This window comes from Mesorhizobium sp. YC-39 (genome assembly GCF_025753795.1).
Taxonomy (GTDB): domain Bacteria; phylum Pseudomonadota; class Alphaproteobacteria; order Rhizobiales; family Rhizobiaceae; genus Mesorhizobium.
Map to the genome: position 1 here is coordinate 605,758 of NZ_JAOWPS010000003.1, position 113,383 is coordinate 719,140.

Below are 113,383 nucleotides of genomic sequence, written 5' to 3' on the forward strand. Positions count from 1 at the left end.
CACGCGGGCTGCGGACTTGGCGGATGTTGTGGCGAGGATCGTTCATGGCGTTCCCTTTTGAATGAGGTAGGCGGCGCGTGTCAGTTCTGCGCCCAGGCAATCGCGGTCTTCAGGATATTCTCCAGCGTGGCGCGAATCGGTGCTGCGAACGCGGCATCGTAAGGCACCGGCCAATTGTCCGGTGCGCCCTTGCCTTCGGGCTCGCGCATATAGCCGCGGTTGGAAAGCTCCATCTGCAGCGCATGGACGCCATCTCGCGGCTGGCCGAAATGGCGTGTGATCCAGCCGCCCTTGAAGCGGCCGTTGACGACAAAACTCTCGCCGGTTCCGGCCAGGATCTCGCCGACCATGGCCTGCAAGGATGGATCCGCGCTCTTGCCGTCATTGGTGCCAAGGTTGAACACCGGCAGCGTGCCCTCGAACAGGCGCGGCAGCACCGAGCGGATCGAGTGGCAGTCGTAGAGCACGATCTGGCCGTGCCAGGCGCGCAGCCTGTCGATCTCGGCCTGCAAGGCCGCATGATAAGGCACGAAGTATTTTTCGCGGCGTTCGTCGACTTCCGATGGTCCGGGCTCTTCGCCCTCGCGATAGAGCGGATCGCCGTCGAAGGTCTCGGTCGGGCACAGGCCGGTGGTCGTCTGGCCGGGGTAGAGCGAGGCGCCGGACGGATCGCGGTTGACGTCGATGACGGTGCGCGAGATCGCGGTGTGGACGACAGTCGCGCCAAGGCCTTCGGCAAAGTCATAGAGCTGGTCGATCCACCAGTCGCAGTCGCGACGGCCAAGCCAGGGCGAAACCAGACGGCTTTCGAGGCCGGCGAGATCGATGCCGGTGTGCGGGATCGAAACCAGCAGGGGTGCAGTGCCGCGAGTAACCGTCAGCCAGGAGTCCATCATGCCACTCCCGAGATGGAAGGCAGCGCAACCGCGCTCGCCGCCTTCACCGCTGCCCCACTGCGCACCATGGCGATGGCCTTTTCCATGTCGGGATGGAAATGCCGATCATTGTCGAGGTGCGGCACCTCGGCCCTCACCAGCTTGCGCACTGCTTCGAGTGCTGCACTGGAGGCCAGGGGCGCATGGAAATCGCAGCCCTGGGCTGCGGCCAGCAATTCGATGCCGATGACGGCCGTCGCATTCTCGACCATGCCGATTAGCCGGCGCGCCCCGTGTGCTGCCATCGAAACGTGGTCTTCCTGGTTGGCCGAGGTCGGGATCGAATCGACGCTGGCCGGATAGGCCTTCTGCTTGTTTTCGGAAACAAGTGCCGCCGCCGTCACCTGCGGGATCATGAAACCGGAATTCAGGCCGGGTTTCGGCGTGAGAAATGCCGGCATACCCGACAGTGCCGGATCGACCAGCATGGCGACGCGACGTTCCGACAGCGAGCCGATCTCGCAAACGGCAAGCGCGATCATGTCGGCGGCGAAGGCGACAGGCTCAGCGTGGAAATTACCACCGGAAAGTGCGGTATCGTCCTCGGCGAAGATCAGCGGATTGTCGGTAACGCCATTGGCCTCGGTGCCCAGCGTGTCGGCTGCCTGGCGCAGCACGCTGAGGGCTGCACCCATCACTTGCGGCTGGCAACGCAGGCAATAAGGGTCCTGCACGCGCTCGTCGCCGACCCGGTGCGATTCACGGATGGCGCTGCCGGCCATCAGATTGCGCAGCGCTTCAGCCGTCTCGATCTGGCCACGGTGTTTGCGCAGCAGATGGATGCGCGGATCGAAGGGTGCATCGGAGCCCTTGGCCGCATCGGTCGACAGCGCGCCGGCGACCAGCGCCGACTGATAGAGAACTTCGGCCTCGAACAAAGCGGCCAGCGCATAGGCGGTCGAAAACTGCGTGCCGTTGAGCAGTGCCAGACCTTCCTTGGCGCCGAGCGTCACCGGCTCCAGCCCATGCGAGACGAAAGCGACCTTGGCCGGGAAGCGGCCATGCGGCGTGAAGCACTCGCCGACGCCGATCATCACCGCCGTCATATGCGACAACGGCGCGAGGTCGCCCGAGGCGCCAACCGAGCCTTGTGCCGGCACCACCGGGATAACGTCGTTGGCCAGCATCGCTTCCAGCAGCTCGACGGTTTCAAGCCGCACGCCGGAGGCGCCCTGCGCCAGGCTGGCGAGCTTCAGCGCCATCATCAGCCGGGCGACCGTGACAGGCATCGGCTCGCCGACGCCGGCGGCGTGCGACAGCACGATGTTGCGCTGGAGCGTTTCGAGATCGGCGGCGGGGATGCGGACGCTGGCCAGCTTGCCGAAGCCGGTGTTGATGCCATAGACCGGCTCGCCCTTGGCGACGATACGCGCCACGGCCTCGGCGCTCGCCTTGATCTTCGGCCAGCATGAATTGTCGAGTTTCGGCACGGCGCCGCGATAGATGGCACGCCAGTCGGCCAAGGTCGCGTTGCCCGGCTTCAGTACCAGTTCGGTCATTGTCCCCTCCAGATGCGGGCGTGCAGCGGATTAAAACCCATGCGGTAGACGAGTTCGGCCGGGCGCTCGATGTTCCAGATCGCCAGGTCGGCCGATTTTCCGGCCTCGAGCGTGCCGGTCTGTCCTAGCAGGCCGAGCGCGCGGGCAGCCTCGCGGGTGACGCCGGCCAGACATTCGTCGACTGTGAGGCCAAACAAGGTCGCGGCCATGTTCATGGTCAGCAGCAGCGAGGTCAGCGGCGAGGTGCCGGGATTGTTGTCGGTGGCGACGGCCATCCTGACGCCGTGCTGACGAAACAGGGCAATCGGCGGTTTCTTGGTCTCGCGAATGAAGTAATAGGCGCCAGGCAGGATCGTCGCCACGGTGCCGGCCTTGGCCATGGCCGCCGCACCCGCCTCGTCGGTGTATTCGAGATGGTCGGCCGACAGCGCACTGTGGCGCGCGGCAAGTTCGGCGCCGTGCAGATTGGACAATTGATCGGCATGGAGCTTTACCGGCAGGCCGGCAGCCTTGGCCGCATCGAAGACGCGCGAAATCTGCTCAGGCGAAAAGGCGATGCCCTCGCAGAACCCATCGACGGCATCGGCCAAACCCTCGGCGGCGACCGCCGGAAGAATTTCGTTTGCGACCAGATCGACAAAAGCGTCCTTGTCGCCTTTCGCTTCGGGCGGCAGCGCATGGGCGCCGAGGAAACTCGTCCTGACCGTCACCGGCCGCTCTTCGCTCAACCGCCGTGCGGCGCGCAGCGACTTCTTCTCATTGTCACGATCGAGGCCGTAGCCCGACTTGATCTCGACAGTGGTGACGCCTTCGGCAATCAGCGCATCGAGACGCGGCAATGACTGCGCGACCAGCTCGTCCTCGCTGGCAGCGCGTAACGCCTTGACCGAAGAGACGATGCCACCGCCAGCCCTGGCGACCTCTTCATAGGTGGCGCCGGCGAGCCGCATCTCGAATTCGTTGGCGCGGTTGCCGGCATGGACAAGATGCGTGTGGCAGTCGATCAGGCCGGGCGTGATCCAGCGGCCTTCGCAGTCGATGGTGTCGGCACCCTCACTGAAAGGGGCAGGCATGTCGGCTTCGGGACCGGCATAGTCGATCACCCCGTCACGGGCGGCGACCGCGCCCTTTTCGACGATGCCCAGCCCGGCCGCGCTTTCAGCCATGGTTGCGAGTCGCGCATTGCGCCACAGGCGAAGGCCCCCTGCCCGGCTTTTGTTCGCTGCCGCCATCATCTTTTCCGTTTCAATTGATGGCTATTATGTATATACATATTGAGACGCGACGCAAGTACCATCGTCGCCCACGCATTCGGATTCGGAGAAAAAAGTGACGGCGATCTTTGCGGAACAGGCGCTGCTGCCCGAGGGCTGGCACGGCAATGTGCGGATCACGATGGGCGGCGGCCTTATCGACGCGGTCGAGCCGGGTGCGGCGGCGCAAGCTGGCGATGAGCGGCACGCCATCGTCCTTCCCGGCATGCCGAACCTGCACAGCCACGCCTTCCAGCGCGGCATGGCCGGCCTTGCCGAATTGCGCGGCCCTTCATCAGATAGTTTCTGGAGCTGGCGCGAGGTGATGTACCGTTTCGCGCTGTCGATGACGCCGGACCAGGTCGAGGCGGTCGCAGCACAGCTCTATGTCGAGATGCTGGAGGCCGGGTTCTCGCGCGTCGGCGAATTCCACTACCTTCATCATGACCGCGATGGAAAACCTTACGCCAACATCGCCGAGATGGCCGAGCGCATTGCTGCAGCGGCCGCCGACACAGGCATCGGCCTGACGCTGCTGCCGGTGTTCTATGCGCACTCCGCCTTCGGCGGTGCCGCGCCCAATGAGGGCCAGCGCCGATTCATCAATGATGTGAATCGGTTCTCGCTGCTGCTTGAGAAAAGCCGGCAGTGTGTTCGCGCATTGAATCAGCCTGTCGTCGGCGTTGCGCCGCACAGCCTGCGCGCCGCGACCCCCGACGAACTTGCCGCGGTTGCCGCCATGGCGCCTGACGGACCGATCCACATCCACGTTGCCGAGCAAGTGAAAGAAGTCGAGGACTGCCTTGCCTGGTCGGGCGCGCGGCCGGTCGAATGGCTGCTTGCCAATGCCGGGGTCGACAAGCGCTGGTGCCTGATCCACGCCACCCATATGACGGAAGCCGAGACGATTGCAATGGCCAAGAGCGGCGCTATCGCCGGTCTCTGCCCGATCACCGAGGCCAATCTCGGCGACGGCACCTTCGCCGCGCTGCAGTTCAGAGATCATGGCGGCCGCTTCGGCGTCGGTTCCGATTCCAATGTGCTGATCGGCCTGCCGGACGAGCTCAGGCAGCTCGAATATTCGCAGCGCCTCGCCCACCGCGCCCGCAATGTGCTGGCAGTCGCCGGCGGCTCGACCGGCCGCGCGCTGTTCGATGCGGCACTCGACGGCGGCGGTGCCGCTCTTGGCGCCGGTCCGTCGCGGATAGCTGCTGGTGCATCTGCCGATTTCGTCTCGCTCGATGCCAACCACCCCTCGCTATCCGGCAAGACCGGGGACGCGATCCTCGACGCCTGGATCTTCGCCAACGGCACCAAGGTCGATTGCGTCTGGGTGCATGGCACAAAACTGGTCAGTGGCGGCAGGCATGCAAGGCGCGATGCCGTTGCCGAGCGCTTTCGCTCCGTGATGACGGCGCTTTCGGCATGAGCATCATCGAGACTGTTGAAGCGGAAGGCAGCGAGGCTGTCTCGCTGCACCAGCGCATCCTGTCCGATATCAGCGAGAAGATCCTGTCCGGCGCCTGGGCGCCCGGCCACCGCATTCCGTTCGAGCATGAACTGACCGCCGAGTACAAGTGTTCGCGCATGACGGTGAACAAGGCGCTGTCGCAGCTTGCCAAGGCCGGGCTGATCGAACGCCGCCGCCGTTCGGGCAGCTTTGTGCGCCGGCCGCAGTCGCAGGCCGCGGTGCTGGAAATCCATGACATCAGGATCGAGGTCGAGGCGCTTGGACTTCCCTATCGCTATCAAAGGCTGGAGCGGCTGCAGCGCCGCAGCAGCGCTGAGGACCGCATGCTGCTGGAACTTGCCACTTCAGGGCCGGTGCTGGCGCTGGAGGGCTTGCATTTCGCGGGACGGCGGCCATTTGCGCATGAACGACGGCTGATCAACCTGGCCGCCGTCGCGGAAGCCGGCGAGGAAGAGTTTCTCGACATCGCGGCCGGGCCGTGGCTGATCGGGCGTGTGCCGTGGAGCGAAGCCGAGCACCGCATCCGCGCCATCGCCGCCGACGATCATATCGCCGATGCCCTCGACATCGAGCCCGGCGCGCCGTGCCTGGTGGTAGAGCGGCGGACATGGAGCGCCGAGCACCCGGTGACGCATGTGCGCTTTACCTATCCGGCGGAGAGCCACACGCTGGTGGCGCGGTTCAGGCCGTCGCAGGGGTGATTACCCTCCCCCCAAGGGGAAGGGTAAGAGCCGCGCCTCAGATCGCCGCCGTGACGATAATCTCGACCAGATATTCCGGGCCGGCGAGCTTGGCCTCGCCAGTGGCGCGCGCCGGCGTGTGGCCCTGCGGCACCCACTTGTCCCATTCCGCGTTCATCTCGGAAAAAGTGCTCATATCGGCCAGCCAGATGATCGCCTGCAGGATCTTGGTCTTGTCGGTGCCGGCCTTGGCCAGCAATTCATCGATGGCCGCCAGGATGTCCCTGGTCTGGGATGCGACATTGCCGCCCGGTTCGCCGACCTGGCCCGCCAGATAGACGGTGTTGCCGTGGATGACGATCTGGCTCATGCGCGGGCCAACATCGATGCGACGAATGCTCATTGGGCGTTTCCTTCTTTTGTCGGTTGCGCCTCTTTAGAGTCGCTGCTGGCTTCGGGCAAGGCCGGCTGAGGGAATCCCCTTGAGCCACAGGCGCAAGGCAAAAGGTACACGGCAAATTGAACCTGGCGTCGTAATTCCGCCGAATTGGCTTGTTGACTAATGTAATAACATCACATATCGACTCGACTTCCCTGGTTTCGCGGACCGCCGCTCACGGATCGTCTGATGATCAATGCCTGCCTGACCTTCCGCGACCTGACGCTGGGCTACAACAGCCATCCGGCCATCCATCATCTCGACGGCACCATCCGCAAGGGCTCGTTGACCGCAGTCGTCGGCGCCAATGGCTCGGGCAAGTCGACGTTGATGAAAGGAATCGTCGGCGTTCTCAAGCCGATGGCCGGCGCCGTCATACGGGCGCCCGGCGTGCGTGCCGCCTATCTGCCGCAGCAGTCGGAGCTTGACCGCTCCTTTCCGGCCCGGGTCGTTGATCTGGTTTCGCTCGGCCTGTGGCCACGGCGCGGACTGCTCGGCCGCTATACCAAGGAAGATCGCGATTCGGTCAGCCAGGCGCTGATGGCGGTTGGGCTCGGCGGCTTCGAGAAGCGGCCGATCGACACGCTGTCGGGCGGCCAGTTGCAGCGTACGCTGTTTGCCCGCGTGCTGCTGCAGGACGCCGACCTCATCCTGCTCGACGAGCCGTTCAACGCGGTCGATTCAAAGACGGTCGGTGATCTCATAGCCTTGATCAAGCGCTGGCATGGCGAGGAGCGCACCGTCATGGTCGTCGTCCACGACCTCGATCTGGTGCGGCAGAATTTTCCCGAAACGCTGCTGCTCGCACGCCAGCCGATTGCCTGGGGCGAGACCAGGGAAACGCTGAAGCCGGAAAACTTGCTGCGCGCCCGTCGCTTCCACGAAGCCTGGGAAGAGAACGCGCCATGGTGCGAACCCGACAGCCACGATCACGACCACCCCCACGCTCATGACCATGATCACCATCACGGTGCTGGACCGAGGGCGGCGTGATGGACATGCTCTACGGCCTCTTCATCGCCCCTTTCGCCGATTTCGCCTTCATGCAGCGGGCGTTGATCGGCTCGTTGATGCTGTCGCTCGGCGCCTGCCCGGTCGGCGTCTTCCTGATGCTGAGGCGCATGAGTCTGTCGGGCGACGCCATGGCGCACGCCATCCTGCCGGGTGCCGCCGCCGGCTTCCTGCTCTATGGGCTGGAAATCCTGCCGATGACCATTGGCGGCCTGATAGCCGGCATCATCGTGGCGCTCGGCGCCGGTGCAGTTTCGCGCTTCACCATCCAGCGCGAGGATGCCTCGATGGCGGCCTTCTATCTGATTTCGCTCGCCATCGGCGTGCTGATGGTGTCGATCCGCGGCTCCAGTGTCGATCTCATGCATGTGCTGTTCGGCACGGTGCTGGCGCTCAACAACGAGGCGCTGGCGCTGATCGGCGGCATCGTCGCGGTGACGCTGGTCAGCCTTGCCATTTTCTGGCGGGCGCTGGTCGCCGAATGTCTCGATCCGCTGTTCCTGCGCTCGGTCAGCCGGCTGGGCAGCCCGGTGCATTTCATCTTTCTCGGCCTTGTCGTGCTCAACCTCGTCGGCGGCTTCCAGGCGCTCGGCACGCTGCTTTCGGTCGGTCTGATGATGCTGCCGGCAGCGGCGGCCCGCTTCTGGACCGCTCGCGTCGAGCCGATGTGCGTGCTGGCGGTGGTAATCGGCTTTGCCTCCTGCATTGCCGGACTGCTTTTGTCCTATCACGCGTCGCTGCCGTCCGGCCCGGCCATCATCCTGTCCGCCGGCGTCGTTTATTTCGCCTCGATCCTGTTTGGCACGCGCGGCATTCTGCGCGCCCGCATCATCCATCACCGCCACAGAACCGCCTGATCCCCAACCCTGAAGGAGACCTGCCCAATGCTGAAATCGATCCGTGCCGCCCTGGCGATGAGCGTTATAACATTAAGCGCCTTTGGCGCATCATCGGCCTTAGCCGAGCCGTTGAAAGTGGTCGCCAGCTTCACCGTCATTGCCGATTTCGCCAAGAATGTCGGTGGCGACCGGGTCAACATCACCACCATCGTCGGGCCGGATGGCGACGCGCATGTCTATGAGCCGAGCCCGGCCGATGCCGTCGCGATGGCCGGCGCCGATGTGGTTCTGGTCAACGGCCTGCATTTCGAAGGCTTTCTGCAGCGCCTGGTCGACGCCAGCGCCACCAAGGCGACGATTGCCGTCCTGACCAAGGACGTGACGCCGATCAATTTCAAACCCGAATTCGCCGATGCCGATGCCGCCGAAGGCGCCGATACCGGCAGCGGCAAGACGGTCACCGATCCGCATGCCTTCCAGTCGATTGCCAACGCCAAGATCTATGTGAAGAACATCGCCGATGCTTTCTGCGCCGCCGATGCCCAGGGCTGCGACAGCTACAAGGCCAATGCCGCCGCCTATACCGGCAAGCTCGATGCGGTCGAAGGCGAAGTGAAGGCGGCAATCCAGTCGATCCCGCAGGAGAAGCGCGTGGTCATCACCTCGCATGACGCCTTCGGCTATTTCGAGCACGCATACGGCCTGACCTTCCTTGCCCCGCAAGGCGTGTCGACCGACTCCGAGCCTTCGGCCGCCGATGTCGCCAAGCTGGTGAAACAGGTGAAACAGGACAAGGCAGCGGCGATCTTCGTCGAGAACATCACCAATCCGCGCCTGATCGAGCAGATCGCCAGCGAGACCGGCATCAAGGTCGGCGGCACGCTTTATTCCGATGCGCTGTCGCAGCCCGACGGCCCGGCCTCGACCTATATCGACATGATGCACAACAACATCGCCCAGATCAAAGGCGCGATCCTCGGCAGTTGAGGCGAGCGCGCCTATCCGGCCGGAGCAGCATTCAAGTTGTCGCAGCCTCCTTGGCATCCAAGAGGGATACGCGGCGCTGCGGGAGCCCCGGTTGGATTTTCCGGTCGGCAATAGCTATTTGGCAGAGAATTCCCCCGATGCGGATTGCCGCCCATGCCCGGGAGTGGCAAGACTGCCGCCAAGAGAGATTGCGAGGACAGAGCCATGGAATATCGTGAGATCAGCGAGGACTATTCGGTCTCGGGCCAGATCCAGCCCGAAGACGTCGCCGCCATCAAGGATGCCGGCTTCAAGAGCGTCATCTGCAACCGGCCGGATGACGAGCAGCCCGGCCAGCCTTCGGCCGACAGCGTCAAGGCGGCAGTCGAAGCCGCCGGTCTCGCCTTTCGCTTCATCCCGGTGATCAGCGGTCAGATCACGCAAGAGAATGTCGAGGACCAGGCCGAAGCGCTGGATGAACTCGAAGGGCCAGTGTTCGCCTATTGCCGTTCCGGGGCGCGCTGCACCAACCTGTATGGGCTGATCCAGCAGTCCAGAGGCTGACCTATCAAATCGGCAGCGCGCCGGTTTCCTTCAGCGTTTCGAGCACGATCGCGGTCTTCACATGCTGGACGGATTCGTGCGGCAGAAGCACGCCGTTGACGAATTCCGACAGCGACTTCAGGTCGGGCGTTACCACCTTGAGGATATAATCCATCTCGCCGGTCAACGCGTGGGCCTCCTGCACTTCCGGCAGCCGTGCCACCAATTCGCCGAAGCGCCGCGCATTGTCGCGGTTGTGGGTGGCGAGCGTCACCGAGATGACGTTGACCAGCGAGAAGCCGAGTTTGTCGCGGTCGAGCACCGCCCGGTACCCCTTTATGTAGCCGTCCTCCTCCAGCCGCTGGCGGCGGCGCGAGCACTGTGACGCCGACAGGTTCACCCGCTCCGACAAATCGTTGTTGGTGAGCCGTGCGTCGTCCTGCAAAAGCGACATTATCTTGCGGTCAAACTGATCAATGCGCGTCTCATCCATGGATTTTTCTCCATATGTGCACAATTCACGCATAAACTGATCATTTCAAGCGTTTGAATGCAAGCACCATGCACCCGCTCCGCGCTATCATTGCATTGAGATGGCCTTTCCCGGCCACGTCAGCTTTTGGAGGATTGCCATGGGTCCCTTTCCGCACGACGCACCGCCCGCGAAAATCAGCAAGACCAATCCGGCTGGTACCGACGGTTTCGAATTCGTCGAGTTCGCGCATCCCGAGCCGAAAAAGCTCGCCGAGCTGTTCACCCGCATGGGCTATGTCGCGGTTGCAAAACACCGCTCGAAGGACATCACCGTCTGGCGGCAGGGCGATATCAACTATGTCGTCAATGCCGAGCCCGGCTCGCATGCGATGAAATTCGTCGACAAGCATGGCCCTTGTGCTGCCTCGATGGCCTGGCGGGTGGTCGATGCCAAGCATGCCTTCAAGCACGCTGTCGCCAAGGGCGCCACGCCCTATGAAGGCGAGGACAAGGCGCTCGACGTGCCGGCCATCGTCGGCATCGGCGGTTCGCTGCTCTATTTCATCGAGACTTATGGCGAGAAGGGCTCGGCCTATGACGCCGAGTTCGAGTGGCTGGGCGCACGCGATCCAAAGCCGGAAGGCGTCGGCTTCTATTATCTCGATCACCTCACCCACAATGTCTATCGCGGCCAGATGGACAAATGGTGGGATTTCTACCGCGACCTGTTCGGCTTCAAGCAGATCCATTTCTTCGACATCGACGGCAAGATCACCGGGCTGGTCAGCCGGGCGATTACCTCGCCCTGCGGCAAGATCCGCATTCCGCTCAACGAATCCAAGGACGAGACCAGCCAGATCGCGGAGTATCTGAAGAAGTACAATGGCGAAGGCATCCAGCACATCGCCGTCGGCACTGACGAGATCTACGCCGCCACCGACAGGCTGGCCGCCAACGGGCTGAAATTCATGCCAGGCCCGCCCGAGACCTATTACGACATGTCCCACGACAGGGTGAACGGCCATGACGAGCCGATCGAGCGGATGAAAAGGCATGGCATCCTGATCGACGGCGAAGGCGTGGTCGATGGCGGCACGACCAAAATCCTGCTGCAGATTTTTTCAAAAACCGTAATCGGGCCGATCTTCTTCGAGTTCATTCAAAGGAAGGGCGACGAAGGCTTTGGCGAAGGCAATTTCCGCGCGCTGTTCGAATCGATCGAGCAGGACCAGATCAAGCGCGGCGTGCTCAAGGTCGACGGCAAAGCGGCGTAACTCACTTGCATCTCGGCCAGTTATGACCTAAATTCTGGTCATAAGAGGTTGTCTATGAATATCCCCATGGCAAAAGCGAAGGCTCAGCTCTCCGAACTGGTGAAACGTGCGCAGGCTGGCGAAGAGATCCATCTGACACGGCATGGAGAGGTTGTCGCAACCTTGAGCGCTCCCGTTCGGGCTGGTGGGAGCAAAGGCTTGTTTGGAGCCCTGAAAGGCCAAATTCGGATATCGGACGATTTTGATGAACTCGGTCCCGAATGGGACGAATATATTAAATGAGCCGTCAGTATCTGGTTGATACCCACATTCTGCTTTGGGTGCTCAACGCGGATTCACGTCTTTCGGACCACCATCGCGACATCTTTCTTGCGGGTGAGAATGTGATCGTCAGCGCCATCTCGGTAGCAGAAATCGCTATCAAGAAATCGCTCGGCAAAATCACGCTCACCGGCAATATCGTGGACATCTTGCGATCGAACGGGGTTCCAATCCTCAGCGTAAATGAACTACACGCAGCGAGGCTTGAGTATTTGCCGCTCCATCATCGAGATCCCTTCGACCGTCTGCTGATTGCACAGGCACAAATTGAAGGCCTGACGCTGCTCACCTCGGATCGGCAATTTTCAGCCTATGACGTCGCGCTGGTCTGAACATCCAGTCCCAGCCGCTCGACTTCGGCTTTTCTCAGCTTCACATCGTAATCGAGTAGGAATTCATCCAACTGCGGCGGCGCGACCGATGTGCCGGATAGCATGGCGTGCACCTGGCCGCGGTGATGGATGTCGTGCAGGAAGACATGGGCGAGGATGTCGCCGATCCTTTCAGGGATCATGCCGTCCTCGCGCCGGTCGGTGATGACGCGCCGGTCGAGATCGGCCTCCGACAGTTTGTCGCAAAATGCTATGAGCCGCCGGTCGGAAGCGGTCTGGGCAGCAAACAGTGCCTGCGGTTCGTCGAACGGTACATAATCGTCATGAGCGGCAGCACCGACCCCGCCCTCCTCCAGGAAATCGAGATAGAGGAGATCGACAGCCAGGATGTGGTTGAGCGTCGCTTTGATCGAGGGGAAGAAGCTGGTCCTTTCTGCCTCGAATTCGCCGGGCTGGAGCTGCAGCACGGCGTGGTAGAGCCGGTCGTTCGACCAAAGATTGTTGCCGGCCATGCGGCACAGGTGGTCCAGGAGGGTCATGATCCTATCCGTCTGACCAGACCAATGGCTGCCCCCATGATCACGAATCCGGCGAGAACGATCAGCAAAAGCCTGTTCATGCGCCGTCGCATGGCTTGCGTCTCCTCGTCCCGCGCCACGTTCAGGTTGGTGACCGTGTGGAACATCATCGCATTGCGCGGAAAGCCGCTGCGGTTTGTAAGATCAGGCGAACGCGCCTCGATGCGATAGCTCAGCCGGATCGCCATGATGAAGATCGCCAGAATGGCGATGGCCCAGACACCAGCCATTAGATAGAACGCCTCCCCCGTCATTCCCTACCCCTCGTATTTCTCGACCTTCTGCTCGATGGCGCCGAAGATCGAGTGCCCGGTTCTGTCCTTCATCTCGATGCGCACCGTGTCGCCAAAGCGCAGGAATGGCGTTTTCGGTTCGCCTGACACAATGGTCTCGATCATACGCAGTTCGGCAATGCAGGAATAGCCGGCGCCACCGGCCGAGACAGGCTTGCCCGGCCCGCCGTCAAGCTTGTTGGAGACGGTGCCCGAGCCAATGATGGTGCCGGCGGCCAGCGGCCGCGTCTTCGCGGCATGGACGATCAGCGCCGGAAAATCGAAGGTCATATCGATGCCGGCATTGGCGCGGCCGAACGGCTTACCGTTGAGATCGGCGAGCAGCGGCAGGCTGACCTTGCCGCCTTCCCAGGCATCGCCCAGTTCGTCCGGTGTCACCGCGACCGGCGAAAAGGCCGAAGACGGTTTCGACTGGAAGAAGCCAAAACCCTTGGCGAGTTCGGGCCCGGTGAGAGCGCGCAGGGTGACATCGTTGACCAGCATGACCAGCCGGATCGCGTCCCTCGCCACTTCCAGGCTTGCGCCTATCGGTACATCGTCGACGATGACGGCGACCTCCGCCTCCATGTCGATGCCAAATTCCTCGTCGGTCATGCGGATCGGATCGCGCGGCGGAACGAATGCGTCCGAGCCGCCCTGGTAGATCAGCGGATCGGTCCAGAAGCTTGCTGGCATCTCGGCGCCGCGCGCTTTCCGCACCAGTTCGACATGGTTCACATAGGCGGAGCCGTCCGCCCACTGATAGGCCCGCGGCAGCGGCGAATGGGCGTCATGCTCGTGAAACCGGGCAGAAGGCACCGCATTGTTCTCAAGCGATTCCGCCATGGCGGCGAGATGCGGGGCGATGCGGCTCCAATCGTCGAGCGCGGCCTGCAGGGTGCGCACCAGGAACGAGGCATCGGTAAAGCGCGTCAGGTCGCGCGAGACGACGACAAGTTTCCCGTCGCGCGTCCCGTCCTTCAATGTGGCAAGCTTCATTTACTTCAGCCCCTCTAACGATCCAGCCCTCGGGCCGCAAAACTGCGTCGGATAAGGCAGCGAGGACATGCATATCGTGAACGGTACACCACTGTTCACGATCTGGACCGCCTCCGAAATATCTGCAGGCATAGCATGGGAAATCATCGAAAACGTCATCCTCGTCCTCTCTTCCTGGATCGTCTCTCAGAAAAGCGGTTCTTAATCATCATGTCGACGATTCTCTTTTCAAAGAATCGCCTACGGTGGCGGCGGCAAGCTTCAGCAGGCTGCGGCGATCGAGCATGATCCTGGTCGGTCCTTTTGCTGCGGTCTCTCGGCCGGCCGGGCGCTGTGCCTTCCTTACCAAGCCCGGTGGCGGGAAGCCAGGCCCGGCCTGGGCATTGGCTCTTTTCAACTGCGCCGGCCACAGCGTAGATCACGGGACCGTATGGAGGATCCGATGGACAGCCGCCTCGACCGCATGATTGCCCGCCTCACCACCCAGCGCCGAGCGTTGGACCGGGCGGCGGTGGAGATCCGGGACGTGCCCGGCCCGGTGCTGGAGATCGGCCTGGGCAAGGGCCGCACCTTTAGCCATCTGCGCAAACTGTTCCCAGAGCGCCCGATCATCGCGTTCGACCGCGACCTGCATGCGCCGCCCGACGCCGCGCCGGCCGGCGCCGACCTGGTGCTGGGCGATTTCCGCGACACGCTGTCCGCCCTGCCCGGCCGGACCCCGTGGGTCCCCGCCGCCCTGGCCCATGCCGATTTCGGCAGCGAGGACCGCGCCCGCGACGCCGCCCAGGCCGGCTGGCTCGCGGTGCTGATCGACGGGCTAATGGCGCCCGGCGGACTGGTGATCAGCGACCGGCCGATGCAGGTGCTGCGCTGGACCGCCCTGCCCTTCGACACTCCGGATTGGGCGTATTTCATTTGGCGCGTCGGCTGATCCGCCACCGCGGCTCCCTTCCCGCTGACCGAGGCATCATACCGCACGGCGATTTTCATCATGTTTTGGCGCTTTCATCCCCCAGAATGGGACTTGTTCCAAGCCCCACACCGAGGCCGTCGCGGGCAATCGTCAAGTCGCCAGCCCAAGTTTTCCTGACAGCGGCGACCCAGTCGGCTTCGCCGATCTCTGCATCGTCGGCCGGAATGAGGTGATTGAGCACCAGTCTTTTCACCCCGGCATCGCTGGCAATGCGCCCGGCCTCCTCGGCAAAGCTATGGCTGGCAAGCAGATGCTCTCTCAGTCGCGCGCCGTTGCCGGTCCGCGCCACCAGCCGCTCGACGCCTTCCTCCAGCATGGCTTCGTGGACGAGAATGTCGGCATCTTTGGCGAAATCGGCCAGCGGCGGGAAGAACGCCGTGTCGGATGAGAACACAGCGCTTTTCCTGCCATGCTCGAAGCGCAGCGCAAAGCAATCAGTCACCGGCGGATGGTCGACGCGCAGCGCCGTCACCTTGAGACCGCGCTCTTCAAGCACCTCGCCCTCGCCGAATTCAACGACCGAAACCAGCCGGCGGATGTCCTGGCGGCCTTCATCAACGATGCGGATATCGATGTCGAACGCCATCGCCTGACAGAAATGTTGCCAGTAGTCGGCGGTGCCGGGCGGTCCGAACACCGTCACCGAGCCGGCCAGTCCCGCCGTCCAGGCAGTGTGAATCAACGGCCCGAGCTCCAGCACATGATCGGAATGCAGATGCGTGATGAAGATCAGGTCGAGCGCCTTCAGGCCGATCCCAGCATCGACCAGGCCGCGTGTCACGCCAAGCCCACAATCGACGACGATGCTTCGCCCGCCGAGTTCCAACAGCGAAGAACTCGGCCATGGCCCGCCGGGTCGGAGCGCCGGGCCGCCCTTGGAGCCGAGAAGCACCAGCCGATCTGCCCCTGGATCAACGCTCAAGACCAGTCGCCCTCGGGCGTGCCGTTAAAACGCTTCTTCAGATCGGCCCAGCAATCGATGTAGTTGTCCTGCCGGGTTTCCAACTCGGCGCCGTAGCGGGTCAGCATCTGCGGGAATCGGGTCTCGAACATGAAGGCCATGGTGTTGTCGAGCTTGACCGGTTTCAACTCCGCGCGCGAGGCCTTTTCGAAGCCATGGGCATCAGGCCCGTGAGCCAGCATCAGATTGTGCAGGCTGATGCCGCCGGGGACAAAACCTTCCTCCTTGGCGTCGTACTGGCCGTGGATCAGACCCATGAACTCGCTCATGATGTTGCGATGGTACCAGGGTGGGCGGAACGTATTTTCCGCCACCAGCCAGCGCGGCGGGAAGATAACGAAGTCGATATTAGCGGTGCCTTCCTCGCCGCTCGGCGCGGTCAGCACAGTGAAGATCGACGGATCGGGATGGTCGAACAGGATGGCGCCGACCGGCGAAAACGTCGCAAGATCATATTTGTAGGGCGCGTAGTTGCCGTGCCACGCCACCACGTCGAGCGGCGAATGGCCGATCTCGGTGACATGGAAATTGCCGCACCATTTGACGATCAGCCGGCATGGTGTTTCCTTGTCCTCAAACCAGGCGCCGGGCGTCTTGAAATCGCGCGGATTGGCCAGGCAATTGGCGCCGATCGGGCCGCGGTCGGGCAGCGTCAGCTTGGCGCCGTAGTTCTCGCAGACATAGCCGCGCACCTCGTAGTCGATCAATTCGACCTTGAAGACGAGGCCGCGCGGCAGGACCGCGATCTCCTCCGGCCTCAGTTCAATGACGCCCATTTCGGTGACGAAGCGCAAGGCCCCGACCTGCGGCACGATCAGCAACTCACCGTCGGCGTTGAAGAAATGGTCGTCGACCATCGAGCGGTTGGCGACATAGACATGGGCTGCCATGCCTGTCTGTCCAAGCACGTCGCCGGCAGTGGTGATCGAGCGCATGCCGGCGATGAAATCGGTCGGCTCGCTCGGTATCGGCACCGGGTTCCAGCGATACTGGCCGAGCGCCAACTCGTGATCGCCGACATTGGGGGCGGTCTTCCACAAGGGATAACTCGCCGCCTTGAAGCGGCCGGTGTGCTTGACGCTCGGTCGGATACGATAGAGCCAGGAGCGCTCATTGGTGCCGCGCGGCGCGGTGAAGGGCGAGCCGGACAATTGCTCGGCATAGAGACCATAGGCCGGCCGCTGTGGCGAGTTGCGCCCCTGCGGCAGCGAGCCCGGCAAGGTTTCGGTTTCGAAGTCGTTGCCGAACCCCGGCATGTAGGAAAAGGCCATGGCATCCTCCCTGGATACTGACAGAGTGCGCTTCTCGCCTCCGATGGTTGCGGCACTCTGGCGTTGACGTAATTGGTTTCATTTGTAACCATCGAAAATGTAACTATCAATCGCAGCGTCTGCCGGGATACAAAGTCATGGACGTCCTGGAACTGGAAAGCTTCCTGCCCTATCGGCTCTACCGGCTTGCCGATGCGGTCAGCCGTGAATTCTCGCGAGTCTACAAGAACCGTCACGGCCTCACGCGCCCGGAATGGCGCACGCTGGCCGGTCTCGGCCAGCACGGCACGATGACAGCGTCAGCGATCGGTGAGCAATCGGCGATGCATAAGACCAAGGTTTCGCGCGCCGTCGCTGAACTTGAACGAAGGCGCTGGCTGACGCGCACGCCGGACGAGAACGACCGCCGCGTCGAGCATCTGACGCTGACCAAGGCAGGGCTGGCCGCCTATCGCGAGATGGTGCCGCTGGCGAAGGCTTTCGAGCGGGAACTACTTGCAAAGCTGAGCACTGGCGAGCGCGCGGCGATTGTCAGCGGAGTGGCCGCGCTGGAGACGGGCGTCGCCTTGGGCAAGGATCAGGATTCAGACCCAAGCCGGACCGGTGACTTGGAATGATCGAATGGGTTGGAAGGCTTGGTGATCGTCCAGCCTTCCGGGTAAATTCGAGATAGATGGTATAAGTTCTGCTCCTCCGTGTAGCCTAGAAGCTTCCCCTGCAGCCATTCCAGTTGAGGGCACCAGGCACTGCGATGTAAGAGGTCGAGAAGCAGTGTAAATGTTTCCACCCTCCATTCTTCACCCTTGAGAGCGTAGAAGTAATAGTCGACGTCGAAGGAGCGGCCGTCCGGTCCGCGTCTCGTGAAGGTACGGACATGCTCCGTCAGCGTTCCATTTGCGACGTAAGTTGCGAAGTCTTGATTGGCCAGCGCATCGGACTTTTCAAAACCGTCCACGCGCTCATGAGCAAACACGGCAAGGGGCTTGGCCCGGCGAGCATCATCTCAAGTTCGCGGTTCGTATGGCAGGGGTAGGGATAAGGCTCTTTGTGGTTCATTTTTTCGATTCCGCCCCTTGGGACTAGCGCCGCTCACCAATCCATCACCACCTTGCCGGAATTGCCGCTCTTCATCGCCTCGAAGCCGGAAATATAGTCGTCGATGCCGATACGGTGGGTGATCAGGCCCGAGACGTCGAGCGGCCCCTGCACCAGGGCGATCATCTTGTACCAGGTCTCGAACATCTCGCGGCCATAGATGCCCTTGAGATGCAGCATCTTGAAGATGACCTTGTTCCAGTCGATCTCGAAGCCGGTCGGCGCAATGCCGAGAATGGCGATCTTGCCGCCATTGTTCATGGTGTCGATCATGTCGCGGAAGGCGGGTGCCGCACCCGACATTTCCAAGCCGACATCAAAACCCTCGGTCATGCCGAGCGCCGGCATGACGTCGCGCAGCTTTTCCTTCGAGGCGTCGACAACATGCTGGACGCCGAGCTTTTTCGCCAGCGCCAGCCGCACCGGGTTGATGTCGGTGATGACGACTTTTCGCGCGCCGACGCATTGCGCCACCAGCGCGCCCATGATGCCGATCGGCCCGGCGCCGGTGACCAGCACGTCTTCGCCGACGAGGTCGAAAGACAATGCGGTGTGAACCGCATTGCCGAGCGGATCGAAGATCGCGGCGATCTCGTCCGGCACGTCGTCGGGGATCGGCACAACATTGTGCTGCGGGATCGCCAGGTATTCGCCAAAGGCGCCGGGGCGATTGACGCCAACACCGAGTGTGTTGCGGCACAGATGCCCCCTGCCCGCGCGGCAGTTACGGCAATGGCCGCAGACGATGTGACCCTCGCCCGAAACACGCTGGCCGACCTTGTATTCGGTGACCGCCGCGCCAAAATCGGCGACCGTGCCAACGAATTCATGCCCGGTCACCATCGGCACCGGCACGGTCTTTTGCGCCCACTGGTCCCAATTGTAGATGTGGACGTCGGTGCCGCAGATCGCCGTCTTCCTGACCTTGATCAGCACGTCGTTGGGGCCGATCTCCGGCACCGGCACCTCTTCCATCCAGATGCCCGGCTCGGCCTTGGCCTTCACCAGCGCCTTCATCATGTTCGACATTCTTTTGTCCCCTGAACCTTTTGATCCGGAATCGCTTTTGGCGGCTCAGGAGATGACACCCAGTTCCCTGCCAACGGCACCGAAGGCCTCCACCGCGCGGTCGATGTCGGCGCTGGAATGGGCAGCCGACATTTGCGTGCGGATACGCGCCTGGCCTTTCGGCACCACAGGAAACGAGAAGCCGATGACATAGATGCCGCGCTTCAGCATGCGCGCCGCCATCTCCTGCGCCAACGCCGCATCACCCAGCATCACCGGTATGATCGGATGGTCGGCGCCGGCCAGCGTGAAGCCGAGCTTGCCCATCTGCGACCGGAAGTGCGACGCGTTGGCATATAGGCGTTCGCGCAAGGCATCGCCATTGCGGATCAATTCGAACACCTTGATCGAGGCGCCGGCAATGGCCGGCATCAGCGTGTTGGAAAAGAGATAGGGGCGCGAGCGCTGGCGCAGCCAGTCGACCACCTGTCTCTTGCCCGATGTATAGCCGCCGGAGGCGCCACCGAGCGCCTTGCCGAGCGTGCCGGTGATGATGTCCACCCTGCCCTCGACACCGCAATGCTCGGCCGAGCCACGGCCATTGGCGCCGACGAAGCCGACTGCATGGCTGTCGTCGACCATAACCATGGCGTCATACTTCTCGGCGAGATCGCAGACGCCTCTAAGATTGGCGATGATGCCGTCCATGGAAAACACGCCATCGGTGGCGATCAGCCGGAAACGACAGTCTTTGGCCTCCTTCAATCTCGCCTCCAGATCAGCCATGTCGTTGTTGGCGTAGCGGAAGCGTTTTGCTTTCGACAGCCGAACGCCGTCGATGATCGAAGCGTGGTTCAGCGCATCGGAGATGATCGCATCCTCCTCGCCGAGCAGCGTCTCGAACAGGCCGCCATTGGCGTCGAAGCAGGAGCCGTAGAGGATGGTATCGTCCATGCCGAGAAAAGACGAAATCGTCGCCTCGAGCTGCTTGTGCTCTTCCTGCGTGCCGCAGATGAAGCGAACCGACGCCATGCCGTAGCCATAGCGGTCGAGGGCCTGCTTGGCCGCCTTGCGCAAATCGGCGCTGTCGGCGAGGCCCAGATAGTTGTTGGCGCAGAAATTCAGCACCTTGTCGCCGCCAACCTCAATCTCTGCGGATTGGGTCGAGGTGATCACCCGCTCGGATTTGTAGAGCCCTGCCGCTTTCAGCCCTTCAAGCTCGCTGTCGATATGGGAGAGGAATGCCGCGCTCATAATCGGACCCTGTTGAGATTGAACGGACTGTCGCCCCGCGCCGGCGAAAAATCCATCGCAAAAGCGACGCCTTGGCGCCGCCGCGGCCAGTAACCAGAATGCAGTCTCGGAATGCCGTCAATGACGGATGTTCAAATGCAGATATATCGAGAAAGAACGCGATAACCATTTCGCGAGCTTTCCAGTGCCGCCGCGGTCGCTAGGTCATTGATTTCCAAACCTGTTAATACTTTCACGCCAATGGTTATCGCACCAGGAATCTGTCGGCGAGAAGGGCCGCCCCAAGAAAATGTCGCAGCAGCCGGTGCAAACCATTTCGAGCAGGCTCATATTGCTGATCAAGGCCGGCTATTGGCTGGCGCTGTTGATCATCGCCGCCATGGTGATGGCCTCCTTCATCCTTCTCCAGCAGATGATGGCTGCCCAGCGCCACGACGATTCGCTGCTCGACATCGTCAGCACGCAAAAGGCGCTGTCGCAGCGCATCGTCTTCCTTGCCAGCGCAGCAGGTGCCGCTTCGCGCGACCAACAACCAGCTCTGATCACCGCATTCAAACAAGCGACGGCGGAGTTCGAGAAGAACTACGATCTTCTGCTCGAACGGGTCGCCGCCGATCCCATGTCGCCGGCACGGTTCGATCCAAAATCGGTCCAGAACGTGCTTTTCGCCAAGCCGTTCCACCTCGACTATTTCTCGGTCGGGCTTATCGCCAACGGCGAACGCCTAGTCTCGGGATTTGAATCGCAGCTCGGCATGGCCACTGACGGCGGCTACAAGGGCGGCAGCGAACGCGTCAAACTCGACGCTTCCGTCGCCAATGCGACCCTGTCGGGCTACGCCGCACTTGGCCAGCGCATCAGCGCCGATGCCGATGCGCGATCGGACACGCTTCTCAATCTTCATCGCACGCTGTTCTACGCCACAATCGGCGTCATCGTGCTGGTGGCGCTTTTCATCTTCAGGCCGATGTCGAATGCCATTCTGCGCAAGACGCATGAGCTCATGGATGCACGCAATTCCATGGCCTTCATCGCCGTCCATGACGGTCTCACCGGGCTCTACAACCGCACCTTCCTGACCGACCATTTCGACACGCTGATCAAGAGCGCGCAGCGCCGGCGCGAACGGCTTGCGGCGGTCCAGCTCGACCTCGACCGGTTCAAGCAGATCAATGACACGCTTGGCCACGCAGCCGGCGACTATGTGCTCGTGGTGACGGCACAGCGCATGCGCGATGCCTGCCGGGCGTCGGATCTCTGCGTGCGCCTAGGCGGCGATGAGTTCGTGATGATCCTCAACGGCGCCGGCGCCACCGAGGACATCAACATGACCGCCAAGCGCATCCTGACGCAGATCAACGAGCCGATCATCTTCCAGGGCGCGACCATCCTGCCGGACGCCAGCGCAGGTATCGCCGTCTACCCTGTCGATGCCGACAACGCGCAGGATCTGCTCGTCCATGCCGATCTCGCGCTCTATTCCGCCAAGAAGCAGGGCGGAGGCAGTTTCTCGTTCTTCTCCGAGGAATTGCGGCGCGAGCTCGACTACCGCAAGCAGCTCGAGCATGACATCAGGATCGCCATCGCGGAGAAGGAGTTCCAGGTCTATTTCCAGCCGCAGGTTTCGTTGTCGAACGGCACGATCGGCGGCATCGAGGCGCTGGTGCGCTGGAGACATGCCGAGCGCGGCATGATCGCACCGGGCGAGTTCATTCCCGTCGCCGAGAAATGCGGCCTCATGCCCGAGATCGGCCGCATCGTCATCGCCAAGGCGATCAACGAAGCTGCCGAATGGAACCGCGACGGCATTGCCTTCGGCCGGCTCGCCGTCAACGTGTCCGGATCCGAGTTGCGTGAGCCCGATTTCGACGCCTTCCTCTTCGACACGCTGGAAAAAGCCGGCCTGCCGCCAGAAAAACTGTCGCTGGAAATCGTCGAATCCGTCATTCTCGACGATGAGAAGACCGGCATAGCGGCAAAGCTGCGGCACATTCGTGCGGCCGGCGTCCACCTCGAACTCGACGATTTCGGCACCGGCTATGCCTCGCTCAGCCATGTCAGCCCGAACGAGATCGACCGGCTGAAGATCGACCGCCGCTTTGTCCAGAACATCAACAAGAACGGCGACAACACCAAGATCGTGCGCGCCATTACCGAACTCGCACGGGGCCTCGGCATCTCGATTGTCGCCGAGGGAGCCGAAACCGAGGCCGAACTCGATTCGCTGATGGCGATCGGCTGCGACCAGGTGCAGGGCTACTCCATCGCCTTCCCAATGCCGCAGGAAAAGGCGCGCGAATGGCTGGTCGCGCGGGCGCCGAGGAAGGCCAGGCTGACGGTGCTGCAGGGAAGCCTGGCGTAAGGCGCCAACCTTGACAATCCTCCTTGGAAATGGCGGCCTGTCGCGATCGGACATGGAGTTCCGGATGCTGACGCCGCTTCGCCTTGCCGTGCCGATCGTGTTGTTTCTTGCTTTTCCCGCAATTGCCGCGGATCGCATGATCTATCTAACCTTCGACGACGGCCCGCTGACCGGCACCAGCAACATCCTCGACGTGCTCGAGGCCGAGCAGGTGCCGGCGACCATGTTCATGGTCGGCATGCATGCGCAGGCGAGCGCGGCCAACAAGGCGCTGGTGCAGCGCGCCAGAACCATGCCGCTGGTGACGATCGGCAACCACAGCTATAGCCACGCCTACAACCACTACCAGCATTTCTATTCGGACACCGAAGGCGTCGTCGCCGACATGCTGCGGGCCAACGCGGTGCTGGGGCTGAAGCCGGCAGTGCATGCGCGGCTGCCGGGGCGCGACGTGTTCCGACTGCCCTCGATGTCGAAGGACGACAACTCGCTCGGACTAGCCGAGGAAGGCCGCGAGGATCCCGATTACGAGTTCGTCGCCGCGTCCGGCTTCTATCTCTACGGCTGGGATCATGAATGGGTTCACGAGAACAGCGGCAAGCCGGTGCAGAGTGTCGACCACCTGGTCAGCGAGATCGATCACCTGTTCGGCTACGGCCATTTCGTCAAGCCCGGCAAGCTGATCCTGCTGATGCATGACGAGATGTTCCAGGACGTCTTCAACGGCAAGGCGAATTTGACGGCCCTGATCACCGCCCTGAAGCTGCGCGGCTACACTTTCGGCGCGATCACCGGCTATGACGGCTGAGCTTCTGTCAGGACAGGGCTGGAATGGACGGGATTTTCGGAACATCACAATCTGTGATGCTTATATAGTTTCTTCGAATACCGGTGGCCGCTGCATTGATTGACTCCCAGAGTTGAGGGCGCGCTAACTACGGCGGCTAATCAACGTGGTGGGGTCCAATGTCCGTTTTCATCGCCAACAAATGTCGCATCATCTCCGTGTCGTTGCTCTGTCTGGTGGTGGCACCTTTTCAGGCCGCTCAAGCCGAAACCGTCCTGCGACTGGCGCATGCCTCCAGCTCCAGCAGTCTCATCAACGAGGCGGTGACAAAATTCGCCGACGAGGTGAAAGAGAAATCCAAGGGCGAGCTGACCGTACAGATTTTCCCGGACGGGCAATTGGGTGACGAGGGCCCGATCGCTGATGGTGTCGGCGCCGGCTCGATCGATATCGGGCTGGGTGGCGTCGTCGACCAGATCGACCCCAAACTCAACGTCGTCACGCTGCCTTTCCTGTTTGCCGACGCGAAGGCAGCGCATGCATTCCTGGATGGTCCCGTCGGTAAGTCGGTGTTCGACACGGGCGGCGATCGCGGCTATCGGATGCTTGGCGCACTGGATTCGGGCTTTCGCCAGTTCGCCAACAGCGCGCATCCGATCAAGGCTCCCGAAGACATTTCCGGGCTGAAGCTGCGCACGCCGCCAAACCCGGTGATCCTGGCAACGATAAAACAGCTTGGCGCACTGCCTCAGTCGATCCCGTTCGGCGAGGTCTACACCTCGCTCCAGGCCAAGGTCGTCGACGGCGTCGAGCCGGAGATTCGCGATTTCTTTGACCAGAAATGGTACGAAAGCGCGAAATATCTCTCCGTTTCGAACTACATTTGGACACCTAACTACTGGTACATGAACAAGGACCGCTATGACGGGCTGACCGACGCCGAACGTACGGTCGTCGATACCGCGGTGGCCGACACCACGGTCTGGTACCGCGGCAAGCTCGACGAGGTCTATGCCGACGTGCGCGCCAAGCTGACGAAGGCCGGTGTCGAGATCAATGAAGTGGACGGCGCGCCGTTCAGGGCGCTGGTCGATCCGGTCTACCAGCAGTTCGGCGCTGAGTGGGGCGCGGATTTCGTCGCCAATGTCCGCAAGGCGGCTGCCGGGCAATAGGAGAACCCGCTCGATGCAATCCGGATTTCCGGACGGCGAGACAACCATGCGTGCAGGACGAACATGATGGAACGCACCGGGCGTTTTCTGACGCTGGCCCTGTCGGTGGTCGGCGTAGGCGTGATCGCCTTGCTGATCGCCGCAACCGGGCTTGGGGCGATCGGCCGCTATTTGCATATCAACGGGATTACCTGGTCGTTCGAACTCGTCGGCATGCTGTTCCTGTGGACGACTGCGATCGGCGCGGTGCTGGCCGAGATAGCCGGCGAGAACGTCTCGATCGACGGCAACAGCGTCACCAGCAGCCGGGGCGCGGTCTTTCGCGTCTACCACAATCTCATCCTGCTGGCCGTGGCGGCCGCCATGGTCTGGAGCGGCCTTGCCATGCTCGGGCGCACCGGTTTCGTGCCGACACCGGTGATGCGTGCACCATCCTGGACAGTTCATTCGATCATAGCGTTCATGGGGCTCAGCCTCGGCGTCATCGCGGTTGCCCGCATCGTGCGCATATTCCGGTAATCCGCGCATGACCTTGCTTGTCCTTTTCGGCATCTTCGCGGTGACGCTCTACACCGGCGTTCCGGTGGCCTGGGCCATCGCGATCTCGACGCTTGCCGTGATCTTCTTCGGCCTGGTGCCGCTGCCGCCATCCTGGTTCGCGCAACAGGTCTATGGAGGGGCCGACTCGATCTCGCTGGCCGCCATCCCGCTGTTCCTGGTCGCCGGCGGCATCATGAATGAGGGCGGCTTGACGCGACGCATCATCGACCTCGCGGACGACCTGCTTGGCTGGGTCCGCGGCGGGCTTGGTGTCGTCAATGTCGCCACATGCATGGTCTATGGCGGCATCACCGGATCGGCCACCGCCGATACCGGCGCCGTGGGCTCGATCATGATTCCGGCCATGGTGGAGCGCGGCTACCCGCCGGCATTCGCCGCGGCGGTGACAGCCGCGGCCGGCACGCTTGGGATCATCATTCCGCCAAGCGTCGTCATGATCATGTATGGCGTTCTGACCAACACCTCGATCGGCGGCCTGTTTGCCGCCGGCATCATTCCCGGGCTGATGCTGGCAATCACCTTCATGCTGACCGCATGGTGGGTGGGCGTCCGGGAGGGATTTCCCAAGTCGGACACGCGGCCGACCATAAGGAGCTTTTCGAAGCACCTGCTGCGGGCACTGCCGGCGCTGCTGATGCCGATCGTCGTGCTCGGCTCGATGCTGACGGGCTATGCAACGACGACGGAGGCGGCGTTCGTCGCCGTCGTCTGGGCATTGCTGGTCGGCGGGCTTCTCTACCGCGAACTCACCTGGGCCGCCGCCTGGAAAGTCGGCATCGAAGCCGTGCGCATGACCGGCGCAATCATGATCATCATGGCGGTGTCGACGCCGTTCTCATGGATCCTGACGGTCGAGCAGATCCCGCAATGGAGCGCGGACCTGCTCTCGGCGTCGGGCGCCGGCCCGACGGTGACGATCCTGCTGATCCTGCTGCTGCTGACCTTCGTCGGGACCTGGGCCGACCTTGGCCCGTCGCTGATCATCCTTGCGCCGATCGTGCATCCAATCGGCATTGCCGCGGGTCTTGCTCCCTACCAGCTTGGCTTGATCTTCACCGTCGCCCTGGGGATCGGTCTATTCACGCCACCGGTGGGAACGAACATCTTCGTGGTCTGCAACATCGCCAAGGTCGGCGTCAACGCGGTCACCTGGCGCCTGATCCCATTCTTCATCACCAGCAACATCTGCCTGCTGCTCATCGCATTCGTTCCGGGAACCACGGAATGGCTGCCGCGACTCCTGGGTTTCTGACCTATCGAAGCGAGTACTGACATGAACCATCTCGTTGGGGGCATATCCAGTGCCGGTCGCGCCTTGCCCGTCGTCGACGGGACAAGTCTTCTCGCTTCGCGCTCCCGCGGTCCTTACGTCTGGGACCAGACAGGACGCCGTTATATCGATACGGCTCTCGGCTTTGGCGCGACCGTCCTCGGCCACGCCCATCCGGTCGTCGTCAATGCCGTCACCAGGGCGCTTCTGGACGGTCCGATGCCGGCATTCGCCCATGCCGGCGAGGAAGAGGCAGCGGCGACGCTGACGGCCGCCACCGGTTCGCTCTCGCGGGCGATCTTCACCAACACCGGTAGCGAGGCGGTCCATCTTGCCTGCCGGCTTGCACGGGCAGCGACAGGACGCGGCCGGATCGCCAAGATGGCAGCCGGGTTCGACGGCTGGTACGACGATGTCGCCTTCGGCAATGCCGGTTCGCCGGAGGCCGACATGCGCGCGAACGAACGCCCCTGGCAACGGGACACCACGCTGCTGCGCTTCAACGATTTCGACGATGTCGAAAGCCTGTTCGCGGAGTCCGGCGATATCGCCGCCATCCTGATGGAACCGATGCTCGCCAATGCCGGCTGCATCCTGCCGGAGCCGGGATATCTTAGGCATGTCGAAACAGTCGCCCACCGTAATGGCGCAATGGTCATCCTCGACGAGGTGCTGATGGGTTTTCGGACCCGTTTCGGGCTTGCCGGACAGGCCATGGCGATCGAAGCCGACCTCGCTACGGTCGGCAAGGCGATCGGCAGCGGCATTGCGGTGGCCGCAGTGGTCGGAACGCCTGAAATCATGGCGCTCAGCGAGAGCGGACAAGTTGCACGCGCCGGTACCTACAGTGGAAATCCGGTCGCAACCACGGCCGTGACTGCAACGCTTGGCCTGCTTGCCAAGCAGGACTATCCCGCCTTCGTCGCGCGAGGCGACAGTCTTCGGCTTGGTATCGAGCAGGCCTTCACTGACGCCGGAACGGCGGTCACCACCAGCGGATATGGCAGCGTCTTCACCGTGTGGTTCAGCGACGCGGCACCGAAAAACTACCGGGACGCCGCGGCGAAAGCCGACGAACGGCGCTCCTTCGATCTGCATGCGGCGCTGCGCCGTGCAGGATTGCTCGCCATGCCGTCACCCTTCGGGCGGATGTATCTCTCGACGGCGCATGACAAGGAAACCATCGAGGAGATGATCGGCATGTTCCGCGTGGCCGCCGCATCGCTTTAAGATGTGTTGGCGCGTCAGGGCGCCCGAAACTCCGTTCGGATGAAGGTTGCCATGCGCCGCACCGCGGCGCGGGCGCCATTCGGCAAGAGCAGCGCCAGTTCCACCGGCTTCAGCTCCGGCAAGCCGTCTTCTGGCCCGAGCCGCCTGTGCATTGGCGAAATCACCGATGCGGGCAGCGCCGTCACCGCCTTGCCCAGGCTGATCGCCGTCTGGATGGACGGAAGATGAGACGAGGTCCAGGCGACGCGCCACGAACGCCCTGCCCGGTCAAGCGCGTCAACGATGTGCGGGCGGGCACGGCAGAACTTTTCGGGGAAAAGCGCCAGGGGCAATGGATCCAGCAGTTCCGGCGTCTCGTCCGGCGAGGCGCACCAGACCAGCGGTTCATGGCGCAAGAATTCTCCGGCAAGGCTGTTCACGTCACGGGTGATGATCGCGATATCGATGTCGCCGCGGTCCACCGAGCCTTCCAATTCACTGGAAAAATTGCACTGGATTTCGACCTGGATGCGCGGGTTCTGAGCGGCGAAGCGCTCGATCAGCGGCGTGCCAAACACGCCGAGATAATCGTCGGGCATCCCGACGAGAACCCTCCCGGCCAGCGCCTCTGGCTGCAGCGCGGCCAGCGCTTCGTCCTGGATGGCCACGATCCGGCGCGCGTAGCCGATCAGCAGCTCACCATGGTCGGTGAGATGCGGTCCACGTCGCGACCGGTTGATGAGTTTCTTGCCGAGCTTGTTCTCGAGCCGCGCGATGGTGTTGCTGACGCCAGGCTGAGTTCGACCCAGCCTGTGCGCGGCAGCGCCGAAGCCGCCGGCGTCGATGATCGCTATCAATGTGGCGAGTGCGTCGGTGTCGATATTGTTCATGGACATGTCAAACGCGTATCGGCAACGCGGGAGAGTTGAGATTGCACGGGCGCGGCCTTTTGACGAAACCTGATCTCTTCTAGACTTCCACATTGGCGCGCAGCGCCGCAAGCACTTCCGCGAAGTCGGCCAGCCGCTCGTCCGACAGCCCGGCCCGCAGCCGTTTGTCGAAGGCAAGGGCCGCGGTGCGCAATTTGAGGAACATCACTTCTCCCGCTTCGGTCAGCGCGACCTGATGCACCCGACGGTTGTCCGGATCGCGGCGCCGTGTCAGCAACCCTTGCGCCTCCATCGCGTTGAGATGATGCGTCAGCGTCGCGCCCTGGATGCCGATCATGCCGGCAAGTTCACGCTGGTTGGCAAGTTCGCGTGACTTGATCGACAGCAGGGTAAGCCAGACCGGGAGCGTGCCGCCGGCCTCGACCAAAGCAGCGTCGAAGGCCTGCGCGATCACCTTGGCGGTGCGGGCGAGATTCATGCCGACTGGCGGGTGGTCAAAGGGTGTCATGATTCGACACTAGAGCAACAATCGGATTGGCGGAACTTGACTGAATACATTGACATCGAATCATTCGATATCTAACTGTATGGGCGGCGGGCACAGGAGGGAAAGCGATCATGCAATATGTCTACATCGTCGTCCTCGGCCTTCACGTCATGGCGGGCGTGTTCTGGGCCGGCACCACCATGGCGGTTGGCCGCGACCCAGAGATACGGGCGGAACGGTTCTTCCGGCCGCAAATGGGGGCGGCCGGCCTGGTTTTCCTCACCGGCATACTGCTGTGGTATTTCTTCCATGAGGGCGTTTTCGGCTCGATGGAGAAGGTGCTGGCGCTGGGCATCGTGACGGCCCTGATTGCCGCCGGTGTCCAGGGAGCGTTGGTCGGTTCCGCCAGCAGACAATTGGCCGGCGCCGACGCCACGACGCAAACCCAGCTGCGCGCCAAGATGACCAGGGGCGAACGCATCGCCGGCGGGCTGCTGGTCATTACCGTGCTCTGCATGGCCACCGCCAGGATGTTCTGAGCGGCGCCGCCGCAATTCACGAGATCGTACGGTGTCCGGCCGCAGGTCGGCGGCGTGCGCGGCGCGCACCGAACCCAAGCGGAAGGTGGCTCTCCCTGCGAAGGTTCGGCTGCGCGCCACCAGTCGGTCAATTCAGATCCGCAAGCCGAACCTGATGCCGTCATAGATGGCGGCGTGGATGTTGCGCGAGGCGACCGCGTCGCCGATGCGGAACAGCATGAAGCCGCCTTGCGCATTACGCTGCGGAAAGATGTCGCCGCCGCTAACCAGGTGCTCATAATCGACCGCGCCGCCATTCTTCGACAGCGGCTTCAGCGCCAGGTACAGATCATCAAGCGGCGCGGTGCCGTGCTCGACCACCACCTGATCGACCCGCCGCTCGCCACGCCAGCCATCGGCAAAGTCGGAAGCCAGTTCGGCGATCAGCTGGTTGCCTTCGCGCCGCACCGAACGCAGCCGCGTGTTGATGGTGATGGTGACGCCCTTTTCCTGGAAAGCGCGCATATAGGGGACGTGGTTCATGCCGCCCATTTCAGGCGCAAAAAAGCGCTCGGGTGAAATCAGCTCCAACCTCGAGCCGCTGTTGGCAATGATCTCGGCCGCGCCCATGCCCTGATGGCCGCCATTGTCGTCGTAAAGCAGCACGCTCTCGGCCGGCTTGACGCTGCCCGCCATAATATCCCAGCTCGAAGTGACGAGATTGTCGCCGGCCGTCAGCGGCGGGTTCTGTGGCAGGCCGCCAGTAGCGATGACCACCACATCGGGCGACAGGGCCAGCACGTCGTCCTTCTCGGCCCAGGTGTCGTAGCGGATCTCGACACCGAGCCGGTCGAGTTCGGCCAGCCGCCAGTCGATGATGCCGATCAATTCCTTGCGGCGCGGATTCTGCGTTGCCAGCCGCACCTGGCCGCCGGCCTGGCTCGACGCCTCCAGCACCGTCACCTGGTGCCCACGCTCGGCCGCGACGCGCGCTGCCTCCAGCCCACCGGCGCCGGCGCCGACGATCACCACCTTGCGCTTCGGGCCAGCGGTTTTAACGATGATGTGCGGGATCTCGGCCTCGCGGCCGGTCGCCGCATTGTGGATGCACAGCGCCTCGCCTCCCTCATAGATGCGGTCGAGGCAATAGGTGGCGCCGACGCAAGGGCGGATCTCGTGCTCGCGGCCCTCCATCACTTTTCTCACGATATGCGGGTCGGCGATGTGGGCGCGGGTCATGCCGACCATGTCGAGCTTGCCGGTGGCGATGGCGTGGCGTGCCGTGGCGACGTCGGAAATCCGCGCCGCATGGAAGGTCGGGAACTTGGTCGCCGCCCTCACCTCGCCGGCAAAGTCGAGGTGCGGCGAAGACCGCATGCCGGTCACCGGGATGACCTTGGTCAACGCCGCATCGGTCTCGATCGAGCCACGGATGATGTTGAGGAAATCGACCTTGCCCGAGCCGGCGAGCCGCTTGGCGATCTCGACGCCCTCCTCCTTCGACAGGCCCTTTTCGAAATCCTCGTCTGCGACCATGCGGATGCCGACGACGAACTTCTCGCCGACCGCCGCGCGCACGGCGTCCAGCACCATGTTGGTGAAACGCAGGCGGTTGTCGAGCGAGCCGCCGAACTGATCGTCGCGCTGGTTGGTGGCCGGCGACCAGAAACCGTCCATCAGATGGCCGTAGGACTCGAACTCGATGCCGTCGAGTCCGGCGGCCTGGCAGCGTTGGGCAGCAGCGGCATAGTCGGCGACGATGCGCTCGATGTCCCAGTCCTCGATCGTCTTGGGAAAAGCGCGGTGCGCCGGCTCGCGCACCGGCGAGGCCGACAGCACCGGCAGCCAGTCTGCCTTGTTCCAGCCGGTGCGGCGGCCAAGATGGGTGATCTGGATCATGACCTTGCAGTCATGCTCGTGGCAGGCGTCAGCCAGCTCGCCAAGCCATGGCACGATCCTGTCATCATAGACATGCAGATTGCCGAAGGCGGCCGGGCTATCGCGCGAGACGATCGCCGAACCTGCGGTCATGGTCAGCGCCATGCCACCTTTGGCCTTCTCGGCATGGTAGAGCCGGTAGCGTTCCTTTGGCATGCCGTCTTCGGAATAGGCCGGCTCGTGGCTGGTCGACATGACGCGGTTCTTCAGCGTCAGGTGCTTGAGCTGGTAGGGCTGGAGAAGCGGATCGTTGCTGGTCATCGTCTTCCTGCTGTATCAACTGTGTTAATGAGCGCGGCAAATCCAAGGAAACCGCGATGATCGACACCAAAACCCTCACCCAGCTCGGCGCGCACGTCGAGACGCCACAGAGCCCGGAAGCAGCGGTGCTGGAAACCGTGCCGTTTACGCGCGGCGACGGCCCGCCGGCCATCGTGCGCTTCACCTGCCCGGAATTCACCTCGCTCTGTCCGGTCACCGGCCAGCCGGATTTCGCCCATATCGTCATCGACTACGCACCTGACGCGCTGCTGGTGGAATCGAAGTCGCTGAAACTGTTCATGACCTCGTTCCGCAACCATGGCGCCTTTCATGAAGACTGCACCGTCATGATCGGCCGCCGTATTGTGACGGCAACGAAACCGTTGTGGCTGCGCATTGCCGGATACTGGTATCCACGCGGCGGCATCCCGATCGACGTGTTCTGGCAAACCGGAGCGCCGCCGGAAGACGCCTGGCTGCCCGACACCGGCGTGGCGCCCTATCGCGGCCGGGGTTGAGCCGGATCCGTCGCGCAAGCCCATGGCGTCAGTTCAGCGGCAGCCGCCGGTAGCGGCCGGGATTGTTCGGATCGCTGAAATGGTGCATCGGCCCGTGCTCGGAAAAATGCCCAGCCCAGCGTTTCATCGCCGCCGGGTCGAGTTCGACGCCGAGCCCATTGCCTTCCGGCACGCGCACCGTGTTGTCTTTCTGCCGGAACGGACCGTCCTTGACGACATCGCCGATCTGCCAGGCAAACAGCGATTGCGACGCCTCGGTGATCCACGGCGTTGCCGCAACGACGTGCAGGTAGGCTGACGTCATGACACCGAGATCGTTCGAGTAGCACCAGAAGCCCTTGCCCATCGCCTCGCAGGCGGCAATGAACTTCAGGGTTTTCGACAGGCCGCCAAGGGCAGCGAAATTGCAGACGAAATAGTCCGGCGCGCCAAGCGCGACCGCGCGCCTGAGATCGGGCACATGGGTTGAAAACGGAATGCGCGAGTGCTGGCGAAGTGCGGCCATCTCCTCGAAGGTGGCGACCGGATCCTCGTAGTTGCGGATGTTGAACGGCTCGATCTCGCGCAGCACCCAGCGCGCTGATGTCAGCGACCACTGCATGTTGGAATCGAGCTTGATCTGCGCCTTTTCGCCGAGAGCCTCGCGCAGCATGCGCACGGTCCTGATCTCGAGCTCAGGGTCGCCCATGATCAGTTTGCCCTCGAAGATCGTCGAGCCATGCTCCTCGCGCATCTTCAGGCAGTAGTCGACGATCGCTTCGGAGGTCATCTCGCCACCCGCCCCGCCCTGCGCGGCGCGAAAGGAGAAATATTCCGAAAACGGAATGTCCTTGCGCACCGCGCCGCCAAGGACCTTGTAGAGCGGCATGCCGAAGACCTTGCCTCTGATGTCCCACAGCGCCAGCTCGACGGCGCCGAAGGCGACGGAAGCGGCGTTCTCGCCGGTGTTGGCGGTGATCTGCCAGGGCGGCACGCAGCGCGCCTCGCAATCTGCGATGTCAAGCGGATCGGCGCCGATGAGCGCCGGCGCTATCTCGGCCTTGATCACCTCGCCGAAATGCCACCACGGGGCTTCGCCCAAGCCGACCACGCCTTCGTCGGTCTCGACCTCGATGATCGACTTCGAGGCGCCGCCATAGAGACCGGCCGTCCACCAGAACGGCGCGTCGAGCGGGACATTGACATGCGTGACGCGGATATTGGTGATCTTCATCGTTTCCCTATTCGCACTGGTATTGGCTGAGCGCCCATTCGCCGGTCACCGACAGAAGGTCCGTTATCTTCCAGCCGCCGCCTACTTTCCTGAGTTTCCATTCCAACCGGTGCGGGTTGCCGGCGACGACGAAGGCGACGACGACCTTGGCCTCGTTGCCATTGACCGCTTCGATGGTCTTCAGGCTCTTGTCGATCTCGGCCTTGTCGTAGTCGGCATTGTCGAGCGCCATGTTGGGATCGAGGCATTCGCCCTGCCCGGATTTTCGCAGCGTATCGCTCTTGTCGAGCACGGTCTTGGCCGGATCGACGAAATTCTTGCGCTCGGCCGGGTCGAGTTCCAGCCCTAGATGCTCGTAGAACGGTTTTACCACGGCCGTCGGCGATCCCGGCAGAACGGGCGCCGCAGGCTCGGGTTCTGGCGCCGATGTTGCTGGTGGACTCGCGGGCGATGTGTCGGCCGGCGGGTTGCCGGCGTCGCCGGAGGGCGCTTTCGGCGGCGGCGCGCCGAATAGACCTTGCGCCAAGGCGCCGCCGCTCAGCCCGGCAGCCAGCATCGAGACCAACGAGAATGCCAGGACAAGGCGACGAAGCACTGCATCACTCCGCCGTCGGACCGGGCATGCATTCCAGCGCGCTGAGCGTCCAACCGCTGGATTTGGAGGCGATGTCGGCGACCTTCCATCTGCCATCAATCTTCTTCAGAGACCACACCATTTCGCGTTTGGAATCATCGCCTTCCGGGAAAAGGTTGAAGGTCACCGTCACGTTGGCGCTGTCGCCATCCACCGCTTCCGACAGCTTGAGCGTCTTGGCGACGGTCTTCTCGTCATAGTCCTGCGCATCGAGACCGGGGGCGAAATCGATGCAAGGCACCTCATCCGGCTTGTTCTTCCGCGCCTGGTCGTTGAGGTCGAACAGCTTGGTCACCGGCTCGGTGAAGCGGTCGCGGTATTTGGCGTCGGCCTCGAATTTGACCTCGGGCATGTAGAAGAACTTCACCGCATTGGATGCCGGCCCTGCCAGGGCGGCCGCGGGTGCTGCGATCGATAGGGCGGCGGCAAGCACAGTCAGTCTCATGCGACAATCTCCAGGCTTTCGTGGTGGAAACCGTTCCATACCACGAATCCTGTATCCCGGCTTTTTTGCGGCCCATGAAATCCCCTCGGGCGTTAACTCAGGCGTCCAGCCAGACATTCTGGAGATCCATCTCGAAGGTCTGGTGGACGGCGTAGTTTTTCACCTTCTTGTTCATGTGGCTGAACAGCTTCTGCCAGAACGGCTGAATGATGACGCCCGAATCCTGCAGGATCTGTTCGACGTCCTTCATGACCTCGCGCCGCTTCTCCACGTCGATCAGCGAGAGCGCCTGCTTGAGCTTGGCGTCGAAATCGGGATTCGAATACGCCGTTTCATTCCAGGCTTCGCCCGTGCGATAACCGAGCGCCAGCACCTGAACGCCAAGCGGGCGCATGTACCAGATCGTCATGGAATAGGGATATTTCGTCCAGTCGTTCCAGAAGGTCGAGCCCGGCAACACAGTGCGCTTCACCTTGATGCCGGCATCGCGCAACTGGCCGGCAATGGCGTCGCCGGTGTTCTTTTGCCAATCGTCCTCGACAGTGATCAGTTCATGCTCGAAGTCGGCCTGTCCGGCCTCGGCCATCAGCTTCTTGGCGCCCGCCGCGTCGCGTGTCTTCTTGGGCAGCGCGTAGTATTCCGGATGGATAGGGCTGACATGGTGATTTTCACCAGGGGTGCCTCGCCCGGCATAGCCAAGTTCGAGCACAGCGTTGTTGTCGACCGCCATCTGCAACGCGTTGCGGACCTTTTGGTCATCATAAGGCTTGTGCGTGATGTTGGTGCGGGCAACCAGCGTGGTTGCAGTCGCCACCTCCGATTTCTCCAGCTCCATCTTGTCTAATATGTCGATGAAGTCGGCGGGAGTCTCGAAATTGAGGTCGATCTCGCCGGAATCGAAGGCATTCACCGTGGCGTTGAAGTCGGTGCCGTAGTCGATGAATTCGACGCTGTCGAGCGGCGCTTCGCCGCCCCACCATTTGCCGTTCTCGCGACGCTTGACGACCGCTTTCTGGCCGACGTCGTAAGAGACCAGTTCGAAGGGTCCGGTGCCGACCGGCTTTTTGATCGGATCCGCGCCGTCGGCATCGAAATTGCGGTGGACGACCAACGCCGGATAGTCGGTGAAGTTCGGGATCAGCGAGATGTCGGGTTCGTTGAGCTTCAGCTTGACCGTGTTGTCGTCGACCTTGGTGATCGCGCCGTCCCTGGCCTTGCCGGATTTTGCGTCGATCAGCGCACCGACGCGTGCAGCCATGGAATTGCCGGCTGCAGCCTTCTCGCACCAACGCGTCAGATTGTAGACCACATCATCGGCGTTGAAGGTATCGCCATTGTTCCAGGCGATGCCCTTGCGCACATGCAAGACGTATTCGGTGGCGTCGTCATTGACATCCCAGCTTTCAAGCAGAACCGGCTCGAAGGTAAATTGGCGCGTGTATCGGACAAGCGGTTCGAGCCAAGTGCGGGTGATGTTTGCCATCTCCACCCAGTCGTAAGTGCGCGGGTCCTTCTGCGCCTTCACCGACATCGATATGTGCAGCGTCCCGCCCTTCTTCGGCTCCTCGGCCAAAGCCCGCCCGGGCGCGGCAAGGCCGATCATGCCGTAGGCCAGGGCCGTCGAGGCGCCGAAGGCGCTTGCCAGCGCCAGGAATTCGCGCCGGTCCATCCGTCCCGCACGCGTCTCTTTAGCCATTGTCTCGATGGCACTTGGAACGCGGTCGCCGTTGCTTCTGAAGAGTGCCATATTTTCCTCCCTTGCGGCTCCGTCAGGTCTTCGCCTGTCTTATCAACTAACGCTGTCCGGCAGTTTTTCCTCACGCCGCGCGATCAAATCCTTGAGACCCTCGGCGATGCCCTCGTCGAGCTTGGGCTCCTCATAATCGGCCAGCATGTTGCGCGCTTTCTCGCGGCCGCGCGTGTCATGGTCCTTCGCCCCCTCAGCCTTCCACTGCTCGAACGAATTGAAGTCCATGATGCTTGGTATGAAGAAGGCGGACTCGAAATGGTCGAGCGTATGCTGGGTGCCGAGGAAATGGCCCTGCGGCCCCACCTCACGGATCGCGGCCATCGCCTCCTTGAAATCGTCGAACGGCAGCCCGCCTGCGTATTTGTACCAGCCAACGAGTTGCTCGCAGTCGGTCGCGAACTTTGAATAGCCGCAGGTGAGGCCGGCCTCGAGCCAGCCGGCGGAGTGCCAGATGTAGTTGGCGCCGGCAAGGATGGCGGCATGCATCAGCATGTTCGCCTCGTAGCCGGCCTGGGCGTCGTTCAACTTGGAGCCGACATGGAAGCCCGACGTGCGCCATGGCAGCCGGTATTTCCTGGCCAGCGCGCCCATCAGATACATCATCTGGGCCGCCTCCGGCGTGCCGCCCATCGGAGCGCCAGTCTTCATGTCCACGGTAACCATGAACTGGCCGTAGATCTGCGGCGACCCGGGACGCAGCAGCTGCGTGAAGGCGACGCCTGCCAGCGCTTCCGCATTGACCTGCGCGACCGCGCCGACGGCGGAGGCCGAGGTCGAGGCGCCGCACAGCGCGAAGGGTGCCAGTATCAGCGGCTGGTTGTGGCGCGCATAGACCTTCATCGCATCCAGCATGGTGGCATCCCACACCAGTGGCGAATTGCAGTTGGTGATCGCCACCAGGACCGAATTGTCCCGGACATAGTCCTCACCGAAGACGATGCCTGCCATCGCCATCGTGTCTTCGGCCCGATCCTTCGACGTCACGATGCCCATGAACGGCTTGTCGGAATGCTTCAGCGCCGAATGGATGATGTGGAGATGACGCTTCGGCACCGGAATCTCCATCGGCTCGCAGATGATCGAGCTCGAGGAGTGCAGAGCCGGCGCCATGTAGGCGAGCTTGTGGAAATTGTTGAGGTCGGCGAGCGTGCCGTAGCGCCTGTTGTTGTCGAGGTCGCGCACGTAAGGCGCGCCATACATCGGCACGAAGATGGAGTTGTTGCCGCCGACGCGCACCGAACGCTGCGGATTCCTCGCATTGAGAGTGAACTCCGACGGGACCTTCGAGACAAGCTCCATCAGCAGGGCGCGGTCTATCCGGACGCGTGTCTCGGAGACATCGGCTCCCGCTGCTTTCCACATGGCGATGGCCTCGTCGTCGCGGAACTCGCATCCCACTTCTTCTAGGATGGCGAGCGACTCCTGGTGGATCAACTCCACCGCCTCGTCCGGAACCATCTGATAGACGGGGATCTGGCGGACCAGGGTCGGAAACGACGCTATGGGTGCGCCCCGCAGCGCCTTGCGCCCCAGGCGGCCGCCGCTGCGGCGATTGGTGTGTTCGGTCACTTCAACGGCCGGTGCGTTCATGGCAACTCCATCCTCCCAGAGCCCGTCAACTTAGCGAGACGAAATATGACTGTGACGCTGGAAAATCCTGATCTTTTGTATAAGCTCCACTTATGCGAAGCCTGCGCCACCTCTTACCCTCGGCTGGCAGTCTGATCGTCTTCGAGGCGGCCGGGCGGCTGTCGAGCTTTACCGCCGCCGGGCGCGAGCTCGGCATGACGCAGGCCGCCGTCTCCTATGCAGTGCGCGGGCTGGAGGAAAAGCTCGGCGCCAAGCTGTTCCAGCGGCGCCACCGGCAGGTCAGCCTGACCGAGGCCGGAGAGCGCTTCCATGCCGATGTCTCGCTCGGCCTCTCGCACATTCGCAAGTCGGCCGAAGACCTGCGCCAGCAGGCGAGCGGCGGCCATGTGACGCTTGCCGCGTCGACCGCTTTCGGCTCCTTCTGGATGATGCCGCGCCTGCAGCAGTTCCGTGACGAACTGCCGGGCATCGACCTGCGCATCCAGACCGCCGACCGCGATCTCGACATCATCGCCGAGGGCATCCCGCTCGCCGTGCGCGGTGGCGAGCCCCGGGAGTGGCCGGATTATCATTGCCTGCCGCTCGCCGACGAGGAGATCTTCCCGGTCGCCGGCGCCAGCTATGTGGCGAAGTTCGGCCTGCCGCAGACCGTCGAGGAATTGGCGTCACATCGCCTCATCCATCTTGAGGAGCCGTTTCGCGAGGCTGCGAGCTGGGAGGAGTGGTTCGCGTCAGCCGGGGCCAGCATGAAGCAGGCTGACGCCGGGCGCGGCTTGCGCATCAACGACTATGCGCTGGTGATCCAGGCCGTGATGGAGGGGCAAGGCATCGCGCTTGGCTGGCGGCATCTTGCCGAGCGGCTGCTGGCGTCGGGCCTGCTGGTGAGCGCCACCAGCCATGTGATGAGAACCGGCACGCGTTTCCATATCATCTGGCCAAAGAACCGCGAACTCAGCGACAATGCCCGCAAGGTAAGGGATTGGCTTGCCGCGCAGGCGTGAACCATTGCCTCAAATTCTACCCCTCCCGCATGAGCCACGAATCCGCGTATAGTGCCTTCATGCCCATCCGCCAGCTTTCCGAAACGATGATCAACCAGATCGCCGCCGGCGAAGTCATCGAGCGTCCGGCGAGTGTGGTCAAGGAACTGGTCGAGAACGCGCTCGATGCGGGAGCTGCCAGAGTCGAGATCGTCACCGCCGGCGGTGGGCTGAACCTGATCCGCGTCACCGACGACGGCTCCGGCATTCCGGAGAAAGAGCTGGCGCTGGCGATCGCGCGCCATTGCACTTCGAAGCTTGCCGACAACATTCACGACATCCGCTCGCTCGGCTTTCGCGGCGAGGCCTTGCCATCGATCGGTTCGGTGGCGCGGCTGTCGATCCGCTCGCGCACGGCTCTCGGCGACAATGCCGCCGAGATCAGCATCGAGGGCGGCCGCGTGTCCGCCGTCAAGCCAGCGGCCGCCAATCGTGGCACCACGGTCGAGGTGCGCGACCTGTTCTTCGCCACGCCGGCACGGCTCAAATTCATGAAGGGCGAGCGCGCCGAAAGCTCGGCGACCAGCGACGTCGTCAAGCGCATTGCGATTGCCTTTCCTGCTGTGCGCTTCACGCTGGCCGGTTCGGACCGCTCGACGCTCGAATTGGTGGCGACGGACAACAGCGCGGAAGGCCGCTTGCGCCGCGTCGCTCAAGTAATGGGCGCCGACTTTCCCGACAATGCGATCGCCATCGATGCGGTGCGTGATGGCGTGCATCTTGCCGGCCACGTCTCGATCCCGTCCTTCAGCCGCGCCAACGCGCTGCAGCAATATGCCTATGTCAATGGTAGGCCGGTGCGCGACAGGCTGATCGCCGGCGCCATCCGTGGCGCCTTCGCCGACGTGCTGCCGCGCGACCGCCATGCGGTGACCGTGCTGTTCCTGACGCTCGATCCGGCTATTGTCGACGTCAATGTCCATCCGGCCAAGGCCGATGTCCGCTTCCGTGACCCCGGACTGGTGCGCGGGCTGATCGTCGGCGCCATCCGCGAGGCGCTGGCCAATGCCGGCATTCGCGCTGCCACAACGGGGGCTGCCGGCATGATGGCGGCGTTCCGTCCGGGCGCTGGCAGCTACGCGCATCCCGGCCCGGCCAATGGCCATCGCAGCTACGAGGCGGCCTACCGTGCCTCCGGCTTCACCGGTTTCGATCGCTCGCCGCAGCGGCCGCTCGACATGGGGTTGGACAGCGCCGGAAGTGGCGGATTTCGCGAGAACGATCAGCCTGCCTTCGATGCCGGGCCGCTACACAGCGCCGATGTCCGCGCCGGCCAGGACGAAGCCACGCAGACGCTGCTTGGCACGGCGCTCGGTGCTGCCCGCGCGCAGGTGCACGAGAACTACATCGTCGCCCAGACCAGAGATTCGCTGGTTATCGTCGACCAGCACGCCGCGCATGAGCGGCTGGTCTACGAGGCGCTGAAGAACGCGCTGCATTCGCGCGCGGTGCCGTCACAGATGCTGCTTTTGCCTGAGATCGTCGACCTGCCGGAAGAGGATGCCGAGCGGCTTGCCATGCATTCCGAAACGCTCGCCCGCTTTGGCCTCGGCATCGAGCGCTTCGGCCCAGGTGCGGTGGCCGTGCGCGAGACGCCGTCAATGCTCGGCGAAACCAATGTCCAGCAATTGGTGCGCGACCTCGCCGACGAGATCGCCGACAACGACACGGTCGAGACGCTCAAAGGCCGGCTGGACAGGATCGCCGCGACCATGGCCTGCCACGGCTCGGTGCGTTCCGGCCGCCTGCTCAAGGCCGAGGAGATGAACGCCCTGCTCAGACAGATGGAGGCGACGCCGGGCTCCGGCACCTGCAACCATGGCCGCCCGACGTATATTGAACTCAAGCTTGCCGATATCGAGCGGCTGTTTGGGCGGCGGTAAGGCTGTCCCTGTACCCTCTTCGCCGCTTTCCGAGGTCGCTTGTGCAACGGATCGTAATTCTCGGAAATGCTGGAAGCGGCAAATCAACCCTAGCAAGAGAAGTGGGCGAACGGCTGAAATTGCCGGTCGTGCATTTGGACAAACTGTTCTGGGGGCCGGGCTGGAGCAAACCTCAAAATGAGGTCTTTCGTGCACGCGTCAGCGAGGCTATCTCCGGTGACGGCTGGGTGTGCGAGGGAAACTATTTTCGGCAGACTTTTGATCTGAGGCTGCCCCGAGCTGATCTCGTTGTTTGGCTCGATACCTCTCGCACAATCTGTTTGAGCCGGGTCATATTGCGCAGCGCAATGAACCGGCCTCGGCCTGATCTTGCGGCCGGATGCCGTGAGAGGTTGGACAAAGAGTTTTTGTCTTTTCTGCATTATATCTGGAATTTCGATCATGACAGTCGACCGCTCATCGAGCAGGAGCGTCTGGCGACAGGACCGCTGGTGCCGGTGATGAGATTGCGTGGCAGCCGTGAGATTTCAGACTTCGTAAGCTCGCTTGCCCGCCAACCAACATCCTGACCCGGGCAGCCGCTTTGATTCAAGAAAGCCTTCCAAGCCTCTGATTCACCTCTTCAAATTCACCACGATGACGCCGCCGAGCGCCAGCGCGCCGCCGATGATGCCGAGCAATGTCGGCACCTCGCCCAGCCAGAAGAAGCCAATCAGCGTGGCCACCGGCGAAACCAGATAGAGGAAGTTGGAGGCGCGGGCGGCAGGCAGGCGCGACAGGGCGGTTGCCCAGGCGGCGTAGGCGATCAGGCTCGGCACGATGCCGAGAAAGATGACAGCGCCGAGACCGGCGGTGTCGGCGACCGCTGCCTGAGACAGTGCGTTTGGCAGGAAGGGCGACAGGCAGAGCGCGCCGAGCACCATGTTGGAGGCGGCGATGGTCAGCGGGTGATGGCGGACAAACAGTGGCTTCTGGGCGATGGTATTGACAGCTGAGCAGAGCGCCGAGCCCAGCACCAGCAGCGCGCCAGTGTTGAAGTGCAGGCCCTGCCCCTCGCCCATGGCGATGATGCCGATGCCGGCGAAGGAGATGGCCGTGCCTGCCCAGGCCATCGTTGAGAAGCGCTCGCCAAGCAGTGCCATCGCCATGATGGCGGTGAAGATCGGGCTGACATTGATGATGAAGCCGGCCGCACCCGCCGATACGGTCAACTCGCCGAAATTGAGCATTGCCGTATAGAGCGCGACGAAGATGGCGCCACCGAAGGCAAAGCGCCACAATTCGTCGACCCTTGGCAAAGCCGGGCGCTTGACGGCAAGGAAGATCGCGGCTGGCACGGCGGCGATGGCAAAGCGCAGCGCGCCGAGTTCCAGCGGATCGAAGGCGGCGAGACCGGCGCGGATGGCCGGGAAAGCGGAGGCCCAGCCGACCACCGTGAGCGCCACCGCGATGGCCGCTGTGGTATCCATGCGCTGTGTCGGATTCAACGTGCCGGTGTAGACGCTCATCTCGCTGTCCTCGCTCTTCGATGCCATGAAGAGAGAAAACGCCATTCAGAGGCGGTTGACAAACGACCAAATCGAGAGCCACCTGTGAGTATGGATCACAGCTCAGAACCGATGCTGCCGCTCGAGACCTTGCGCGCATTCGACGCCGCGGCGCGAACTGGGAGTTTTTCCGCCGCCGCTGAAAAGCTCAACCTCACCCATGGCGCCGTCAGCCGGCAGATCGCCAAGCTTGAGGACTGGCTCGGGCTGAAAGTGTTCGACCGTGGCGCGCGCGGGGTTTCACTCACCATCGAGGGAACGCGCTTGCATCTGCGCACCACCGAAGCCTTTGCGCTGATCGCAAGCAATTCGGACCGCTGGATCGAGCCGCGCGGCACCGCAGTGGTGCGGCTGGCCTCGATACCCTCCGTCAGTGGCCTGTGGCTGATGCCGCGCATGGCCGCGCTTGAGAACAATCCCGGCAAGCTGCGCATCGTGCTCGATGTCGACAACCGCCAGGCCGATCTCGCCGACGAAGGCATCGATCTTTCGGTCCGCTGCGGGCGCGGCCGCATTCCGGGCCGCGTCTCGGTGCAGCTCTTCGAGGAACATGTTTTCCCCGTCGCCTCTCCGGAGCTCGCCAAGGAGATCGGCCGCGGCGACCCTGCCCGTCTGCTCAAATTTCCGCTGATCAATGATTCCGACGCTTCGGCCTGGCGTGCCTGGTTTGCAGCGCAGGACATGGACTACCGTCCGCGCCCACAGGACCGCCGCTTCGAGGATTATAATCTGGTGCTCGATGCGGCAGCCCACGGGCTCGGCATCGCGCTGGCAAGGCCACCGATGACAGTGGATCAATTGAAGTCGGGCCGCATTGTCACAGCCGACGAACGCAGCGTGCTGAGCCCGATATCCTACTGGCTCGATCGGCCGCTGGGACGACCGCGCGCCGCGGCGGCAGACCTCGCCCGCCGCATTGCAACCCAGGCAGGGGTTTCTGCCGAAAAGATTGAGGATTTTATCGTAGCCGAAGGATAACACATCCATTTGCCGGCTTGCCCGACCTGGCGCGCCCGCGAAGCAGACGTGACCAAGCCTGGTTTCAATTCGCTCCAAGCTTGACCTCGCCGGGATTTATGGCGATGACATCGTCATGAATTTCGGCACCACCCCATGATGAACCGTTTCGAAGGCCCCGGCGGCAAGGAAGCGCGTATCCGCTATCTCGACGGCGACTTCCAGGTGACCAGTCCTGGCGCCTTCGTGCGCTGCGCGGTGACCGGTGAGAGCATTCCGCTGGATGAGCTCAAATATTGGAGCGTCGCCAGGCAGGAACCTTATGTGAGCGCGATCGCTTCGCTGCGCCGCGAAATCGAGGCGCATCCGGAACTGCGCAGCCGGCGCTAGTCGCGGATCGAGCCTTTCCGGCCGGTTTAACCTTTCAGCTTGCGCTGCCGCCAGGCATCCAGCGTCTCGTCGATGATGCGGCCGGGCACGTGCTCGGGCTCGAACACGGTGTCGATCTCCAGCACGTCGAGTTGCCCAAGGAAATCGGCTGACGCCGCGTCATGGCGCAGCCGGGCGGCGTCCTTGGCGGTGGTGATGAGACCAAGACCGGCGCGACGTGCCGTCGTCGCCAGTTCGGCAAGTTCGTCCCCGCCATAGAAATGATGGTCCGGAAACGACCGGGTCAGCGCCACCTCGCCGCCGGCTTCACGGACCGTGTCGAAGAACTTGTCGGGATGACCAATGCCGGCAAAAGCCAGAAATCGCTTGCCGGCCAGCCCCGCCTTGCGGCTTGGCCTCGTATAGGCCTCGAAGATCGGCCGGCCGGCACGCGCCGCCTGGCGCACGACCGCATCGGCTCCGGCCCCCTCGCCCATTTTGAGGAGCCCGCTGGTGAAGACCAATTGGTCGACGATGTTTGCCCTGAGCGGCCCGCCCGGAATGACATGGCCGTTGCCGACGCCGTAGCGCGCGTCGACGACGACCAGCGCATAGTCGATATGGATGCGCGCGCTCTGGAATCCGTCGTCCATGATCAGGAAGTCGCAGCCATGCTTTTCCAGCAAGAGCCTGGCGCCGGCAGCGCGGTTCGGCGTCACCGCCACTGGCGCGTGCTCGGCCAGAAGCAGCGGCTCGTCGCCGACATGCTTGGCGGCATCGTGATGCGGATCGACGGCATGCGGCTGAGCAAAGGAACCGCCATGGCCGCGCGACAGGAAACCGGGATTGAGCTGCATGCGCCTGGCTTGTCTTGCCAGCGCGATCGCCACCGGCGTCTTGCCGGTGCCGCCGACGGTGAAGTTGCCGACGCACAGCACCGGCGCTTCGACCTTTTCACGCGCGGCGTGCCGCATGCGGCGGCCGGCGACGCGCGCATAGATCGCCGACAGCGGCGACAGCGCCAGCACCCGCCAGTCCGGTTCCTCCCACCAGAAGGGCGGTGCTTCCGAGGTCATGTGGATAGGCCCACGACGACCTACCTCCCGTCGGCGCCCTTCAGGCGCGATTTGACGACCAGCGGCTGGATGTAGGGTTCGAGCGACCTCAGCGTATGCGCCAGCGCGCCGCGCATCTCGTCGACGGTCGCCGCACCCGCCGCCATCATCTCGTGGCGCGCCGCCTCGTTGGTCAAAAGGAAGTTGACGGCGCCGGCCAGCATGTCGCGGTCGCGCACCAGTTTGGCGCCGCCGCTGTCGAGCAGGCGCTGATAGGCCTCGCGAAAATTCTGGACATTGCGGCCGGCCAGCACTGCCGTCTCGAGCATGGCCGGCTCCAACGGGTTCTGGCCGCCCTCGGAGGTAAGCGAACGGCCGACGAAGGCGATTTCCGTCAGCCTGAGATAGAGCCCCATCTCGCCAATCGTGTCGCCAAGCAGAATATCGGTATCGGCGGTGATCTTGTCACCCTTGCTGCGACGCACGAGCTTCAGGCCCATGCCGGAAATCTGCGCGGCAAGGGCTTCGGCGCGATCGGGATGGCGCGGAACGATGATCGTCAAAAGACCGCGATGACGTCTGTGCAGCATCGCATGGACCTCGGCGGCCACCACCTCCTCGCCGTCATGGGTCGATATCGCCGCCCAGGTCGGGCGGGTGCCGATCTGGCGCCTCAGCGCGTACAGCGTCCTTTCATCGGCCGGCGGCGGCGTGGTGTCGACCTTGAGATTGCCGGATACCGTGACAGGCCGGGCGCCGAGCGAGAGAAAGCGCTCGCCGTCGACATCCGACTGGGCGACGACATGGGCAAGATTCTCGAAAAGCGCCTCGGCGATATTGGGGCGTTTCTTCCAGGATTTGAACGAGCGGTCGGACAGCCTGCCATTGACCAGCACCTGCGGCACGCGGCGCGCGCCGAGTTCCAGGATGGTCATCGGCCAGATCTCCGATTCGGCGATGATCGCCAGGTCTGGCTGCCAATGATCGAGGAAGCGGCTGACAGCCGGCTTGAGGTCGAGCGGCACATATTGATGGATGATACGGTCGCCGAGCCGCTCATCGGCAACCTGCGCCGAGGTAACCGTGCCCGTTGTCAGCACGACGTTGACGCCATAATCGAGAATGCTCTTGACCAGCGGTATGACGGCCAGCGTCTCGCCGACACTCGCCGCATGGATCCAGATCACCGGCCCGTCGGGCCGTTCCCGCCCGGCGATGCCGTAGCGCTCGCGCCGCCGAACGCGGTCTTCCTTGCCCATGGAGGTACGCCAGGCGACGTAAGGTCCGATCAGCGGATAGGCGACGGCCCCCGCAAAACGATATGCCGTCAGGAAGGCGCGCGCCCAGCGCTCGCTCATTTCGGGCCATCCACAAGACGGTAGGCCTCGGCGGTCGCGGCATTGAGCGAGGCTGTGACCTCCTGGCGCTTGCGTTCCATTTCGGCCTCATCGGCATCGGCTGGAACGAACACAGGCGCGCCGACGATGATCGACGAGCGGCCGAAAGGCAGGTTGATCGTGGTCTTGTCCCAACTCTTCTCCAACACCTTGCGGCGGCTGGTGGCGATCGCGGCGGGCAGGATCGGCCGACCCGAAAGCCGCGCCAGGAGAACAATGCCGAGCCCCGCGTCGCGCGGCGTGCCGTGGGGGATATCAGCAATCATGGCGACGTTCTTGCCGGCGGTGAGCGACTTTTTCAGGGCAATGAGCGCCTTGGCGCCGCCCTTGTCGAGATGCTTGGTGCTGTCGCGCCCGCCGGAACCGCGCACCGCCTCGATGCCGAATTTCTCGATCATCAGCGCGTTGAGTTCGGCATCGGCGCTGCGCGACACCATGGCGACCAGCGGCCGGCCCTTGGGGTAATAGGCCGGGGTCAGGAGGTGCTGGCCGTGCCACAGCGCGATGATGCCGGGTTCGAACTCGGCATAGGAGCCGCCCGATATCTCGGCCGATCCGTCGACTACACGGTTGGTCAGGCGGACCAGGCGGACAAACTGCGCAAACAGGCTGGCGATGGCGTCCTTGACGAATCGCGACTGCGCCAAAGGTTCGCGAATCTTGCGCCAGAGCGTCTTGGGCGTGCCACCGGGGTGCCTTTTGACCGCGGACCTGGTGGCCGGCCCTTTCACAGCCTCATGCTCCATCGATGTCAACCGGCAGCCTTGTTGTCGGGGTCGAGCAACCGGTGCAGGTGAACGACGAAATAACGCATATGGGCATTGTCCACGCTGGCCTGCGCCTTGGCTTTCCATGCCGTCTGCGCGGACTGATAGTCCGGGTAGATGCCGACGATGTCGAGCGCGTCGAGATCGCGGAATTCGGTCCCGCCCAGCTTCTTCAGTTCGCCGCCGAACACCAGGTGCAAAAGCTGCTTCTTTCCGTCTTCCGCGGTCATTTCGGTCCTTCACATATCGTGAGTTTGTGACAGGTCTAGACCAAAGCCGTCGACTTTGGAACCTTTGATATCCGTTCAGCCGTCAAGCCCGGCAATCACGCCAGCCAGCACGGCAAGGAGTTCGCCACTGCCGGCGACCAGCGCGCCGTGGCGGATCACCTCGCCGGCATAAAGCGGCGCACGGCCGTGCCGGTCGAGCAAGGCGCCGCCGGCCTCGCGCAGGATAAGGTCCGCAGCGGCGATATCCCAGTCATGCGCGTTGGGCTTGATGAAGGTCGCGTCGAGTGTGCCGTTGGCGACCATCGCCAGCCGGTAGGCGAGCGAGGGAATATGGGGCGCGCGCTGCAGCCGGCTCTGCCATTCCGCAGGCATGAGGTCGATCAGCTGCTTCAGCCCGCCGATCTCGACCATGGCTGTGGGGCCGCGCACGGCAATGGGCTTGCCGTTGCGGAATGCTCCCTGGCCTGGTAGCGCCCAGTAGGTCTCATCCTTGGCCGGACATTCGAGCACGCCGGCCAGCGTGCGGCCGTCCTCGACGACGGCGACGCTGACGCACCAGGAGCGAAGGCCTTCGAGGAAACCGCGCGTGCCGTCGATCGGGTCAACAACGAAGGTGCGGCGCGCGACAAGCCTTATCGGATCGTCGGCCGTTTCCTCCGACAGCCAGCCATAGTCCGGCCGTGCCGCCAAAAGGGTCTCGCGTAGATAGGCGTCGGCGGCATGGTCGGCCTCGCTCACCGGAGAGGTGCCGCCCTTCATCCAAACCTGCGGATTTTTGCCGAAATAGCGCATGGCGATGGCGCCGGCCTCGCGGGCGGCATCACGCAGCAGCGGCAGGTCCTCGCTGATACCGACCGCTATGACCGGATCAAGCTCCGGCAAGGGTCATTCCTTCGATCAGCAGCGTCGGTGCCGCAGTGCCGAAATTGCGGTCGAGATCGCTGGCGGGAACCATGTTGAGGAACATGGTCTTGAGGTTCGAGGCGATGGTCACTTCGGCGACCGGATAGGTGAGCTCGCCATTCTCGATCCAGAAGCCGGAGGCGCCGCGGCTGTACTCGCCGGTCACCATGTCGACGCCCTGGCCGAACACTTCGGTGACGTAGAAGCCTGATTTGAGCGACTTGATCAGATCCTCCGGCGAACGTTCGCCCGGCTCGATGGCAAGATTGGTCGAGGACGGCGAGACTGAGGAGCCACTGCGCGAGCCGCGCCCATTGGTGACGAGACCAAGTTCGCGCGCGGCGGAGGTCGACAGGAACCAGTGGTTGAGCACGCCCCTCTCGACCATGAACAGCTTTTCACCCTCGATGCCCTCGCCGTCGAACGGACGCGAGGCCTGGCCGCGGCGCCGCAGCGGCTCGTCGGTGACGGTGATCGCCGCCGCCGCTACCTGTTTGCCCATCATGTCGCGCAGGAACGAGGTCTTGCGCGCGACGGACGCGCCATTGATGGCGCCGGCGAGATGGCCGGCAATGCCGCGCGCGACGCGCGGGTCGAACACCACGTCGACCGGCCCGGTCGCCGCCTTGCGGGCGCCGATGCGCCGCGCGGCGCGTTCGCCGGCCTTGCGGCCGATATCTTCCGGCGCGTCGAGATCGGAGAAATGCTGGCGCGAGGAGAATTCATAGTCGCGCTCCATGCCGGTGCCCTCACCGGCAATGACGCTGGTCGAGCGCGAAAAGCGCGACGCGACATACTGGCCGACGAAGCCGTGCGAGGTGGCCAGCACCAGCCCACCCAGCCCGGCGCTGGCGCCGCTGCCGGCCGAATTGGTGACGCCCTTGATGGCAAGGGCCGCGGCTTCCGCGGCGAGCGCAGCTTCCTTCAACTGGTCGGCGGAGACTTCCGTTGCGTCAAACAGATCGAGGTCGCGCGGCTTGTCGACCAGCAAAGCCGGATCAGCGAGGCCCTGATAGGGATCTTCCGGCGAGACCTTGGCCATCGCCACGGCGCGTTCGGCGAGCATCTTCGGATCCGATGCCGCCGTCGCCGACACGCTCGCCACCCGCTTGCCGACGAAGACGCGCAGCGAGACATCCTCGCTCTCGGACGCCTCGGTGGCCTCGACCTTGCCAAGCCGCACCGACACGCCTGTCGAGCGGCCGCGCACTGCCACCGCGTCGGCGGCGTCGGCGCCGGCCCGCTTGGCGGCCTCGACCAGGGCCGCGACGCGATCGGTCAATTTCGCTGCATCGAGCGTATCGATCATGCTAGCAATCCTGCTTTTTCAGCCGGCTATGGGAGCGGCCGTTGCAGCACCATCTATTGTCCCGCTGCCGCTTCTGCAATGGGCGAAGTGGCATATGCGCCAACTACGACCACCGACAGGCGGCCGGCCCTTGGACACTGAGCCGCAGGGCACAGCCCAATGCAAGCCCGTCAACACCGGACATAAGCAGATGCATTGCGTTCTGCGGCCGCAGACTGGATAGTTTCGGCAATGTTGCAGATCCTAGCGACCCACTGGCCCCAGATCGTCGCGATCATTTCAGGGGCGATGGCGACAGTCGGCATCGTCCATGCCGTCATGACGAAGGAAGACGTGCGCGCCGCCACCGGGTGGGTGGGCGTGATGCTGCTTTCGCCATTCCTTGGCGCAATCATCTATGCCATCGCCGGCATCAATCGAATTCGCCGCGCAACGATCAGCGCCATGCGGCCCGTTCCTGGCGAGGCGGCTTCGGCAATGCACGACCGCGACAGCGCCACGGAAGCATTGATCACAGCACAATACGGCCAGCGGTTTGCTGGACTGAAGACATTGGGCGACAGAGTGGCGCGGCGCCCTTTGACTTATGGCAACACGATCTCGGTCCTGAAGACGGGCGATGAGGCCTATTCGGAGATGCGCCGGGCGATCGACAATGCTGAGCGCAGTGTCCTTCTCGAAACCTACATCTTCGACAATGACGCCGTCGGGCGGCTTTTCGTCGAATCGCTTGGCCGTGCCGTCCGGCGCGGCGTGACCGTGCGCGTGCTGATCGACGCCGTCGGCGTGCGCTACTCGGTCCCCAGCATCCTTAAGCAGCTCAAGGAGGCGAACGTCACCGTCGATCTTTTCAACGGCAATATCGTCGTGGGCCTGAGACTTCCCTATGCCAATTTGAGAACCCACAGGAAAATCCTGGTCATCGATGGCATGGTTGCGTTCACGGGAGGCATGAACATCCGCAAGGGCTTTTCCGCCGAATTCGCGGGCTCCGACAGCTCCAGGGACACGCATTTCCGGGTCACCGGGCCGGTGGTGGCTGACCTTTTCTCGGTTGCGGCCGAGGATTGGCGCTTCGCCGGCAACGAGGCACTGAAAGGCGACATCTGGCAAATAGAAGACCTCTCGCCGCCGCCCGGCCAGCCGGTGCTGGTGCGCGCCGTGGCAACGGGGCCGGATGCCAGCAACGAAACGAACCACAAATTGCTGATCGGGGCATTTTCCGTTGCCCGCAAGTCGATCCGCATCATGTCGCCTTATTTCCTGCCAGACCGGGAACTGGTCAGCGCGCTGACGACGGCCGGCCGGCGCGGTGTCGAAATCGATATCGTCGTGCCGGCCGTGAACAACCTTTTCCTCGTCGACCACGCGATGACGGCCCAGTTCGACCAGGTGCTGAAGCACTATTGCCGCGTGTGGCGCCACGAGGGCTCGTTCGACCATTCAAAGTTGATGTCGATCGATGGCGTGTGGGCCTATGTTGGATCGTCCAATCTTGATGCCCGGTCGCTCAGGCTGAATTTCGAGATCGATATGGAGGTTCTCGACGCGGACTTTGCTTTGGAGATCGAGGAGAGGATCGCTTCGGCGATCGCCTGCGCCGTGCCGGTAACGCTTGAAGCCCTGCGAGCACGACCATTCATCATTCGCCTGTTCGACCGTGTGCTGTGGTTGGGATCGCCCTATCTCTAAGTGCGTCGTTTGTCCGGCGACGCGCTTTAGGCCGTTATTTTATGCATGTCGTTATCGCAAAACCGCTGCACACTTTTGCGCGACATGCATAGAAGCAAGGAAACAAGAGCAGCAGGCGCATGCATAAAAACGAACGCAGCCTTCCGGAGACCGTGCTCGTGTCGATCCGCGGCAGAAATGCGCGGAAGGCAAAATCCGAGCAACGCAGGCGGATTGACGACACCGAAATGGTGGTCGCCTCCTATAACGTCCACAAATGCATCGGCGTCGACCGGAAATTCGATCCCGAACGCACCGCCCGCGTCATCCGGGAAATCGGCCCGGATGTCATCGCCCTGCAGGAAGCCGACAACCGCTTTGGTGATCGTGCCGGGCTGCTCGACCTTGCCCGCCTCGAAATGGAGACGGGACTGGTGCCGGTGCCGATTACCGGAAACGGCAAGGGACATGGCTGGCACGGCAATGTGCTTTTGTTCAAGCGCGGTACCGTGCGCGACGTGCACCAGATCAAGCTGCCGGGGCTTGAGCCACGTGGGGCGCTCGTCGCCGAGATCGATCTCCACGAGAAACCGACGCTGCGCGTCATCGCGGCCCATCTCGGCCTGCTGCGCCGCTCGCGCTCCGAGCAGGCCCGCGTCGTGCTCGATATCATGAGCAGCGCCGACGAAAGGCCGACGCTGCTGCTCGGCGATCTGAACGAATGGCGGCTGGGAAACCGCTCCGCGCTGAACACGCTGCATACGACTTTTGGACCCTTGCCACCGGCAGTCCCCACCTTTCCATCGAGCCTTCCGCTGCTGGCGCTCGACCGGATCATGGCCAATCGACACGGAATGATCTCGACCGTCGAAGCGCACGACACCCCGCTGTCGCGGGTTGCTTCCGATCATCTGCCGCTCACGGCTTTCGTTCACCTTTGATGCGCCTGCCCTATCCTTACGGGCCGGCACCTTCATCCAACGCGGAATGCCCTAGGAACTCGGAAGGCCGGCTCGCGACAGCATTTCAAGGAACCGGGAGTGATGATCATCCTTCACATAGCGCGGCAAGAAGCCAGGGCAGACATTGCCCAGGTTGAGATGTGGAAGTTGCGATAGGCAATGATGGATGGCGCGGGACGCTTCCTCGTTGTTTCCCGTTGCCGAGGCAGTCGCGGCCCAATAGAGGGCGCCGCGAACGAAGCCCGGCTTGGTCCTGACCACCCTGCGTGCCACTTCGAGTGCCCGCCGGTCGTCTCCGCCGGCGAACAGCGCCACAACCAAACTGTGGTGACGCCAGAAGTCGATGACATCATGCGTTCCTAGCCTAATCGCTTCGTTGGCCTCGCGCACCGCTTCGCTTACCTGCCCGCGCAAGGCAAAGAGCATCGCGATATCGCCGTGGCCACTGGGATAGCTTGGGTTGAGGCTGATCGCGTGCTGGCATTCGGCGATCGCCTCGTCGATACGGCCGGAACTCTCGAGGGCAAATGATAGGATACACCGGGCGATCTCGTCGTCGGGCACTGCCCTCACCGCGGCTTTCGCAAGCTCCAGCGCATGCTCGATCTGCCCGTGCTCCCGAGGCAAGGCGCCAAACGCCACGCCCATGGATATAACGATCGACAGCGTCCGCTTCGCACGCGCGTTCTCGGGGGCTATCGCAAGGGCCTTCTCGGCAAGCTCCATCCCAACCAGCAGCGAGTCGCTGGTCATCTCGAAATACTTCATGAGAGCTTCATTCACCAACCTGCGCACCTCAGGGGGGCCGGGCGGGCTCTTGTCGCGGACTTTCCAGTTGGTCAGTTGAAGTTCGAGGATCACCGCCAGAACAACCGACTGCGCGATTCTGTCCTGGAGCTCGAGCGTGTTTTTGGACTGACTGTCGAACTTCTGGGCCCAGACGTTGTGGCCGCCGGCCGCGTCGACAAGCTGGACGTTCACCCTCAACCCATCGCCGGACCGCTGGATGCTACCACTGAGCACATAGCGCGCCCGAACCATCCCCAGCGTTTTGGTTTCTTCGCCCGGGCCGTTCTTATCCATTGGAAGGGGTGCGGAGAGCACGACGTAATCGGCTACCTCGGAGAGCGCCGTGGTGATGTCGTGGACGAGTCCCCGCGCGAAAAAATCGTCGCCCCGCTTTCCCGTCAGATTAATGAAATCGGCAACACTGATGGTTGGGCGCCCGAGGCGCTGGCCAGCCGGGACACCATTTGCCGGCTGCATGTTTGATGTCTTGTCCGGCGCCGACTGCAGGGATTGCCAGAAGGCCCGTGTCTCCGGGCTGACGTCGACACCGAACTCCTTTTTCAAGACGCTTCTGCAAGTCTCGTAGGTCCGCATGGCCCTGTCGCGTTGGCCGCAGGCGACGAGCAGTTCTATTTTCAGCCGATAGGAAGCCTCCCTGGTCGGCTCCATCGCCAGAAGCCGGTCAGCCAGGGCAAGTCCCGTCTCTTCGTCGACAAGACGGGCCAGTCTTTCGAAGGACTCAAGCGCGCGGCTGAGCAGCCTGTCGCGTTCCGATGCGGCCCAATCGTCGAACCCATTGCTGCCCAGATAAAACCCGTCGAGAAATGGCCCGGTATAGTTCGCCAGAGCCCTTTCGAGCTCCTGCGCGGAACGGGCCGAGAGACCCGCTTCGAACTCCGCCACGTCAACCCGGACCGCGTCCGGGCCGAGGTCGATCAACTCCCTGCGAGAATGGATAAGATCCACACCCACCCGCGACAGATCCCGGCGCAGGACGCTGAGGGTTTGCCGAAGACTATTGCGCGAATGTTCGCTATCGCTGTCACCCCATAGCAGGTCTGCCAGCCTTTCCCGGGTCGCCGCCATGCCCGGGCACCGGGCCAGATAAGCGATGATTGCAGGGCCTCGTTTCCCGGTCAGCCAGAGCGGACCGGCGGTTTCATTTTCGATCCGAAAACCGCCGAAGAGCGAGATTCTATTTGCAGCGACGCTGTCCCCACTTTGCATTTGCTCTCCCAGCCTGACGAGATTCTAACTCAAAACTAACGGTTCGCAAACGGTAGCGCCGCGCGCTCAAGCGCTAACGTGACGCACTTCATTTAGACATTCCTGAATTGGAGATAACTGAACCTGCAGCAGGGTTCTGGCCCGAGGGGTGCGGGGAATGTCAAAGCTCACAGCCAATTTACTGCTCCTGTTTGCCGCGGCCTTGTGGGGCTTCGGCAATGTCGCGCAAAAGACGGTGCTTGCCCACCTCGATGCGCTGAGTGCCGTTGGCCTGCGCTGCCTGATCGGTGGGCTGCTTGTGCTGCCCTTTGTCCCGACCGAAAGGCGGCTGCCGGCCGCGACCGGCCATTTTTCCAGCCTGATCAGGGTGAGCGCCCTGTTTGCCATCTCCATCACGCTTCAGCAGCTTTGCTATCTCGGCGCCACCGTCACCAATGCAAGTTTCCTGATAAGCACGGCAACGGTGATGACACCGCTGGCCGCGTGGCTGCTGGTCGGCGAGCGTCCGACGGCCGGCCTCATACTTGCCGCCGGGTCGACCGTGGTCGGTTGTCTGTTTTTGTCGGGCGGGATCGCCGGCCTCAGCGGCGGCGATCTTACCGCCATCCTGTCGGCCGGCTGCTATGCGCTGTGGACGGTCGAGCTCGCCCGGCATATGCAGGCCCATGGGCGTCCCTTCGCGGCGGCGGCCGTACAGTTCCTTGCCGCTGCCGCCTTCGCTCTACCGCTCGGGGCAATGCAAGGCAATTTGTCGCTCGACGCGACAATGGCAGCCGGCCCTGAACTGATGGTGCTCGGCGTTTTTTCCACCGCGGTCGCCTTCGGCATCCAGATTGCCGCCCTGCGCTTCACCTCGGCCAGCCATGCCGCCGTGATCGTCAGCGCCGAAAGCGTCTTCGGCGCCATTGGCGCGGCGATCTTCCTCGGGGAGCGGAACTCCCCGGCGGGCGCATTGGGCGCCGCGATCATCCTTGGTGCGATCCTGTCCGTCGCAATGTCGAACCGAACGCTGCCGGCGCGCGCGCCCTTGCCGGATGTTTAAAACGGAGAGAATCATGTTCGGAATTTCAAATGAGAATGCCGGTTCCGAAGCGGCCTGCCGTCGCGGGCAGGTACGGACAATGCCTGGAGGCAATCCGCCAAGGTTGGCGGGCCGGCCAGATGCAGGGCTGACAAGGCGGGCCAGCCTGTTGCTCAGGCTGGCGGGAGGCCTTGCCGCTTCGGTGCCTTGGGGGTTGCAGGCCCATGCGGCCAACGTTGATGTCGCCATCGTGTTCGCGGTCGATTTTTCGTCCTCGATCGACCCGAAGACTGCCGACCTGCAGCGCGAGGGACATGCCGCGGCGCTCACGTCGCCCGAGATCATTTCGGCAATCTCCCGGAATTATCTCGGCTGCATCAGCGTGGCCTATTTCGAGTGGTCGAGTCCCGGACGCGCACGCAATATCCTGCCGTGGACAACCATCTGCGGGCTCGAAGATGCCAAGGCGGCAGCGGCGATGATCAGCAAGAGAGGCGATACCGGCTATTCCCGCGGAGGTCGAGGCGGAACATCCGTTTCCTTTGCCATCGACGTCGGAAGTCTTCTGCTCGACCAGTTTCCTGGGGAAGCGGCCAGGAAAGTGATCGACATCTCTTCCAATGGCGAGAACAATGATGGGCTTCCCGTACAGCCGAGCAGGCAGAACGCGATTGCCAAGGGATACACGATCAATGCGATCGCCATTCCACCCGGGGATGAGAATCCCGATCAGTCATTGGCAGGCTATTTCGCCAAATCAGTCATTGGCGGCTCGCAAGCATTCGTCATGACGCCGAAGGGGCCGAACGACTACGCTGCGGCGCTGCGCCGGAAGCTGGTGACCGAAGTAAGCATGACGGTCGACCCGCAGACTCCCGTCACAGGCGGATGGGCCCCATCCGAGGTGCCACACCTGCAAGAGTGAGGCTGCCGAGGCTGCTCAGCCGTCGCGCAGCCACACCTGCATTTCGCCGGGCTCGCGGTTGTCCCAGGCAAAGTACGGGACGGCCTTGAGCTTGGCCTGTTCGGTGGCCGGCGGATCGGTGCGGTAGAGGCCGTTTTCCCAGTTTTCCACGGCCTCCTTGCTGCCGGTGGCCGAAAGCGTGACGACCCCGCCCAGAAGATTCGGCTCCTTGTGCGCCTCGACCTTGGCCGTGCGCGGCAGAGTGATGCGGTGGAGCTGGCCGGCATTGTCGGTCTCCTCGACGCAGTAGATCAGCGGACCGCGCGCCAGGGCCACGCGGCCGATATCCTGGCGCACCTCGGGGTTGGCGAAGAGGCGGGCGATCGACATTTCGAGGTCGAGTTCGACCTTGTCGCCCTTGCGCCATTCGCGCCGGATCGCGGCATAGCCGTCGCTTGCCGCCTTATCCAGATCGACTGGTGCGCCATTCACCTTGAGCGCCGCCTTGCCGCACCAGGACGGGATGCGCAGGTGCAAGGTGAACTCGACCGGCGCTTCCGACTCGACCTGGATCGAAACCGCGCCGTCCCAGGGATAATTGCTGGTCTGGAGGAGTTCCACCTGCCGGCCCGCTATGTCGAAGCGAGCGGTCGAATCGCCATAGAGATGGACGGCGAGCGCGTCATCCGACAGGCCGTAGAAATAGCTGCCGATCGAAGCCACCATGCGGCCGATATTGGGCGGGCAGCACGGGCAGCGGTGCCATTTCCAGCGATTGTGCTTGCCGCGGCTTTCCAGCGGGTTTTCGTAGAAGAACAGCGAACCGTCGAGCGACAGGCCGGAGATCGAGCCATTGTAGAGCGCGCGCTCCATCATGTCGGCGTAGCGCGCATTGGGACCCATGCCGAGCATGCGGCTGGCCCAGAACACCAGGCCGACCGAGGCACAGGTCTCGGCATAGGCGGTTTCATTGGGCAGGTCGTAGTCAGCCGTAAAACCCTCATTGTGCGCGGACGGGCCTATGCCTCCGGTGATGTAGAGGTTCTTGGTCGTCAGATCGTCCCAGAGACGGTCGAGCGCCACCCTGAGTGTTTCGTCGCCATATTCGGTGGCGATGTCGGCCATGCCGGAAAACAGATACATCGCCCGCACCGCATGGCCGACGACCTTGTCCTGCTCGCGCACAGGTCTATGCGACTGGCTGTATTCGTAGGTCTTGAAATGATAGGCTTTCGGGTCGGTACCGCGGGCGCGCGCCTCCTCGTCGAAATAATGCGGCTGCTGGCCGCGCTGGTCGATGAAGTACCGGGCGAGGTCCATGTACTTCTGCTCGCCCGTTACCCGTGCCAGCTTGACCAGCGCCAGCTCGATCTCCTCATGGCCACAATAGCCCTTCTTCTTGCCAGGCTCGGGACCGAAGGTCTCGGCGATATGGTCGACATAGCGGCACATCACGTCGAGCAGCTTGCGCTTGCCGGTCGCCTGGTAATAAGCAACCGCTCCCTCGATCAGATGGCCGGCGCAATAGAGCTCGTGGCAGTCGCGCAGGTTGGTCCAGCGCTTGCCGGGCTCAATGCGCTGATACCAGCTCGAGAGATAGCCGTCGGGCTGCTGCAGCTTCACGTACATGTCGATGACGGCGTCGATCTTCTTCTCCAGATCGTCATTGCGGCGGCGGTAGAGCGAATAGGCCGCGGTCTCGATGGTCTTGCCCCAGTCGGAGTCCCAGAACATCTGCGTCGTCACCGTCGATCCGGTGAATTCGTTGCCGGCGCTGGCTGCCTCGTCGGGCGAAGGCGAGTGGAACGGAATGACGACGCCGGGCGACGGCCGATCTGGATCGATCTGCTCCAGCATGCGGGCCTCGACGCAGCGGTCGTAGAGAATGTCGGCGGTGCGCGAGGCCACCGCATCGACGCGGTCGCCCCAAAAACCTCTGATATCGACCTGCGGCACGGGCAGCGGCCGGAAGGCGAGCTTCGGCCGGCCCGATGCGGCGACCTTTTTGGCGGATTGCGATGCGGTCATAACGTCACTCCATTCGAATGCGATTGCTCACTTGATGGCCCCTGCCATGAGGCCGCGGATGTAGAAGCGCTGCAGCAGCAGAAAGAGGATCAGGCAGGGCACCATCATCACGGTGACGCCGGCCTGCACCGCGCCCCAGTCGATGGCGCCGAAGCGGCCGGACTGGAGTGCCGTCATCATGATCGGCAGCGTGAATTTCGACTGGTCGGTCATCAGCACCAGGGCGGCCAGGAACTCGTTCCAGGCCCCGAGGAAGGCGAACAGCGCGATGGTGACGATGCCCGGCCAGACCAGCGGCAGCATCACCTTCAACAGCATGGTGACGTTGTTGGCGCCGTCCATGCGGGCGGCCTCCTCGATCTCGCGCGGCACCGCGTCGAAGGCATTGCGCATCATGAAGATCGAGAACGGCAATTGCAGCGTGACATAGACGCAGACCAGCCCGGTCAGCGTGTTGTGCAGGCCGATCTTGGTCAGCACCAGGAAGATCGGCGTCAGGATCGACTGGAACGGGATCATGATCGTCGACAGGATGACGACGAAGAGCAGGTCCTTGCACGGGAAGCGGAAGCGCGAGAAGCCGTAGCCAGCAAGCACGCCGACGATGACCGACAGCACAACCGTCATCAGCGAAACGTAGAGGCTGTTTTGCGCCGGCAGCCACAGCCCGTCGCCGAAGGTGTTGAGCGTGGCGTAGTTCTCGACGGAGAAACCTGTCGTCGGCCAGGGCGGCAGCGGCGGCAGGCGCGCCTCGCCTGCCGGCTTGAAGGCCGACAGCACGGTCCAGACGATCGGCGCCAGGAACAGCAGCGAGGCGATGATGCCGGTCGCGTGCTCGGCAAAGCCAAGCCAGATGCGGCTGCTGCGGCTTCTTGCCTGCGCCATCAGTCGACCCCCTCGGGCTTGCGCAGCAGCCAGAGCTGGACGAGGCTGAGCGCGACCAGGATGACCAGCAGGATCATCGACAGGGCCGCGCCATAGCCCAGCTTGAACGACACGAAGGACTGGTTGAAGATCCAGTAGACAGCCGTCATCGTCTGATTACGCGGGCCGCCGCGCAGGATGATGTAGAACTGGTCGAAGGCCAGCACCGAGCCGGCGACCGACAGAATCAGCGCCAATGCCAGCGTGCGGCGCATCAACGGCAGAGTGATGGCCCTGAAGCGCGCGAACGGCCCCGCCCCGTCGATCATCGCCGCCTCCTGCAGGTCGGACGGGATCGACTGCAGGCCGGTCATCAGGATGATCATGGTGAAGCCGGCGACCTTCCACACGACCATGGCGATGATCGACCAGAAGGCTGGCTGGAAGGTGGCGAGCAGATTGACCTTCTTCTCGGTCAGACCGAGCTGGAAGGCGGCCGGGCTGAACAGGCCGGAATCGACGTTGAGCAGCCATGACCATAGCAGGCTCGCCGAAGCGAAGCCGACGACCGCCGGCATGAAAAAGGACGTGCGGTAGAAGCCGGTGAGCTGGCGCGGCCGCTCAATGAACAGCGCCAGCGGAAAGGCGACGGCAAAGATCGCGATGGTGACGATCACCGTGTAGTAGCCGGTGAAGCGCAGCGCGTTCCAGAACCTGTTGTCGCGCAGGATCGCCCAGTAATTGTCGAGGCCGATGAAGGAGTGCGCGCCCATCAGCGGCCAGTTGTGCAGCGACATCCACGCCGTCATGCCGAGCGGAATGATGAAGAAGACCGTGACCAGCGCCACCGCCGGCGCGACATAGAGCAGGCCGATCCACTGCCGGCGGCCGGCGCCGACCAGTTTTCGGCGGCGCGCGGGAGCGGCGGTGGTTGCTGCGATGGTGGTCATGCCGTGGCTCCAGTTGGGGCATCCCCCCTCCCCCTTGAGGGGAGGGTCCGGCCGAAGGCCGGGGGTGGGGTCCTGCGTGCGGTGCGCCGACATAGAGAGAGAACGTCGAGCACTGCCGCGATGCCCGACAGAGAAGAAGCGTCGAGCACTGCCGCGATGACCCCATCCGGACCTGCGGTCCGACCTCCCCTCAAGGGGGAGGTGGGCGTCGGCGCTTATTTCTGCGGCGCCTGGTCGATGATCGACTGCATGGTCTCCTGCGCATTCGCAATCGCGCCGTCGACATCGTCGCCGAAGAAGACCTCGTTGACCATCTGGTTCCACGGGCCGTTGGCGGAGTTGATCAAATCGTTGAACACCACCGAATAGGGCGTGCGGCCCTTGGCCATGGCTTCGGCGGCGATCTGGTAGCGCGGATCGAGATCTTTCAGCGCGTCCTTGGCAATGTCGCCGCGCACCGGCAGGCTGCCATATTTCGCCAGCAGGGTCTGGCCCTCGAGCGAATAGGCGAAGTCCAGGAACTCTTTCACCACCGCCAGCTTCGTGGTGCCCTTGGTGACGACGAAATTGTCGCCGCCGGCGAAGGACGACCAGCCGCCATCCTTGCCCGGCAGGAAGGTGACGCCATAGTCGACATCGGGATATTGCGTGTTGAGCGCGCCGATGGCGAAGGCGCCGGAGGGCGAGATGCCGATATTGCCGGCGGCAAAGGCGGCGAAGAAGTTGGAGCCGGTGTCGGTCTGCGCGCCAGACGGCACCAGGTCCTTCTTGACCATCGAGCGGTAGAGATCGATGGCGCCGCGCAGCTGCGGGCTGTCCAGCGTCGCCTTGGAGCCGTCCTCGGTCAGGATATCGCCGCCCGAGGCCCAGACCAGCGGCGTGAAGGTGAAGATGTTGCAGCCGCCGCAATTGCCGGAGAAGTAGAATCCCCTAATGTCGCCGCCGAGCGCGTTGACCTTTTCGGCGTCGGCTTCGATCTCGGCCCAGTTGGCCGGACCCTTTTCGGGATCAAGCCCGGCCTGTTTGAACAGCTTCTTGTTCCAGATCAGCACCGAGCTATCGGCCGAGAATGGCAGGCCGTAGATGCGGCCCTTGTAGGTGCCGGTCTTGACATGCGCCGGCGACAGGCTGGCGAAATAGGGCAACGATTTCGCCCAGTCGGTGATGTCCTCGAGCTGGCCGGCGGCGGAAAAGGCCGGCGTGTAGATCAGGTCGAGCGAGAGCGCATCGGGCGCGGTGCCGCCGGCGGCCGCGGCGCCATATTTCGGGATGATCTCGGCATTGGGGATGATGTCGAGCTTGATCTGATTGTCATGCCCTTTGTTGAAGGCATCGACGATGCGCGGCATGAAGTTCGAGCCGTCGGCGCGCACCCAGATGTTGGCGGTCTCGGCGGACATTGCAGGCAGTGCAAAGATGCTCGCGGCAAGCGCGAGCCCGGCAATCATGGTCTTCATGGTTCTCCTCCTCATGGTTTCTCCTCCCGGTTTGGCCGCGCCTCCCGCGCTACGGCCTTGAACTCAACCGCCCGGCGGACGGCCGCATGACTGACGCACCACCAGCCGGCACGGCAGTTTCCTGATGCCCGGTTCGGCGGGTTTGCCGCCGACGAGCGAAAGCAGGGCAAGCCCGGCCTCGCGGCCAAGGACTGAAAGATTCATGTCGACCGAGGTCAGCGGCGGGCGCGTCGCCTCGGCCACGATCTCCCAATTGTCGAAACCGATGACGCCGACATCGTCGGGCACGCCAATGCCGCGCTCACGCAAAGCATCGATGACGCCGCGCGCGATCTGGTCGTTGCCGCAGAAGACGGCATCGGGCGCCCCTTCCCTGCCGCCGCCGAACAGTTTTGCAACGGCCTCATGCCCCCAGGCTTCCGACCACGCGCCGAGCAAGGGCTCGCTGACCGGCAGGCCGTGCTCGGTCAGCACGTCGCGATGGGCCTCGGCGCGGGCGTGCACCACGGCGAAGCTCGCGGGCCCGCTGACATGGGCGATGCGCTTGCGCCCCAGCCGCCAAAGATGCTCGACCGCCAGACGCGCGCCACCCTCATCGTCGGAGACAAAAGCGATGGCGCCGGGATCGGGCTGGGTGAAGGCATAGATCACGGGAATGCGCAGATTGGCGAGATCGACCGGCAGGTGGCGGTCGATGCGCTTGCCGGTGGCGATGATGCCGTCGACGCGCTTGTCGAGCATGGCCTCGACATGCAGCTGGGCGAGCCGCGTGTCGTCCTCGACATTGCACAGGAACACTGAGACGCCGGCATCGACCAGCGCATCGGAAACGCCCGACATCAGCGGCAGCGAGAAGCGGCCATAGGTATCGTTGGTGAGCAGCCCGACGGTGAAGGAGCGCCGCCGCAACAGGCTCTGCGCCAGGCTGTTCGGCCGAAAGCCCAGCCGCTGCGCCGTTTCGCGAATGCGCTCGCGCGTCTCCGCCGTCATCCGCCCCTGCCCGTTCAGCGCCTTCGAGGCCGTGGCAACGCTGACGCCGGCGGATGCGGCCACCTCGCGGAGGGTGACGGGGGTTTTTGCGGGCGCTGGCGAGGCGTCGGAGGACATGGTGAGCGGCGAATTCCTTAGTTGGGAAAAGGTTTTCTCTTGTTGGCCTGCGAGGTGGTGACTGGTGAGGTCAGCGCGTGCGAGGCGATTTGGGAAAAGGTTTTCTCAAAAGGAGATTAGGGGAAGGTGGCGGGGATGGCAAGTGGGATAACTTGGCTATGGGCACCCCAAAATTGTTAAGTGCCACTTTCTACGCCCCGCCACGTCGGCAGTGGACCTAAGCTCACGCTATGAATTCTTCCGCACAAACAACATCGATTCCATATTGCCTTCTTAAAAATTTGGATACACATCCCCCATCTCTTTTTATCTTGATCTTCTCTTTTGCTTTACGTTTCTTTGCCTTTGGATCGAATAGATCTATATCTTCAGTAACGATGGTATCGGATTTCGCTCCAAGCGCTATAGCCGGCCACTTCAGATCGGGACTTGGAACCCCCATTTTTCGGAGTTCCTTTTCCGCACCACGATCCATCTTGAACATCACGATTACTTTGTTGACAATTTGATCAGCGATCCAGTCGCAGAGATTCAGGCCTACAGCCGAGGGGCGGCAGCAATCATTGTATTCCTGTAGCGCCTTGCCCTCATCGTCAATCGCAATGTATTCCCGGTCGATGGCCCTAGTTATCACCTTATAATAGGTGCCTTGGCGCTCATCGACGCGCTCTTCTTGAAACAACTTGAAGCAATTTGTGTCAATCACAGTAGACATAATTCTACCTTCTCACAGGATAAATAAAATTAAATGTCGGCTCTGATTGACGTCGGTCCTTTCGTGACGCTGCTTTTGCCAATTCGAAAGACTCGGCTTGTCTCTGAGGAAAAAATCCGCCCGGCCATGGTGGGATAAACGATCCGTCGCTGGCCACCTTGATTGGGGTTACCCTCTTCAGGCCATCATCATCTTGAACGTAGAATATTCTTACCGAATCTTCGCTGATGTCCCCCGACGCGACGTGTGTCGCTATCCTAAGTACAAGATTATCGCTATGAGTTTCTATGAAAACTTGACATTTCAATTTTGATAGAGAAGCAAAGAACGAGCCAAGCGCCGCCTGAGCATTCGGATGCAAGTGTATTTCTGGCTCTTGGATCAGTAAAGTTGGGCTTATTGTGGCGCTCGCCCGCCTGGCTCGATTGCTCAGCTCAATCCCAGCAACAAGAACAGGCAGTACCTGACTACAGCCAAATCCAACGTCACAAATATTGTGATCGGACCCATCCCTCCCGACGACCACCAATTCGAAGTGCCGTTCAGTCAGGTACTTCACTTTAATTCCGGACGCTATTCCAGTCGCCTGAAGCCATTTCGAGATTTCATCGACCAAACCAATCTGTTCACTACCTCGCTTTGATGCATCACTGGCGAGCATCGTGACGGTGTTTTGACCAAATCTGCCGATTTTGGACGCAGTTTCCCCCGATTGAAGATACGTCCTTTGAGGCATTTCGCGGAACGCGCCCAGAGTGTCATAGTTGCGAAAACTATCCAGTAATATTCGTCTAAAATTTGATATATGGCGCTCCTGAACACGAAGAAAATTGAATATTTCTTGAGAAAAATTCGACCCCGAAGACATTCTTGATAGTTGATGGTATTTAAATGCCTCTTGAAATAAAGGTATAAATCCTATCAATCTCGGCCTAGATTTCTTTATGCCGATGCCTAGTGAATCAATATCCTTTCCACCTATCATAATCGTGTATCTGTCTTTTGAAGAGGTATATTCGTACACCGGTCGCCCCGCACTCATCAACTTAAGCCTAGAAAGCTCCACCTCGCGGCGTTGAGCGCGATACTTAAGCTCGAACTCGTAGGAGAAATCTTCTACATTCAATGAGAGGCGAATAGGCGTGTTGGCGCGACCGCCGTGGACCATGTCCTTGTACGTGCCAAGCTGATCGAACGGCCCATTCAGGATAACGGGACCGCCGCCAAAACTGTCAGTCGTCAGCGACTGGGCCAGTAAGTTTATGGCGCTCAGAGCACTTGACTTACCGGAATTGTTCGGCCCAACAAATATGTTCAATCTAGAAAAATCGAAGGCCTCTGATTTAAAAGCCCGGAAATTGTTTAATTCAAGTCGAGACAACAAGGCCGTGAGTCCCCTTTTCGGTGCGCCCACGAACGTCCATGCGGCGCATGTTACAAATGCTCGTGGTTAGCGATTCCATCCCCGTCGGCGATTAACGTCATCCGTATTCTGGAGCCTATATGACTTTGCGTTTGAAACAATCCTGAGACACCAGTCACATAACATCAAATCACTATACGATCATGTTGGATGAGTATTTTCGACCGCTGTCCAGGAATAACCTTGAGGGGCTTCTCTCTGCGTCGGGTCAAAGCGCCCATAGCGGACAAACAGCCCTAACCGCCTCCACGTGTCTCTCATGCCCGGTCCCCAGCATGTTGCGAGGGCCCAGTATGTTGACAATGATCAACTGCAATCGCGCCGAGCGTTAGGGGTTCGAGGCTCGTGCCTGACGTTGGCTACCACAGCAAAGCGCGACGCTATTTTTCCCAGAGGCTGTCGCAAACGGCCAGCGCCATCCGTCCTTTGGCCAGGGAGAGCGCCATGAGAAAACTTATCGTCACCGAATTCATCAGCGTCGATGGCATTGCCGAGGTCGAGAAGCTGCCTGGCGTGACCTGGAACGATGAGATGAACAGGTTCAAGGAGGATGAGCTTGCCGACAGTGGCGCCATGCTTTTGGGGCGCACGACCTATGAGATTTTTGCCGGCTCGTGGCCGAAGGAAACCGGAGACTTCGCCGAGCGGTTCAACGCGCTGCCGAAATATGTCGCCTCGACCAGCCTGAAGGCGCTCGACTGGAAGCCGGCTGAGCTGCTGAAGGGCGCCTTGCCGGATGCGGTGAGGGAACTGAAGCAAGGCAGCGGCGGCAACATCTATGTGCATGGCAGCCTGAGCGTGGCGCAGGAATTGCTTCGCCATGGGCTGGTCGACCGCGTCAGGCTGCTCGTCTATCCCGGTGCTGTTGGTGAGGGGAAGAGGCTGTTCCCGCCGGGTGAGAAGGTGGCGCTGGAGCTGGTTTCGGCGACGCCGTTCGGCAATGGCGTGGTGGCGCTGGAGTATGCGCCGAGTAAGGCGTGAGGCGGGGCGCCTATGAAGGCCAATCTCCCCCCTTGTGGGGGAGATGCCCGGCAGGGCAGAGGGGGGCGCGAAGGAACGCAAGCGTTTGAGGTTAGGCGGCGATCGGCCGGCAATTTGGCGTAGCGGCGCAAGTGGCGATTTCGTTGATAGGCTGGCGGGACAGCGCCCCCCTCTGGCCTGCCGGCCATCTCCCCCACTTGGGGGGAGATCGGCAGCTTCGGCGCGCCGGGTTCTACCCTACCCTCTTCCCACGCCGACCCTTCACAGCCACCCCCGCCCTCGCCTCCATCACCGCCTCAATCTCCCGCTTCAGCTCGTCCTTGATATCGACCGTTTCGCTCATCAGGGCGTCGATCTTCATGAAGTCGAGCACGCGGTATTTCGAGACGGCCGGGCGCACCAGTATGTCGGGGCGGCACTGTTTCAGCTTGTGAGCTGTTATCGACTGCATCATCAGTTGCGTGGCGCCGAACATCAGGTCGACGGAGGTCGGGTGCTTGCGCTCGGCCTCGGTCGGCGCACCGACGACGTCGACGGCGATGATGATGTCGGCGTCCTTTTCGATGAGATCGAAGGGCACGGGGTTGTAGATGCCGCCGTCGATCAGCAGGCGGCCGTCGCGCATCACCGGGCGGAACACGGCGGGAATGGCGGCCGAGGCGGCAAGTGCGGAATGCAGATCGCCGTCGCTGATCACTTTCAGCTTGTGGCCGTAGTAGTCGGTCGCCGTCACCTTCAGCGGGATCTTCAATTCGGCGAAGGTCTCGGGGATCGCTTCGGGCAGAAAGGCCTTCAGAATGCGCTCGACATTGAACTGGCTGACGCGCAGGCCGCCCTGCAGCGCCTCGGCGAAGGTGCCGGGCCTGGCGCGCCACATGCGGGTGGCCACCTCGACGCGGCGCGAGAGGATCGAGCGCGTATAGTCGTGCATCTCCTTGCCGGTCATGCCCGCGGCCATGCCGGCGCCCATGATGGCGCCGATCGAGGAGCCCGATATCGCCACCGGCCGGATGCCGAGCTCGTCCAGCGCCTCGATGACATGGATATGCGCCAGCCCGCGCGCGCCGCCGCCGCCAAAGGCGATGCCGAAGGTGGGGCTCATCCCTTGCCCCCGAGCGCCGGCCCGACCACCATGATCGACGGCTCGGCCGAAAGCAGCTTCTTCGCCACCGCCTTGACCTGATCCAGCGTCACGCCGTTGATGAGCGCGGCGCGGCGCTGGATGTAGTCGATGCCGAGCTTGTCCAATTGCAGTTCGAGCAGCGTCGCGGCAATCGAGCTGGAAGAATCCAGATTGCTGATGGCATAGGCGCCGACCATGTATTTCTTGGTCGCCGCGAGTTCGGCCTCGGTCGGGCCCTCATCGGCCATTTCCTTGACCACCTTGCGCACCAGCGCCAGCGTCTCGGCCGCGCGGTCGGAGCGCGTCGCGGTGGTGACGATCAGGGCGTTGGCATGCTGGTGGTCGACCAGGCCGGAGCTGGCGCTGTAGGCCAGGCCGCGCTTTTCGCGCACTTCCTGGTAGAGGCGCGAGGTGAAGGCGCTGCCGCCGAGGATCTCGTTCATCAGCGCGGCGGCGAAGAAATCCGGCGCCTGGCGATTGACGCCGGGGTAAGCGAGCTGCAGCGACGTCTGCGGCAGGTCGTAGTCGACCTCGACATGCTCGCCGAGCTTGGGATCGATATCGGCGACGGGGGCGAGCGTCTGCTTTTGCGGCAGATCGCCGAAGACCGCGTCGAGCTTCTTCTTCAGCGTCTCGGCGTCGATGGCGCCGACCACCGCCACATGCAGGCCGCTGCGGGCGAAGTTCGCCTTGTGGAAGGCGGCGAGATCGGAAGGCGTGATGGTGGCGATGCTTTGCCTGGTGCCCTGGTCGGGCCGGGAATAGGGATGCGCGCCATAAATGGCGCGTAGCCATTTGGTCTGGGCGATGGTGTTGGGGTCGCGCTCATTGGCGATGATGCCGGACAGGACCTGGGCGCGGATGCGGTCGATCGGCGCCTGGTCGAAGCGCGGGTGGTTGAGCGCCATGCCGAGCAGGCCGAACGCGCCGTCGCGCTCTTCGGCCAGCATGCGCATCGAACCATAGGTGCCGTCGCGCCGCGCATCGAAGCTCATCTCGGCGCCGACCTCGTCCAGCTTCGCCTGGAAGGCCTCGCTATCGAGATCGCCGGCGCCCTCGTCGAACAGGCCGCTCATCAGATTGGCCAGTCCCTCCTTGCCCTCGGGGTCCTGCGTCGAGCCGCCATCGAACACGAAGCGAATGGCGATGATCGGCACGGAATAATCCTCCACCAGCCAGGCGGTGATGCCCTTGGGCGAGGTCACCTGCTGGATGTTCATCGCCGCGCGGGCGGTGAGTGGGGGGAGGATGAGGAAAAGGAGGGAGAGGAGCAGCGTGACGAGGGCGAGCGCCACCTTCCCTTCTCCCCTTGTGGGAGAAGGGAAGAACCGCCGGCGCGTGGAGATCAAGCTCATCATCAATTCCCCGCCTGTGTCTGCGGCAGCAAATAACCTGTCGTCGAATGGTCGAGCTTGAGATAGCGCGCGGCGACCGCCTTGACCTCGTCGGCGGTGACCTTGCGGATCCGGTCCGGCCATTCCTGGACATCCCGGACATTGCCGCCGGTGGCCAATGTCGCGCCATACATGTTGGCCATGTCGTCCTGCTTGTCGCGGGCGAAGATCATCGACCTGACATAGCGGTCCTTGGCCTTCTCCAGCTCGTCATTGCTGACGCCGCCGCTGGCGATGCGGGCGATCTCGGCGTCGACCGCGGCCTCGACATCAGCCAGCCTAGCGTCGCCGCGCGGCGCGCCATAGACGGTGAAATTGGTGGCGTCGAGCATCGAGCCCTGGAAATAGGCGCCGGCATCGGCGGCAATGCCCTGTTTGACGACAAGCTGCTGGTAGAGCCGGCTGCGATTGCCGCCGCCAAGGATCTCGGCCAGCAAATCCAGCGCTTCCGCCTCGCCGGGCTTTGCCGTGTGATAGGACGGCACCACCCATTGCGTCGTAAAGGCCGGCACGGAAACGCGCGCGTCGGTCAGCGTCACCGTGCGCCTGGTATTCTGCTCCGGCTCGACCGGACGGATGCGCGGCGGCAGGTCCGGGCCGCGCGCGACCTTGCCATAGGTCTTTTCGGCCAGTGCCTTGACCGTCTCGGGCGTGACATCGCCGGCCACGATCAGCACCGCGTTGTTGGGCGTGTAATATTTGTCGTAGAAGGCCTTGGCGTCGGTGCGGTTCAGCTGCTCCATCTCCTGCATCCAGCCGATCACCGGAATGCGGTAGGGCTGGTTCTGCCAGAGCGTGGCGTCGACCTCCTCCTCCAGCACCGCCTGCGGGTTGCTGTCGATGCGCGAGCGGCGCTCCTCAAGGATCACGTCGCGCTCGGTCTTGATGACATCGTCGGTGAGGATGAGGTTGCGCATGCGGTCGGCCTCGAAGCTCATCATCTCACCGAGCGCAGACGGCGCCACCGTCTCGTGGAAGGCGGTGTAGTCATAGGAGGTGAAGGCGTTGTTGGAGCCGCCGATGGCCGAGACGGCGCGGTCGAACTCGCCAGCGGCATGGTTGGTCGTCGCCTTGAACATCAGATGCTCGAAGAAATGCGCAATGCCCGATTTGCCCGGCGGCTCGTCGGCGCTGCCGATCTTGTACCACACCATATGGGTGACGATCGGAGCGCGATGATCGGGGATGACGACCACCTCCATGCCATTGTCGAGCAGGAAATTGGTGACCGTGCCATCGTCGGCGGCAAGCGCCGGGCCGGTGAGCGCCAGCGCGGTCGTCAGCAGCGTTGTGCGCAGCCATTCAGAAGGTTTCATCGATGGCTCCGGTTGTCATGGCGGACGATAGGCAGGGTTGATGGCCGAGGCAAAGTGAATTGTTCGTCATTTTGAAGGCGGTGCGCTTCCTTCCATGGCGGCCGACGGCCGCATCCGGCAACAGTTGGCGTTCCTTCGCGCCCCCCTCTGTCCTGCCGGACATCTCCCCCACACGGGGGGAGATTGGCGGTTTCAGCGCTCCGCTCATCCTGCAATGCCGAAGATTGGCGAAGGCCGGCGTGACGTCCAATCTCCCCCCTCGTGGGGGAGATGTCCGGCAGGACAGAGGGGGGCGCGAAGGAACTCGACCTGGCGGGAGCCAACACCGCCTCACCCAACCTCGATAAACCGGATGACCGTCTCGCCGTAGTTCCGTTCATCCGCCACAGCAAAACCCGGCCCAACCTCGAACGGCGCCGAAGCCGCCTCCTCGACCACGCAGAGCGCACCCGGGAGCAGCCAGCCGCCGGCCCTGGCCGATCGCAGCGCGCGTTCGCCGAGGCCTTTGCCATAGGGCGGATCGGTGAAGACCAGACCAAAAGCCGCAAGCGTGCCGGCCTCGCCCAGGGCGGTGGCGTCGCGTCGAAAAATCTTGGTGCGCCCGGTCAGCCCAAAAGCCTCGACATTGGTGCGGATCAGGCCGCGCCCTTCGGCCGATTCCTCGATGAAGACGCCATAGGAAGCGCCGCGCGACAGCGCTTCGAGGCCAAGCGCGCCGGTGCCGGCAAAGAGGTCGAGCACGCGGGCGCCTTCGAGGTTTTGCGGAAAGCGATGCGCCAGCACGTTGAACACCGCCTCGCGGGTGCGGTCGGTGGTCGGACGGATGGCATGGTCGCGCGGCGTCGCCAGCGGACGCCCGCGAAACTCACCGCCGACGATTCTCATCTGGTTCTGGGACCCTTGGGGCCGCCGCGCGGCCTGTCGCCACCAGGCCTGCCGCCCTCCGGGCGATCCCCGCGCGGCTTGCCGAATGGCTTGGCGCCAGTCGGCTTGCCATAGGCCGGCTTGAACGAGGCCTTGCGCGCCTTGGTCTCGGCCGCCTTGGCCGCATCGGCCTCCGCCCTGCCCTTGCCTATGGGGCGCGCGCCAGGCGCCATCCAGACATTGGCCTTGCGCTGGCCTGGCGGCTCGATCGGCCGCTGCTCGCGCTCGGATTTCTTGCCGCCGCCCGGCTTGCCACCAAAGCGGGGCTTGTCGCCAAAGCCGCCACGCGGTTTGTCGCCGAAGCCGCCGCGCTCGGCTCTCGGGCCTCGCTCGCCAAAACTCTTTTCCGGCCGCGCGCTTCTTTCGGGACTTGTCGAGAGCTTGCCCAGCGCCTCGTCGCGGCTGCCTTCCCTGCGCTTGCGGTTCTTGATCAGCCCGCCCTCGCCGATCGGCCGGCGCTCGCCGTCGCGGGTGAATTTCGGCCGCTCGACCTCTTCGGGGCGCGGCTCGGTGCGCCGCACCGGCTTGTTGGAAAACGGTTTCTGGATCTCGGCATCGAAATTGGCGCCGGATTCCTCGACCAGGCGCTCGCCAAGCTGGTCGCGCAGCACGCGGCCCTTGATCTCCAGCACATGGCCCTCCGGCAATTCGTCGAGCTGGAACGGCCCGTAGGAAATGCGGATCAGCCGCGTCACATCGAGACCGAGGGAACCGAGGATGTTCTTCACCTCACGGTTCTTGCCCTCGCGCAGGCCAATGGTCAGCCAGGCGTTCGAGCCCTGCTCGCGGTCAAGCGACGCCTCGATCGCGCCATAGAAGACGCCGTCGACGGCAATGCCTTCGCGCAGACTGGCGAGCGCACTTTCCTCGACCTTGCCGTGGACGCGCACGCGGTAGCGCCTCAGCCAGCCAGTGGCCGGCAGTTCAAGCACGCGCGACAGGCCGCCATCATTGGTCAGCAGCAGCAGGCCCTCGGTGTTGATGTCGAGCCGGCCGATCGTCATCAGCCGCGGCAAATCGGCCGGCAGCACGTCGAACACGGTTTTGCGCCCCTCGGGGTCTCGGTTGGTGGTCACCACGCCGGCCGGCTTGTGGAACAGGAACAGCCGCGTGCGCTCGATCGGCGGGATCTCCATGCCGTCGAGATGGATGATGTCGCCCGGCATGACGTTGAAGGCCGGCGAGGTCAGAGCCCGGCCGTTGACCTTGACGCGGCCGGCCGCGATCAGTTCCTCGGCATCACGGCGCGAGGCGAGGCCAGCGCGAGCCAGCCGCTTGGCGATGCGCTCGCCGGGCTCTTCCGTCGCCTCGGCGGGACGCGGCCGCGGCTTGAAGCCGCTTTGCGGCCGATCTCCGCCGAAATCGCGCTTTGGACGATCGCTGAAATCGCGTTTGGGTCGGTCGGCGAAGTCGCGCTTGGGCCGATCGCCGGCGTCGTGCTGTGCGCGATCACCGAAATCACGCTTGGGACGCTCAAAGCGCTTCTCGCCACCCGCTGCCGCGGCAGCCGGCCGGTCGCCACGCGGCTTGAAGTCGCGTTTCGGCCGTTCGCCCTCCGTTGCCATCGGCCGGTCGCCCCGCGGCGCATAAGGCTTGCGCGGACCCTCGCGCTTCTCATAGGGCTTGCCTTCCGGGCGCGGACCTTTGTGGAAGGGTCTTTCAGCGCGCGCTTCGCCTGGCTCACGCGGCTTGTACTCACGCTTGAAATCGCGCTGCGGCCGCTCGCCTTCGGCGGCCATCGGCCGATCGCCGCGCGGAGCATATGGTTTGCGCGGACCTTCGCGCTTCTCGAAGGGCTTGCCTTCGGGACGCGGGCCTTTGCGAAACGGCTTGTCGCCGCTTTTGAAGTCGCGCTTCGGCCGCTCGCCCTCGGCCGCCATTGGCCGGGCGCCGCGTGGCGCATAGGGTTTCTTGGCGCCGAAAGACGGCTTGCCGCCCTTGCCGGCGCCGCCATCACGGCGCGGCCCCGCCGCATTCGAACCGCTTTTGCCCGGACCTTTTTGGCGCGGAAATTTCTTGTCGTTGTCGTCCATGTGGCCTTTGCTCGTTTGCGCGGGTAGATAACAGGATCGGGCCTGAGTAGCGAGGAGATAATCGGAATGGAAACCGCGTGAAGCGGCCGGATTTCATGGCACTGGCGCTTGAGGAGGCCGAGGCCGCCGCCCTGCGCGGCGAAGTGCCGGTCGGCGCGGTGGTCGCCAGTGGCGGCACAGTCGTCGCCAGCGCCGGCAACCGCACCCGCGAGCTTGCCGATCCCACGGCGCACGCCGAAATGCTGGCGATCCGCGAAGCCTGCCGGAAGCTCTCCAGCGAGCGGCTTACCGGACATGATCTCTATGTCACGCTGGAGCCTTGCGCGATGTGCGCCGGCGCCATTTCCTTCGCCAGGCTGCGCCGGCTCTATTTCGGCGCCGCCGACGAAAAAGGCGGCGCGGTGGTCAATGGCGTGCGCTTCTTTGCATCACCCACCTGCCACCATGTGCCCGACATTTATCCGGGCCTGGCGGAAAGCGAAGCAGCCTTGCTGCTGAAGGATTTTTTCCGGGAGCGGCGCGAACCCTGAACGGGTCGGCGCCATCAACGCAACGAAGTGTCCGCGGTACTTACCAGGACGGCATCCAGTCGAACCAGCCGCTGCCGCTCTTGCTCTTGGCGGCCGCCTCCTTCTTGAGGCGACGTTCCTTCTTGTACTCGTCTTCGCCGAGGTCGTCTTGCGGCGCGGTGCCGGCGGCAACGCGATACTGCACCGGCGGTTCGCTGAGATATTTGCGGGTGGTCGGATCGCCCTGCTTGCTTTCGACAAGGCGGCGCTTGATCTCGTCGGCGCGGCCCTTGTCCGAATCCGCCGGTGACCAGGCCGGCGGGTGGCTGGAGGCCGAGTCCGCCATCGCCTTCTTCACCGAGGCCGGATCGGTCTGCACGTCATCGACGATCTGCGACTGGTAGGACGGGTCGTCCTGATGGGCGGTGGCATCGGCGCGCAGGCGGGCGCGGCGCTGCTCGGGCGATTCGGGCCAGTCGGCGCTCGCCGTCTCGATGCTTTCCTGGGGCGGCGGCAGGTTTTCCTTCTGCCCCGGCGCCGGCTTCACCAGTTCAGGACGCGGCTTGTAGTCGATCCGTTCCTTGCGCTGGGGAGAGATTGAAAAGGCGCTGGTCAGATCGCCGGCAAGCTGCGCGCCAGCGCTCTTGTCCGTTCCGTAGGTCGGTGAGCCCATGCAGCCGGAGAGGGCGAAGCCCGACACGACAAGCGGCGCCAGCAGCGCAATGCGCACGCAAGTTCTTTCGGTCATGCCAAAAAGTCCCACTCTAGACAGCCTCTCGATCGCCACCGGCCAAAGGTCCGGTCCCCATCGTCCATGCACTTGCGACGGAAATCCGGCGACAATTTGTCGGCCGGAGTTTCGCGTGTTTACCTCAACCACCCGTTAAGGGCAACGCGCGGGGGCTGATCAGCCGCCCGCCGTGGCACTTTTGCACCGGCTTATATACGACCAAGCGACTTCAACTCGTGCAAAACCGCGGCATCCCGTGCCGAAACATCGGGGAACTCCGCGTCGCTGCCGACATCGGCGGTATAGCGCCAGGAGCGCGCGCATTTGACCAGCCCCCTCGCCTCGGCCTTCTCGACCACCACGGCAACGCCCTTGACGTCGTCCAGCGTAAAGGCCTCTGCCGGCGCCTGGCCATGGACAATGACCAGGTCGCTGGTGATCGCCATCTCGGCCATATCGACATCTGAAATCGCTGCTTCCAGTGCCGCATCGTCGAGAGTGACGACCGGCACGGCTTCCAGCGAGGAACCGATGACCTTCTGGGCGCGCGCGATCTCGAGTGCGCCGGTAACGACACGGCGGACCTGCCGTACCTTGCGCCATTTCTCCGCCAGCGCCTCGTTCTTCCAGTCCGCCGGGATCTGCGGAAACTGGTCGAGATGCAGCGAGACAGCGTCGGGATGGCGGTCGAGCCAGGCTTCTTCCATGGTGAAGGGCAGCATCGGCGCCAGCCATTTCACCAGGCAGTCGAAGAGGTGGCGCACCACCTGCACGGAAGCCTTGCGCTTCACGCTGGACGGCGCGTCGCAGTAAAGCGCGTCCTTGCGGATGTCGAAATAGAAGGCCGACAGCTCGACCACCATGAAGTCGAGCAGGGCACGGGTGATGCGCTTGAACTCGAAGGCGTCGTAGCCTTGGCGCACCACCTCGTCGAGCTCGGCCAGCCGGTGCAGCATCAGCCGCTCCAGCTCCGGCATCTTGTCCAGCGGCACCTCTTCACCATCGTCATGGGCGAGCGTGCCCAGCATCCAGCGGATGGTATTCCTGAGTTTGCGGTAGGCGTCGATGTTGGTCTGCAGCACGTTCTTGCCGAGCCGCTGATCTTCCCAATAATCGGTCGTCACCACCCACAGCCGCAGGATGTCGGCGCCCGACTGCTTGATGACGTCCTGCGGCACGACGGTGTTGCCGAGCGACTTAGACATTTTGCGCCCTTCCTCGTCCATGGTGAAGCCATGGGTGACGACGGTGTCGTAAGGCGCCCTGCCCCTGGTGCCGCAGCTTTCGAGCAGCGAGGAGTGGAACCAGCCGCGATGCTGGTCAGAGCCTTCGAGGTAAAGGTCGGCCGGCCATTTCAGGTCCGGGCGATCCTCGAGCGTGAAGACATGGCTCGAGCCGGAATCGAACCAGACGTCGAGGATGTCCATCACCTGATGCCATTTCGAGCCATCGTGGTTGCCAAGGAAACGCTCCTTGGCGCCGGCGGCAAACCAGGCGTCGGCGCCCTCCTTCTCGAAGGCGTCCATGATGCGCTGGTTGACCGCTTCGTCCTTCAGCACATTGCCGTCCTCGTCGGCGAAGACGGCGATCGGCACGCCCCAGGCGCGCTGGCGCGACAGCACCCAGTCTGGGCGCTCCTCGATCATGGCGCGGATGCGGTTCTGGCCCGCCGCTGGCACGAAACGGGTGTCGTCGATGGCCTTCAGCGCGCGGCTGCGCAGCGTCGTACCATCGCCGAGATCCTTGTCCATATAAACGAACCATTGCGGCGTGTTGCGGAAGATGATCGGCTTCTTCGAGCGCCAGGAATGCGGATAGCTGTGCTTCAGCCGGCCACGCGCGAACAGCGCGTTGCGCTTGATCAGCTCGTCGATGACCGCCTGGTTGGCGTTGCCTTTCTTGCCGTTGTCGTCGATGACGCGCGCCGGCCCACCCTCGCGATCCGGACCAAAGCCCGGCGCGTCCTTGGTGAAGAAGCCGGCATCGTCGACGGGGAACGGGATCGCCGTGTCGATGCCGCGCGCCTGCAGATCCGATACGGCATCCGTCCAGGCATCGAAATCCTCACGGCCATGGCTTGGCGAGGTGTGAACGAAGCCGGTGCCGGCATCGTCGGTGACATGGTCGCCGGCGAGCATCGGTACAGGGAATTCGTAGCCACCGTTCAACCCCTTGAAGGGATGCGAAAGCGTAAGGCTTCCAAGCTGTTCGGCCGAAACGCTATGAAGACGATTCAAGGTGACTTTTGCCTTGGCGGCGGCATCCTCGGCCAGCGCGTCGGCGAAGATCAGCTTTTCGCCAGGCTGCGGGCCGAAGGCGTTCTCGGTCGCCGTCACCTCGTAGAGGCCATAAGCGACGCGTGGCGAATAGTTGACGGCGCGGTTGCCGGGGATGGTCCAGGGCGTCGTCGTCCAGATGACGACATGGGCCTCGAGCAAGTCGAGCGCGGTCTCGGTCAGCGTTGCCGGCTGCCCGTCTTCGGCGGTGATGATAGGCCGCGCGAGGCTGACGACGGGAAACTTCGCCCAGATCGTGTCGCTCTCATAATCCTGGTACTCGACCTCGGCCTCGGCCAGCGCGGTGCGCTCGACCACGCTCCACATGACAGGCTTGGAACCACGGTAAAGCTGACCCGACAAGGCGAACTTCAACAGCTCGCCGGCGATGCGCGCCTCGGCGTGGAAGGCCATGGTCGTATAGGGATTGTCGAAGTCGCCGACGACGCCCAGCCGCTGGAACTCGCCTCCCTGCACCTTGATCCAGTGCGCGGCGAATTCCCGGCATTCCTTGCGGAACTCGTTGACCGGCACCTCGTCCTTGTTCTTGCCCTTGGCGCGATACTGCTCCTCGATCTTCCATTCGATCGGCAGGCCATGGCAGTCCCAGCCGGGTACGTAATTCGAATCGTAACCGCGCATCTGGAACGAGCGGGTGATGACGTCCTTGAGTATCTTGTTCAGCGCATGGCCGATATGGATGTTGCCGTTGGCATAGGGCGGGCCGTCATGCAGCACGTATTTGGTGCGGCCGGCCGCAGTTTCGCGCAGCTTGCGATAGAGGTCCATATCCTGCCAGCGCTTGACCAGCAGCGGTTCCTTCTCGGGCAAGCCTGCGCGCATCGGGAAATCCGTCTGCGGCAGGTAAAGCGTCTTGGAATAGTCGATCGTTTCAACAGTATCGGTCATCGGGATGTCGGTCATTGGTCTGCCATCTGCATTGCCCGGCGGCAAAGGAGCTCGGGCGTTGAACTATCATGATCTGGAAAAAGCGCGAGAGGGCACGCGCAAGATTCCCGGCGGTTCCGGCGGCGCTCAGGCCGCCCGGAACCCCGGGCCGGTAATTCGTATCGCAATCGCCAAAGCGCCGACAAAGTACGTCATAATCGGGCTTTTAGACGAGGCCGGCCCCGTTGGAAAGCCCGAACTCGCTGGCACCCGCTTCCTTGCATCATGTGCCAATTGCGCCTATATCTTTGGGCAAATGGCAAGAGAGCCAAGACATGTCCAGCTTGCACATCAAGGTTCAGCCGAATCCAAGTCCAAAGGCAGAGCGTATCGGCGCCGCCATTTCGGACACCGCAACGGAACGATTTCTCGTCCATGTCACCAGGGTCGAAGGACTTCGCCAGCGTGGCTTCAGCAATGACGAAATCTATAAGATCGTCGCCCCGCGACGGACATTGGCGCGCCGCAGGGAGCGAAACGAGACACTGACGATCGCCGAGTCCGACCGCGTCATGCGGCTTGAACGGATTTCGGCGATGGCGGACCGGGTTTTCGGTAATCACGAAAAGGCGCAGCGTTGGCTGCGCAAGCACAGCAGGGTGCTTAACGAGACACCGATCAACCTCTTGCAGTCAGAAACGGGTGCAGCGCTGGTGGAAGAAGAGCTGCATCGCATCGACCATGGCATCTTCGCCTGACATATGCGGCTTTGGCGCATTTCCGGCTACGCCGACCTGCTGGGTGTCGGCGGTTTGGTCAGCGGCGGTCGTTGGCATGTCATGGGAATACCAATTGTCTACTGCGCCGATCACCCGGCCACCGCGCTTCTCGAGATTCTGGTCCATGTCGATGCGGAAGACATGCCCGAGACCTACCAGTTGCTGGAGATCGACGTGCCGGATGGCGTTGCCATCATGTCTCCCGGTTTGCCCGATGACTGGAAGGAAGATCTGGCCATGACGCGGCAGCTCGGCAGCGGCTTTGTCACGGCTGCCACTCACGCGGTCATGGAAGTCCCTTGTGCAATCGTCCCTTTCACAAGGAACTATCTCCTTAACCCGGATCTGCTGGCCCGCGACGGCATCCGTATTGTTGGCGTCACGACGCATCCGGTCGATACCCGATTGCTGGGATAGAGTTCACATCGAAAAGTCGAAGCGATAAGTGGTCGAGACGCCGATCGTGAACTGATTGCGGTCGCCGCGCTCCTTGACCAGGCTGGAATCGGCCGCCGGACCCATCAGGCGCGAATATTCGCCGAACAGGCTGGCCGTCATCGGCTCGGTCACCTTCCAGGTCACTGCGCCGCCAAGGCCCGCCGACTTCACGCCGCCGCCCGGATGGTATTCGCTGAGGCCGGAAGCCACGGCCTCCTCGGCGTTGACACCGTAATAGGCGTCGAAATAATCCGATGAGGCGAACGAAACGCGCGGCCCGCCCGAAATCCTGACTTCCGGCGTTACATCGTAAAAGGCGTCGGCGGCGATGTCGGCGACAAAGCCGTTATGGGCGCGGATGCCGTGCCGCAACTCGGCGCGAGCGCGCAGCCAGTCCAGCGGATAGAATTCGAAGAAGCCGCCGGCTTCGCCGCCCCAGCGTACCGGGTCGAGCCCTTTCAGTTCATCGGCATCGCCGCCATCGCGCGAAAACAGGAGCTTGCCGGTCAAGCCGGCGCGAACACCGCCATCGTCGATCAGCGCCAGCGAGATGTTGTCGTTGCGCGAGGTGAAGCGGGCCTGGGGGCCAGCCTTGCCGAGCGAGATGATCGGCTGGGCGGCAAGCATATAGCTCTTGCTGCCTTCGAAATCCGGGGCGACCAGGCCCGTGGCGCCGACGGTCAGATACCAATCGCCATGAAGCCAGCCGAAAGCGCCCTCGCCGGCTTCGGCGACACCAGCGGCCCCAAGTATGAAGGCGGCCAGAACCACCGGGATCGCTCGGACAGAACGCATCGTTACTCCATACGTCGAATACGTCGGCCGACACAACCAGCCTTCACAGAAGCCATGGCGCCAGTTCGGTAAAATTTGACTTAATATCCGTAACATCGGCGGCGATGGCCGGACTGTTCCGCATGGCAGCCAACGGCATGGCGCGCCACGATCCCGGATCAGGACGTCTGGAATGCGCCAGCTGCTGCCGTCTCGCTTTCCAGCCTGGAATGTCTCGGCTGCTGTTGGAATTTGGCAATAGCCGTATCCCTAGCTGCTCACCCAAGGGTTATAAATATTCGCGGACAAACGTGCCCGCGTTGTGAAGAGCGCGGCGACCGGCACTCAATCCCGCATTCCAAACCGGCCAGGCGTGAATCATATGCGGCCAAATTTCGAGACGTACTTTGACGTCAGCCGCGCCGGCGGCTTCCGCGAGCCGCGTTGCATCCGACAACAGCGTCTCGGCCGAACCGACTTGTATCAGCATTGGGGGAAATCCGCTCAGATCTGCGAACAAAGGCGAGATCAGGGGATCGCGCCGGCCAACGCCCTGGGAGACATAGGCTGTCGCCAGTTCCTCCAAATACGCCCGGTGGATGATAGGGTCGATCGCGTCCCTGGTTGATAGTGTCGCACCGGACATCGAAAGGTCCGTCCAGGGCGAGACCAGCCAAAGACATCGCGGCAACCGCTCGCCCGCCGCGCGCAATATGCTGACCAGACACAAAGTGAGGTTGCCGCCCGCACTGTCTCCGCCAACCACGATACGATCCGGCGCGATCCCTTGTCGGCTCAGAAAGTGCCATGCCGTGAGCGCGTCTTCATGCTGCGCAGGGAAAGGATGTTCCGGTGCGCGTCGATAGTCGATCGCAAGCGTGCGCATTCCCATTGCTCGACCTGCCTCGGTCACCATTCGACGATGACTTTTGAGCGAGCCGGAGCAGTAGCCACCACCGTGGAAAAAGAGCAGAACCTTATCCCTGTCACTCCCGGGCGCCAGTGACCACTCTCCCCCGAGGCCGTCGAAAACCACATCCTCGCATCGGATATCGTCGGCAATCGGCCACACCGAACCAACCTCGTCGAGCCGTGCCCGGCGTTCGTCCCAGCTCACCGGTCGTGGCTTTGACGTCAGCAAGTTGCGGATGGCGTTGATCTCTGTCAGATCGAGGTCGACATCGCTCATTTTGCTTCCCTGGTCTTATCAAGCTCAGAAAACGGCGGACAGCAGCCATACGTCATCGATAGGACGCCAAATGCCAGCTTGCAAATATAGCGACGAACCAATGCCACGATCATCATGCGATCCGTCAGAACCAACATCAGAGAGAAATCGCCCGGCGTCCGTGCCATAGTGGCACGGTGCACCCCGTGCGAGCCAATTTCGATTGGTCGACAGTGCAAGGTTCAGAAGAGGGGGAACTCCGATGCAAGACAATTCATACGCCGGAGCCGCTGCTGAGCGGCTTGTCAATCCGCGCAGCGTAGGACGATTGGCGCTGATCGTGATGGCACTGTTCCCCACCCTATGGGGTTTTCTCGGCCTGTTGAACGACGCCACCGACTTCAACGACACCCTGGTGAATGCCGTGAAGCCGATGATCGAAATGACCAACACCTATGGAAACCCGTGGCAGCAGTGGCGTGCAATCACCATGCCATGGGCTGCCCCTGTGGCCCTCGTCGGGATCATGGCCGTCGAGACGCTGGCAGGGGTATTTGGACTGGTGGGGCTTGTGCTCATGGTGCGCAAACTGGGCGGCAGCAGCACCGATTTCGCTCATGGCAAAGCGTGGATGATGCTGGGCTGCCTGTGCGCAATCCTGGTGTGGGGCATCGGCTTCATGGTCGTCGCCGGCGACTATTTCCTGTCATGGGAAGCCAAGACCATGCCACTTTCGAACCAGCTCGGAGGAACGATCTACTTTTTGCCCAACGCGCTCGGGCTGATCCTCGCTACACTGCATCGCGAGGATCACTGAGACCTGGTCATCGACCCCGTGACATGGCCGATGAGGATGCGCCCGGCGTTTGCGCCGCATTTGGAGGCAAGGTCAAAAGCCGACATGACCAGACGACCGCTTCGCGGCAAGATCTGCCCTTGTGACGGGTTTCATTGAACGACCGAAAAGGGCCGGAAGCAGTAGGTCCGCTTGTGGTACAGGGAAGAACGATAGCGGATGTTAGATCTCAGGATCCGATGTCCTGAGTTGACCCAGGATAGACCTTTGGCGGTCGCTCGGTGGTCGACTGCTTCGCGCACCTCTGCGAACATTCGAAACCATGATGTTTGACTAGCGTGAGATGCGATGCGCTCCGGGGTCGGCACTGCCAAGCGGCAAATCAGGCCTGGAGCCGCCACATTCGCACACGACCTGTGCCACGCAATTCCGTTTCCGCGAGTGGGTCGCAAGCAAAATCTGGTCCAAGCAGTTTGTGAGTTGCATCCGAAATACGGATTTCATCGGGCTCCGCGGACGTTTGAATACGGGCGGCGAGATTAACGGTCTCGCCCCACAGGTCATAGGCAAACCGCCTCTTGCCTATGACGCCCGCGACGATTGGTCCTGAGTGAATTCCAATTCTGAGTCTTAGCGGTTCTCCCGCGAAGCGTTCGAGCTTAACCGCCTTCCGCAGTTCAAGTGCATAGTGCGCAAGGGCTTCTGCATGATCGGATCGCGCGGCGGGCAGGCCAGCGACCACCATCACACAATCGCCGATTGTCTTGATCTTTTCGCAGCCGTATCGTTCCGAGAGCAGATCCGCCGCCTTGAAGAAGTAATTTAAAATAGCGAGCGTCGTCTCGGCTCCGACGCTCCGCGCTCTTTCCGTAAAGCCGACGATGTCGGCAAAAAGCACACTCACTTCTGCGTGGTTGTCTGCAATTTGTTCGTCCGCTTTTAACCGCTCCGCGATCGACGCCGGAAGAATGTTGAGGAGTAGGCTTTCGGCGCGCTGGTATTCACGCGACAATCCCTCTTGGCTCTCCCTCAACGCGTCGTTCGTCGATTGCAATTTCTCGTTGAGTTGACGCTCCCTCTCTTGCAGGAGCGTCATTTCATAAGCCTTCTGTTGAAGCCGCTGCCTATTGTCGCGTTCGGCAGTGGCGTCAAGAAAGAGCAGCCACACGCAGGCATTGTCAGCAAAAAGATGAAGGTCCGCGACACGCCCGCTGGGCAGTTCGACCATAGCCATATGATATGGAAGCTCAGGGCAAGGCAGCAAACCTTCCATGAATTCAATCTGCTCGGCAACAGGCTCACCAATGCGAAGTGATGAGAGTCCGTAATGTTTAACATTACCGCCCTTCGCAGCTACGCAAAGCTGGTCGTCAATTTTCAGATATGCGACAGAGTGCTCATTGTAGAAGAAATTGTAAATCCAGCTTCTGACTTCTTTTGGCAATCCACCCATGGTCTATTTGGTAACCATCGAAGCAAGCTGACGAAATGCATCATCAACATATTCGCCCGAAAGCGCACTTGTTAGATAGATTTGCCATCCAAGTTGCCTCAGTTCGTTAATCTCACTATCCGATATTGCCCATTGATCGGCCAGATCGGATTTGTTGAACAGCAATACAAACGGCATGGCGCCGAATTCGGCCTCGGCCCGCTCGCGCAGCGTGAGCGCCACGGCAAGAGTAGCGGCGCGGGTTCCATCGACGACAAGCACGAGCCCGGCCGCACCTCGCACATAGCTGACGCGGAATGAGCCGATATCGTCTTCGCCGGCCAAATCCCACAAAATCAGATCTACGGTTTTGTCTGGGAGTGCGACACTCTTCTTGTCGATTTTCACTCCCACCGTGGTCAAGTAGGCTTCCGAAAAGATGCTTTGCACAAACCTGCGAACCAGACTCGTCTTTCCGACAGCGAACCCGCCCAACATGCAGATCTTTTTTTGCAACGTCCTGGGCTCCGCACTAGTCTAGGTTCACCGTAACCGAAACCCGGCGATTGGTGGAGCTCCCAGTTCGACTATTTTCAGGCACCGCCGGCTCAAAGGTGCCCGCGCCCCGAACCTGCAGCAGTTCCGGAGCGACGCCGCGCTTGTTGAGAAGCGCACGAACTGTCTCGGCGCGGGCGGCACTGATCGACACATTAGCCGTCTCACGGCCCACGGCGTCCGAATGGCCGGTCAACATGAACCGCGCTGTCACGCCTGACTTGCGGGCATTTTGGGCGAATTCCTTTAATTGATCCGCCAATCTGTCGAGAACCGGCGTCTGTTCAGGTCCCGGCACAACCCTGCCGGAATAGAAGAAAATAGCGGTCGCCTGGATGGCCTCTCTCAAATGGTTGAGTTCCGCAAGGCTCAGCTCACGCAGCTGTGAGACATCCAGAGTCACTCCGTCCTCGGACAGCTGCTGAGCGGCGGCCCGCGCCCGGTTGATCCAGGCGGCAGGAGCCTCACCCACGACAACGATGCGATCCTGGATGATCGAGAGCTGAACCGATTTCGGCGGGGTCAGCGACGCCGTCAGCCGCTTCACCACGAACTTCGGATCAAGGCTCTGATAGAATTGCCATTGCGCATGAACGCGGGCAGGATCAACCTGCGTTCCGGACAGCAGAGCTTGCGGGTCGGCGGCAAGCGGGTCTCTCAGGCCGGAAATGTAGAAATGTCCGCTCCTCACCGTTTGTTGGGCGACGATGATTCCCGGTTGGGCCTCAAGTCGCGACACATAATGCTGCCAGTGCTCCGCCGCGCGTGCTTCGGGGCTCACATCACGAACCCTGGAGATGTCGAATTCCGGTCCGCCTGCCGAAAGCTGTCGGGCCGCTGCGCGCGCCCGATCTATCCAGGTGTCGGGAGCCTCACCCTCGGCAACGATGCGATCCTCGACGATCGAAAGCCGAACCGATTTCGGCGGGGTCAGCGATGCCGTTAGCCGCTTCAACACAAACTCCGGCTCAAGGCTCTGATAGAATTGCCAGTCTGAATGAACGCGGGCAGGATCGACCTGCGTTCCGGACAGCAGAGCCTGCGGGTCGGCGGCAAGCGGGTCTCTCAGGCCAGTAATATAGAATTGGCCATCGCGCATCTTTTGTTGGGCAACGATGATGCCCGGCTGGGTCCCCAGTTGCGACACATAGGCCTGCCAGCGCTCCGCCGCGCGTGCTTCGGGGCTCACATCACGAACCTTGGAGATGTCGAATGCCGGTCCGCCTGCCGAAAGTTGTTGGGCGGCGGCCTGCGCCCGGTTGATCCAGGTGTCTGGAGCCTCACCCTCGGCAACGATGCGATCCTTGACGATCGAAAGTCGTACTGAATCCGGCGGGGTCAGCGATGCCGTTAGCCGCTTCAACACGAACTCCGGCTCAAGGCTCTGATAGAATTGCCAGTCTGAATGAACGCGGGCAGGATCGACCTGCGTTCCGGACAGCAGAGTTTGCGGGTCGGCGGCAAGCGGGTCTCTCAGGCCGGTAATATAGAATTGGCCATCGCGCATTTTTTGTTCGGCAACGATGATGCCCGGCTGGGTCTGCAGTCGCGACACATAGGCCTGCCAGCGCTCCGCCGCGCGTGCTTCGGGGCTGACATCACGAACCTTGGAGATGTCGAATGCCGGTCCGCCTGCCGAAAGTTGTTGGGCGGCGGCCCGCGCCCGATCTATCCAGGTGTCGGGAGCCTCACCCTCGGCAACGATGCGATCCTCGACGATCGAAAGTCGTACTGAATCCGGCGGGGCCAGCGACGCCGTTAGCCGCTTCAACACGAACTCCGGCTCAAGGCTCTGATAGAATTGCCAGTCTGAATGAACGCGAGCGGGATCGACCTGCGTTCCGGACAATAGCGACTGCGGGTCGGCGGCAAGCGGGTCTCTCAGGCCGGCAATAAAGAACTGGCCATCGCGCATTTTTTGCTCGGCGACGATGATGCCCGGCTGGGTCCCCAGTCGCGACAGATAGGCCTGCCAGCGCTGCCCGGATTGCCAGGAAAGAAAGAACCAAGCGCCTGCCGGAACCAAAACCAGCAGGACTGCGGCTACCACCAGCCACGGAAATCCCTGATTTGAATCCTCCTGCTTCAGTTCAACACAGGTCTGTAACTGCGTCTCTACGGCCGCCAATTGCGAACTGTCGCCGTCAAACTGCTCTAAAGCCTGTGAGGATTCATCATGGATGCGAAGCAATACATCGCGAATTATTTCATGTAATTCCTCAGGCGGATTTCCGCGGATCACCGCAACCAAGGTCGCAAACGGGCCAACTTCCGACCAGAGACGAAGCTCCCCGAAACGGATAGTGTCCAGGCCGCTCTGTTCTTTCTCGTTGAACGAGTCCTTTACAAAATCTTGAATCGCACTAAGCATCGAAGAAATTAGTTGAGGGTCTTCGCTCGTTGCGTTTTCGGCAGTTACATGCGCAATCAAAAGCCCGGAATTGCGGTTAATGAGAAAGACGTGCTCTACACGATAGACAAGAGAATGCTTAAGGACAACTTCTGAAAAGCTTGTGCCCGTTCTCCAAGCTTCAAGTCTCCACTTAAGTCCACGCCAGGTAAATATATGTCTTAAAGATTCATTCAGCGACTGAAAGGTCTGGTCGATCTTCTCGCCGATCGACTTGCGAATAGCCGGCAGAAACACCGGATACAATATATCCGTTAGCGTGCGGGGGCTCTTCTGGATGGACCGTTGCACGGCCCTCTCGACAGCTGGCGCAAGGGCCTCGCCGAGTTGCGCATGAGCCGCACGTGCGGCTGCACTGGGGAGAACGTCCCCCACTGCGGCCGCAAGCTGCTCAGGTTCGTCGAGCAGGTGCGCAACTCGTGAAAGCTCAGAAATTTCGCGGCCGACCAGCAACTGGCGCAGCGTTTCCATGCGAGGATCGGCGGTTGGAACTCCGTCGACACGCACACGATGGTCCGGATCAACATTCCGGGCAATTTCGACCAACAGACTAGCCAGAGCAGCGCGATCAATCCCGGTATCGTTCGAAGCTGCTCTTTTAGGAAGGCTGATTGGGTCGACGGTCGACGTCAAGTTCCGATCAACTCACTTTCCAGCTACGTTCCGAGTTGTTTTTGCTGCCGACGGGATCCTGATTTAGACATTTTGCAACCTCGACAAACAGGCCAGCCAAAAGATTTCGGTCGGTCTTGACGTTGCTGAGATCGGAAAACATTTTCTCGATTAGCATCTGAACGCTTTCATTCTTCTGCTTGATTTCCTCACGCAGCAAATGATCGTTTCGATTCATCCGGTCCGCAACTTCGCGCTCAAGCTCGCTCAATTGATCCGACAACGCGCGCACCTGCTTTTCAAGTGCCTGGTTTTGCTCGCGAAGATTCCGGTCAATCTCCTTGTCGGCGTCGGCTCGTGCATCTTTTTCGTTCCGCAATTGCCCCGCAAGCGAATCGACCTGCTTCTTTGCATTTGACTCGTACGTTTCAAGATTGCGCTTGGCCTCGGATTCGACATCCTTGAAGCGCTGCAAGACCCGTTCTTCAAGCTTGGAAAAGCGGCGGTCATAGTCCTGCATCTGGTTGCCGAACAGCAGATCACGTATCTTGTCGACACCTACAGCGTCGCCGGACGCCCCGCTCTCGCGAGCCTGGCCGCCCATGAAGTTCAGCCCGTTTCCCTCTGCGTTACTTATCAGATTTACGTCCGCTTTATTTGCTGAAGAAGCGGCATTCGAAGATTCCTTGGCCATCTTTGCGCCCCACTTGCCACAGTGTAAAACCCAGAAACAGATAAATATGTCAGCAAAATACCCGGCCCGCAAGCCGGAATCTTCTTGGCTTAAGCCGATACGAGCGTCCCTTTTTTGTGTCCCGGACCAGCAACAAATGAACGAGTTTCGATTGGTGTCGCGCTTGTACCTCTTTGTGATAGTGGCCATGACCGACTAATCCAATCGACCATTGTACACAATCTACTACCGAAAAGAGTAATACAAAAATCAGGCTATAGCTACTGGGGCGCAATTAAGTAGCGCAAACTCATTAGAATAGTCTAAATTAGCTGCTCTGGCGACGCATATACTGCCTCATACCCGGCGGTATACTGCGACCATCAGCTTGCGGGCCTAACCGCTAGAAGGAAGGTCTTCTTTCGGACGGGGAATGGCTGTTCGAGAACGCAGGGGGCAACGACTGTTATGAGGCGCAAAGCTGCCGCATGCGCGGGCGCATAAGATGCACTCAGACACCTTGTAACGTGCGCGATTCCAGCGCGCGCCTTAGCGACACAATCTCGGAACTAATTTCATGCAATCTTGCGCGGCAACCTCAGCTAACCAAGGGTCATTGCCGTGACCAGCGCGCAACCGGCTTCAGAGGGAAATAACAACGTGCGGGAGCGTCGCATCTGGCCGGCTGCGATCGCAGTGATCCTTCTCCTGGTGGCGCTTCCAGTTGCTGTCGTCCTCGACCTGCGTGACTTCACGCATCAACTATCCGAACGTCAAGCGAACGACATCAGCAAGATCATAACTGACATTCGCACGTTCTACGCCAATGACGTGGTCGGGCGAATCCTCCAAGCGGACCCGCATACGAAAATCACCGCGACAGATAACTACCGCGACGTTGCTGGGGCGATTCCAATTCCAGCGACGTTCTCACTGGAAATCGGGCGTCTCACCAGTTCGCGTGACAACACTGTCCGGTACGAATTTGTTTCCGACTATCCGTTCGCCGGGCGGCCTCCACACAATCTTGATGACTTTCAATTGAAGGCATTGGCATCGTTTCGTGCCGACCCGAATGTTCAAACGCTTGAGGCGACGGAAGGTGGCTGGAGTCCGACCGTTCGGCTGGCTTCGCCGATCCGTATGACCGCCCCCTGCGTGGCATGCCACAACTCGCATGCGGACAGCCCAAAGAAGGATTGGAAGGTCGGTGATGTCAGAGGGATTCAAGCTGTGTCTGTCTCGCAGCCCCTGTCTCAAGGGTCGATCGGCTTCCACTATCTCTTCGCATATTTTGCGGCCGCCATAGCCACTGGAGTTGCATTCATCGTAATGCAGTGGCGGCAGTCGCGCGAACTCGCCCTGGTCAACGGCGAACTGAAGGAGGCCAACAACTTCTTGGCAACGGTGTCGCTTAAGATCGCAAAATATCTCTCACCTGAGATCTACAAAAGTGTGTTCAGCGGCGAGCGCGACGTGAAGGTGACTGCAGAGCGGAAGAAACTGACCATCTTCTTCTCCGACATCGTGGATTTCACTGCCACGACCGAGCGTATGCAACCTGAGGAACTGACCGCCCATCTCAACGAGTATCTAACCGAGATGTCGCATATCGCCATTTCTCATGGCGCCACCGTGGATAAGTTCATCGGCGATGCCATTCTCGCGTTTTTCGGCGACCCGCAGACGCTTGGCCCGCGCGAAGACGCACGTGCATGTCTGCGTATGGCCTTGGCCATGCAAAAGCGTTTGGAGTACCTGCAAGTCAAATGGCGGCAGCAGGGCATCGAGCACCCCTTCCGTGTCCGGATGGGAATAAACACCGGCTACTGCAATGTCGGCAACTTCGGCAGTGACGATCGTATGGATTACACCATCATCGGCGCCGAAGCTAACCTCGCTGCTCGGCTGCAGAGCATTGCACCGGCCGGCGGAATAATGCTCAGCTACGAAACATATGCCAACGTACGGGACATGGTCGATGCGTCGGCAGGTGAGCAGATCAGCGTGAAGGGGATCAGCAGACCGATCGTGCCTTATTTGGTGCGGGGTGTCCGGGAACAGTTGCGCGACGACACTGTCATAACGGAAATGGACGAGGGCATGTCGTTGACGCTCGATACCGCCGGGCTCGACCCCGCCAGGGCTGCGCGGCTGCGCGACAAACTTCAGTCGGCGTTAGCTCAACTCGAGGCTAAGTTGACTGTGCCTTCTCCAAAGGAAACGAGCGGTTAGCGTATTGGGGGCCGTTTACGGCCCCGACGACCGGCGAGCAGATGAAGCAGTTAGGGCTAGAAAGATGAAGACTATTTTATTCGCGGTCACTCTCGCGGCAACGGCAACAGTGGCAATCGCGCAAGACGCGGAAACCGTGACCGTCGGTTTCGTCGATGCGGCGGGCAAAGACAACGGAACAGCTCAGCTGACGGCAACGCCAAGGGGCTTGCTGATCGAGCTTGAAATCACCGGCCTACCTTCCGGCCAGTGGGTAGCTTTTCATGTCCACGAGACCGGCTCTTGCGACCACAATTCGGGGCACGAGTCCGCTGGCGGTCATTTCAATCCCGGGGGAAAGGAACATGGCTTCTTGAGCGAACATGGTTCGCACGCCGGGGATATGCCAAATCAATACGTAGGGGCAGACGGGATATTGCGCGCACAGGTCTTTAACGACCAGGTTGAACTCAATCGAGGCAAGACCGGTATCCTTGGGCGTGCGTTGATGATCCACGCCCAGGCGGACGATTACCAAAGTCAGCCTTCTGGAAGCGCAGGTAAGCGACTGGCTTGTGGTGTCATTGACTAGCTGGGTCGCTGGAAGGCGTCGAGCTGCGTGAACCTCTGGGCAAAGCTACCTGCGGCCCCTGCAATAGCGATGTCTGCTTTAGGCGCGTGAAGGGACCGCAGGAATGACCTATTGAACTCACCGGCGCAAACCAACCTTTCCCGAGTGAGTTCGCAACGGCCGCTCTGGTCCAAAGCGGACGTCTGGCGCGCGGATCACTCGGAGTGTGGCGCTCGCGGCTTGCTCGCTTTACGGGCAAGCTTATCGGCGTTACCCTCCAAGCCGGCAAAAGGCCAGGTAACCTTGAGGGAGAAGGGCGATGACACTGCACGGCGATGCCTTGAAGGATGCAATCAGCCAGACGAAGGCGAAATGGGGATGGTTCGTCGCCCTCGGCGTGCTGCTTTTGATCTTCGGCGGCATTGCCTTCGGCAATCTGTTCATCGCCACGGTCGCCTCGGTCTATGTCGTCGGCTGGCTGATGCTGATGGCCGGCGTCATCGAGATCATCCATGCCTTCGGCGTCAAGACATGGGGCCGCTTCTTCTACTGGTTGCTTAGCGGACTTCTCTATGCTGTGGCCGGATTCTTCGCCTTCTACAATCCGCTGCTGGCCTCGGCCGTTCTGACTTTCCTGCTGGCGGTCGCCCTTCTGGCTTCAGGGGTGCTCAGGGCCTGGGTCGGCTACAAGCACAAGCCAGGACAAGGCTGGGGCTGGCTGGTCGCGGCCGGCGTCATCACCGCGCTGGCTGGCCTGGTCATCGCCATGGGCTGGCCGGTCAACAGCCTGTGGGTGCTGGGGTTGTTCCTGGCCATCGACCTGATCTTCCAAGGCTGGAGCTTCATCGCCATCGGACTTGCACTGAAGAAGTAGGCTCAGAAAGCAATGGCGGCGTCGAGCTCGGAAAGCGGGCTGACGCCGGCAAGCAGCGCCCTCGCCTCGGCCTCGTCGCGCTTCATCTGCGCGACCAACGCGTCGAGCCCGTCGAACTTCACCTCTGAGCGCAGGTAGCCGAAGAAGGACACCGCGCAGATCTCGCCGTAGAGATCGCCGGAAAAGTCGAAGACGAAGGTTTCCAGAAGCGGTGCGCCATTGTCGTCAACGGTCGGCCGGCGGCCGAAACTGGCGACGCCGTCATACAGCGTGCCATCGGCGCGGCGGAAGCGAACGGCATAGATGCCTTCCCTGAGGGTCGCTTCCGGTGAGAGCCTCATATTGGCGGTCGGAAAGCCCAGCGTGCGGCCAAGCTGCTGGCCGCCGATCACTTCGCTTTCAACCGTGAAGCGGTAGCCGAGCAGGCCGGCGGCCTCGGCCACCTCGCCCTCGCAGAGCAATGTGCGGATGCGGCTCGACGACACCACCTCGGCGCCTTCGTCTCGGAAAGCGTCGACCAGGGTGACGCCGAAGCCGTGGCGTTCGCCGGCCGCCATCAAATAGGCCGGGCCGCCTTGCCTGTCCTTGCCGAAATGGAAATCGAAGCCGGTCACGGCATGGCTGATGCCGAGATTCCGGTCCAGCACGTCGGTCACGAAGGCTTCCGCCGACAAGGAAGCGAAGTCACGCGTGAATGGCTGTTCGACGAGCGCGGCAAAGCCCAGAAGCGATAAAAGCCGCGCCTTCATCGGCGGCGGCGTCAACACGAACAGCGGGATGTCGGGCCGGAACACCTTTCGCGGATGTGGCTCGAAGCTCAGCACCAGGGCCGGCACGCCGTGTCGCCTCGCTTCGGTGAGCGCGCGTTCGAGCACAGCCTGATGGCCGCGGTGAACGCCGTCGAAATTGCCGATCGCCACCACGCCGCCGCGCAAACCGGGCGGCAGCGGCGAGGTTGCGGAAATGCGTTCGAAGGCTTCGGTCATTTCGAGGCTTCCATGGGAGCGACCCTATTGTAGTCTCGGCCCTATTGTAGTCTCGGGCCTACTGCAGTTTCGGAATGACCGCGACCGGCTGGTAGCCATGCTTTTCCAGAAAGGCGGCGAGCCTGGCCGGATCCGGCTGCAGCGGATCGCCATAGTCGCGGGCGTGGATGCCGCCGGATACGTAGAGCACATCGAAACCATTGTCGGCAGCGCCCTTGATATCGGTCATCATGCCATCGCCTATGGCCAACACTTCCGAGCGCTCGACCGGGCGGCCGAGCAATTCGGCAATCTCCTTCAGCGCGACATCATAGACCGGCGCATAGGGCTTTCCCGCAATCAGCGTGCGTCCGCCAAGCTGGGCATAGTCGCGGGCGAGTGCCCCGGCGCACCAGATCATCCGCTCGCCGCGCTCGACCCAGATATCGGGATTGGCGCAGATAAACGGCAGATTCCTGGCGCGCAGCCGCCGCAGGAGATCGGCATAGTCTTCCGGCTTTTCCACCTCGTCGTTGAACAGGCCGGTACAGACCACGCCTGAAGCCTCGAACTCCTCGACCAGATCGACGTCGAGACCGTCATAGAGTGTGAAATCGCGGTCGGCGCCGATATGGAAGATTTTTCGCGGACCCTCCGCAATCAGGTCACGGGTCACGTCACCGGAGGTGACGACGCGGTCATAGGCGTCGGCCGGAACGCCGATCGCGTTCATCTGCGTCACCACGTCGGCGCTTCGGCGCGGAGAGTTGGTGATGAGAACCACGGGCATTTTCATCGCGCGTGCGGTGGCCAGCGCCTCGGCCGCCGCGGGGAAATGCCATTCACCATTGTGGACCACGCCCCACACATCGCAAAGGATAGCCGCGTAGGCTGCCGACAAATCCGCGAGCGAGCCGATGATGTCAGGCGAATGCGCCATACCACTTTTCCCAGGGTCATGATGTTTGCAGAAGCCGCAGCCGACGGTCCGCCGCAGTCGGGTCTGGATTAGCTGAAGCTCTTAACCCTGTCACCAGTTTTCGCCAATGGCGGCTGGCATCGACATGAACGCTCCGTCCATTCAAAGCGACCATCTCGCCTACGGGGGATCAGGAACGGCCAAGTGCCGGGAAATAGTTAACCGACTTTGAAAAGACGAGCTGATCTTGGATATATTTTAGCAATCTGAAATTTAGTGATCGATGGCATTGTTCCGGCAGTAACTGGGCTTGCTGGGGCAATCAAGAACATGTTGGGCAAATTCTGGCGGGATCAGCGCGGCAACTACGCGCTGATGACGGTCATCACCATGGTGCCGCTGATGGGCGGGCTGGCACTCAGCATCGACTACTCGCAACTGCTTCGCCAGAAGCAGGACGCGCTCAACGCCCTGGACGCAGCTGGCATCGCCACCGCTCAGCAGCTCGTCTCCGGCGCGAGCGACAGCGACGCCAAGGCCTATGCCAAGAATTTCTTCGAAGCCAATCTCGCCTATGTCAATCCGGCGGATACGGTGCTTACCGTCACCTTGCCCAACAACAATGCAGGCGGCGGCACGCTGAAGCTCTGCAGCACCCTGACATACCATCCCTATCTTCTGCCGGCCGCTGCCATGCTGATCGGCGGGACCGCCAAGGACACAAGCTATACGGCGTGCTCGGACATCCGCCTCAAGAACACGCTGGAAGTCGCCCTCGTGCTCGACAATTCCGGCTCGATGGACTACCTGGGCTCCGGCACCGGCCAGAAGCGGATAGACCTGCTGAAGGCGGCCGCCAAGCAGCTTGTCGGAACGCTGGCGCTGCAGGCGCAGCAGATGAAGCAGATCAGCAAGCCGGTGCAGTTTTCCCTCGTGCCATTCGCCGCATCGGTCAATGTCGGGCCCACGCATGATCAGGATAGCTGGATGGATCAGGACGGCATCTCCCCGATCCAGCATGAGGATTTCGACTGGACGACGATGACCGCGGCGAATGATCCAGACAAATACGCGGAGAAGACCGGCGGCGTCTGGTACAAGCGCGGCAGCGGCTGGGGCGATACCGAAAACCAGGCGCTGACCCGCTTCAGCCTGTACGCCGACATGACGGTCGAATCCGGCCGCGAAGAGGTACCCAATACGAGGCAATATGTCTGCGACAAATACAAGAGAAATGGCACCTGTGACGACGGCCATTGGACTGCGGAATATATCTACACCACCAGCCGCTATGCGAGCTGGCAGGGTTGCGTGGAGGCGAGGCCGTATCCGTACAATGACGACGACACGACGCCCGATACCGCCAGCCCGGCAACGCTGTTCGTGCCAATGTTCGCACCGGACGAGGCCGGCACGCTGTGGCGCGATTTCAACCGCGATGGCGTCGATGATGTCACCGCCCTTTCCTATAATTACGGCAACAACTGGTGGGCCGACTGGCCCTACATCGCCGATCCGACCGCCGCGCAGCGGCAATCGGACATGCGCAAATATTTCCTGGTCAAGCCCTACGGCTCGAAGTCGGCTAACGCGGGCGATGGTCCGAACTCTTCCTGCACGACCAACCCGATCACGCCCCTGAAGGACGTGAGCCAGCTTGCCGAGAAACAGGAGATCGAGAACGCCGTAGACGCCATGGCGCCGAACGGCAACACCAACGTGCCGGAAGGACTGGCCTGGGGCTGGCGGACGGTGTCTAGCAACGAACCGTTCACGCAGGGGCGGCCGAACAACGAAAGAGGCAACGACAAGGTGGTCATCGTCTTGACCGACGGCGCCAACACCTATAGCGCCGTCAGCGACAGCAACTATGCCAACAACAGGTCGACCTACGCCGCCTACGGCTACACCGGCCTGACATATCCGGGGTCGGGAGGTGTGACCCGGCTGTTCATGAACACCAGCGACGGTGTCGGCAAGACCACCTATACCAGCGGCAACTACACCGCCGCGCTTGACGAGCAGATGCAGACCCTTTGCACCAATGCGAAGAATTCGAACATTCTCGTCATGACCGTGGCGCTCGACCTGTCGGCCACCGACGACAAGAATGCGCTCGACGCGCTGAAGAAATGTTCATCGGACTCGCGCTTCCGCAAGGATGCGACCGACTCGACCAAGCCAGCCAAGCTGTTCTGGAACGCGACCGGGGCAACGCTGTCGGACAATTTCAAGGAAATCGCCAACGAATTGTCCAACCTGCGCATCGTCGGCTGAGCGTTCGCGAAGACTGACAGATTAGGACGGTTGGAGGGATAGCGCCCCGGCCGTACAGAGGGGCGCGCGAAGGATCGCCAGCCCAACATCGATGCGTCACTGGCGCAACGGCTGGCGCCGCCAAGCTCTTGTGGGTTCTTTCCAGGCAGGGCACGTGTCAGGTACTTCCCGGAGACGCCTCGATGCCCGAAACCGCCAACCATCTCGCCTTCGCGCTGGTCTGCCTCGGCATGGTGCTGACGCCCGGCCCGAACATGATCTATCTGATCTCGCGCTCGTTGTCGCAAGGGCCGAAGGCCGGACTGATCTCGCTCGGCGGCGTGGCGCTCGGCTTTCTCTTCTACGTGCTGGCGGCCGCCTTCGGCATCACGGCACTGCTGCTTGCCATACCTTTCGCCTATGATGCGCTGCGCCTTGCCGGCGCGCTCTACCTGCTATGGCTTGCCTGGCAAGCCGTGAGGCCTGGCGGCCGCTCACCGTTCCAGGTTCGCGAACTGCCGAAGGACAGGCCGCGCAAACTGTTCGCCATGGGCTTGATGACCAACCTGCTCAACCCCAAGGTGGCGGTGCTCTATCTGTCGCTGCTGCCGCAGTTCATCAGTCCCGGCAAGGGCCATGTGCTGTCGCAGCTTCTGGTGCTCGGCACCACGCAGATCGCCATCAGCCTCACCGTTAACGCCATCATCGCGGTGACGGCCGGTTCGATCGCCGTCTTCCTTGCCGGCAGGCCGCTCTGGCTGGTGATCCAGCGCTGGATGATGGGCACGGTGCTGACCGCGCTTGCCCTGAGGATGGCGACCGACGCGCAGCGTTGAGGACAAGCGGCGGTCCCAGTTCTTAGCCGTTGAAAGCTTCTTTCAGAAAGGCACGAACGGCGCTTATGGATTGATCGGCCGCAGCCGCGTTGTACTCCATCCGATACTCCTCGGTGCCAGTCTGGAGTCCTGGGAAGTCAAATGCATGACGAGCACCCGGATAGACGTCAAGCTGCACGGTGCTTCCCTTGCCGCTGCGCTGCGCCATCATCTCCTGGCATTTCTTGGAGGGGGTCCGATCGTCAAGCTCGCCGATCAGGATCAAGGTCGGGACCGCCATGTCGCCATTCGTTGCCGAACAATCCGGATAGTAGGCGATCGCTGCCTTGAACTTGCGCTCCATAAGCCGCTCGTCTCCACCAAGTTGCAAGGCCTCGAGCGTTGCGCTCCCGCCCGCGGAGAATCCCATCAACGCAATGCGCTGCGGGTCGACAAAACTGTCTTTTGACAGGAAATCCAAGGCACCGTAGGCGTCATATACGCGATCAACAGAGTGGAGGCCATCACAGGTCTCCTTTATGCCGCGCGTGCTGAAGCTGTCGACAACAAGGACGACGTAACCCCAAGACGACAGCCGCTCGGACCAGGTTTTCTTTACACTTGGGAATAGACCCGAACATCCGTGGAGAACCACGATGGCCGGGAACGGCCCCTCACCCGGCGGCCGCATTAGATACCCCTGCAGTGGCGTGCCGGAGACAGCTTTGAGCACGTGCCCGTTTTGTTGCGCATTGCGCACCTGAAATGACGTTGGCTCCGAAGCCGCGCTTTCAAACTGCACCGGCTGGTCAGCACTTGCGGGCGCGGTGTAGAGATAGCCTGCAGTGGTGAAGCAAACCAGGTAGTAAACATTTTTGAGCAGTCCCATCGGCTTGCTCCGCCATTATTCCACGGCTCAGGGACACCATCGCCTTTCCTGATAACGAGCGGTCCGTTCTGGTGATCCACAACTTGCACTCATGTCGCGTGATTGTGATCCTGTTGTGATCTCATTCAAGCTGTGGAGAATGACGATATAGCCGGGGACCGGCCCCTCTCGCGGCGGTCGCGTTAGATTCCTGCGCGCGCCAGGGACAACCTTCACACGCCGACTCTTTTGAGCAATTCCAGAAATTTGCTCATCATGGATCAGTCTTTAGTGGGCCTTTAGGTCGGTTGCGTTTGCCCCTTGGGGCCGGACGCCTTCCTACATCGGCCGCCTTATTTGCTGCGCCCGCTCCGGCTCGACCACCCTGCGATAGAGATGCCAGGTCGCGTGGCCGAGGATCGGCATGACGACGGCGAGCCCGGCAAACAGCGGGATCGAGCCAATGACCAGCAGCACGGCGACGGTCAGGCCCCACAGCGCCATCTGCAGCGGGTTTGCCATCACCGCGCGCGCCGAAGTCTCGATGGCCGAGACAGCGCCGACATCGCGGTCAAGCAACAGCGGAAAAGCGATGACAGTCGTTGCCAGCACAACCACCGCAAAGACGAAGCCGGCTGCATTGCCGAGCAGGATCAGCGTCCAGCCCTTGCTGGTCGTCAGCACCTCGCGGATGAAGGCGCCGATCGAGGCCGGCGGCTGGTCGCCGAACAGGCCGGTATAGATCGCCTGGGCCGTGTACAGCCACAGCAGGAACAGAGCGAGCAGCATGATGCCGATCACCGCGATCGCCGGCAGCGCCGGCGAGCGGCGCACATCCAGCGCATGCCGCCAGTTGGTGTTCATGCCGAGCTCGCGCCGGCGGCTGATCTCGTAGAGGCCGATCGCGGCAAACGGACCGACCAGGGCGAAGCCCGACATCAAGGGATAGATGAGCTGGATAGCGTTGGAACCTGAGGTCCATTGCGTCAGGATCAGGCCAACGACCGGATAGATCAGGCACAGGAACACATAGTGCGACGGCTTTGCCCAGAAATCGGCTGCGCCGAGCCGCAGCGCATCCCAGAGATCCGCGGTGGTGATGCGGCGAACCGTGGGCTGCACGTGCATTCCGCGCGCGTCCGCCATGACATGAAAGCCGGCCATAACCTTCCTCCCGTGTGTCGGGGCGGTCACCGCCAGGACGGCCGCCCGTAGCTGCCACTTCTCGTACCGGCACCATGATAGTCGAATTAGGAGTGATTGTCGCCGCGTCCATGGTCCGGACGGTAAATGCGGTTATAGATTTCCCACGCCGCCATCGACGAGCAGTTCCGTGCCGACGACGAAGCCCGATTCATCCGATGCCAGAAACACCGCCGCCTTGGCGAGCTCCCAGGGTTTGCCCATGCGGCCGATCGGCACCAGCGCGCGTATCTGATCGCCCAGCGCCTTCTCTTCCGCTTCGGGCAGACCCAGCTTGCCCAGGGCCGGCGTCTCGGTCGGCCCGGGGCTGAGGCCATTGACGCGAATACCGCGCTCGATCATCTCCCCCGAGAGCGTGCGCGCCAACGACAGCAGGCCTGCCTTGCTGGCGGCGTAGGCACTGCTCTGGGGCAGGCCGATATGGGCACTGACCGAGCCGCACAGGATGATCGACGACGGGTTGGAAAACATCGGCAACAGGGCCTGGATCAGGAAGAACGGCCCCTTCAGATTGGTCTGCATCAGACGGTCGTAAACCGCCTCGTCCCAATCCTGCAGCGGTTGGTGCATCACATCGCCGGCGTTGATGTGGAGTATGTCGAGCCGAGGCCAGCGCTGCGCGAGCTCAGTGGCAAGCGCACGCTGATCGGCGAGATTGCCGGCATCATTCCTGATCACCTGCGCCGATTCGCCCAGCTCGCGCTGCGCAGCTTCCAGCCCGGACGGGCTCCTGCCGGTGATTGCCACCGTCGCGCCCTCGGCCAGGAACTGGCGCGCGGTTTCGAGACCGATGCCGCTGGTTGCCCCGGTAATGAGGGCATATTTGCCTTTCAAGCGACCCATGATTTGCCTTCCCAAAAACGATGAGAACGGCATTGTCGACACAATAGTATGCTTTGTATAGTAGACACCGAATGGGTACTAAAGGAATAATTTCATGGCGCAGGCAAAAGCCATCGAGGCTCCGCCAGTCGAAGGCGGAAATGGCGCGACCGATCGTTGCCCGATGATCGATTTCGTCAATCTGGTTTCGGGAAAATGGGCCATTCCCATTCTTTACCGCCTGATCGTCGCCGGTTGTCCGCTCCGCTTCGGCGAGCTCCAGCGGGCCGTCGCACCGATTACGCAAAAGGAGCTTACGCGGCAGCTGCGCCTGTTCGAGCATCGCGGTCTGGTCTATCGGAAGATCTATGCCGAGATGCCGCCTCGCGTGGAGTATGAGATAACGCCGCTGGGCAGAACCTTGCGTGGCACGCTGGATTCGCTTGCCGACTGGATGCGCGTCAACGCATCCCACCTGATCACCTGACTGATCGTGGGAGGTTGTGGCTCTGCGATTACCGCGCGGCGCCACAGTTTGGCGCCGCGCTGAGATGCGTGACAAGACTAGGCAGCGAAGCGATCGATCACCTCGGCCAGTGGGACATGGCCAAGGCAGGCACCAGAACCAGTGGGGTTTTCACCGTTCTCGATAGCCTGTGCGTAACGCACGGCCGGATCGGCTTCGATGCGGCGACGCAGTCCAGCCAGTTTTGGATAGGCGGCCGCGTCGACTGCCTGGTGGAACTCGGCCCAGCGCGCCACGCCGATCAACGTGGTGTCGGCAAGCGTCAGCCGATCGCCGACCAGAAAGTCGGTATCGGCGATCATGGCCTCGAGCTTGTCGTGCCGGTCGGTGACCGCCTTGCGGCCGAAGTCACGCAGGGTCGCCTTAAGTTCCGGTTCGGCCGCCGCCATTTCGAACGCCACCCAGAGCGGACTAAAGGCAGCAGTGAAACCGGTGTTCACGAAGGCCATCAACTGGTGCATCCGGTCGGCTTCTGGCGAGCGCGGCTCGAAGCTGATGCGGCGCTCACCGTCGCGGGCTTCGAGCCATGCGGCAATCGCCATGGTCTCGGTCAGCACCCTGCCCTTGTCAGTGATCAAAACCGGCGTTTCCTGACGGCCGTTGATGCTGGCATAGGCATCGTTCTTCATCTCAGTGAGCATGTCGACGCGACACAGGCGATAAGGTTGTCCGACGCGTTCGAAGGCAGCGACAAGCCCCATCGAACTTCCCGCCGGGAAGCCATAAAGGAGGATAGGTTCCATTTTTTCTCTTCCATGATTTAGGGATCACGCCGCGCAGCGAAACTTGACCCTAAACGCTGGTCGCCCCATGTAAATTACGCACTATTCTGTAACCAAGCCCGCCACAGGTCCCTCATGAAAGATGTCGTCTCGCGCTGCCCGATCGAAGAGACCATGCGTGTGCTCAGCGGTCGCTGGCCGACCCTGCTGCTCTACTATCTGAAGGACGGGACCAAACGCTTCAGCGAACTCAGACGCGACAACCCAACCGTGTCGCACCGCATTCTGGCGCTGGAACTGCGCAAACTTGAGGAAGCCGGGATTGTGCGGCGGACGGCGCATGCGGGCTATCCGCTGCGCGTCGACTACGACCTCACGGCGCCTGGCCGCAAGCTTGTGCCGCTGATCGATGCGCTCGGCGCCTGGTGGATGCATACGGAAGACGATCGCATCGATCGTTCCCCGACCTCGGAAGCAAATCTCGATACCGCTGCCTAATGCATGTCGCGCAAAAGTGTGCAGCGGTTTTGCGATAACGACATGCATAAAAATGAGAACTTAAAGTGCGTCGCATGATTCGCGACGCGCTTTAGGAACCATCGGTTCGACCGAGATTTTCGTCGCCCTGCCCGGCAAAAGCCATCATCGCGACTATGTCAGGCAGGCATGGCCCTTGCGAAAATCGAGAATCAACAAGCAAACCTGAACCGGCGCTCGCTGCTGAAGGGTGTCGGCCTTGCCGCGCTCGCCGGCATCGCCGCCTGCAGCACCGTCTCAGTGCCGGTCGGCGAAGGCGCAGGTGTGTCGTCCTCGGCCACGGCGACATTGGCCGGAATCCGTACGTCTGTCGGGCTGCCGGCGCTGGTTGCAGACGCGCAACTCGAACAGGCGGCTCTCCAGCAGGCCGGCTACATGGCGTCACGGGAGCGCATGAGCCACACCACAGGCTGGGGCAGGAATTTCGCCTCGCGCATGAAGGACAACGGGGTACGGGGCGCGGCGGCCGAGAACATCGCCGAGGGCCGCTTCGACCAGCAGAAAGTATTCGACATCTGGATGCATTCGGCCGGCCACCGCCGCAACATGCTCGATCCGGATTTCAGCCGCTTCGGCCTCGCCTATGTGCGCGACGGGCGCGACAGCGCGATCCGCTACTGGTGCCTCGTGCTGGGGGCATAGAGCGTTCCGCCGCCATATCGGCCGCATCGACTGCAGAGATAGCGTTCACGTGCGTTTGGCCAACGCAGGTGTCGAATCCGCACACGGCAACCACCTCTTCACCTCATTATACCAGTTGACATCATGATCGGTATAACTATGGTCGACATTTGAGGTCCTGCGCATCGCGAAGGAGCCCGACAAGGAGGAGATCATGCAGTCGTCGAGGAAACTGTGGTGCGTAGCGCTTTTGGGCGCCGTCACGATGATGGGCGCTGGCACAGCGTCGGCGCAGGAGGTCAAGGTTTGGACTTTGACCTTCGCAAACGATTCCGCCAACAAGGCCTGGCAGAAGATCGTCTCTGACTACGAAGCGGCCAATCCCGGCACGACGATCCGCGTTGAAAACCGGGGCGTTGACGAGCACAAATCAGCACTGCGCGTTGCCGCCGGTTCGGATCAAGGGCCAGACATCTATTTCATGTGGGCCGGTCTCGGGCTAGGTGGCGAATTCGTCAAAGCCGGACTCAGCCTGCCGCTCGACAAATACCACCAGCAGTACGGTTGGGGTGATCGATTCCTCCCTTCCGCCGCCGCGTTCGCCGATCTCTACGAAGGCGGCAAGCACGGCGTTCCCTTCACCTTCAAGGGTGAGGCCATCTACTACAACAAGAAGCTCTTCGAGCAGGCGGGTATCACGGCTGAACCAACCACCTATGACGAGCTAGTGGCCGCAGCCGACAAGCTCAAGGCCGCCGGGATCCCGGCCATCACCTTTGGTGGCACCGTCAACTGGCACCTGATGCGGCTGATGGACGTTTTGCTCGAAACCAAGTGCGGAGCAGAAAAGCACGATGCCTTGATGAGCATGAAGGCGGATTGGACGAAGGAACCCTGTGCTGCCGATTCGTTCACCGAGCTCGGCAAGTGGACCAACCAATACGTCCTGTCGCCCTTCATGGGCATCGATCAAGCGCAGTCCTTCAACCTGTTCGTCGCCAATCGCGCTGCCATGATGCTCGAGGGCGATTGGCTGGTGCAACAGCTCTCCGAGAGCGCCAATCTCGACGACTTCGGCATGTTCCCATTCCCGACCAACACAAACCGGCTTTATGGGTTCGCCGAGTACCACTACATCAGCACGAAGAGCTCGAACCCCGATGCCGCGGCGAAATTCCTCGATTACTTCACATCGACGCCCGTCCAGCAGGCCACGCTGGGTCTGTTCAGCACGACCTCCGTCAACAAACACGTGAAATATGAGAACCTCAGGCCACTCGATGCGAAATGGGTAGATATCTTCAACAAGTACTCGGCGGTCTACATGAACGGCGATCAGGCGTTTCCGCTCGACGTCACCACCGAGTACTTCCGCGTGATAAACGAGGTCGCAAGCGGTAGTATCGATGCGGCTACCGCAGCCAGTCAGATGCAGTCCTTCATCGCCAAGCGCGGTTGAATGGAGGCCTTACTCTAACCTCCCGGCAGCCGGTCCCGGTGCATAGGCCGGGGCGGGCCTGCTTTGCATTGTTCTTGGAACGAGTCATGGTCGCAAGTCCATCAACCGCTGACCGCTACGACCGGACGCCGGCACAGACGAGGCGGGTCAAGGCAAGACTACAGGATCCGGCGGTGCAGGGCTTGGTGCTGATCGCGCCAGCGGTGCTGGTCTACGCGCTGTTTGCCTTCTACCCGATGCTGGACGTCATTCAGCTTAGCTTCATGAAATGGAACGGACTGACCGCAGCCAAGCAATGGGTGGGGCTCGACAACTACCGTTACGTGCTCGGCGACGATCCGGTGTTCTGGGTCGCATTCAGGAACACGCTGATCTGGACCGCGCTCTCGGTGATTTTTCCGCCACTGATCGGCTTGGGACTGGCGCTCGGCCTCAACCAGAATATCCCCGGCCGTTCACCGCTGCGCGCGCTGTTTTACATGCCCGTGATCATCGCACCGATCGCGGTGGCAACCATGTGGCGCTGGATGTTCGACCCGTTCTTCGGGCTCTTCAACAGCCTGCTCACCACAGCCGGATGGACCAACCTGATCCAGGATTGGCTGGGTGACCGCAGCGTGGCGCTCTATTCGGTTTTCATCGGCTATGTCTGGGAGGTTGCAGGCTTCTCGATGGTGCTGTTTCTGGCCGGGCTGCAAGGCGTCTCGCAGACGCTGATCGAAGCCGCTCGCATCGATGGCGCAGGACGCTTCCAGGTGTTCCGTTACGTGACTCTGCCGGCGCTGCGGCCCACCATCACCATCGTCTTGATCCTGTCACTGATCAACTCGCTCAAAGCCTTCGACATCGTCTACGGCATGACTGGCGGCGGGCCGGCGCAATCGACGCAGATGCTGGCCATGTGGGCCTATACGCAAGCCATGCAGCTCGGCGACTTCGGTCGCGGCAGCGCTATTTCCGTCGTGCTTCTGCTCATGACCGTTGTCATCGTCGTCCCCTACCTGCGCTGGACGCTCAGGCGGCAGGAGGCCTAGCGATGAGCGGCGTTGCCAACCCCTTTCGTCAAGCCGGCGCGGAGCGGATCGATCCACTGCTGGTGGCGCTGTGGATCACGCTGATCATCGTTGCGGTGATCTGGATCGCTCCCTTTGTCTTCATCATCTTCACGTCGCTGAAGTCGAACGCGACAGTGATGGGGACTGGCGCATTCTCGCCACCGACCAGCATCGCCTGGGAGAATTTCGCCAACGCCTGGCGGCGCGGTGATTTCGGCACCACGGTCGTCAACAGCACCATTATCACCGTCATCAAGGTGCCGCTCGGGCTGATGATCTCGGCGATGGCCGCCTATTCGCTGAGCCGCATCCAGTTCTGGGGACATAAGGTAGCCTTTCTTGCCATCGTGTTCGGCACGATGATCCCGTTCCAGGTGATGCTGGCACCGATCTTCAAGCAGGTGAACAGCTTTGGGCTTATCAACACCTATGTCGGCATCATCCTGCCCTATCTCGCCTTCGGCGTGCCCTACCAGGTCTTCATCCTGCATGGCTTCTTCAAGGAAGTGCCCAAGGAGCTGAGCGAAGCAGCGCTCATCGATGGCGCGTCGCACTTCACCGTGTTCCGGCGCATCTTCCTGCCGGTGTCGCTACCGGTGCTGGCGGCATTGCTGATCCTCGACTTCGTCGCCACCTGGAACGAGTTCGCCATGGCTCTCGTCATCCTGCAGGATCCGGACCGCTGGACGCTGCCGCTTGGCCTGATGTCGTTCCAGAGCCAGTTCGCCCGCGACTACGGCCAGCTCAACGCGGCGATCGTTATGACGGTGCTGCCGGCGGCGATCGTCTACCTCATCTTCCAGCGCTACTTCGTTTCGGGACTGACCTCGGGCGCAGTCAAGGAATAGCAGACAAAGGACTACGCATGGCCGAACGAACGACAGTCGAGAAGTGGGGCATATTCGAGATCGCGCTGAAGGGGCCGACGGACGGCAATCCCTTCCTCGAGGTCGAACTGTCCGCCATATTTTCCCAGGCGAACCGCAGCATCACGGTTCCTGGCTTCTATGATGGCGACGGCACCTATCGTGTGCGTTTCATGCCGGACAACGAAGGCAGCTGGAGCTACGCCACGAAGTCCAACAGCGCGTCGCTGGCGGGCAAGAGCGGCGCCTTCGACGCCGTGGCGCCATCGACTGGCAATCATGGCCCGGTGCGCGTCAGCAACAAGTTCCATTTCGCCTATGCCGATGGCACGCCATACTTCCCGTTCGGCACGACCTGCTATGCCTGGACGCACCAGCCGCTCGACATGCAGGCCGAGACGCTGGCGACCCTGGAGAAGGCGCGCTTCAACAAGCTGCGCATGGGTGTCTTCCCAAAGGACTATCCCTTCAACAGCAATCCGGCACTGCATGCGATCTTCGAGGCCGGAGTGGACGGCAAGGAAGATTTCGACCGGCCGAACCCGATCGCTTTCCGCCATTTCGAAACGCAGATCGGCGCGCTGCGCGATCTCGGCATCGAAGCCGACATCATCGTCTTCCATCCCTATGACCGTTGGGGCTACGCCGACATGAGCGCGGCTCAGGATTTCCGCTATGTCGCCTACCTCGCCGCCCGGCTTGCTGCCTATCGCAACGTCTGGTGGTCGCTGGCCAACGAATACGACTTCCTGCTCAACACCAAGCCGATGGCGCAGTGGGACCGCTACTTCCACATCCTTGAGGAAAACGACCCCTACCAGCACCTGAAATCGATCCACAATGGCGAGCAGTCGATGAATTTCGACCACCGCAAGCCATGGGTCAGCCATGTCTGTATCCAGAACTGGGATGTGAAGCGCACGCCCGAATGGCGTGACGCCTATGGCAAGCCGGTCGTCAACGATGAGCCCGAATATGAGGGCAACATCATTTTCCCATGGGGCAACATCACCGCCAAGGAGCTGGTGCATCGCTTCTGGATCACCGTTATGCGTGGCGGCTATGCCGGTCACGGCGAAACCTACATGCACCCTCAGGATCTCATATGGTGGGCCAAGGGCGGCAAGCTTCACGGCGAAGCCTGGAAGCGGATCGGCTTTCTGCGTGGCCTTATCGAAGAGGACGTCAGCAACGGGCTCGAGCCGATGGGCCACAACGCTGCCTGGCCGTGGAGTCGTGTTTCAGGCGCCGCCGATGGCGCTCTGCGCTACATTTATCTTGGCGAGCACCAGCCGGTGATATGGTCGACCGGCCTGCCGATGGAAGATGGCGATTATGACGTCGACATAATCGACGCCTGGGAAATGACCGTGACGCGGGCGAAGAAAGTGGCGGCGCCGATCCCGCATCCGACACGCCATGGTTCGGTCGTGCGCGGCGGCAAGGCCGACGCTGCCTTCGCAGTCGAACTGCCCGGCAAGCCCTGTCAAGCCATCCGCGTCAGGCCAAGGCGCTAGCAGAGGTCCGCTCAATGTCTTCTGTCCAGATCGTCGACGTGAAGAAGTCCTATGGTGCGACGCCGGTGATCCATGGGGTCAGCGTCGACATCAAGGATGGCGAGTTCGTCATCCTGGTCGGTCCTTCGGGCTGCGGAAAATCGACATTACTGCGCATGATTGCCGGGCTCGAAACCATCTCGAGCGGCGAGATCTCGATCGGGGAGCGCGTGGTCAACCATCTGCAGCCGAAGGAACGCGACATTGCCATGGTGTTCCAGAACTACGCGCTCTATCCGCAGATGACAGTGGCGCAGAATATGGGTTTCGCCCTCGAACTTGCCGGTGCCAAGAAAGCCGAGATCAAGGAGAAGGTCGGCACTGCGGCATCGATCCTTGGGCTTGAACCGCTGCTTGGCCGCTATCCACGCCAGTTGTCCGGCGGCCAGCGCCAGCGCGTCGCCATGGGCCGCGCCATCGTGCGCGACCCCAAGGTCTTTCTCTTCGACGAGCCGCTATCGAACCTCGACGCCAAGCTGCGCGTGCAGATGCGCTCCGAGATCAAGGCGCTGCACCAGCGGCTGAAATCGACCATTGTCTACGTCACCCATGATCAGATCGAGGCGATGACGATGGCCGACAAGATCGTGGTGCTCAACGGCGGCAGGATCGAGCAGGTCGGAAGCCCGCTCGAGCTCTACGACCGGCCGGTCAACATGTTCGTCGCCGGCTTTCTTGGATCGCCGGCGATGAATTTCATCGAAGGGACGGTGCGCGACAATCCGCAGCCCGGCCTCGAACTAGACGACGGATCGATCGTCCCGCTCCCCGCCATTCCCGCTGCCGCGGCAGGGCGGCGCCTCGTGCTTGGCGTGCGTCCGGAGGACATTCATATCGACAGAAAGAGCGGCGCCCCGGCCAAGGTGATCGTCGTCGAGCCGACGGGCGCGGAGACGCATCTTTCGGTCGAAATGGCGGGGCATGAACTTGTCTGCGTGCTGCGCGAGCGCGTCAGTCTGCGGCCGGATGAGACCGTCATGCTGTCCTTGCGAAAATCGACGGTGCATTTCTTCGATCCGGCATCAGGGAATCGTATCTGACAGTGGCGCCACGGCGGGCGGGCCACCGCCGGGGGCTCCAGCCCGTCAATCCTTGCGGCCACCGTCGAGCAATTTCTCGATGTCATGGGCGGAGATCGGTTTGCTGAAATGATAGCCCTGCATTTCATCGCAATTGTGCTTGCGCAAGAAGGCCACCTGATCGTCTGTTTCAACGCCCTCGGCAATGACCCTCAGATTGAGCTTTTGACCCAACGAAATCACGGCGCTGGCGACAGCCTGATCATTCTCGTCGGCGGCGACATCGTCGATGAAAGACTTGTCGATCTTCAGCCGCGCGACCGGAAAGGCCTTGAGCGCACTGAGGCTGGAATAGCCTGTTCCGAAATCGTCGATCGAGATCTGAACACCCAGGCTTTGTAGTGCGTTCATCGTTGCGACCGCTAGTTCGATATCCTGCATGATAAGGCTTTCGGTCACCTCCAACTCCAGATATCTCGCCTCCAGATCGCTGTCCTTCAGTGCGTTGACGACGCGGTCGATCAGGTTCCTTTCCTTGAATTGCCGTGGTGACACATTCACACAGACAGTCATTGGTGGCAGACCCGCGTCTTGCCAGGCCTTGTTCTGCCGACAGGCTTCATGCAGGACCCAGTCGCCGATCGGCACGATCAGACCTGTCTCCTCGGCCGTTGGAATGAAGGTCATCGGAGCCAGCACGCCCTGTGTCGGATGGTTCCAGCGTATCAACGCTTCGACCGCGAAGACGTGTCCCGACCGGAGATCGACCTGCGGCTGGTAGACAAGGGTGAATTCCGAACGGACCAAGGCGTTTCGCAATTCCTCCTGAAGCACGAATTTTTCGTGGGCCCTTAGATTGAACTCGGGGGCATAGAACTGAAAATTGTCGCGGCCGAATTCCTTCGCGCGATACATGGCTGCATCGGCATTGGCCAGGAGCGTGTCCGGACTCGTCCCATCCTTGGGATAGCTTGCGATGCCGATACTGGCTGCTGCTCTCAAGCGATGCGCTCCGAGTTGAATCGGCTCTGCAATGGCCGTCCGGATCTTTTGCAGGGTTTCGGAGATGAGATCGACGTTCGTGGGTTGATCGAACAGAACGATGACAAATTCGTCGCCACCCAGACGCACAACGGTATCGGTCGCCCTTACGCATTCGACCATACGGCTGGCAACGGTCTTCAGGAGCTCGTCTCCGGCATTGTGGCCCAGCGTGTCATTGACGAGCTTGAAATTGTCCAGGTCGATGAACACCACCGTCACCCAGCGATCGTATCGCTGCGCGTACAAGATCGCTTGCGAAAGCCGGTCTTCGAGAAGGGCGCGATTGGGAAGCCCGGTCAGCACATCATGGTTGGCCATGAAGTGAATCCGGTCTTCAGCCAGTTTGCGCTCGATCGCGATTCCAGCAATGCGCGTCGTGAAGTCGATGAGGCGGGTCTCGGCCTCGGTTGGTTCGCGCACCGTCATCGAATACATCGCAAAGACGCCCAACACAGCGCCCTGATGCGACAGGATCGGGGTCGACCAGCACGAACGATAGCCGTAAGGCGCTGCCAGTTCGCGGTAATCCTCCCAAAGCGCATCTTGCATTATGTCCGCGACGACAACCGCCTCCCGTCGGTAGACGGCGGTTCCGCAGGATCCCGCCTTGGGACCGATGGCGAACCCGTCGATGGCGTTCGTATAGTCTTTCGCCAAGCTTGGCGCGGCACCATGGCGCAAGTGGCTGCCGTCCTTGTCGAGCAGCAGGACGGACCCAAATATCCCCGTCAACTGGGACTCGACGAGGCGCATGAGGCGGTCGAGCACGTCTTCGAGCGGGGCGCTCATCGCGATCATTTCCAGGATGGATGCCTGCCCGTCTCGAAGGACATCTGCTCGCTTGCGGGCGGAGATGTCGCGGGCGATGCCAACCAGACCGAAGACGTCATTTTTAGCGTTGCGCAACGGTACCTTCGTCGATGAGAGCCATCTGCCGGCGCCTGACGCATCGACAACAAACTCTTCCTCGTCGATCATCGGCTGCCCGCTGCTCAGCACGCCCTGTTCGATGGCGCGAAATTTCTGTGCAAGGTCCGCTGCATGGAGATCAAAATCGGTCAAGCCGATCATGTCGCTGGTCTTGTCCCGGCCGCTGTCGGTCGCAAGGGCCATGTTGACGACGACGAAACGGCTTTCGGTGTCCTTGACCCATAGATAGTCGGGCACCCAGTCGATCAGCGTTTGCAGCGAAATGCGCTCGTCGACGATCAGGCGGTTGGCCGTGAGTTCCGTAATGTCCTCATGTGTAGCCACCCATCCGCCGTCAGCCATCGGCTGATGGCAGACCTGGATAGTTCGACCGTCGGCAAGGTTGGCGGTCCAATTTCCCGAAGCCGTGCCCGAATTGACCGCCCGAGCCAATGCGAGATAGGTATCGGCCGCCATTGCCGACGTCCCGGCGGCGATGCGGCGTTCGACGATTTCGCGCAGCGCCAGGCCCGGCTGCAATTGCTCGGGCGCTATGCGGTAGATTTCCGCATAGCGGCGGTTGCACAGGATCAGCCGTTCATCGGCGTCGAAAAAGCAGATGCCTTGCGAGATGTTGTCGATCGCCGTCTCAAATCGCAGCGCCTGCTCCTCGAGGGTCACGATCGTAGCCCGAAGCTCACGCTCGAGGACTTCGTACGAAGCACCCGCCAGTTTTGCCAGCGCGGCCAAATTGGCCGATTCGGGCGCCTCGGTGGGTTGCCTCGCTGATTTCATGACCAAACAGAGTTCCTCCGGCCTGTCGCCTGGAGCAAAGCAAAAGCTCGCTGCACGCTAGAAGCGAGCGCATATTGGTCCGGATGTACTAATGGTAGGTGAACCAACTCAAAGTCAGGACGACCTAATGCCGGCTTGGCGCAGGAGATCGTCAATCCTGCCGGGGCGGACGGCGCGACAGGCGTGTCCAGCCGGCCCCAAACGTCAATCCATATGCGCGGCAGGCGCGCCACCGGCGGCCGGGCTAGCCTTCGGCTTGCGCAGCAGGAAAACAAACGGGACGGCGAGCAGCGTCATCATCATCAGCAGCTTGAAGTCGTTGACGTAAGAAATCATCATCGCCTGGATATTGACCATTCTATCCATCTGGGAAAGCGCCGTAGGGTCGCCGCCCGCGGCTGCCGGCGAGGCCGCCCAGAGATTGGGATTGAACGGATTGATAAAAGCCGAGAGCTCGCTGTGGTTGACCTGCGTGTTGCGCACCAGGAGAACCGTGACGACCGACACACCGATCGACGAGCCAAGATTGCGCACCAGGCTGAACAGCGCCGTGGCATCGGTGCGGTAGCGCGCGTCGAGCGTGGCGAAAGCCACGGTCGACAGCGGTACGAACACCATGCCCATTCCCAGGCCCTGGATGACGCCGGAACTGAGGATCAACCAGTTGTCCATCTGCGGCGAGAAGCTCGACATGGTGTAGAGCGACTGCGCGGTCAAAAGGAAGCCGATGACGACGAGGATCCTGGCATCGATCCTGTGCATGATGCGGCCGACCAGGAGCATCGCAATCATCGTGCCGATACCGCGGGGGCCGATGACGACACCGATGGTCATGGTCGGGTAGCCGAAGATGGTCGCCAGCATTGGTGGCAGCAGCGACATGCTCGCAAGGATGAGCACGCCCATGATGAAGATGAACGCCAGCCCGGTCACGAAATTGCGGTCGAGGAAGATCTTGGGGTCGATGAAGGGATGTTCAGCCGTCATCGTGTGAATGATGAACACCCAGAAGCCGGTCAGCGAGAGACCAAGCTCGATCCAGATCTCGACCGAGGAAAACCAGTCGACCTCGCCGCCGCGATCCAGCATCAGCTGCAGCGCGCCGACGCCGAGCGATATCATGGCGAAGCCGAAGAAATCGAAGCTGCGTATCCGCCTTGCAACGGCCGGCAGATAGGCGGCCATGCCAAGGAAGGCGAGGATGCCGACCGGCAGGTTGATGAAGAACACCCAGCGCCAGTTGAAATTCTCGGTCAGCCAGCCACCGAGCGTCGGGCCCAGGATCGGCCCCAGCATGATGCCGGCGCCCCAGATGGCCATGGCCTGGCCGTGACGTTCCTTCGGATTGATGTCGAGCAGGAAGGTTTGCGACAGCGGCACGATGGCAGCGCCGAACACGCCCTGCATCAGCCGGAAGAACACCATGGACTCCAGGCTCCAGGCGATGCCGCACAGCATGGAGAAGATGGTGAAGCCGACCACCGCCGTCAGGAACAGTTCCTTGCGGCCGAGCCGATCTGCCAGCCAGCCGGTCACCGGCGTCATGATGGCGGCGGCAACGATATAGGAGGTCAGCACCCAGTTGATGTTGTCCGGAGAGGCACCGAGATCGCCGGTCATGGTCGGCAGCGCGACGTTGGCGATCGTGGTGTCGAGCGCCTGCATGATCGTCGCCAGCATGAGCGCAACGGTGATCAGGCCGCGGTGCGGCACTTCGCGAAAGGGTTCTGGCGTGCTCATGATGCGGAACTTCCGACAGGTAACAAAAACGTGTAGACTAGAGCGACGTGCGTCCATTTGGACGCGCAAAGTACGCTCTAGTACTTCAGAGTCTGCGCATCGTGCTTTCCGAAAATCGATTCCGATTTCGGGCCGATGCACAGGTTTCCGGACGGCGAGGCCTTCCGTGTGGAGACCCTCATCGCGGTGGGACGCGACTTATCGATGTGGGGGTTACATCGACCGAGTGTCTCGATTGAGCGGATGCCCGCCGCCCGGAAACCTGAGGACCGAAAAGGCCCGCATCGGGTTGTAAGGGTTTTGGCCAGGCCACAACGCGGCCCGGTTCAACCCCCTAACCCTTAGCCTGCCTCCCATCGGACCAATCCTGTCATTCACCTCGCCAAAGCGGCGAGTATTGTGTTTAGAGCCGGTTCCATCCCGATGGAATCGGGATGGGGCTCTATCTCTTTGTTCGAGCATGATCTTTTCCGAAAACCGGTTCCCACTTTTCGGGATCATGCTCTAGTGCTCGCCCGCCGTGGCGTGGCCGAAGATGCTCGGAAAGCCGCGCGCAACGCCGGTATCCACGGTGACGGTCGCGCTCATGCCGGTGCGCAGCGCCATCTTGGCGTCGGCGTCGGTCAGTTCCAGGCGCACCGGAATGCGCTGGGTGACCTTGACCCAGTTGCCGGTGGCATTCTGGGCGGGCAGCAGCGAGAACTCGGCCCCCGTGCCGGCACCGATCGCCTTGACCGTGGCCTCGAAAGTCCGGCCCGGATAGGTGTCGACCACGATCTCGGCCTTTTGGCCGGGTTTCATGTGGGTGAGCTGGGTTTCCTTGAAATTGGCATCGATCCAGGTGTCGCCGGTTTCGACCAGCGAAAACAGTGGCGTACCCGAGCCGACATACTGGCCGACCTTGAACGAAGAGGCCTGGCTGATAACACCGTCAGCAGGCGCCTTGACCGTGGTTTGCGCCAGGTCGTAGGCAGCCTTGTCGCGCGCCGCGAGCGCCGCCATCACGGTCGGATGCTTGTCGGTCTCGATGTCCGGATTGCCGCCAAGTGCCGCCTTGGCGCTGACGATGCCCTGCTGGGCCACAGCCAGTTGCTGCTTGGCCTTGTCGAGATCGTTCTTGGCCTGATCCAGCGAAGACTTGGCATTGATGCCCTTGCGCGAGAGGTCGGCGGCGCGGTCGTATTGCGACTGCGCGTAGTCGACTTCGCTGGCGTCGGATTTCTCCTGCGACGTCGCCTGGCTGTAGGCCGCGCGCAGCTGCTCGACATTGAGGCGCGCACCGGCCACCGCCGCGTCGGCCTGGGCCAGCGCAATCCGATAGGGCTCGGGATCGATGGCGAACAGCACATCACCCTGCTTGACGGACTGGTTGTCGGCAATATCGACCTGAACGATGCGGCCCGCCGTATCCGAGGCGATCGACACTTTGGCCTGCTGCAGATTGGCGTTCTCGGTCTCCTGGTAGCGACCGCCGGTCACCCAGACGTAGGCGCCGCCGGCGACAAGCGCCGCAGGCAGCGCGACCATCAGCAGGAAACGACCAAGGCGGCGCTTCTTGTTCGGCGCCACCGGCGCCGGTGCTACCGACGGAGCGACCGCCACGGGGGTTGCCGCCGGCTGCGCGGGAGCTTCCAGCTCCAGCTCGGCCACATTCTTGTCTATCTTGGCTACCGCGTTCATGTTGCTGCGCCTTCTGCACTCTTGATTTTTCCGCAGGACGCCTCGGCGTCCGTCAGGTTCTCGACCATCACGTCAAGGGCCTTGATCAGGACGCGGCGATCTTCCGGCGACACGCCGGTCAGCGATACTTCATAGACTTCGCCGGCGAGGCTCTTGACCTCGGCATAGGCCTCGCTCGCCTTGGCGGTCGGAAAGATCATGCGGACCCGGCGGTCGGCTGCGTCGGCACGGCGTTCGATCCAGCCGCCCTCTTCCATGCGGTCGACAAGGCGCGACACGCTGATCGGCTCGATTTCGAGAAGCTCGGCAAGCCGTGCCTGGGTTATGCCTTCTTCCTTGGCAACGCGGACCATAAGCCGCCATTGCGCCGAGGAAAGGCCAAGCCCACTGGCGCGCGCCTCGAAGCGCTTGCGCATCAGGCGCTGCACGTCGTGGATCAAAAAGCCCAATCTGTCGATGCCGTCGGAAACCATGAGCGGTATATATAATAAGCGTGCTTATCATTCAAGATGCGGCGTTGTGCCAGAAGCCGGCAAATCTGCATGACAGTCCGGCGATGCAATCATGATTAGCGAACGATGGACGGCACAGCGCTCGGACCTGAGTGGAATTCCAATCCCCTCGGCGCCGCTTCAAAGGCGGTTGCGAACAAGCATCGTAACGACGACGAAGGCGCCGAGCGAGCTGGTGATGATACCGATCGGCAGCTCCTGCGGCGGCAGCACTGTGCGTGCGAGGAGGTCGCTGGCCAAAAGCAGCACCGCCCCGAACAGCGCTGAGCTGGCGATCAGACGCAGATGCAACGGGCCGGCTAGTGGCCGGCACAGATGCGGGATCATCAGGCCGACAAAGCCGATGACGCCGGCGACCGAGACCAAGATCGCGGTCGCAAGTGCGGCGACGAGAAA

106 protein-coding genes (2 of these 106 running past the window's edge) are annotated in these 113,383 nt (G+C 62.0%); 46 read left to right on the forward strand and 60 right to left on the reverse strand.

All coding sequences use genetic code 11. The features are described 5' to 3' along the window. The 4 genes in view from hutU to hutI are tightly spaced (at most 34 nt apart) and all read right to left on the reverse strand, a layout consistent with a single transcriptional unit that may run on beyond the window. On the reverse strand, window positions 1-46 hold the 5' end (the start) of the coding sequence (gene hutU, locus OHD62_RS19750; protein WP_263785100.1) for a urocanate hydratase. The gene continues 1,625 nt to the left of window position 1, outside the view; only the first 46 of its 1,671 coding nucleotides appear in the window; it begins with the start codon at window positions 44-46; its stop codon lies beyond the left edge, outside the window. Window positions 47-80: 34 nt separating this feature from the next. Continuing rightward, the gene (gene hutG, locus OHD62_RS19755; protein WP_263785103.1) at window positions 81-896 is read right to left on the reverse strand and encodes an N-formylglutamate deformylase; all 816 of its coding nucleotides are present in this window, start codon (window positions 894-896) and stop codon (window positions 81-83) included. Next, on the reverse strand, window positions 893-2,434 hold the full coding sequence (hutH, locus tag OHD62_RS19760; RefSeq protein WP_263785105.1) for a histidine ammonia-lyase: 1,542 nt from the start codon (window positions 2,432-2,434) through the stop codon (window positions 893-895). Before hutH ends, hutG begins: the two co-directional genes overlap by 4 nt. Further along, entirely contained in the window at window positions 2,431-3,666 is a 1,236-nt protein-coding gene (gene hutI, locus OHD62_RS19765) for an imidazolonepropionase (RefSeq protein ID WP_263785107.1), read from the reverse strand. Before hutI ends, hutH begins: the two co-directional genes overlap by 4 nt. A 97-nt stretch (window positions 3,667-3,763) precedes the next feature. Between hutI and OHD62_RS19770 the strand changes: the two genes are divergently transcribed. Both OHD62_RS19770 and hutC read left to right on the forward strand, forming a co-directional pair. Then, window positions 3,764-5,116 carry a formimidoylglutamate deiminase gene (locus tag OHD62_RS19770; RefSeq protein WP_263785108.1) on the forward strand — a complete coding sequence of 451 codons (1,353 nt, stop codon included), beginning with the start codon at window positions 3,764-3,766 and terminating at the stop codon, window positions 5,114-5,116. Continuing rightward, window positions 5,113-5,859: a histidine utilization repressor gene (gene hutC / locus OHD62_RS19775; protein WP_263785110.1), complete on the forward strand. Its 747-nt coding sequence runs from the start codon at window positions 5,113-5,115 to the stop codon at window positions 5,857-5,859. The genes OHD62_RS19770 and hutC overlap by 4 nt, the downstream gene beginning before the upstream one ends. A gap of 37 nt (window positions 5,860-5,896) precedes the next feature. On the opposite strand, the gene OHD62_RS19780 is transcribed toward hutC, so the two are convergent. Then, the gene (locus tag OHD62_RS19780) at window positions 5,897-6,241 is read right to left on the reverse strand and encodes a RidA family protein (RefSeq protein WP_263785113.1); all 345 of its coding nucleotides are present in this window, start codon (window positions 6,239-6,241) and stop codon (window positions 5,897-5,899) included. A gap of 225 nt (window positions 6,242-6,466) precedes the next feature. On the opposite strand from OHD62_RS19780, the gene aztA reads away from it, so the two are divergent. From aztA to OHD62_RS19800, 4 genes are all read left to right on the forward strand, one after another. Continuing rightward, entirely contained in the window at window positions 6,467-7,270 is an 804-nt protein-coding gene (gene aztA, locus OHD62_RS19785; RefSeq protein ID WP_263785114.1) for a zinc ABC transporter ATP-binding protein AztA, read from the forward strand. Next, the gene (gene aztB, locus OHD62_RS19790; protein ID WP_263785118.1) at window positions 7,270-8,145 is read left to right on the forward strand and encodes a zinc ABC transporter permease AztB; all 876 of its coding nucleotides are present in this window, start codon (window positions 7,270-7,272) and stop codon (window positions 8,143-8,145) included. The genes aztA and aztB overlap by 1 nt, the downstream gene beginning before the upstream one ends. A 27-nt stretch (window positions 8,146-8,172) precedes the next feature. Continuing rightward, entirely contained in the window at window positions 8,173-9,114 is a 942-nt protein-coding gene (gene aztC / locus OHD62_RS19795) for a zinc ABC transporter substrate-binding protein AztC (protein ID WP_263785119.1), read from the forward strand. Between the two features lie 204 nt (window positions 9,115-9,318). Next, window positions 9,319-9,657 carry a TIGR01244 family sulfur transferase gene (locus tag OHD62_RS19800; RefSeq protein ID WP_263785123.1) on the forward strand — a complete coding sequence of 113 codons (339 nt, stop codon included), beginning with the start codon at window positions 9,319-9,321 and terminating at the stop codon, window positions 9,655-9,657. A 4-nt stretch (window positions 9,658-9,661) separates the two neighbouring features. Here the strand turns inward: OHD62_RS19800 and OHD62_RS19805 are convergent, their stop codons facing one another. Further along, window positions 9,662-10,129, reverse strand: a complete 468-nt coding sequence (locus OHD62_RS19805; RefSeq protein ID WP_263785125.1) for an Lrp/AsnC family transcriptional regulator — start codon at window positions 10,127-10,129, stop codon at window positions 9,662-9,664. A 139-nt stretch (window positions 10,130-10,268) separates the two neighbouring features. On the opposite strand from OHD62_RS19805, the gene hppD reads away from it, so the two are divergent. The 3 genes from hppD (at window position 10,269) to OHD62_RS19820 (ending at window position 12,037) form a co-directional block, all read left to right on the forward strand. Beyond that, window positions 10,269-11,384, forward strand: coding sequence for a 4-hydroxyphenylpyruvate dioxygenase (gene hppD, locus OHD62_RS19810; RefSeq protein WP_263785128.1), 1,116 nt, complete (start codon window positions 10,269-10,271; stop codon window positions 11,382-11,384). A 66-nt stretch (window positions 11,385-11,450) separates the two neighbouring features. Then, entirely contained in the window at window positions 11,451-11,666 is a 216-nt protein-coding gene (locus OHD62_RS19815) for a type II toxin-antitoxin system Phd/YefM family antitoxin (protein WP_412177395.1), read from the forward strand. Further along, window positions 11,663-12,037: a type II toxin-antitoxin system VapC family toxin gene (locus OHD62_RS19820; protein WP_263785132.1), complete on the forward strand. Its 375-nt coding sequence runs from the start codon at window positions 11,663-11,665 to the stop codon at window positions 12,035-12,037. Before OHD62_RS19815 ends, OHD62_RS19820 begins: the two co-directional genes overlap by 4 nt. Here the strand turns inward: OHD62_RS19820 and OHD62_RS19825 are convergent. The 3 genes from OHD62_RS19825 to OHD62_RS19835 are packed head-to-tail and all read right to left on the reverse strand — an operon-like array spanning window position 12,016 to window position 13,886. Further along, a complete protein-coding gene (locus tag OHD62_RS19825; protein ID WP_263785134.1) occupies window positions 12,016-12,576 on the reverse strand; it encodes a DinB family protein in 561 nt (186 codons plus the stop codon). The genes OHD62_RS19820 and OHD62_RS19825 overlap by 22 nt on opposite strands. Further along, entirely contained in the window at window positions 12,573-12,845 is a 273-nt protein-coding gene (locus OHD62_RS19830) for a hypothetical protein (RefSeq protein ID WP_263785136.1), read from the reverse strand. Before OHD62_RS19830 ends, OHD62_RS19825 begins: the two co-directional genes overlap by 4 nt. Before the next feature lie 27 nt (window positions 12,846-12,872). Next, window positions 12,873-13,886: a fumarylacetoacetate hydrolase family protein gene (locus OHD62_RS19835; protein WP_263785138.1), complete on the reverse strand. Its 1,014-nt coding sequence runs from the start codon at window positions 13,884-13,886 to the stop codon at window positions 12,873-12,875. 442 nt (window positions 13,887-14,328) lie between these two features. On the opposite strand from OHD62_RS19835, the gene OHD62_RS19840 reads away from it, so the two are divergent. After that, window positions 14,329-14,817 (forward strand): class I SAM-dependent methyltransferase, encoded by a 489-nt coding sequence (locus OHD62_RS19840; protein ID WP_263785140.1) that lies wholly within the window; start codon window positions 14,329-14,331, stop codon window positions 14,815-14,817. Window positions 14,818-14,875: 58 nt separating this feature from the next. Here the strand turns inward: OHD62_RS19840 and OHD62_RS19845 are convergent, their stop codons facing one another. Further along, window positions 14,876-15,781, reverse strand: a complete 906-nt coding sequence (locus tag OHD62_RS19845) for an MBL fold metallo-hydrolase (RefSeq protein ID WP_263785142.1) — start codon at window positions 15,779-15,781, stop codon at window positions 14,876-14,878. After that, a complete protein-coding gene (hmgA, locus tag OHD62_RS19850) occupies window positions 15,778-17,091 on the reverse strand; it encodes a homogentisate 1,2-dioxygenase (protein ID WP_263785144.1) in 1,314 nt (437 codons plus the stop codon). Before hmgA ends, OHD62_RS19845 begins: the two co-directional genes overlap by 4 nt. A 137-nt stretch (window positions 17,092-17,228) precedes the next feature. Here hmgA and OHD62_RS19855 point away from each other — a divergent pair, with 137 nt between their 5' ends. Further along, on the forward strand, window positions 17,229-17,708 hold the full coding sequence (locus OHD62_RS19855; RefSeq protein WP_263785146.1) for a MarR family winged helix-turn-helix transcriptional regulator: 480 nt from the start codon (window positions 17,229-17,231) through the stop codon (window positions 17,706-17,708). A 472-nt stretch (window positions 17,709-18,180) separates the two neighbouring features. On the opposite strand, the gene tdh is transcribed toward OHD62_RS19855, so the two are convergent. Next, the gene (tdh, locus tag OHD62_RS19860) at window positions 18,181-19,215 is read right to left on the reverse strand and encodes an L-threonine 3-dehydrogenase (RefSeq protein ID WP_263785148.1); all 1,035 of its coding nucleotides are present in this window, start codon (window positions 19,213-19,215) and stop codon (window positions 18,181-18,183) included. Window positions 19,216-19,260: 45 nt separating this feature from the next. Further along, window positions 19,261-20,448, reverse strand: coding sequence for a glycine C-acetyltransferase (locus OHD62_RS19865; protein WP_263785151.1), 1,188 nt, complete (start codon window positions 20,446-20,448; stop codon window positions 19,261-19,263). Between the two features lie 289 nt (window positions 20,449-20,737). Here OHD62_RS19865 and OHD62_RS19870 point away from each other — a divergent pair, with 289 nt between their 5' ends. From OHD62_RS19870 to OHD62_RS19895, 6 genes are all read left to right on the forward strand, one after another. Next, window positions 20,738-22,810, forward strand: a complete 2,073-nt coding sequence (locus OHD62_RS19870; protein WP_263785152.1) for a putative bifunctional diguanylate cyclase/phosphodiesterase — start codon at window positions 20,738-20,740, stop codon at window positions 22,808-22,810. 10 nt (window positions 22,811-22,820) lie between these two features. Continuing rightward, the gene (locus OHD62_RS19875) at window positions 22,821-23,618 is read left to right on the forward strand and encodes a polysaccharide deacetylase family protein (RefSeq protein WP_263785154.1); all 798 of its coding nucleotides are present in this window, start codon (window positions 22,821-22,823) and stop codon (window positions 23,616-23,618) included. 158 nt (window positions 23,619-23,776) lie between these two features. After that, complete coding sequence (locus tag OHD62_RS19880; protein ID WP_263785158.1) at window positions 23,777-24,769, forward strand: TRAP transporter substrate-binding protein; 993 nt, start codon at window positions 23,777-23,779, stop codon at window positions 24,767-24,769. A gap of 63 nt (window positions 24,770-24,832) precedes the next feature. Next, window positions 24,833-25,288: a TRAP transporter small permease gene (locus OHD62_RS19885; RefSeq protein WP_263785160.1), complete on the forward strand. Its 456-nt coding sequence runs from the start codon at window positions 24,833-24,835 to the stop codon at window positions 25,286-25,288. Window positions 25,289-25,295: 7 nt separating this feature from the next. Beyond that, the gene (locus OHD62_RS19890; RefSeq protein WP_263785162.1) at window positions 25,296-26,582 is read left to right on the forward strand and encodes a TRAP transporter large permease; all 1,287 of its coding nucleotides are present in this window, start codon (window positions 25,296-25,298) and stop codon (window positions 26,580-26,582) included. Window positions 26,583-26,603: 21 nt separating this feature from the next. Then, window positions 26,604-27,830 (forward strand): aspartate aminotransferase family protein, encoded by a 1,227-nt coding sequence (locus OHD62_RS19895; protein ID WP_263785165.1) that lies wholly within the window; start codon window positions 26,604-26,606, stop codon window positions 27,828-27,830. Window positions 27,831-27,844: 14 nt separating this feature from the next. Here OHD62_RS19895 and OHD62_RS19900 read toward each other — a convergent pair whose 3' ends face one another. Both OHD62_RS19900 and OHD62_RS19905 read right to left on the reverse strand, forming a co-directional pair. Continuing rightward, a complete protein-coding gene (locus OHD62_RS19900; RefSeq protein ID WP_263785167.1) occupies window positions 27,845-28,699 on the reverse strand; it encodes a LysR substrate-binding domain-containing protein in 855 nt (284 codons plus the stop codon). Between the two features lie 79 nt (window positions 28,700-28,778). Then, on the reverse strand, window positions 28,779-29,207 hold the full coding sequence (locus OHD62_RS19905; RefSeq protein ID WP_263785170.1) for a MarR family winged helix-turn-helix transcriptional regulator: 429 nt from the start codon (window positions 29,205-29,207) through the stop codon (window positions 28,779-28,781). A 110-nt stretch (window positions 29,208-29,317) separates the two neighbouring features. Here OHD62_RS19905 and OHD62_RS19910 point away from each other — a divergent pair, with 110 nt between their 5' ends. Next, window positions 29,318-29,725, forward strand: coding sequence for a hypothetical protein (locus tag OHD62_RS19910; RefSeq protein ID WP_263785172.1), 408 nt, complete (start codon window positions 29,318-29,320; stop codon window positions 29,723-29,725). 132 nt (window positions 29,726-29,857) lie between these two features. On the opposite strand, the gene OHD62_RS19915 is transcribed toward OHD62_RS19910, so the two are convergent. Further along, complete coding sequence (locus OHD62_RS19915; protein ID WP_263785176.1) at window positions 29,858-31,903, reverse strand: NADH:flavin oxidoreductase; 2,046 nt, start codon at window positions 31,901-31,903, stop codon at window positions 29,858-29,860. Window positions 31,904-31,959: 56 nt separating this feature from the next. Here OHD62_RS19915 and queF point away from each other — a divergent pair, with 56 nt between their 5' ends. After that, the gene (gene queF, locus OHD62_RS19920) at window positions 31,960-32,421 is read left to right on the forward strand and encodes a preQ(1) synthase (RefSeq protein WP_263785178.1); all 462 of its coding nucleotides are present in this window, start codon (window positions 31,960-31,962) and stop codon (window positions 32,419-32,421) included. 28 nt (window positions 32,422-32,449) lie between these two features. Here the strand turns inward: queF and OHD62_RS19925 are convergent, their stop codons facing one another. The 5 genes from OHD62_RS19925 to OHD62_RS19945 all read right to left on the reverse strand — a co-directional run bounded on the left by OHD62_RS19925 (window position 32,450) and on the right by OHD62_RS19945 (window position 38,053). Then, entirely contained in the window at window positions 32,450-33,634 is a 1,185-nt protein-coding gene (locus OHD62_RS19925) for a mandelate racemase/muconate lactonizing enzyme family protein (RefSeq protein WP_263785181.1), read from the reverse strand. Between the two features lie 7 nt (window positions 33,635-33,641). Beyond that, entirely contained in the window at window positions 33,642-34,229 is a 588-nt protein-coding gene (locus tag OHD62_RS19930) for a hypothetical protein (protein WP_263785183.1), read from the reverse strand. A 4-nt stretch (window positions 34,230-34,233) separates the two neighbouring features. After that, window positions 34,234-34,713 carry a YbjP/YqhG family protein gene (locus OHD62_RS19935; RefSeq protein ID WP_263785185.1) on the reverse strand — a complete coding sequence of 160 codons (480 nt, stop codon included), beginning with the start codon at window positions 34,711-34,713 and terminating at the stop codon, window positions 34,234-34,236. Between the two features lie 97 nt (window positions 34,714-34,810). Continuing rightward, window positions 34,811-36,460, reverse strand: a complete 1,650-nt coding sequence (locus tag OHD62_RS19940; protein ID WP_263785188.1) for an ABC transporter substrate-binding protein — start codon at window positions 36,458-36,460, stop codon at window positions 34,811-34,813. 42 nt (window positions 36,461-36,502) lie between these two features. Beyond that, on the reverse strand, window positions 36,503-38,053 hold the full coding sequence (locus tag OHD62_RS19945) for a trimethylamine methyltransferase family protein (RefSeq protein WP_263785191.1): 1,551 nt from the start codon (window positions 38,051-38,053) through the stop codon (window positions 36,503-36,505). Window positions 38,054-38,145: 92 nt separating this feature from the next. On the opposite strand from OHD62_RS19945, the gene OHD62_RS19950 reads away from it, so the two are divergent. The 3 genes from OHD62_RS19950 to OHD62_RS19960 all read left to right on the forward strand — a co-directional run bounded on the left by OHD62_RS19950 (window position 38,146) and on the right by OHD62_RS19960 (window position 41,545). After that, window positions 38,146-39,054, forward strand: coding sequence for a LysR substrate-binding domain-containing protein (locus tag OHD62_RS19950; RefSeq protein ID WP_263785194.1), 909 nt, complete (start codon window positions 38,146-38,148; stop codon window positions 39,052-39,054). Window positions 39,055-39,113: 59 nt separating this feature from the next. After that, on the forward strand, window positions 39,114-40,976 hold the full coding sequence (mutL, locus tag OHD62_RS19955; protein ID WP_263785196.1) for a DNA mismatch repair endonuclease MutL: 1,863 nt from the start codon (window positions 39,114-39,116) through the stop codon (window positions 40,974-40,976). Between the two features lie 101 nt (window positions 40,977-41,077). After that, window positions 41,078-41,545 carry an AAA family ATPase gene (locus OHD62_RS19960; RefSeq protein ID WP_263785198.1) on the forward strand — a complete coding sequence of 156 codons (468 nt, stop codon included), beginning with the start codon at window positions 41,078-41,080 and terminating at the stop codon, window positions 41,543-41,545. A gap of 45 nt (window positions 41,546-41,590) precedes the next feature. Here the strand turns inward: OHD62_RS19960 and OHD62_RS19965 are convergent, their stop codons facing one another. Next, window positions 41,591-42,484: a DMT family transporter gene (locus OHD62_RS19965; RefSeq protein ID WP_263785200.1), complete on the reverse strand. Its 894-nt coding sequence runs from the start codon at window positions 42,482-42,484 to the stop codon at window positions 41,591-41,593. Between the two features lie 90 nt (window positions 42,485-42,574). Between OHD62_RS19965 and OHD62_RS19970 the strand changes: the two genes are divergently transcribed. After that, window positions 42,575-43,501 (forward strand): LysR substrate-binding domain-containing protein, encoded by a 927-nt coding sequence (locus OHD62_RS19970; protein WP_263785203.1) that lies wholly within the window; start codon window positions 42,575-42,577, stop codon window positions 43,499-43,501. 135 nt (window positions 43,502-43,636) lie between these two features. Further along, the gene (locus OHD62_RS19975; protein WP_107647239.1) at window positions 43,637-43,870 is read left to right on the forward strand and encodes a DUF2093 domain-containing protein; all 234 of its coding nucleotides are present in this window, start codon (window positions 43,637-43,639) and stop codon (window positions 43,868-43,870) included. 26 nt (window positions 43,871-43,896) lie between these two features. On the opposite strand, the gene lpxK is transcribed toward OHD62_RS19975, so the two are convergent. The 6 genes from lpxK to OHD62_RS20005 form a co-directional block, all read right to left on the reverse strand. After that, window positions 43,897-44,925 (reverse strand): tetraacyldisaccharide 4'-kinase, encoded by a 1,029-nt coding sequence (lpxK, locus tag OHD62_RS19980; RefSeq protein WP_263785208.1) that lies wholly within the window; start codon window positions 44,923-44,925, stop codon window positions 43,897-43,899. A 20-nt stretch (window positions 44,926-44,945) separates the two neighbouring features. Continuing rightward, entirely contained in the window at window positions 44,946-46,262 is a 1,317-nt protein-coding gene (gene waaA / locus OHD62_RS19985; RefSeq protein ID WP_263785211.1) for a lipid IV(A) 3-deoxy-D-manno-octulosonic acid transferase, read from the reverse strand. Then, window positions 46,259-47,047, reverse strand: coding sequence for a lysophospholipid acyltransferase family protein (locus OHD62_RS19990; protein ID WP_263785214.1), 789 nt, complete (start codon window positions 47,045-47,047; stop codon window positions 46,259-46,261). Before OHD62_RS19990 ends, waaA begins: the two co-directional genes overlap by 4 nt. Window positions 47,048-47,052: 5 nt before the next feature. Continuing rightward, complete coding sequence (locus OHD62_RS19995; RefSeq protein ID WP_006332234.1) at window positions 47,053-47,298, reverse strand: DUF4170 domain-containing protein; 246 nt, start codon at window positions 47,296-47,298, stop codon at window positions 47,053-47,055. Between the two features lie 75 nt (window positions 47,299-47,373). Beyond that, entirely contained in the window at window positions 47,374-48,180 is an 807-nt protein-coding gene (locus OHD62_RS20000; RefSeq protein WP_263785225.1) for a 3'(2'),5'-bisphosphate nucleotidase CysQ, read from the reverse strand. Further along, the gene (locus tag OHD62_RS20005) at window positions 48,167-49,510 is read right to left on the reverse strand and encodes a TldD/PmbA family protein (RefSeq protein ID WP_263785227.1); all 1,344 of its coding nucleotides are present in this window, start codon (window positions 49,508-49,510) and stop codon (window positions 48,167-48,169) included. Before OHD62_RS20005 ends, OHD62_RS20000 begins: the two co-directional genes overlap by 14 nt. Window positions 49,511-49,741: 231 nt before the next feature. On the opposite strand from OHD62_RS20005, the gene OHD62_RS20010 reads away from it, so the two are divergent. After that, complete coding sequence (locus OHD62_RS20010) at window positions 49,742-51,202, forward strand: phospholipase D-like domain-containing protein (RefSeq protein ID WP_263785229.1); 1,461 nt, start codon at window positions 49,742-49,744, stop codon at window positions 51,200-51,202. Window positions 51,203-51,321: 119 nt separating this feature from the next. Beyond that, window positions 51,322-52,122, forward strand: coding sequence for an endonuclease/exonuclease/phosphatase family protein (locus tag OHD62_RS20015; protein ID WP_263785233.1), 801 nt, complete (start codon window positions 51,322-51,324; stop codon window positions 52,120-52,122). Window positions 52,123-52,173: 51 nt separating this feature from the next. On the opposite strand, the gene OHD62_RS20020 is transcribed toward OHD62_RS20015, so the two are convergent. After that, complete coding sequence (locus tag OHD62_RS20020) at window positions 52,174-54,159, reverse strand: BTAD domain-containing putative transcriptional regulator (RefSeq protein ID WP_263785234.1); 1,986 nt, start codon at window positions 54,157-54,159, stop codon at window positions 52,174-52,176. Window positions 54,160-54,316: 157 nt separating this feature from the next. Between OHD62_RS20020 and OHD62_RS20025 the strand changes: the two genes are divergently transcribed. Together OHD62_RS20025 and OHD62_RS20030 are read left to right on the forward strand one after the other, a co-directional pair. Next, a complete protein-coding gene (locus tag OHD62_RS20025; protein WP_263785236.1) occupies window positions 54,317-55,201 on the forward strand; it encodes a DMT family transporter in 885 nt (294 codons plus the stop codon). A gap of 79 nt (window positions 55,202-55,280) precedes the next feature. Beyond that, window positions 55,281-56,105 (forward strand): DUF1194 domain-containing protein, encoded by an 825-nt coding sequence (locus OHD62_RS20030; RefSeq protein ID WP_263786815.1) that lies wholly within the window; start codon window positions 55,281-55,283, stop codon window positions 56,103-56,105. Between the two features lie 15 nt (window positions 56,106-56,120). Here the strand turns inward: OHD62_RS20030 and OHD62_RS20035 are convergent, their stop codons facing one another. The 7 genes from OHD62_RS20035 to OHD62_RS20065 all read right to left on the reverse strand — a co-directional run bounded on the left by OHD62_RS20035 (window position 56,121) and on the right by OHD62_RS20065 (window position 64,619). Next, window positions 56,121-58,112, reverse strand: a complete 1,992-nt coding sequence (locus OHD62_RS20035; protein ID WP_263785238.1) for a glycoside hydrolase family 127 protein — start codon at window positions 58,110-58,112, stop codon at window positions 56,121-56,123. Between the two features lie 27 nt (window positions 58,113-58,139). Beyond that, a complete protein-coding gene (locus OHD62_RS20040; RefSeq protein ID WP_263785243.1) occupies window positions 58,140-58,997 on the reverse strand; it encodes a carbohydrate ABC transporter permease in 858 nt (285 codons plus the stop codon). Further along, window positions 58,997-59,926: a carbohydrate ABC transporter permease gene (locus OHD62_RS20045; RefSeq protein WP_263785245.1), complete on the reverse strand. Its 930-nt coding sequence runs from the start codon at window positions 59,924-59,926 to the stop codon at window positions 58,997-58,999. Before OHD62_RS20045 ends, OHD62_RS20040 begins: the two co-directional genes overlap by 1 nt. A 215-nt stretch (window positions 59,927-60,141) precedes the next feature. After that, a complete protein-coding gene (locus OHD62_RS20050) occupies window positions 60,142-61,383 on the reverse strand; it encodes an ABC transporter substrate-binding protein (RefSeq protein ID WP_263785247.1) in 1,242 nt (413 codons plus the stop codon). Between the two features lie 63 nt (window positions 61,384-61,446). Beyond that, window positions 61,447-62,490, reverse strand: coding sequence for a LacI family DNA-binding transcriptional regulator (locus OHD62_RS20055; RefSeq protein WP_263785250.1), 1,044 nt, complete (start codon window positions 62,488-62,490; stop codon window positions 61,447-61,449). A gap of 223 nt (window positions 62,491-62,713) precedes the next feature. After that, entirely contained in the window at window positions 62,714-63,205 is a 492-nt protein-coding gene (locus tag OHD62_RS20060) for a hypothetical protein (RefSeq protein ID WP_263785252.1), read from the reverse strand. Window positions 63,206-63,209: 4 nt separating this feature from the next. Beyond that, entirely contained in the window at window positions 63,210-64,619 is a 1,410-nt protein-coding gene (locus OHD62_RS20065) for an AAA family ATPase (protein ID WP_263785255.1), read from the reverse strand. A gap of 453 nt (window positions 64,620-65,072) precedes the next feature. Here OHD62_RS20065 and OHD62_RS20070 point away from each other — a divergent pair, with 453 nt between their 5' ends. Next, window positions 65,073-65,609 (forward strand): dihydrofolate reductase family protein, encoded by a 537-nt coding sequence (locus tag OHD62_RS20070; protein ID WP_263785257.1) that lies wholly within the window; start codon window positions 65,073-65,075, stop codon window positions 65,607-65,609. Window positions 65,610-65,841: 232 nt separating this feature from the next. On the opposite strand, the gene OHD62_RS20075 is transcribed toward OHD62_RS20070, so the two are convergent. The 5 genes from OHD62_RS20075 to OHD62_RS20095 form a co-directional block, all read right to left on the reverse strand. Further along, window positions 65,842-66,711: a patatin-like phospholipase family protein gene (locus OHD62_RS20075; protein WP_263785259.1), complete on the reverse strand. Its 870-nt coding sequence runs from the start codon at window positions 66,709-66,711 to the stop codon at window positions 65,842-65,844. Then, window positions 66,708-68,090 carry a M16 family metallopeptidase gene (locus OHD62_RS20080; RefSeq protein ID WP_263785261.1) on the reverse strand — a complete coding sequence of 461 codons (1,383 nt, stop codon included), beginning with the start codon at window positions 68,088-68,090 and terminating at the stop codon, window positions 66,708-66,710. Before OHD62_RS20080 ends, OHD62_RS20075 begins: the two co-directional genes overlap by 4 nt. Further along, window positions 68,090-69,442 (reverse strand): M16 family metallopeptidase, encoded by a 1,353-nt coding sequence (locus OHD62_RS20085; RefSeq protein ID WP_263785263.1) that lies wholly within the window; start codon window positions 69,440-69,442, stop codon window positions 68,090-68,092. Before OHD62_RS20085 ends, OHD62_RS20080 begins: the two co-directional genes overlap by 1 nt. Window positions 69,443-69,772: 330 nt before the next feature. Then, window positions 69,773-70,327 carry a 16S rRNA (guanine(966)-N(2))-methyltransferase RsmD gene (gene rsmD / locus OHD62_RS20090; RefSeq protein WP_263785266.1) on the reverse strand — a complete coding sequence of 185 codons (555 nt, stop codon included), beginning with the start codon at window positions 70,325-70,327 and terminating at the stop codon, window positions 69,773-69,775. After that, window positions 70,324-72,399: a pseudouridine synthase gene (locus OHD62_RS20095; RefSeq protein ID WP_263785269.1), complete on the reverse strand. Its 2,076-nt coding sequence runs from the start codon at window positions 72,397-72,399 to the stop codon at window positions 70,324-70,326. Before OHD62_RS20095 ends, rsmD begins: the two co-directional genes overlap by 4 nt. A gap of 77 nt (window positions 72,400-72,476) precedes the next feature. Here OHD62_RS20095 and OHD62_RS20100 point away from each other — a divergent pair, with 77 nt between their 5' ends. Next, entirely contained in the window at window positions 72,477-72,929 is a 453-nt protein-coding gene (locus OHD62_RS20100; RefSeq protein ID WP_263785271.1) for a nucleoside deaminase, read from the forward strand. Between the two features lie 40 nt (window positions 72,930-72,969). Here OHD62_RS20100 and OHD62_RS20105 read toward each other — a convergent pair whose 3' ends face one another. Then, on the reverse strand, window positions 72,970-73,656 hold the full coding sequence (locus tag OHD62_RS20105; protein WP_263785273.1) for a hypothetical protein: 687 nt from the start codon (window positions 73,654-73,656) through the stop codon (window positions 72,970-72,972). 191 nt (window positions 73,657-73,847) lie between these two features. Next, a complete protein-coding gene (gene ileS / locus OHD62_RS20110) occupies window positions 73,848-76,838 on the reverse strand; it encodes an isoleucine--tRNA ligase (protein WP_412177396.1) in 2,991 nt (996 codons plus the stop codon). Window positions 76,839-77,137: 299 nt separating this feature from the next. Here ileS and OHD62_RS20115 point away from each other — a divergent pair, with 299 nt between their 5' ends. After that, a complete protein-coding gene (locus tag OHD62_RS20115) occupies window positions 77,138-77,560 on the forward strand; it encodes an MbcA/ParS/Xre antitoxin family protein (RefSeq protein WP_263785276.1) in 423 nt (140 codons plus the stop codon). A gap of 3 nt (window positions 77,561-77,563) precedes the next feature. Then, window positions 77,564-77,998 carry an RES family NAD+ phosphorylase gene (locus OHD62_RS20120; protein ID WP_263785278.1) on the forward strand — a complete coding sequence of 145 codons (435 nt, stop codon included), beginning with the start codon at window positions 77,564-77,566 and terminating at the stop codon, window positions 77,996-77,998. A gap of 3 nt (window positions 77,999-78,001) precedes the next feature. Here the strand turns inward: OHD62_RS20120 and OHD62_RS20125 are convergent, their stop codons facing one another. Continuing rightward, window positions 78,002-78,814 (reverse strand): MipA/OmpV family protein, encoded by an 813-nt coding sequence (locus OHD62_RS20125; RefSeq protein WP_263785280.1) that lies wholly within the window; start codon window positions 78,812-78,814, stop codon window positions 78,002-78,004. A 268-nt stretch (window positions 78,815-79,082) separates the two neighbouring features. Further along, window positions 79,083-79,982: an alpha/beta hydrolase gene (locus tag OHD62_RS20130; RefSeq protein WP_263785282.1), complete on the reverse strand. Its 900-nt coding sequence runs from the start codon at window positions 79,980-79,982 to the stop codon at window positions 79,083-79,085. Between the two features lie 307 nt (window positions 79,983-80,289). Between OHD62_RS20130 and OHD62_RS20135 the strand changes: the two genes are divergently transcribed. Then, window positions 80,290-80,778 carry a DUF2165 domain-containing protein gene (locus tag OHD62_RS20135; protein ID WP_263785284.1) on the forward strand — a complete coding sequence of 163 codons (489 nt, stop codon included), beginning with the start codon at window positions 80,290-80,292 and terminating at the stop codon, window positions 80,776-80,778. Between the two features lie 361 nt (window positions 80,779-81,139). On the opposite strand, the gene OHD62_RS20140 is transcribed toward OHD62_RS20135, so the two are convergent. The 4 genes from OHD62_RS20140 to OHD62_RS20155 all read right to left on the reverse strand — a co-directional run bounded on the left by OHD62_RS20140 (window position 81,140) and on the right by OHD62_RS20155 (window position 86,649). Further along, window positions 81,140-82,210, reverse strand: coding sequence for an adenylate/guanylate cyclase domain-containing protein (locus OHD62_RS20140; protein ID WP_263785286.1), 1,071 nt, complete (start codon window positions 82,208-82,210; stop codon window positions 81,140-81,142). Between the two features lie 3 nt (window positions 82,211-82,213). Further along, a complete protein-coding gene (locus OHD62_RS20145) occupies window positions 82,214-82,705 on the reverse strand; it encodes a Rab family GTPase (protein WP_263785288.1) in 492 nt (163 codons plus the stop codon). 16 nt (window positions 82,706-82,721) lie between these two features. Then, the gene (locus tag OHD62_RS20150; protein WP_263785290.1) at window positions 82,722-85,625 is read right to left on the reverse strand and encodes an OmpA family protein; all 2,904 of its coding nucleotides are present in this window, start codon (window positions 85,623-85,625) and stop codon (window positions 82,722-82,724) included. A gap of 169 nt (window positions 85,626-85,794) precedes the next feature. Further along, window positions 85,795-86,649, reverse strand: a complete 855-nt coding sequence (locus OHD62_RS20155; protein ID WP_263785293.1) for a hypothetical protein — start codon at window positions 86,647-86,649, stop codon at window positions 85,795-85,797. A 411-nt stretch (window positions 86,650-87,060) separates the two neighbouring features. Here OHD62_RS20155 and OHD62_RS20160 point away from each other — a divergent pair, with 411 nt between their 5' ends. The 3 genes from OHD62_RS20160 to OHD62_RS20170 all read left to right on the forward strand — a co-directional run bounded on the left by OHD62_RS20160 (window position 87,061) and on the right by OHD62_RS20170 (window position 90,098). After that, window positions 87,061-88,674, forward strand: coding sequence for an adenylate/guanylate cyclase domain-containing protein (locus OHD62_RS20160; RefSeq protein WP_412177397.1), 1,614 nt, complete (start codon window positions 87,061-87,063; stop codon window positions 88,672-88,674). A gap of 64 nt (window positions 88,675-88,738) precedes the next feature. Then, entirely contained in the window at window positions 88,739-89,245 is a 507-nt protein-coding gene (locus tag OHD62_RS20165) for a superoxide dismutase family protein (protein ID WP_263785295.1), read from the forward strand. Between the two features lie 298 nt (window positions 89,246-89,543). Continuing rightward, the gene (locus OHD62_RS20170; RefSeq protein WP_263785297.1) at window positions 89,544-90,098 is read left to right on the forward strand and encodes an HdeD family acid-resistance protein; all 555 of its coding nucleotides are present in this window, start codon (window positions 89,544-89,546) and stop codon (window positions 90,096-90,098) included. 2 nt (window positions 90,099-90,100) lie between these two features. On the opposite strand, the gene OHD62_RS20175 is transcribed toward OHD62_RS20170, so the two are convergent. Next, window positions 90,101-91,084 (reverse strand): bifunctional riboflavin kinase/FAD synthetase, encoded by a 984-nt coding sequence (locus OHD62_RS20175; RefSeq protein WP_263785299.1) that lies wholly within the window; start codon window positions 91,082-91,084, stop codon window positions 90,101-90,103. 58 nt (window positions 91,085-91,142) lie between these two features. Further along, a complete protein-coding gene (locus OHD62_RS20180; protein ID WP_263785302.1) occupies window positions 91,143-92,003 on the reverse strand; it encodes a TIGR01459 family HAD-type hydrolase in 861 nt (286 codons plus the stop codon). 309 nt (window positions 92,004-92,312) lie between these two features. Here OHD62_RS20180 and OHD62_RS20185 point away from each other — a divergent pair, with 309 nt between their 5' ends. After that, window positions 92,313-94,259, forward strand: coding sequence for a TadE/TadG family type IV pilus assembly protein (locus OHD62_RS20185; protein WP_263785303.1), 1,947 nt, complete (start codon window positions 92,313-92,315; stop codon window positions 94,257-94,259). 182 nt (window positions 94,260-94,441) lie between these two features. Then, entirely contained in the window at window positions 94,442-95,074 is a 633-nt protein-coding gene (locus tag OHD62_RS20190) for a LysE family translocator (RefSeq protein ID WP_263785306.1), read from the forward strand. Between the two features lie 22 nt (window positions 95,075-95,096). Here the strand turns inward: OHD62_RS20190 and OHD62_RS20195 are convergent, their stop codons facing one another. The 3 genes from OHD62_RS20195 to OHD62_RS20205 all read right to left on the reverse strand — a co-directional run bounded on the left by OHD62_RS20195 (window position 95,097) and on the right by OHD62_RS20205 (window position 97,967). Next, the gene (locus OHD62_RS20195; protein WP_263785308.1) at window positions 95,097-95,942 is read right to left on the reverse strand and encodes a dienelactone hydrolase family protein; all 846 of its coding nucleotides are present in this window, start codon (window positions 95,940-95,942) and stop codon (window positions 95,097-95,099) included. Between the two features lie 318 nt (window positions 95,943-96,260). Further along, entirely contained in the window at window positions 96,261-97,085 is an 825-nt protein-coding gene (locus OHD62_RS20200) for a DUF2189 domain-containing protein (protein ID WP_263785310.1), read from the reverse strand. A gap of 132 nt (window positions 97,086-97,217) precedes the next feature. Beyond that, window positions 97,218-97,967, reverse strand: a complete 750-nt coding sequence (locus tag OHD62_RS20205) for an SDR family oxidoreductase (RefSeq protein ID WP_263785314.1) — start codon at window positions 97,965-97,967, stop codon at window positions 97,218-97,220. Window positions 97,968-98,130: 163 nt separating this feature from the next. Here OHD62_RS20205 and OHD62_RS20210 point away from each other — a divergent pair, with 163 nt between their 5' ends. After that, window positions 98,131-98,433, forward strand: coding sequence for a winged helix-turn-helix transcriptional regulator (locus tag OHD62_RS20210; protein ID WP_263785315.1), 303 nt, complete (start codon window positions 98,131-98,133; stop codon window positions 98,431-98,433). A 77-nt stretch (window positions 98,434-98,510) separates the two neighbouring features. Here OHD62_RS20210 and OHD62_RS20215 read toward each other — a convergent pair whose 3' ends face one another. Then, window positions 98,511-99,215 carry a glutathione S-transferase family protein gene (locus OHD62_RS20215; protein WP_263785318.1) on the reverse strand — a complete coding sequence of 235 codons (705 nt, stop codon included), beginning with the start codon at window positions 99,213-99,215 and terminating at the stop codon, window positions 98,511-98,513. 114 nt (window positions 99,216-99,329) lie between these two features. Here OHD62_RS20215 and OHD62_RS20220 point away from each other — a divergent pair, with 114 nt between their 5' ends. The 7 genes from OHD62_RS20220 (at window position 99,330) to OHD62_RS20250 (ending at window position 106,328) form a co-directional block, all read left to right on the forward strand. Then, window positions 99,330-99,692 carry a winged helix-turn-helix transcriptional regulator gene (locus tag OHD62_RS20220; RefSeq protein ID WP_263785319.1) on the forward strand — a complete coding sequence of 121 codons (363 nt, stop codon included), beginning with the start codon at window positions 99,330-99,332 and terminating at the stop codon, window positions 99,690-99,692. Window positions 99,693-99,860: 168 nt separating this feature from the next. After that, on the forward strand, window positions 99,861-100,373 hold the full coding sequence (locus tag OHD62_RS20225) for a CAP domain-containing protein (RefSeq protein WP_263785321.1): 513 nt from the start codon (window positions 99,861-99,863) through the stop codon (window positions 100,371-100,373). A 244-nt stretch (window positions 100,374-100,617) separates the two neighbouring features. Further along, window positions 100,618-101,811: an extracellular solute-binding protein gene (locus OHD62_RS20230; RefSeq protein WP_263786819.1), complete on the forward strand. Its 1,194-nt coding sequence runs from the start codon at window positions 100,618-100,620 to the stop codon at window positions 101,809-101,811. Window positions 101,812-101,897: 86 nt separating this feature from the next. Then, the gene (locus OHD62_RS20235) at window positions 101,898-102,845 is read left to right on the forward strand and encodes a carbohydrate ABC transporter permease (RefSeq protein WP_263785324.1); all 948 of its coding nucleotides are present in this window, start codon (window positions 101,898-101,900) and stop codon (window positions 102,843-102,845) included. A 2-nt stretch (window positions 102,846-102,847) separates the two neighbouring features. Beyond that, on the forward strand, window positions 102,848-103,714 hold the full coding sequence (locus OHD62_RS20240) for a carbohydrate ABC transporter permease (protein WP_263785327.1): 867 nt from the start codon (window positions 102,848-102,850) through the stop codon (window positions 103,712-103,714). 17 nt (window positions 103,715-103,731) lie between these two features. Beyond that, a complete protein-coding gene (locus OHD62_RS20245) occupies window positions 103,732-105,249 on the forward strand; it encodes a DUF5060 domain-containing protein (protein ID WP_263785329.1) in 1,518 nt (505 codons plus the stop codon). A gap of 14 nt (window positions 105,250-105,263) precedes the next feature. Then, complete coding sequence (locus OHD62_RS20250) at window positions 105,264-106,328, forward strand: ABC transporter ATP-binding protein (protein WP_263785331.1); 1,065 nt, start codon at window positions 105,264-105,266, stop codon at window positions 106,326-106,328. 45 nt (window positions 106,329-106,373) lie between these two features. On the opposite strand, the gene OHD62_RS20255 is transcribed toward OHD62_RS20250, so the two are convergent. From OHD62_RS20255 to OHD62_RS20275, 5 genes are all read right to left on the reverse strand, one after another. After that, window positions 106,374-109,055, reverse strand: coding sequence for an EAL domain-containing protein (locus OHD62_RS20255; protein ID WP_263785333.1), 2,682 nt, complete (start codon window positions 109,053-109,055; stop codon window positions 106,374-106,376). Between the two features lie 204 nt (window positions 109,056-109,259). Next, entirely contained in the window at window positions 109,260-110,795 is a 1,536-nt protein-coding gene (locus tag OHD62_RS20260; protein WP_263785335.1) for a DHA2 family efflux MFS transporter permease subunit, read from the reverse strand. 504 nt (window positions 110,796-111,299) lie between these two features. Further along, window positions 111,300-112,475 (reverse strand): HlyD family secretion protein, encoded by a 1,176-nt coding sequence (locus tag OHD62_RS20265; RefSeq protein WP_263785338.1) that lies wholly within the window; start codon window positions 112,473-112,475, stop codon window positions 111,300-111,302. Further along, entirely contained in the window at window positions 112,472-112,948 is a 477-nt protein-coding gene (locus OHD62_RS20270; RefSeq protein WP_263785340.1) for a MarR family winged helix-turn-helix transcriptional regulator, read from the reverse strand. The genes OHD62_RS20265 and OHD62_RS20270 overlap by 4 nt, the downstream gene beginning before the upstream one ends. Before the next feature lie 159 nt (window positions 112,949-113,107). Further along, window positions 113,108-113,383: the 3' portion of a FecCD family ABC transporter permease gene (locus tag OHD62_RS20275; protein WP_263786821.1), read on the reverse strand. 711 nt of this gene lie beyond the right edge of the window; the window shows 276 of its 987 coding nt (coding positions 712-987); the start codon falls outside the window, past its right edge; its stop codon occupies window positions 113,108-113,110.

Excerpts from the sequence above, each read along its gene's own strand:
- rsmD (WP_263785266.1), bottom strand. The coding sequence starts at position 70,327 with ATGAGAATCGTCGGCGGTGAGTTTCGCGGGCGTCCGCTGGCGACGCCG.
- OHD62_RS19905 (WP_263785170.1), bottom strand. The coding sequence starts at position 29,207 with ATGACACCCTTTGACCACCCGCCAGTCGGCATGAATCTCGCCCGCACC.
- OHD62_RS20085 (WP_263785263.1), bottom strand. The coding sequence starts at position 69,442 with ATGAAACCTTCTGAATGGCTGCGCACAACGCTGCTGACGACCGCGCTG.
- OHD62_RS20220 (WP_263785319.1), top strand. The coding sequence starts at position 99,330 with ATGAAAGATGTCGTCTCGCGCTGCCCGATCGAAGAGACCATGCGTGTG.
- OHD62_RS20245 (WP_263785329.1), top strand. The coding sequence starts at position 103,732 with ATGGCCGAACGAACGACAGTCGAGAAGTGGGGCATATTCGAGATCGCG.
- OHD62_RS19825 (WP_263785134.1), bottom strand. The coding sequence starts at position 12,576 with ATGACCCTCCTGGACCACCTGTGCCGCATGGCCGGCAACAATCTTTGG.
- OHD62_RS19935 (WP_263785185.1), bottom strand. The coding sequence starts at position 34,713 with ATGAGACTGACTGTGCTTGCCGCCGCCCTATCGATCGCAGCACCCGCG.
- OHD62_RS20225 (WP_263785321.1), top strand. The coding sequence starts at position 99,861 with ATGGCCCTTGCGAAAATCGAGAATCAACAAGCAAACCTGAACCGGCGC.
- OHD62_RS20080 (WP_263785261.1), bottom strand. The coding sequence starts at position 68,090 with ATGATGAGCTTGATCTCCACGCGCCGGCGGTTCTTCCCTTCTCCCACA.
- OHD62_RS19865 (WP_263785151.1), bottom strand. The coding sequence starts at position 20,448 with ATGAGCGCGGCATTCCTCTCCCATATCGACAGCGAGCTTGAAGGGCTG.
- ileS (WP_412177396.1), bottom strand. The coding sequence starts at position 76,838 with ATGACCGACATCCCGATGACCGATACTGTTGAAACGATCGACTATTCC.
- OHD62_RS20175 (WP_263785299.1), bottom strand. The coding sequence starts at position 91,084 with ATGACCGAAGCCTTCGAACGCATTTCCGCAACCTCGCCGCTGCCGCCC.
- OHD62_RS20060 (WP_263785252.1), bottom strand. The coding sequence starts at position 63,205 with ATGTCTACTGTGATTGACACAAATTGCTTCAAGTTGTTTCAAGAAGAG.
- OHD62_RS19895 (WP_263785165.1), top strand. The coding sequence starts at position 26,604 with ATGAACCATCTCGTTGGGGGCATATCCAGTGCCGGTCGCGCCTTGCCC.
- OHD62_RS20120 (WP_263785278.1), top strand. The coding sequence starts at position 77,564 with ATGCGGCTTTGGCGCATTTCCGGCTACGCCGACCTGCTGGGTGTCGGC.
- waaA (WP_263785211.1), bottom strand. The coding sequence starts at position 46,262 with ATGAGCGAGCGCTGGGCGCGCGCCTTCCTGACGGCATATCGTTTTGCG.
- OHD62_RS20195 (WP_263785308.1), bottom strand. The coding sequence starts at position 95,942 with ATGGGACTGCTCAAAAATGTTTACTACCTGGTTTGCTTCACCACTGCA.
- OHD62_RS20170 (WP_263785297.1), top strand. The coding sequence starts at position 89,544 with ATGACACTGCACGGCGATGCCTTGAAGGATGCAATCAGCCAGACGAAG.
- OHD62_RS19965 (WP_263785200.1), bottom strand. The coding sequence starts at position 42,484 with ATGAGCGTCTACACCGGCACGTTGAATCCGACACAGCGCATGGATACC.
- OHD62_RS20040 (WP_263785243.1), bottom strand. The coding sequence starts at position 58,997 with ATGGCGCAGGCAAGAAGCCGCAGCAGCCGCATCTGGCTTGGCTTTGCC.
- OHD62_RS19945 (WP_263785191.1), bottom strand. The coding sequence starts at position 38,053 with ATGAACGCACCGGCCGTTGAAGTGACCGAACACACCAATCGCCGCAGC.
- OHD62_RS20255 (WP_263785333.1), bottom strand. The coding sequence starts at position 109,055 with ATGAAATCAGCGAGGCAACCCACCGAGGCGCCCGAATCGGCCAATTTG.
- OHD62_RS20210 (WP_263785315.1), top strand. The coding sequence starts at position 98,131 with ATGATCGATTTCGTCAATCTGGTTTCGGGAAAATGGGCCATTCCCATT.
- OHD62_RS19780 (WP_263785113.1), bottom strand. The coding sequence starts at position 6,241 with ATGAGCATTCGTCGCATCGATGTTGGCCCGCGCATGAGCCAGATCGTC.
- OHD62_RS20190 (WP_263785306.1), top strand. The coding sequence starts at position 94,442 with ATGCCCGAAACCGCCAACCATCTCGCCTTCGCGCTGGTCTGCCTCGGC.
- OHD62_RS19830 (WP_263785136.1), bottom strand. The coding sequence starts at position 12,845 with ATGGCTGGTGTCTGGGCCATCGCCATTCTGGCGATCTTCATCATGGCG.
- OHD62_RS20030 (WP_263786815.1), top strand. The coding sequence starts at position 55,281 with ATGCCTGGAGGCAATCCGCCAAGGTTGGCGGGCCGGCCAGATGCAGGG.
- OHD62_RS19910 (WP_263785172.1), top strand. The coding sequence starts at position 29,318 with ATGCAATATGTCTACATCGTCGTCCTCGGCCTTCACGTCATGGCGGGC.
- OHD62_RS20180 (WP_263785302.1), bottom strand. The coding sequence starts at position 92,003 with ATGGCGCATTCGCCTGACATCATCGGCTCGCTCGCGGATTTGTCGGCA.
- OHD62_RS19820 (WP_263785132.1), top strand. The coding sequence starts at position 11,663 with ATGAGCCGTCAGTATCTGGTTGATACCCACATTCTGCTTTGGGTGCTC.
- OHD62_RS20055 (WP_263785250.1), bottom strand. The coding sequence starts at position 62,490 with ATGTCCTCCGACGCCTCGCCAGCGCCCGCAAAAACCCCCGTCACCCTC.
- OHD62_RS19915 (WP_263785176.1), bottom strand. The coding sequence starts at position 31,903 with ATGACCAGCAACGATCCGCTTCTCCAGCCCTACCAGCTCAAGCACCTG.
- OHD62_RS20115 (WP_263785276.1), top strand. The coding sequence starts at position 77,138 with ATGTCCAGCTTGCACATCAAGGTTCAGCCGAATCCAAGTCCAAAGGCA.
- OHD62_RS20045 (WP_263785245.1), bottom strand. The coding sequence starts at position 59,926 with ATGACCACCATCGCAGCAACCACCGCCGCTCCCGCGCGCCGCCGAAAA.
- OHD62_RS19940 (WP_263785188.1), bottom strand. The coding sequence starts at position 36,460 with ATGGCACTCTTCAGAAGCAACGGCGACCGCGTTCCAAGTGCCATCGAG.
- hppD (WP_263785128.1), top strand. The coding sequence starts at position 10,269 with ATGGGTCCCTTTCCGCACGACGCACCGCCCGCGAAAATCAGCAAGACC.
- OHD62_RS19995 (WP_006332234.1), bottom strand. The coding sequence starts at position 47,298 with ATGACCGCGGAAGACGGAAAGAAGCAGCTTTTGCACCTGGTGTTCGGC.
- OHD62_RS20155 (WP_263785293.1), bottom strand. The coding sequence starts at position 86,649 with ATGGCCACTATCACAAAGAGGTACAAGCGCGACACCAATCGAAACTCG.
- aztC (WP_263785119.1), top strand. The coding sequence starts at position 8,173 with ATGCTGAAATCGATCCGTGCCGCCCTGGCGATGAGCGTTATAACATTA.
- OHD62_RS20260 (WP_263785335.1), bottom strand. The coding sequence starts at position 110,795 with ATGAGCACGCCAGAACCCTTTCGCGAAGTGCCGCACCGCGGCCTGATC.
- OHD62_RS20025 (WP_263785236.1), top strand. The coding sequence starts at position 54,317 with ATGTCAAAGCTCACAGCCAATTTACTGCTCCTGTTTGCCGCGGCCTTG.
- OHD62_RS19840 (WP_263785140.1), top strand. The coding sequence starts at position 14,329 with ATGGACAGCCGCCTCGACCGCATGATTGCCCGCCTCACCACCCAGCGC.
- OHD62_RS20005 (WP_263785227.1), bottom strand. The coding sequence starts at position 49,510 with ATGATCGATACGCTCGATGCAGCGAAATTGACCGATCGCGTCGCGGCC.
- OHD62_RS19880 (WP_263785158.1), top strand. The coding sequence starts at position 23,777 with ATGTCCGTTTTCATCGCCAACAAATGTCGCATCATCTCCGTGTCGTTG.
- OHD62_RS20140 (WP_263785286.1), bottom strand. The coding sequence starts at position 82,210 with ATGGGTGGATTGCCAAAAGAAGTCAGAAGCTGGATTTACAATTTCTTC.
- mutL (WP_263785196.1), top strand. The coding sequence starts at position 39,114 with ATGCCCATCCGCCAGCTTTCCGAAACGATGATCAACCAGATCGCCGCC.
- tdh (WP_263785148.1), bottom strand. The coding sequence starts at position 19,215 with ATGTCGAACATGATGAAGGCGCTGGTGAAGGCCAAGGCCGAGCCGGGC.
- hutI (WP_263785107.1), bottom strand. The coding sequence starts at position 3,666 with ATGGCGGCAGCGAACAAAAGCCGGGCAGGGGGCCTTCGCCTGTGGCGC.
- OHD62_RS19855 (WP_263785146.1), top strand. The coding sequence starts at position 17,229 with ATGGACGTCCTGGAACTGGAAAGCTTCCTGCCCTATCGGCTCTACCGG.
- OHD62_RS20095 (WP_263785269.1), bottom strand. The coding sequence starts at position 72,399 with ATGGACGACAACGACAAGAAATTTCCGCGCCAAAAAGGTCCGGGCAAA.
- OHD62_RS20075 (WP_263785259.1), bottom strand. The coding sequence starts at position 66,711 with ATGAGCCCCACCTTCGGCATCGCCTTTGGCGGCGGCGGCGCGCGCGGG.
- OHD62_RS19990 (WP_263785214.1), bottom strand. The coding sequence starts at position 47,047 with ATGGAGCATGAGGCTGTGAAAGGGCCGGCCACCAGGTCCGCGGTCAAA.
- OHD62_RS19800 (WP_263785123.1), top strand. The coding sequence starts at position 9,319 with ATGGAATATCGTGAGATCAGCGAGGACTATTCGGTCTCGGGCCAGATC.
- OHD62_RS20165 (WP_263785295.1), top strand. The coding sequence starts at position 88,739 with ATGAAGACTATTTTATTCGCGGTCACTCTCGCGGCAACGGCAACAGTG.
- OHD62_RS20200 (WP_263785310.1), bottom strand. The coding sequence starts at position 97,085 with ATGGCCGGCTTTCATGTCATGGCGGACGCGCGCGGAATGCACGTGCAG.
- OHD62_RS20250 (WP_263785331.1), top strand. The coding sequence starts at position 105,264 with ATGTCTTCTGTCCAGATCGTCGACGTGAAGAAGTCCTATGGTGCGACG.
- OHD62_RS20205 (WP_263785314.1), bottom strand. The coding sequence starts at position 97,967 with ATGGGTCGCTTGAAAGGCAAATATGCCCTCATTACCGGGGCAACCAGC.
- OHD62_RS20235 (WP_263785324.1), top strand. The coding sequence starts at position 101,898 with ATGGTCGCAAGTCCATCAACCGCTGACCGCTACGACCGGACGCCGGCA.
- hutC (WP_263785110.1), top strand. The coding sequence starts at position 5,113 with ATGAGCATCATCGAGACTGTTGAAGCGGAAGGCAGCGAGGCTGTCTCG.
- OHD62_RS19975 (WP_107647239.1), top strand. The coding sequence starts at position 43,637 with ATGATGAACCGTTTCGAAGGCCCCGGCGGCAAGGAAGCGCGTATCCGC.
- OHD62_RS19970 (WP_263785203.1), top strand. The coding sequence starts at position 42,575 with ATGGATCACAGCTCAGAACCGATGCTGCCGCTCGAGACCTTGCGCGCA.
- OHD62_RS20035 (WP_263785238.1), bottom strand. The coding sequence starts at position 58,112 with ATGACCGCATCGCAATCCGCCAAAAAGGTCGCCGCATCGGGCCGGCCG.
- OHD62_RS19870 (WP_263785152.1), top strand. The coding sequence starts at position 20,738 with ATGTCGCAGCAGCCGGTGCAAACCATTTCGAGCAGGCTCATATTGCTG.
- OHD62_RS19890 (WP_263785162.1), top strand. The coding sequence starts at position 25,296 with ATGACCTTGCTTGTCCTTTTCGGCATCTTCGCGGTGACGCTCTACACC.
- OHD62_RS20215 (WP_263785318.1), bottom strand. The coding sequence starts at position 99,215 with ATGGAACCTATCCTCCTTTATGGCTTCCCGGCGGGAAGTTCGATGGGG.
- OHD62_RS19885 (WP_263785160.1), top strand. The coding sequence starts at position 24,833 with ATGATGGAACGCACCGGGCGTTTTCTGACGCTGGCCCTGTCGGTGGTC.
- OHD62_RS19900 (WP_263785167.1), bottom strand. The coding sequence starts at position 28,699 with ATGAACAATATCGACACCGACGCACTCGCCACATTGATAGCGATCATC.
- OHD62_RS19925 (WP_263785181.1), bottom strand. The coding sequence starts at position 33,634 with ATGAAGATCACCAATATCCGCGTCACGCATGTCAATGTCCCGCTCGAC.
- OHD62_RS20070 (WP_263785257.1), top strand. The coding sequence starts at position 65,073 with ATGAGAAAACTTATCGTCACCGAATTCATCAGCGTCGATGGCATTGCC.
- OHD62_RS20185 (WP_263785303.1), top strand. The coding sequence starts at position 92,313 with ATGTTGGGCAAATTCTGGCGGGATCAGCGCGGCAACTACGCGCTGATG.
- OHD62_RS20270 (WP_263785340.1), bottom strand. The coding sequence starts at position 112,948 with ATGGTTTCCGACGGCATCGACAGATTGGGCTTTTTGATCCACGACGTG.
- OHD62_RS20150 (WP_263785290.1), bottom strand. The coding sequence starts at position 85,625 with ATGGAAACGCTGCGCCAGTTGCTGGTCGGCCGCGAAATTTCTGAGCTT.
- OHD62_RS20125 (WP_263785280.1), bottom strand. The coding sequence starts at position 78,814 with ATGCGTTCTGTCCGAGCGATCCCGGTGGTTCTGGCCGCCTTCATACTT.
- OHD62_RS20240 (WP_263785327.1), top strand. The coding sequence starts at position 102,848 with ATGAGCGGCGTTGCCAACCCCTTTCGTCAAGCCGGCGCGGAGCGGATC.
- aztA (WP_263785114.1), top strand. The coding sequence starts at position 6,467 with ATGATCAATGCCTGCCTGACCTTCCGCGACCTGACGCTGGGCTACAAC.
- hmgA (WP_263785144.1), bottom strand. The coding sequence starts at position 17,091 with ATGGCCTTTTCCTACATGCCGGGGTTCGGCAACGACTTCGAAACCGAA.
- OHD62_RS20230 (WP_263786819.1), top strand. The coding sequence starts at position 100,618 with ATGATGGGCGCTGGCACAGCGTCGGCGCAGGAGGTCAAGGTTTGGACT.
- hutG (WP_263785103.1), bottom strand. The coding sequence starts at position 896 with ATGATGGACTCCTGGCTGACGGTTACTCGCGGCACTGCACCCCTGCTG.
- OHD62_RS19950 (WP_263785194.1), top strand. The coding sequence starts at position 38,146 with ATGCGAAGCCTGCGCCACCTCTTACCCTCGGCTGGCAGTCTGATCGTC.
- OHD62_RS20010 (WP_263785229.1), top strand. The coding sequence starts at position 49,742 with ATGTTGCAGATCCTAGCGACCCACTGGCCCCAGATCGTCGCGATCATT.
- hutH (WP_263785105.1), bottom strand. The coding sequence starts at position 2,434 with ATGACCGAACTGGTACTGAAGCCGGGCAACGCGACCTTGGCCGACTGG.
- OHD62_RS20130 (WP_263785282.1), bottom strand. The coding sequence starts at position 79,982 with ATGAGCGATGTCGACCTCGATCTGACAGAGATCAACGCCATCCGCAAC.
- OHD62_RS20020 (WP_263785234.1), bottom strand. The coding sequence starts at position 54,159 with ATGCAAAGTGGGGACAGCGTCGCTGCAAATAGAATCTCGCTCTTCGGC.
- OHD62_RS20015 (WP_263785233.1), top strand. The coding sequence starts at position 51,322 with ATGCATAAAAACGAACGCAGCCTTCCGGAGACCGTGCTCGTGTCGATC.
- OHD62_RS20265 (WP_263785338.1), bottom strand. The coding sequence starts at position 112,475 with ATGAACGCGGTAGCCAAGATAGACAAGAATGTGGCCGAGCTGGAGCTG.
- OHD62_RS20105 (WP_263785273.1), bottom strand. The coding sequence starts at position 73,656 with ATGACCGAAAGAACTTGCGTGCGCATTGCGCTGCTGGCGCCGCTTGTC.
- queF (WP_263785178.1), top strand. The coding sequence starts at position 31,960 with ATGATCGACACCAAAACCCTCACCCAGCTCGGCGCGCACGTCGAGACG.
- aztB (WP_263785118.1), top strand. The coding sequence starts at position 7,270 with ATGGACATGCTCTACGGCCTCTTCATCGCCCCTTTCGCCGATTTCGCC.
- OHD62_RS20050 (WP_263785247.1), bottom strand. The coding sequence starts at position 61,383 with ATGAAGACCATGATTGCCGGGCTCGCGCTTGCCGCGAGCATCTTTGCA.
- lpxK (WP_263785208.1), bottom strand. The coding sequence starts at position 44,925 with ATGACCTCGGAAGCACCGCCCTTCTGGTGGGAGGAACCGGACTGGCGG.
- OHD62_RS19805 (WP_263785125.1), bottom strand. The coding sequence starts at position 10,129 with ATGGATGAGACGCGCATTGATCAGTTTGACCGCAAGATAATGTCGCTT.
- OHD62_RS19815 (WP_412177395.1), top strand. The coding sequence starts at position 11,451 with ATGGCAAAAGCGAAGGCTCAGCTCTCCGAACTGGTGAAACGTGCGCAG.
- OHD62_RS19835 (WP_263785138.1), bottom strand. The coding sequence starts at position 13,886 with ATGAAGCTTGCCACATTGAAGGACGGGACGCGCGACGGGAAACTTGTC.